The organism is Desulfovibrio sp. TomC, from assembly GCF_000801335.2.
GTDB lineage: Bacteria > Desulfobacterota > Desulfovibrionia > Desulfovibrionales > Desulfovibrionaceae > Solidesulfovibrio.
Window position 1 is genome coordinate 57672 of the sequence record NZ_JSEH01000010.1, and the last position, 115343, is coordinate 173014.

The following is a 115343-nucleotide window of genomic DNA, read 5'->3' on the forward strand; positions in this document are numbered from 1 at the left end:
TCCTGGAGCTATCCGCGATTTTCGGGGCGCGATGGTAGGACGTGCGGACAAAGGACTTTTCATTACCACCGGAACCTTTACTCGTGAAGCGACCAAAGAGGCTACCCGTGACGGAGCCTCACCGATTGACCTAATCGACGGTGATGACCTTGTTGATCTACTCAAGAAACTCCGACTTGGTGTGAGTGTTCGGATGGTTGAAGAAGTTGAAGTCGATGGCCCGTGGTTTGAGAAAATATAGTGAGCTGCAGTTGGACTGACTGGTATCAAAGAATTCGAGTTTTCCGATTATCTATCGTCCGCAACTCCCACACAAATTCCCACGAGCTTCCACCACGTATCAGGCAATGGAAGGCCAGCTATTCTGGCTTGAATGAATAGGCTGGCCTTCCATTTCATGCCATGACTGCACGCTTGTCCGCCGCAACTTCCCCAGCACCACGCTAGAGCGTCTGTTTGAGCGACGTCACCGTAACCTCAAGAACCCGGGTCAAAAATGGAAACTTTTCTTTCATCATATCAAATTCCGGCCCCTGCTTGAGGAATCGAGCAACGCCTTCGAGCAAGAACCCCGTGCCAGGCCCCATGCACCCCTCGATTTCCTTGCTGCCGAGCGTCAACAGCACCTTGTCGTTTTGCAGTACCTTCCCCTCGGTTTTCCGCATTTTCCAGGCGGGAATGAGAAGCGTCTTCTCATCCGGGGTCACCAGATAGGAATTCCAGGTATTGACCACATGGGCCTCGCCATCCGCGCAGGTCACGATGGACACCACCCCTTCCTTGGCGATCACTTTCTTGAACGTATCCGTGAACATGGGAGGACTCCTCTGGTTGATCAAATCAAAGATACAACTTATCCTGGATTCATCTAGTCCACGTTTTGACGGCCGTCAAGACAGGACCGCCCTTTTGCGGTAAGAATATTGTCAGCGGATCGGGAGGTTCAGGGTGCAATTCAGTATTGGAGTGGAATACGCATTTCACTCGCTTTTCTACATGGTTGACATGCCCGAGGGAAAGACGGTGGGGATCAGGCGCATCGCGCAATTGCATGGAATTACCGAAACGTATCTCTCAAAAATCTTTGCCAAGCTCGGCCGGGCGCACATCGTCAAATCCATCCCTGGCGTCAAAGGCGGTTATGCCTTGGCCAGAGACGCCGCCGACATCTCGTTTTGGGATATCATCGAAGCCGTCGAGGGGCCGGACTATCTTTTCCAGTGCGCCGAGATCCGCAAGAAAAACATCTTTGTGGACGATCCGTCGGTCTTTTCGGAAAAGTGCCCGTGTCTGATCAAGGTGGTCATCCAGGAGGCCGAGGACGCTTTCCGCGACAGTCTGCGGCGCAAATCCCTGCGATGGTTGTTTGACCGCGTGCGCGGCAGCTTTCCCGAGGCCAAAAAGCAGGCTATGGCGGACTGGATCGACGGCGCTTAGAAGGGATGGGGCAGCGTCCGCCGTCGCGGTTGGCGGACCCCATGAAGCCTGGCAGTGGGGAACGAGCGATCTGGCGACATGGACTGGGTTCGCCGTCGCGGCTGGCGGCAACAAGACGTATACGGACGCCGGACAGGCGCGCCGGGCCGCCCCCGTTGCAAGAGAGCCCAAACACACGTGCGGTCCGACAGCTCCCTGACCAATTTTCAGCCTGTCATGCGCCTTCGACTAAGCCGCGCAAATCGATTTGAGCAACCCCATCGACAAGCGTTATCTGCATGGTTTGCAACAGGTGCCGTTGACTGGCATACAGGCTCTTGCATTGCGCGTTGACCCGGAATTGCAGCCGATTCTCGGCGTCCAGGCGGTGCAGATACTTTCGCTGCACCGAGAGTGGGCGCAACTTTTTTTCAAACATGAATTTATTTAACAAGTACAGCTTCTGACCAGTCTTTTCCTTGGCAATGCTCTTGTTTTTGATCGACTCATGCTGCGCATCGTTGCCGACAGAGAATCCTCTGTGGGCCAGGACATTTTCCTTGTCAATATATCCGGTGATATATCCATCCATGTTGGCGCGAACGCCATATTCAAGATCTTCATAGCCATATAGTCCGTATTCTTCGTTCCAAAAGCCAAGACGTTGATGGACATGATGCGGAATCAGCGCACATCCGCCCCCGCAGGACTCAAAGACCTGAAGCGTATGCCCGCTGTCCAGAACACGCCGCTCGGTTTTGTGCCAGTCACAAAATTTGTAACCGACCATGCCGATCGTTGGATTGGATGCCGCAACGTCGACCAGGTACTCCATCCAATGCCCGTCAACAACCTCGATATCATTGTCCAATTTTATATACGCATCGTCTTTGGAAATAAGCCAGCCAAGATTGGCCGCAACCGCAATACCCATATTTCGACCGATGCAAATAAGGTTATGAATATATTTTTTCTGCTCATACTGCTGTAACAGTTCGACAGTTCCATCCTGACTCCCGTTATCGACGACCGTCAGCGTGAATCTGCCTCGCGTTTTCTCCAGAATTGAATCAATACAAATCTGTGTCAATTCCTTCCGATTGTACGTAACGACTACGACATTTGGCATATACTGTCCTGCAGATCATTCTGGCCCGGGCCTAACGGTTTGCTGTACAGGCAATCGCCTCTACCATACAGCACGGCCTGCGCCTGGGCAACAACAGCCGCCCAACCAACCGAGATTTCTGGACTCCCTGCCTGTGCAGGCTCAATGTTCTTCATCCGCCGCGCCACCGCCAGGGCGGACTTGCCGCCGTGCCCGTGCAGTCCCGGTGCATCAGGCAGCCTGCGCAGCACCCCGCCCCGCTGCCCCGCGCAGGGTCACCGCCGCCACCACCACCGCTCCGCCGACAACGGCCCAGGTTCCAGGCAGTTCGCCGTAGCCAATGGCCACCAGCAGCGGGTTGCAAATCGGCTCCAGGGTCATGAGCAGCATGGCGGACAAGGCCGGCAGCCGCTTGATGCACCAGACATAAAGCGCCAGCGACAGCCCCTGTTGCACGATGCCCAGATAGCCCAGGCCGGCCAGGGCAAGGACACTGTCCGGCAGCTCGCCGGCCAGAAACGGCACGGCCGCCAGCACCGTCAGCAGATGTCCGGCGATGACGGCCGAGACCGGCGAGTCCTCGCGCCCGGCCCGCATGCACAGCGTAAAGGCGGCGTAGCAAAGGCCGCTGCCAACGGCCAGGATATTGCCCCAAAATCCGCTGGCCGAGAGCTTGTCCACGAAAAAAAGCCCCATGCCGCCAAGGGTGGCGGCTATAAACAGCCAATCCGCCTGCCGCGTCTTCTCGCCAAGGCAATACGGCGCAAGCAGGGCCACGTAGACCGGGGCGGTATAGGCCAGCAAAATGGCGTTGGCGGCCGTGGTCAATTTGGTCGCCGCCACGTTGGTGAGTAAAAGGCCGGCATAGGCGGCGGCCGCGCCCAGGCGGGCCGGGGTCGGGCGAAAATCCAGGCGCGCCCGGAAAAGCAGGAGCAAAGTCGCGGCCGAAAGCAGGCTGCGCCAGCCGGCCACGGCCATGGGCGACAGCGGCACGAGCTTGATGGCCAGCCCGCCGGTGCTCCACAGCAGGGCCGTCGCCGCCATGCCCCAGGCGGCCCGGGCGTTCTCACGCATGGCGTGTCTCCGGGGGATCGTCTTGCGGTCGCCGTCAAAGCGGCGTAACAGCCCGGGACAATGAACCAATTGCTCGCGGGAGGCAATCCCGTGAAGGCGTGAGCGATGTTTGAAGCCGAGATCAAGTACGTGGCCGGCCCGGGGTTCACGCCCCCGGGGGCGCGCCTCCCGGAGGCCGTCTACCGCGACGTCTATTACGATGCACCGGACGGGGCGCTGGCCGCCTCTGGGCGCGAGCTGCGGCTGCGGCGGATGGGTGAGACGGCGCTCCTCACAGCCAAAGCCCCGCCCTTTGACGCCGCCACCGCCTCCAAAGAGGAATTCGAGGCGGCCGTGGCCGATCCCAAGGCGACCGCCGCCCTGCTCGCCGCCCTGGGCTATGTCGAGCGCATCTCCCTGACCAAGCACTGCCGCCGCTTTCAGGACGCCGTCGCCGGCTTGGCGCTGGATATCACCGTGGTCACTGTGGACTTCGACCCACGCACCTTTGTGGAAATCGAGCATCTGGCCTCAACGGAAACCGAAGCCAAGGCCGCCCTGTCGGCCATCCGCGCCTATGCGGCCGGCCTGGGTCTTACCCGGGAATGCCGCGACGCCTATACCGATCTGGCCCTGGCCGCCTTGGCCGCGTCCGCCCCGGACAAGCCCTGAGCCGCAAGGACACGGCTGTTTGCGACAATTTCGTCGCCCTTTTCCGCCAATTTTGCAGCACTCTCCTCGTCGTTTCCCGACCGGGTTCTGGCTTCGCGGCCAATCGCGCCCATTTGTGCAAACGAAATCAGTGACCTGTCCTTTGTGTCACAAATTCTCCACATTGACGGTGTACTTTGCACGAGTCTTGCTTATACTAGCAGCTAGCGTCCCCCGCCCTACCGGCGAGGGTAATCACATCGAGGAGGTCGCCATGGAATCGGCTCTGACGCTGCGTACAACTGTTCCGCCGGAACTCAGTGACGAAGGCCTCGTTCTCCACCATGTGTCTGTCTTCGAAGTGGAATTCGGCTCCGGGGCCATAGACACCATGCGCCGGGCCATGCGTGAAGTGGCCACCCAGACGGGCGTCAGTTTCGACGACGTCATGCTCGGGCTGTCCGGGCATATGTACTGGGTGGAAAACACGGGAAAACTCGTGTGCGTGATCCCCCTGCCCGAAAACGACCTCTATCTGGAAGTCCCTGAGGATTTCTGGCGCATCCGCGAACGTTCGCGGGCCACCCACTAGCATCCCTGCTCCCTTGCCGGTTGGCGGTCCGTTCCAGACGGGATGGACCGCTGCCCGGTTCCAAGCCTTGCCCCGCGCCCGCTTTTCCGGCATGCTCCGGCAAAATTTCCGGGATTATGCCATGTCGCCAAGCATTTCCGATTTTCCCAAGGCCCTTTTTGAGGTGCTTGAAACCGACAAGCTCCAGCGTCGTTTTCTGGAAGCCCTGGTCGAATTCCAGAACGTGGAACGCGGTTCGCTGTGGATCAAGCGCCCCGACGGCTACCAGTGCATCGAGGCCACCGGCGACGAAGCCGACCGGCTGGTGGGGTTTCTCGTGCCCAGGGGCAAGCCGAGCATTGTCGGCTGGGTCATCGAAAACGGCCAGATGACGATTGCCGAACCCGGCAAGGACAAGCGCCATTTCAAGGAGGCGGAATCGGGCATGGACGTCAAGTCCACGCTCATTTTGTGCTACCCGTTGGTGCTCAAGGACGGCGACGTCTACGGCGCGGTGGAAATCATCGACACGGCCCACGGCGGCAGCCGGCTCAATCTGTCCAAGGAATATCTGGAGCTGCTCGAAGAATTCGTGGCCATCGGCTCCATTGCCCTGGGCAACGCCCTGGCCTTTGCCGACCAGAAAAAAGAGACCCAAAAGCTCAAGCGCATCATCGGCGAATTTCGCGGCGAAACGCCGCTGGTGGGAAAAAGCCCGGCCTTCAAGACCGCGCTCGATGCCGCCGCCAACTACGCCCGCACCGATTTCCCGGTGCTCATCACCGGCGAATCCGGCACCGGCAAGGAACTCTTCGCCCGGGAAATCCACCGCCTAAGCCCGCGCAAGGACAAGCCGTTTCTGGTGCAAAACGTCTCGGCCATCCCGGACACGCTGCTGGAATCGGAATTGTTCGGCTATAAAAAGGGGGCCTTTACCGGGGCCGACCGCGACAAGATCGGCCTGTTCGAGGCCGCCAACGGCGGCACGGTCTTTCTCGACGAAATCGGCGATATGCCGCTTGGCTTGCAAGCCCGCATCCTGCGCGTCCTCCAGGAAAACGAGATCAAACCCCTGGGGGGGGCCGAAACCCGGCAGGTGGACGTGCGCGTCATCTCGGCCACCAACTGCGACCTGCCCCGGGCCATTGCCGGCGGCGTCTTTCGCGAGGATCTCTTCTACCGCTTAAACGTCCTGCCGCTTCGCCTGCCGGCGCTGCGTGAACGCCCGGAAGACATCCCGGAACTCCTTGACTATTTCCTGGCCCGCGACGCCGCCCGGCTGGGGTTGCCGCCAAAGAGCTTCTCGGCCAAGGCCAAACGCGCACTGTGCCAACGGCCGTTGCCGGGCAACGTGCGCGAGATGGAAAATCTCGTGCGCTTCCTGCTGGCCACCGTGTCCGGCCCGGTCATCGACGAGGAGGATATCCCGTCGCCCATCGAACACGGCGACCCGGGCCAGACGCTGACTCCCTGTCCGGCCCCGGACCAGGACGCGGCCAAGGACGGAACAGCGGGCGCATCCGCTGCCTCGGACCTGACCGCCTACACCTGGGAAGAGCTGGAACGCACCTACGCCCTGGCCCTGCTGGAGCGGTTCAAATGGAACGTGACCAAGGCGGCCAAGGCCGCCGGGGTCAACCGTTCGACCTTTGACTCCCGGCTGCGTAAGCTCGGCATCAATAAAGAATAAGGCTCAGCCGGCCGCCCCCATCGAGAACCGCCAGGCACAGGCGCAGTCGTCGCGCGTGCTGTCGGGCGGGCAACTCACACAGGCGACCCTGATGCCCGGATCGATGCCGGCGGCAAAGGCCGTATATTCCACCGTGCCGCCCGACACACAGGGATACGGCGGCAACCCCTGCCGGGCGCGGGCAGATTGCACCCGGCACTCCACCATGCGAAGGACCAGCGAGTCCGGCGTTTCCTCGATAAAATCCAAGGCATTGATATTGGCGATCAGCCGGGCCGACAAGGCCGCCCGCAAGGCAGGCAGGCCGCCGCGCTCGGGCAGCCCAAGGAGCTCCCTGGCCCGCACCGCCTCGTAATAGCCAAGCCGCGACCAGCAACTGTCGTTGACCCGCTTGGCGTCGTGCATGCCGCGCGCGTCCTCCACAGCCCGAAACCATACCCCGTCCGCCGCCAGCCAGGACACCGACAGGGCGGTCAGCAGCTTTTCCAGACGCTCTTCCCCAAGCCCGGCCAAAAGCGTTGGCACGTCGCCCGGCAAGTCAAGCGCCCGCTCGATGCGCCGGGTGAGCAGCGGCACGAAAGCGTCGCCGGCCTTGGCCTCCAGGGCCACGGCCTCAGCCGTGCCGAACTGATGGGTTGCCTCGGCCAGCCACAAGCCGTAATGCACCGCAATCTGCCGCCCCGCCTCAAGGATCTTGCGGGCGAGCAGGTGGAGCGCCTCCGGCGGCCCAGAGAGACGCTGCCTCTCCGGAGCCTCTGCGCCGGGGGGGATCATCCCCCCCGGACCCCCGGGAAGGGTGGAATGGTCGTGGGTCATTTTTTTTCCTTTATGAACTTGTCACGTTGCAGAAGGCCTCGGCCGCGCCGGCATCGGCCAGCGTATAGGAAGAATGAGCGCCCACGCCAAAAATGACAGCCGCAGACAGAGCGGAAACAAAGAAAAGAATCAAAAGCCTTGTGGCAATGGGCAGGTTCTTCAAGACAGACACTCCTTGTCTTGACCATGAGGGAACCGGCCGGCCCAGGAAACGGGCCGGCCGACGCAAAAGTGGGTCGGGGAAGGATTAAAGAGCGGCGCCGCCAACCAAGGCGACGAGATAGGCGACGGTGGCCACGGCGACAAACTCACGGGTACGGCGGACAAAGGCGCGGCGTTTGGAGAGCATAAACTCGATCATGCCCAGGCGCTCGTCAGGTCGGTCACGGATATGCGGCAATTTGTCGATGTAATGATCCATGTAGGCATGTTCGGCCAGCAGGAGCAAATAGATCCGGTGGCGAAAATACAATTGGTAGAACAGAACGAAAAGAAAAAAATAGACGGCGAAAATCACGATCGAGTAGGTCAGACTCAGCATCAATACCTTCCTTTGCGGCCAGTGGCGCAGGCCGCCCGCATTTCCGTCTTCCCACACTTCGCCCCCGAGTTCAAGACGCCGCAACAGCCCTTGCCCCGCTGCCGGGCGCGTTGTAGCCTGCCGCCGATCCAACTTTTGCGGAGGCCTTCATGTTCACAAACGACCGTCTCGCCCTCCTCGTCTCCGGCCTTGGCCCCCTGGGCCGGATGCCTTACGCCCAGGGCACCTGGGGCTCGGCCGCCGCCGTGCTGCTCGCGCCGGTGTGTTTCCTGCCGCTCCCCATTTTCGCGCGCCTACTCCTCCTGGCTCTGGTGTTTTATATTGGGGCCAAGGCAGCCGACCGCACCGAGAGCATCCTTGGCCGCAAGGACCCCGGCCATGTGGTCATCGACGAACTGGTCGGCCAGTGGCTGACCTTCCTGCCCCTGGCCGCGCCCAGCACCTTTGACATGGTCGCCGGCTTTTTCCTGTTTCGGGCCTTTGACATCCTCAAACCGCCGCCGGTGCGGGCCTCGGAGAACTGGCTGCCCGGAGGCTATGGCGTCATGATCGACGACGTGCTGGCCGGGATCTACGCCTGCCTGAGCCTGCTCGTGCTCATCTGGCTGCGCGGGTAAGGCTTATTCCCCGGCAGCTCTGGCCGGCAGGTCCGGCCGGGCGGGATGCTCCGCCGGATCGGCCGCCGCGTCGACCTGGGCCTGTCCTGGCCCCAAAGCGCGCCTGTGCCGCCTGGATGCGATCAGCTTTGTCACAAAGTGGACAGCTGGCCGTACGCCTTTCTTGCGCCAGGGCCGTTTTAAAACATCTGGGGGACAGGCCGGGCGGCAGGCGATGACGATTTTTGCCCATTGCCGGGGCGACGTGCGCAAAAACCGTACTCGGACACGGTGACGTTTCTTGCAGGAAGGTGGGGTGGATGCTCGCTGGACGAGGCGCGCCGAAAGACTCCAACAGGCCGCCGGCCGTGACAAATCTGAAATCGTCCAGGCGACGGCGCGGCCGGGTGTGGCTTAATGAAACAACAAGCCGCGGTAGATGAAGCGTTCGTACACAGTGCAAAGCCGCCGGGCGTTTTTCCGGGCCAGTCCGAAATCCATAAGCCGGCAGTACATGTGCACGGGATTAAGCCGATGTTGCAGATAATTACGGATGGTGTTCATGGCGTTGCCTCGCTTGGGCACTGTTCCCAGTCCCCTTGAAGCCAAGCAAGAAATGTTCCTGCCGACTCCAGCCCAACAATCAGGAAGCTTCACACTGCTTATCGGCATTTTGGGACAAAGGCTTACGGGAGCGGTCGCCCCGGCCATAAAAAAAACCCGCGCCGGAAACCCGGCGCGGGCTGTCCCGCCAGGGGACTGGAATCGTCAGGATTTGGTGATGGCTTCGGCCGGGCAGGCGTCGATGGCTTCATCCACGCAATCGGCCTCGGCATCGGCCTCTTTCACAACGGCCTTGTCGCCGTCGCCGTTCATCTCGAACGCATCGGGGCAGGTCTCAACGCAAGCTTCGCAGCCCATGCAAGCATCGTCATCGATAACAATGGCCATGTCCGGTCCTCCTTGAGTTTTGTCCGGCGTCGCCATGTCCGGATTTCCCTGAGAAACCCCCTGCGGCGACGTCCGACTTCCGTTTACACGCTCTGCTGTGTCACTGGCACGCAAAAACCTCAGCCGCTCCAGGGGTACCCACGCACCCCGGAAAATGCCTTCGCGATCCGCAGCGTGATGGCAGGCGCAACATCGTGCAAATGTACGATTTGCACCCAAATTCAACCCAGGACGGGTACCGTGCCCGGGAAGTTCGTCTATGACGGGGCGCAAACGAAAAGTCAAGAACGGGCGGCCCGCGCCAAAACCGGGAAAGTGTTGACAACCCGAGGGTATTCTTGAAAGCCTGATCAATCATCGGACCACCCGGGACACGCGTCGGATTTGGCCTTTGACGCCTGTTACCAAAACCCGTACACTTGATAAATGCGGTTAAGGTCATCGACAGACGGCTTCGACGGATGGAAACGACTCTGAGGGCCATGTTACCAGATATTCACGACCTGCTCGAATCCCTGCCCTCCCATGCAGCCGTTCTCGACAGAGCCGGCCTGCTTGTTGCGTCCAACACCGCCTGCCTCGAACTCCTGCGCGAAATTGATCCGGACATGGGTCCTGGCCGGCCCTTTGGCGCTTCCTGCGCCAAAATGCTGACCCAGCCCGTGGGCGCCGCCGTACAGGAAGGCATAAGCGCCGTCCTGGACGGCAGCCTGCCGCGCTACGAGATGGACCTGCCCTGTGGCTGTGTCAGTGCCCAGACCTGGCGGGCGCTTTGCATCACGCCGCTGCATGGAGCCTTTCCCGGAGCCCTGGTCACGCTGGCCGACATCTCCCGGCAAAAACAACTCGAAGAGCACATCCTCCACGACGCCTTTCACGATACCCTGACCGGCCTGTTTAATCGCGCCCTGTTCATCAACCGGCTCGATCAGGCCATCAAACGCCTCAAACGCAGTCCGAAGGCCCTCTACGCCGTCCTGTACCTGGATATGGACCGCTTCAAGCTCGTCAACAAGACTTTCGGCCACGTCACCGGCGACCGGCTGCTCATGGTCATCGCCAACCGGCTGCAAAAACAGTTGCGCGAACTCGACACCCTGGCCCGATTCGGCGGCGATGAATTCGCCATCCTCATTGAGGACATTGCCGGCCTGGAGGATGCCTGCTCCATGGCCGAGACGGTGCTGCGCCAGCTGGCCCAGTCGTTTCGGCTCAAAAAACAGGAAATTTTCGTCACCTGCAGCATCGGCGTGGTCCTGGGTTCAGCGGCCTACGAACACCCCGACCAAGTGCTGCGCGACGCCGACAACGCCATGTACAGCTCCAAGGAGCACGGCGGCGACCACTACACCGTCTTCGACGCCGGCATGCGCGTGCTCACCCAGCGCCGCATGGAAATGGAGCTGGCCCTGCGCCACGCCATGGAATCCGGCGAGATCACCGTCCATTACCAGCCCATTGTGTCCCTGACCTCGGGCGAGGTCACGGGCTTTGAGGCCCTGGCCCGCTGGCAACATCCGCGCCAGGGGTTGATCGCCCCCTCGGAATTCATTCCCATTGCCGAGGAGACCGGCCTCATTAACGAGCTTGGGGCGCTGATCCTGCGCCAGTCCTGCCGCCGGCTGGTGGAGCTTCTTCGGGCCAATCCGGATTGCGGCGACCTGACCCTGTCGGTCAATATCTCGGGACGCCAGTTCAAACGCCCGGACTTCGTGGACGAAGTCGCGGCCATTTTGGCCGAGACCGGCATCAATACCCAGCTCGTCAAGCTCGAACTGACCGAATCCGTGCTCATGGACGACGCCGACGAGGCCGTCCGCACCATCAAGCGCTTGAAAGCCCTGGGGGTCAAAGTGGTCATCGACGACTTCGGCACCGGGTATTCGTCCCTGTCCTACATCCAGCGCTTCCCCTTCGACAGCCTCAAGGTGGACCGGTCGTTTGTGGGCAACATGAACGAGGCGGAACAGAACATGGAGATCGTGCGGGCCATTATTGCCATGGCCCACAAACTCGGCCTGGAGGTGGTGGCCGAGGGCGTGGAACTGGCCGAACATCGCACGGCCCTGTCCGAATTGCGCTGTGAAAGCGCTCAGGGATTCTTCTTTTCCAAGCCCGTGCCGGGTGAGGAACTCGATCTGCTCATGCGCAAACACTGGAAAGACGATGCAACGTCACGTCTGTAAGCCACCCCAAAAAAGAGATTCTCCGTCGGCGCAGGAGCTGCTTACACAGCCGGTTCCGAAGCTCTGCTTCGGGAACTCTTTTTAGTACGCCTGGAGAATCTCTTCCAGTGACGCCTCAATGCGTCTGGTATGGGTGGATCTTTTTATTTTGCTCACCCCTCCGTCGTCGTTGCGGGTATATCGCCTGAGGAACTGCTCCCCTTGTACTTCATACCTAACCACTCCTGGTTCGCTGTAAAGCCCCGGGAGCGGTCTAATTGCGCCGGTGGGCATGGCAGGAAACCAGAAAAAGCGCTGCCCGCAGTCGCAGCACCTCGCGCGGGGCGCGTTCCATCAGCCCATGGGCCGGCATCGGTTCCATGGTGGCCAGAGCGGTTTTTTCCCGCAGCCCACGGTCGGCATAGCCCATGGCCACAAGCTCTTCCAGGGCGGCCAGGACGTTTTGGCGCTCCTGGGAAAAGGCTTCCCCCAGTTTGGCGGCGTGTTCGGGGTGATGGACGTCCAGAACCGGCGTTGCGGCATGGGGCATGGCGGGATGGGGCGATTTCATAACGTACTCCTTGCCCGGTCTTTTCGGCCGGATCGGACCCACCGTTAGGGCCAGGACAAAATTTCCTGGCACGATTGCTGCTTTCCCTGGGGAAACGCAGGGAAGCGATATCCGTGAAACAGACACCACCCTCTTTTCGACCCATCCGATGCCAGACCCTCTGGCTGTTGCTTGCCGCCGCCGTCCTGTGCCTGACCGTCGCCATACCCCGGAAAGGCCAGGCCGCCGATCCGGCCCTGGCCGCTGTGCGCGAGCCTGATGTGGCCGCCGCTCCGCCCAAAGCCGGCCTGGCCCAGGAGGGCCGGGACCTTCGGGTGGTGCTCAAAAAAAGCGCCCCGGCCGAAGGCACGCCGCGCGTCGGCGGTGCGGCCTCCTTTGAAGCCCGGCTCTTTCGCGGCGAGCGGGAAGATCGCCCGGGTGATTACGAATGCCGTTGGCAGGCTGACGCCGGCGCCAAATTTTTGGAGGCTGCCGGTCCCTGCACCAATACCGCCGTCTTCATGCGCCCGGGAGTGCAGCGGGTCTGGGTGGAGGTGGTGCCGAAGTCCGGTCCTTCCGCCGGTCTGGCCGCTGTGTCCGATCCGGTGGTGCTGGAAATATCCCAGCCGAGTTTCGGCCTGGCCGCCTCTCCGGTTGCCCCGCTCGTCGGCGAAGAGACCACGGTTGCCATCCGGGATTTCCCGGTCCATGAGGGTGTGGAATTTCGCTGGGACCCCCTGCCGGCCCAGGCCAAGCTCGTGCGGGTGGGGGAACGCAGCCTGACGTTTTACCCGACCGAGGCCAAAACGGTGCCGGTCAAAGTGACGGCCGTGGCCGGAGAGGCCGGTAAAGCCGGCGGGACGCTGGGTTCGGCCAAAGCCGACATCCCGGCGCGCAACTACACCGTCACGGTGGACAACCGGGGACTCACCGAAGCGCCGGCCACAGTCTGGCGCGACGGCGAAGGTCCGGTTGCGGCCGAGGGCGTGGCGGTTGGCCAGCGCGTGGGCCTTCGGGCCGCCGTGGCCCCGACGCCGCCACATCCGCCCCTGGCCTATGCCTGGGGCCTTTGTCCCGGTGCCCGGGCGGCCGGCGGCGAAGACACCCGGGAAATTGCCGCCTCGCGCCGGGAGACCGGTCCCTGCCCGGTCTCGGTCGAGGTGCGCGATGCCCGGGGCCTGCTCCTTGGCCGGGGCCAGGGCGAATTTACCGTGGCCGTGTCCCAGGCCGAGCTTGATGCCGCAGCCGAGCGGGCCAGGGAAGTGGACAGCCTCGTGCGCGAAGCGGCCGCGGCCTGGACCGAAGGCGATCCGGTCCGGGCGCTGGCTGCTGCCGGGCAGGCGGTGCGCCTGAGTCCCAAAGATCCCGCCACCGTGGCCGCCCTGGACCGGGTGGTCCGCGACAAGGGCCGCCTGGACGACCATCTGGCCAGGGCCACTGCGGCCCTGGCGGTGGATGATTTCGACGAAACCGCGGCCATGCTCGACGCGGCCGCCAAGATCAACGCCAAGGCTTCGGCTATCCCGGCCGCCCGGCTGGCCATGGAAAACCGCAAGGCCTTGCTCGGCCGCATCGGAAAATTACTGGCCACGGCCCGGGAGAAATGGGACGCCGGCGAAGTGGAAGGGGCTTTGGGCCTGACCGGCAAGGCCCTGGAACTCGACCCGTCCCATGCCGCGGCCAGAGCCGAGCGCGAACGCCTCGTCGCCGCCCGGGATCGGCTCATTGCCGCACTCAAAGAGTCTGCCGGCTATCTGAGCGCCAAGCGTTTCGACAGTGCGGCCAAGGCCCTGGACGAGGCCCGAGCCATCAGCCCCCGGTTCGGAGCCGTGGCCGAGATGGACGCGGCCATCGCCGCCCGGAAAAAACGGGCCTGGAGCCTGGATGAACGGCTGGCCCGGGCCAGGGACCAGTGGAACGCCGGCGACGCCGACACTGCCCTGGCCACGGCCAGCGAAGCCGCAGCCCTGGACCCCGAGCACCAGGGCGCGGCCCAGGCGCGCAAAAACCTGGCCCTGGCCCGCGACAAGCTTACCCGGGCCGAGGAACGGGCCGAGGCGGCCCTGGCCGGCGGCAAGCTGGAGGAAGCCCGCACCGCCCTGGCCGAGGCCGCCAAAATAAACCCCCGCCATGGGCGCATCGCCGAATTGCAGGATGCCGTGACCCACCGGGCCGGCCGGGATCAACGTCTGGCCGCCCTGGCGGCCGAAGCGGCCAAGCGAAACGCCGCCGGCGATCTCGACGGCGCGCTGCTGGCCGTCAACGACATGCTGGCCCTGGTCCCCAATGACCCGGCCATCACAGCCCATCGGGCCAAACTGGCCCGGGCCAGGGACGCCGTGGCCGACGCCCTGGCCCGCACCCGGGACTTCCTGGCCGCGCGGCGTTTCGATCTGGCCCTGGCCGCCCTGGCCGAGGCCGAAAAAATCAATGCCAAACTCCCTGTTGTCGCCGAGTGGCGGCAAAAAGTGCAGGCGGAAAAAAACCGCAGCGAAACCGACCTGACCGCCGCCCTGGCCCAGGCCGACAAATTGGCCGACGCCCGGGAATTCGAAGCGGCCCGCCGGCTTCTTGACACAGCCCGGGATGCCGGCCCCCTGCCCCCGACGTTGGCGGCCAAGGCCCGTGACCTCGAGCGCCGCATCGACGCCGGCCGGGTCCGCCATGAAGACGCCAAACGCGAACAGAAAAACCGGGGACAGGCCACGGCCGGCGCCGACGCCGACCGGGCCGGACGCTGCGAGGCCCTGGGCAGGCAGGCTGGCGGCAAACGCGACGCCGGCGACCATGCCGGGGCCATCCGCGACTATCAGGCCTTGCTCACCCTGTGCCCGGACACCTGCCAGGCCTACAACAACGTCGGCACGTCCCTGTTCTCCCTGGGCTATGCCGCCGAATCCCTGCCGTGGTTTGACGAGGCGGTCAAATGCGCCCCTTCGGTGGCCCTGTTTCAGGACAATGCCGCCCTGACCCGCAAACGGCTGGCCGCCGCCCAAGCCCCAGCTTCGGATGTGGCTGCCCAGTGTTCGGCCGCTTTTGAAAAAGCCGAGCATCGGCGCGGCGGTGGTGATCTGACCGGCGCGGTCGAGGGCTACAAGGCCGTGGTCAGCCGCTGTCCGGACTTCTGCGCGGCCTACAACAACCTGGGCCTGACCCTGCACAAGCAGGGCCGTACCCCGGAATCGCTGCCCTTCTTCGAACAGGCCCTGCGCTGCAACCCCCAGGACAGCCTGTTTAAGGAAAACTACGAACTGACGGTCAAACGCCTGCGCACGGCGGAGAAACGCCCCTGACGCTCCCAGCCGGACCGCTCTGGCCATGCCGTTCGCCCAAGCCGCCTCCCGGGCAGTGTTCTGGCGCCGCACGGTGGCCGGCCCACGGCAGCGCCCTCCCACTCCCGCTGTCCGGGCATGCTCCTGGCGATTCGACACGACCGGGAGGCACACCAGCCGCCTGACGCTGCTCCCAAAGCCCCTCCCCCGAGCCAGACCTGACGAACGCGCTTTCGGCAAACCCGTGCCAAGCGCCGCAACCGATCCAACCGGCGTTGCGAGAGCGCCTCTTATCGCCGCCTGTTGCGCGCTCCAGGGCTTGCCGCCTTCCCCCGCGCCAACCGCAGCGGCCTCCGCAAAATCAGATGGATCGGCCGTTGGTTCCACTTTTCGACCGGACACAACAAAAAAGCGGCCGCCGGGAAACCCCGACGGCCGCTTGGCTCGCCTGCGGCGAAGAAAGACTAGTAGGTGGCGCGGAATTCGTCGCGGCGGTTCTTGGCGTACGCAGCGTCGCTGGTGCCCGGATCCAGGGGACGTTCCTTGCCGTAGCTGACAGTGGACAGCCGATCGGCGCCAATGCCGAGGTTGGACAGGTACTGGGCTGCAGCCTGGGCGCGACGCTCGCCAAGGGCCAGGTTGTATTCAGCCGTGCCGCGCTGGTCGCAGTTGCCTTCCACGATCAGTTTGATCTGGGAGTACTGGCGCATGATCTCGGCCTTGCGGGTCAGGATCTGCCGGGACTCGGCGGTCAGGTTGGAGCTGTCCAGGGCGAAGTGGACCATCTGGGCCAATTCGGTGGAAGCAGCACCGAGCTTCTCACGAAGGGCGCGCTCCTGTTCCAGACGAGCACGTTCCTGCTCTTCCCAGCTGGTTCCGGAACCGTCGCCGGGACCGCCGGCCTTTTTGGCGCAACCAAAACCGGCCAGGGAAAGCATCAGAACCAACATAGCCATAACTAACATCTTCGAACGCATCATGATTCTTCCTCCTCACATTGCCCGCCTGGGCATTAAAAATACCGCAGGGCTTTGCCCCGGGTATCGTCCAGGGTGCTGGCGAAGCACAACTGGAACCGGCCCCCAATTACGCCTCCTGCAATTAATTGCAACAGGGAATTAACGGGTGTTCCGGGGAGTTGCGAATTCTTCACAACCCGCTGACACCATAGCCCAGGTCCGGAACGATTCCAGGCCTTGGGCGTCCCCGCCCCGCACCAGGGAAGCACGTTTTATTGGGGGAGCGGCCCCCAGCTCGGCATATAGGCAGCCCCGTCGCCGGTGGGAACCATGACCGGCGGCGCGCCGTGGCGCGTGGTCACGAAAATCTTTTTCCCCCCGCTCCTGGTCGACGAAAAGGCGATGAAATAGCCGTCCGGAGAAAACGACGGGTTTTCGTCCGATCCGCCGCCGGACGTCACCTGCGTTTCCTGGCCCGTGGCCAGATCCATGACAAAAACCTTCTGCGCCCCGCCAAGCTGTTTGGTAAAGGCAATGAGCTTGCCGTCGGGACTCATGCTCGGGTTGGTGTTGTAGCCCGAGGAGGTGACCCGCCGGCCCGAGCCGCCGTTGACGTCTTTCACATAAATATTGGGGCTGCCGGTCTCATCGGAAACGTAAGCCATGGAGCGCCCCGAGGCGTCAAAAGTGGGCGACACCTCGATGCCGCCGCCAGCAACCAGGGGCCGGCCGGGCTGATAGCCGCTGCCAAGCAGATAGATGTCGGCCTTGCCGTGCATGGTGAGACTCACGGCCACCTGCCCGTCGGGCAGAAAATGCGGGCTGACCACGTTGGTCGAGGGCAGGGTATAGACCTGCGGCTTGCCGCCCCCGGACCAAACACCGAGATAGTGGCCGCGCGAACCGATCAGGGTGAACACAATGCGCCGTCCGTCAAAGGACCAGGACGGACTGACGGCCATGCCCAGCTCATTGTAGCTCGTCACACGGGTAAGGCCCCGGCCGGTCGGACGCACGGTCCAGATATCGGTGCCCTTGGCCGTGCTGGGTTTGACGAAGGCGATCTGGGAATTGAAAAAGCCGCCCTGGCCGGTAAGCGCCTGCATCAGTTCCATGCAGAAGCGGTCGGCGATGTCGGGCAGCTGGGCGTCGGTCACCGAATCGTAGCCTTTGCCGACGAGCACCTTTTGGGAATAAACCTCAAAGGCACGCAGTTCGACGTTGCCGAGATTGCTGCCGGGCGTCCAGCTGGCCGTGACCAGCACATCCACCTTGGCCAGCGAAAACGGCTTGAAATCGATCTGGTCGGCGGTGGCCCCGCTCACCTGTCCGGGCACGTTGGATTGGGGCACGATTTGCAGGAAGGGCAAAAACTGCAGGTCTTTGTTGATGAGGTCCTGGAGCTTGTCCGCCGGGGTGAGCTGGCCGCCGCCGGCAAAGGGCCTGGCCATGACCAGATTCATCTTGGCCTGCCCGGGTCCCTGGATATCGACGGCCAGGGAGGTCTGGGCTTCGGCCCGGAGGGCCACTAAGCACATGAGAACGGCCAGGGCCGCACTCCACATTCCGGTCAGAAACATCTGCTTGCGCATGGTCATTGCCTGAAGTCCCTGAAATTTTTGTTTTGAAAGGTTGCGACGCCGCTCGTGCAAAGAGAGGGACAGGGCGACGTCTGGACCGGATGCGAACGGGTCTCCCCGGGCTGCGTCCGGTCGGGTCACGCCATGTGACCCCTCATAGCCCTATCCAGCGCCGGGCGCAATTGTCCGGCTGGCAATCGAAAAAAAACATCACTGTCCGAGTTCCTGGGAGCTAAACCGCAATTGCAGGACATTGAGCCCGGCCGGGGGCGCGGGCAGGGTCTCGGTTTCCGCCACGGACTTGAGCGCCGAGGCGTCAAAATTGGCTTGTCCCGACGGCTGGACCAGCCGGTAGTTCAGAATACGGCCGTCCTTGTCGATGTTCACCTCGACCATGGCGAGCAGGTGCTGTTTGGCGCCGCTCTGGGGGAAGCGCCAGTTCTTTTTCACTTCGCGGTTCACGATCTGGCCGTAGACTCCCATGGTCACGCCGCCGCCCCCGCCGCCAGCGCCGCCGGGCGTGCCGCCGCCCCCGCCGCCGCCGGCCGCCTTGCGGGCATCAGCCAGGGCCTTGGCCACAGGATCGCCTCCGGCCTCGCCCTTGCCGGGTCCCTGCCCGGAGCCGGAACCGCTGCCGGGGCCGGCCTTGGACTTGGCGTCCTTGAGGGCCTGGGCCAGCATTTCCTTGTCGGAAAGCTGCTTGGATGCGGCAGCCGCCTTGGCCGCGTCCGCCGCCTTCTTGGCATCCTCGGCCTTTTTCGCCTCGGCAGCCTTTTTGGCGTCTTCGGCCTTTTTGGCCTCTTCGACCTTTTTGGCTTCGTCCGCTTTCTTCTTGGCGTCTTCTTTCTTGGCCTCGTCAGCCTTCTTTTTGGCTTCCTCGACCTTCTTGGCTTCTTCGATCTTCTTGGCTTCCTCAAGCTTCTTGGCCGCCTCGGCCTTGCGCGTGGCTTCCTCGATCTTCTTGAAATCCGGTTTCGGCTCGATCTTCGGCTCAGGCTTGGCCTGTTCCGTGGGAATAGGCTTGGCCTTGGGCTCCGGCTCGGGCTTGGGCTCAGGTTTCTTCGGCTCGGGTTCGGTGCGCTTGGGCTGGGGCGGCTCGGGCACGGCTGCCACCGGCTCGGGCGGTATGGGCTTGGCCGGCGTGGCCGGAGCCTCGGCCGGTTCGGGCAGCGCCTCCTGGGCCTTGGCCGCCTCGCCGGGACCGCCGGCCGGTTCCGGGGGGCCGGGTTCCGGGCGGTCGCCCGGGCCTTTGGGACCAGGGGGCAGGCCGGCCTCGCCAGGCGGCAGGCCCGGAGGCGCCAGGGACACGAGATCGACCTCGTAGACCGGCACATTGAGCTGGAATTTGACCGGTTCGATATTGACGAACAGCAGACTCGCCAACACCACCGTCAGATGGAGAAAAATGGAAAATATCCAGCCGAGGACGCGCATGATGCTTCTCGATTGGTCACGGGCCGGGACGGCGTCCCGGCCGGGCCTATTTCTTTTTGGCGGCGGCTGCGGCGGCGGCTGCGGCGTTCTTGGCCGTTTTTTCGTCTTCGGCCACAACGCCGAGCTTGTCCACGCCCGCTGCCTTGATGATCCCCATGACCTTGACCACCGTGCCGTAAGCCACAGACTGGTCGGCCCGCAGGAACAACTGCTTTTTCTGGTCCGTCACCAGCCGTTTGACCTGCCCTTCCAGGTCGGCGAAATCCACCTGGTACTTGTCGAGGTAGATCGAACTGTCGGCCTTGATGGTCAACACCAGGCTGTCGTTTTCCTTGGGCAGAACACTCACGGCCCGGGTCTGGGGCAGATCGACCTCCAGGCCCTGGGTCATCATGGGCGCGGTGACCATGAAAATAATCAGCAGCACGAGCATGACGTCGACAAAGGGCGTGACGTTGACGTCGGCCAGATACCGACCCTTGCCGCCGGTCTGCATACCCATGGCCTAAAACCTCTCGGGAGCGGCCGGCCGGCGCGAAGCAGGCTGAGGACTTTGGCCGGCCTCGCGCGGGGTCCAGGTGACCTCGCGCTGGATGCGGTTTAAAAACGCGCCGGCAAAATTGACCAGTTCGTTTTCGATGGCCTGGATGAATCCCAGAAAATAGTTGTAGGCCAAAACCGCCGGGATGGCCACGGCCAGACCGATGGCCGTGGCCACCAGGGCCTCGGAAATGCCCGGGGCGACAGCGGCCAGGGCCGCAGACTGCTGCTGGCCGATGGAGTGAAACGAGTTCATGATGCCCCAGACCGTGCCGAAAAGGCCGATAAAGGGCGTGGCGTTGGCGGTCGTCGCCAGAAACGGCAGGGACTTGGAGAGCTTGCCAAGCTCCGTGGTCACGCCCTGGCGCAACACCCGGCGGATGTTGTCCATGGCAACGTGGCCCTTTTCCGCCGGATCAAGGTCGGCCTGCTCCATGCGCACCAGTTCCTCAAAGGCCATGCGTCCGACGGCAAAGGCCGGGGAATGGCGGGACTGGCCCAGGGACTGCATGGCCGAACGCAGGGTGTCGGCCTCCTGAAAACGCTCGTAATCCCGGGCTGTGTCGCGCTTGGCGGCAGTGAGGGTAAAAAGCTTGATGAAAATGATGCTCCAACAACCAAGGGACATGAAAACCAGCACGCACAAGACGAATATAACCGTCGGCGTGGCGCTGGCCATCATGGCCCACAAACCGCCATGCGGCGTAAGCGCGTCCATTGCGACCCACCTGTGGGATAAACTGTAGCTGGTTAGGAAAGCACGCGGTCGGCCAGGGCCGGCAAAGCGATTTCCGCCGGCGCGGTAATGCACACGTCGGCCAAGCCTTGGTAGGCGCTTTCCGTAAGATTGATTTCCACAACACCCCCGCCCCTGGCCTTGATCTCCCTGGGCAGGAGATTGGCCGGGGCGACCTCCCCCGATGTTCCGGCCACCACGACAACGTCGGCGGCAAAGGCCAATTGACTGCTTTTGTGCAGAGCGTCAAGTGGAATGGCTTCCCCAAAAAACACGCTGTCGGGACGCACCACCCCGCCACAGGCTTCGCAACGCCAAGGCAAAGCCTCTGGCGAGAGCGTCCTGGCCAGGGCCGGATCGTGCGCAAGGCCACAGCCCATGCAGGCAAAACGGTTCAAGCCGCCGTGAAATTCCACCACATTGTGCGATCCGGCGGCCTGATGCAGCCCGTCAATATTCTGGGTGACGACACCCGTCAATTTTCCCGCCGCTTCCAGCCGGGCCAGGGCAAAATGGGCCGGACCCGGCCGGGCCGCAGCCACCATGGCCAGCACCTCGTGCAAAAAGGCCCAGACCCGGCCGGGCTGGCGGGCCAGGGCCTCGGCCGTGGCCACGGCCATGGGATCATGGCGCTCCCACAACCCACCCGGGCTGCGAAAATCCGGGATACCGCTGGCCACCGACACCCCGGCCCCGGTCAGGGCCAGGACACGGCCGGCCCCCCGAATCATGGCCGCCGCCCTGTCCAACGCTTTTTCCACCCCCGCATCCCGCATCGCGGCTCTCCCTGCCCTGATAAAACGGATTGTGGTTTTTCCCAGGAGGCTTATAGTGATCCATACGTGCAGCCTTGCACGGTTCCCCAAGGAGGAACAATTCCATGAAACAGCGTATACGCTCCCTGCTCCTTATAGCCGCCCTGGTCCTGCCGACCCAGGCCCTTGCCGCCGAAGGCATGCTCCTGGCCCAGCAACAGGGCCAATATCCGCCTGGCGCCATGCAGGGGCAACCGCAGCAGGGCCAGCCGCAGCAGGGGCAACCGCAACAGGGAACAACCCGCCACAAAGGCGGCCAGCCACAGGGCATGATGCAGCAAGGCGGCCAGCCGCAGGGTATGATGCCGCAAGGCGGTTCGCCCGGGATGCAGCAGCCCAGGCAGCCCATGACGCCGCCGGTCGTGATGACCCCGGCCCAACCCGTGCCGCCGGTGGTCATCAACCCCGGCCCGGGCGTTCCGCCGCAGCCCGGCTACGGGCCGCAGGGACACTCTCCCAACCGCCAGTACAACGCGGTTATGCGCTGCAACCAACGTCAGGCGTCCTGCGCCCAGAACTGCAACCGACGGACCTACGGGCAGACCAGAAATATCTGCAACACCCAGTGCAACGCGGCCTTTGTCAACTGCACGACCCGGGCCAATATGCGCTAAGCGCGCCACGAGGAGAACGCCATGCATCGCACCATCGCTTGCATCCTTGGCCTTGCCGTCTGCATCGGCGTCTTGGCCCTGCCCCAGCCGGGAACGGCCCAGCCCTGTCCGCCCGGCATGGTCTGGACCCCGGGCGGCTGCCGCCCGGCGGGACCGCCGCCGGGTTACTATCCACCGCCGCGTCCGGTGCCGCCGCCGGCCTATGCCCCGGTGCCGCCGCCGGTCTACGACAACAACATCAAACAGGTTGAGCGGCGCTACGTCACCCTGCGCACCTGCCCGGGCGAAGGCTGTCCGCCGGTCACCACGCTCTCGCGCGGCACGCCGGTGCATATCCGCTCCTGGCAAGGACCCTACGTCTACGTGCGCGTCCCCGGCTCCCCCATCGAAGGCTGGGTCAAGCGCAACCGCCTCACGCCTTAACGTCCTTAAGATGCAGTCCACGGGCGGTTTCCGGGTAGATCCCGGGGACCGCCCGTTTTGTTGTCTCGCCGCCAAGGGTCGGACGCTGGGCGGCAAACTCCGGATCCCGGCCGTCGAGCACGGCAAAAAGCGCCCGCAGCTCGGCGTCGGCATGGAGCATCCGGACGTTTTTATGAAAATAGGCGATCATATCCGCGCCCATGGCGGCAAGGCCCGAACGCAGGTCGCGGCGATACAGACGCACGTCTTCAGCCGACCCGCCGGCCATCCCAAAAGCCACGAGATAGCGGTCGGGATGGACTTCATACACGGCGACGGCGGCAAAACGCGGGGGCAGCTCCACCCGTCTGGCCATGGCCTCGACGGCTTCCCGCACCGCTCCCCGGCGCACGAAAAATCGCTGCCGGGAAAACCCCCGTCGCCGGACCCAGAGAAGATGGTAGACAAGCACCCGGTCGTAGAGCCGTTGGCGCAGCACATAGCAGGCCACCAGGCCCACGGCCGCAACGGCCAGCGGCAGGCTCAACCACAGCGGCACGGCAGCGATTTTCGCTCCCAGCGCTTCCAGTTTGCCAGCCACGGCAGCCCCGATCTCCAGGGCCTTGCGTCCGGCGGCATCAAACAGTTCCGTCGCCACATCAGCAGTCTTGCCCAAATACGACAGCAATATCGCGCCGAGACGTGCCAGGATATCATCCACAGACCACCCTCCCCGCTGGTTCCGCCTGTCGGCCCATGACGGCAGCCCGGCTTCTCACTGTAAGCGGGCTACACCGCCGCCGCCCGGCTGGCAAGCCCCAAACGCCCCTTGCCAACCGAGTCCGCCGGCACTACCAGGGAAACCATGCACCGCATCACCACCAACATGTTTTTCAACCTCGGCCTGCTGACCTTTGGCGCCGCCATTTACAGCCTTGGCATCAAGGATATCGTCGTGGCCAAGGGCCTCATGTCCGGCGGCGTCTCGGGCGTGGCCCTGCTCTTGTACTACCTGACCGGGGTCCTCGGGCCTGGCGTCTACTATTTCCTGCTCAACCTGCCGCTCATGGCCCTGGGTTGGGTCAGCCTGTCGCGGCGCTTCATCCTCTACACCGTCTACGGCATGGGTCTTGTGAGCCTTTTCATGCAGCTTCTGCCCGAGCGGGCGCTCATCGCCGATCCGCTCCTGGCCGCCGTTTTCGGCGGCGCGGTCATGGGGGCCGGATCAGGCATCATGCTGCGCACGCTCGGTTCGGCCGGGGGGACCGACATTCTGGCCATCTGGCTCAACCAGAAATACAACCTGCGCATCGGCCAGTTCAATTTCTTTTTCAACCTGATCGTATTCGCCGCCGGGCTGACCTTTTACGACCCGACATTGGTGCTCTATTCCATTATTTTATCCTACACAAACTCCAAAGTCATGGATTATTTCCTGTCTCTTTTCAACCAACGCAAAATGGTCTTCATCATATCCGATCAATCAGACGCCATTGCCAAGGACATCATCCACACCTTAAAGCGCGGCGCGACATTCCTGCACGGAGCCGGGGCCTATACCGGAAAATCAAAACGCATTATTCTCACCATTACCAATACAGTGCAGATAAAACGATTGGAAGAACTGGTCTTCTCCCACGATGAAAACGCCTTTTTCGTCGTTGAAAATACGTTCAACGTCCTCGGCGAAGGCTTTTCCAGACGAAAAGTCTATTAGAAAAGTAAAGATAAAGCCAAAGAGTGCCTCCGGCGGCCAAAGGGCTGAGCCCTTTGGAATCCCACAAGGGTTAAGGGGGTGGACGTTATTTGGGTCCGGCTGTGCAGCTCTGCCGCCACTCCCCATTTGGCGGTCCAAGGGCTTGAAGCCCTTGGACCGCCAAAGCAGCGCCGCTTCCCGGTCCGCAACCGTCCGGAGTTTGCCCGCCACCGGCACGACCCCTTGAAAACTTCCCCGCATCGCAGGGGTCCGGGGGGATCATCCCCCCGGTGGGGTCCGGGGCAAAGCCCCGGCCGCCGGAGGCATCTTCCTCTCCTCTCTTCCTCTATTCCTCTATTCCTCTCTTCCTCTATTCCCCCATCTCGGCCAGGGCGTCGCGTGTGGCCGAGATGCCGTTTAGGGCTGCCGGAAAACCGGCGTAGGCCGCCATCTGGATCATTATTTCGACGATCTGCTCCCGGGTGAGCCCGACCACCCGGGCCGCCTTGACGTGGACCTTGAGCTGCGGGGCCATCGTGCCCCGGGCCGTGGCCGCCGCAATCATGGCGATTTCCTTCTGGCCGGGGCTCAGGATGGTGCGGGAAATCACGTCGCCGTAGGAGAAATCCAGGAGGAAATCGGCCATATCCGGGGCAATGCCGGCCATGGAGGCCACCACCTTCTCGCCGGCGTCCCGGCTGGTGGCGGCCAGGGTCGCCAGCCCCCGTGTCCGGCGGTCGGTTTCTCCGTCCGGGTGGGCCGGCCGCTGCCTGACCGTCACGCCCTTGGCCGCAAACACTTCCCGACACACGGCCAGGGCATTGAGTCCGGCCGGGAAGCCGGCAAAGACCGTGGTCACGTAGATGATCTCCACGATGGCCTCGGGGGAAAGCCCGGTGGCCAGACCGGCCTCGACGTGAAAGGCCAGCTGGGGCGCGGCATTGCCCAGGGCGGTCAGGGCGGCGATGGTCGCGGTCTGGCGCTCGGCCGGGGTCAGCCCGGGACGGGTGAAAATATCGCCGTAGCCAAATTCCACGACAAAGCGGCCCAGGTCCGGGGCAATGTCGGCCAGGGCATCCTGTACGGCCTGGGCTTTTTGCGGGGCCAGGGCGGCCAGGGCGGCATAGCCGCGTTCGTAGCGTTCGTTTGCGGTCATCGTGCTGTCTCCATTCGCAAGGGTGGGGCCGAGGGCCAATCCCAGGGCCAGGAGTATGCGCCAACGGCAAAAAAATGTCTTGATCATGGACGCCTCCTGCTGTTTCCGGCTGCACCCTAGACCCGGAAAATCAATATGTTAAATATCAATTTACATACTTATTGATATTTGAAAAATATCAATCCATGGAACTGCGGGATTTCGAGTGTTTTGTGGCTGTGGCCGAGGAACTGCATTTCGGGCGGGCGGCGGCCCGTCTGGCCATGTGCCAACCGCCGCTGAGTCAACGCATCAAAGCCCTGGAGGAGACGCTGGGGACGCGGCTTTTGGCCCGCACCAGCCGCCGGGTGGCCCTGACGCCGGCCGGCGAAACTTTTCTGGGTCGGGCGCGGGCCGTGCTGGAGCTGGCCGGGGCGGCCGGCGACGAGGCCCGTCGGGTGGGATTGGGGCTGGCCGGGAAATTGACGGTGGGATTCGTCAACCCGGCCATGGACGCCTTTTTGGCCGCAGCCCTGGGGCAGTTTCGGGGGCAGGCCCCGGAGGTGGAACTGTCGCTTCGGGAGATGACCACCCGGGAGCAGGCCGAGGCCCTGGCCGGGGGGCGCATTGATGTGGGCTTTTGCCGCTCTGCCGGGCAGGAGCCGGCCGGAGCGGCCCTTACGGAGGTGTCCCGGGAGCCGTACATCCTGGCTCTGCCGGCCGGCCACCCCCTGGCCGGATACCGGCGGGTGTCTCTGGCCGCCCTGGACGGTCAGGCCTTGATCGTGCCGCCGCGCGCCGGGCTGCCGGCCTTGTCCCAGGCGCTTGGCGCTGCCTTTGCCGCGGCCGGAGCCCGGCCGGTTGCGGTGCAGGAGGCAGCCTCGAAATTCACCATGCTTGGGCTCGTGGCCGCCGGCGTGGGACTGGCCCTGGTCCCGGCCTCGGTTCGGGTATGGCAGCGGGCCGGGGTGGTCTGCCGGGATCTGGAGGCCGGGCTGCCCCCGGTCGTCCTGGCGGCGGCCCTGCCCCTGGATCGGGAACACGCCGCCGCAACGCGACTGGTGGAACTGGCCCGGCAGGCGGCCGGTTCCAGGCCCGCAGCCCGGGCCGGAGCGGTCAAAGCGACTGACGCTTGCGGGCAGCCTGCCACTGGATGAGCCCCAGGCAGGCGGTGAGCATCATATCGCCGCCGGGGCTGGGGAAATCGACGTCAAAGCCGGTAAACGAGGCCCGTTTGGGGCCAATCACCGAGGTATACGGGAAAATCCCGGCCTCAGCCGGCAGCTCGAGGGTCAGGCAGCCGTGCCCGCCGCTGGCAAAAACCTCGGCGTTGGTCAGGTCGCCCCGGCGAAACCGCTCCAGGTCGGCCCAGAGGGTGTCGGGGTCGAGCATGCCGGTGTGGTGCTCGTAGATGCCGTGGATGCGGCGGCGATGGACCAGGGCGGCCACGGTGTGGCTGTTGCCGGCATTGACGCACATGACGCCGGACACGTCGGTCAGGGCGGCGATGGCCGGATCGGCCAGCATCCCGAGGACGGCGGCGGCAGCGGAATCGGCCACCGGCCCGCCGCCGATGGAGTCCTGCAACACGGCCAGCCGGGTCAGTTCCGACGGGGGCGTGGCGTAGACCAGGGCTTCTGGGCGGCCGCCGCTCTCCCGCAAAAACCGCTCCCAGAGCCTGAAGCGGCCCTCGCGGCTGCTTTTACCGGGATGCAGGCCATGATCCTGGGCGCAGGCCATGACCATATCCGGCTCGGGCAGGCCGGCCGCGCCGAGAAAGGCCCGCCAATAGCCGGGATCGTAGTCGGCCAGCGCCACGGGCACGTGCCCGGCCGGGCGCTCGCGGGTAATGACCACGCCTGTTGTGGCCACCAGCCGTTCGGGATCGTCAGTCAGGGCCCAGACCGCGTCGGGATGGGCGGCCAGGGGCAGGCCGGCCTTGAGATGCGCCCGGTAGGCCTTGAAAAACCCGCCGCCCATGTTGCGTCCGCACAGGTAGACGGAGCGGCCGGCGGCAGTCAGCGCGGCCAATCGCGCCCCCACCTGCCGCGCCGGGGCGGGCAGCACGAATTTGGGGCAGTTCTCCGGTTCGAGATCCGGAAAATGATAGAGCACATCCTGGGTGCCGGAACCGATGTCCAGACACAACACGCGGCGCTGCGGCATGACGCGGCCTCCTTGTCTTGGGAGCACCGTATCTACGCCACATACCGACCCGGCTCAAGGGGTTGCGGCCTCAGACCGCCGGATCAAGCAGCCCTTCGATCGCAGCCAGCAGCCGGTTGGCGTCGAGAGGCTTGTGCAAAACGGCGTTGGCGCTGCCCGGGGCCGGGGCATCCTGGCCGGTAATGACCAGGACGGGGATATGGGCCAGTTGTGGATCGCCGCGCAGGGCTTCGATCGCCGCCCGGCCGTCCATGCCCGGCATGGCCATGTCCATGGTGATGACCTGGGGGCGCAGCTTTTCCGCCGCCGACAGGGCGGATTCCCCGTCATGGGCGGCAGCCACGCGGTAGCCCTCGCCTTCCAGAAACTGGATGAGGAACGAGGATACGGCCGGATCGTCGTCGACCACGAGGACGAGCGGCTTGTCGCGGTCCCGGGTCCGGGCCGGAACCGGCGGCTGGCAGGCGGACTGCCCGGCCGTGGTCGGCAGCTCGAAAATAAACGCCGCGCCCCGGGCCGGGGCCGGCTCCACCCAGATGTGTCCGCCGTAGTGGTGCACAATCTCGCGGCAAATCGCCAGACCCAGGCCCGTGCCCTTGGACGGGGCCGAGCCTTCGGGGTCCAGGCGCACCTGTCGGAACTTGTCGAAAATGAGTTCACGATCCGCCGGGACGATGCCTGGCCCGGTATCCACCACCGACACCCGGGCCGTATCCGGCGTGGGCTGGGTGACCACCACGGTGACCGCGCCAACGGCCGTAAATTTGGCTGCGTTGCCAAGCAGGTTGAGCAGCACCTGTTCCAGCCGGTCCGGGTCGGCCAGGACAATGGGCGACGTCTCGGGCAGGCGCGTCTCGAGATCGACCTCGGGACGGGAGGTGAAGATGCCAGCCACGGCGGCCACGGCGTTTTTGACCACATCGGTGAGGCACACTTCCCGGTCGCGCCACTGCATCCGGCCCGATTCGATGCGCGAGAGGTCGAGAAAATCGTTCAAGAGCCGGGCCAGACGCTCGCCTTCATGCGTCAGCACGCCCAGGTTGTCCTCGATGCGCCCGGCGCGTTTGGACAAAAACAGGTCATTGCCGGCCAGGGGCGAGAAATGACGGACGAAATCCCGGGAGATGAGCTTGGCAAAGCCAAGGAGCGAGGTCAGCGGGGTGCGCAGCTCGTGGGAGACGGAGGACAGAAACGCGCTTTTGATCTCGTCCATGCCGCGCAGCCGCTCGTTGGCCTCTTCCAGTTCCCGGGCCTTGTGGGCCAGATCCCGGGTGCGCTCCACCACGAGATGTTCCAGATTGCGGGTGAGGCCTGCCAGGGCTTCCTCGGCCTGGCGGCGGTCGGTGTCGTCGCGGACCATGAGCACGAAGCCCGAAGGGCTGCCTTCTTTGTCGTAGATGCCAGACAGCCGGGCGGCGAATCGCCGGGTCTGGCCGTCGCGCTCCAGGGCAAAGGAAAAATCATGGCTGGTGGTCGGCGAGATCAGCCCCAGGGCCCGGCCCAGACGTCCCAGCTCCACACCCATCTGGACATGGAGTTCGCGCAGGTCGCGGCCGGCCAGATCGTCGCCCCGCACGGCAAAAATGGCCTCGGCCGAGGGATTGACATAGGTGATGCGCCAGGACTCGTCGACGGCGGCAATGCCCATCTCGGCACTGCGCAGCAAATTGTCGAGAAACATGGTTTTTTCAACCAGTGACTTGCCGACCACCTGCAAGGCTGCGTCTTTCTCCTCAAGGGCCGACTTGAGCGTGCGCACGTACTTGCTTTCAAGCCCCCGCACGATGTCAGACTGGGTGATAAGCCCCATGACCCGACGGTCGTCGTCCACCACCACCAGCCGGCGCATCTTGCGTTTGCGCATGACCAGCGCCGCCTCGAACACCGGCCGATCGGCCTCCACGCACACCACCGGACAGCTCATGATGTCGTAAAGCTTAAGCCGCCCCATATGGGGACTGTCGGCCAAGAGCCGCACCACGTCGCGCTCGGTGATGATGCCGGCCGGGCGGCCGTCGCGGGCCACGATCAGACAGGAAATGGAGCGGTCGGCCATACGGCCGACGGCCTCGCGCACGGTGATGTTGCCGCCGACCGTGACCACCTCGCGAGTCATGATCTCGCTGACGCGCTTTATCTCGGACAGGGAATCATAGCCAAGCCGCTCGACCAGATCGGACTGGGTGAGCACGCCCCTGGCCTTGCCGGCCGCGTCCACCATGACCAGATGGCGCAGGCGTTTGCTGGACAGCAGATGATAGGCTTCAAGCAGCACCGTGTCCTCGGCCACGGTAACCACCGGCGCGCTCATCAGCTCGCGCACCGGGCGCTCGGCGAAGTCCTCGTTGCGATGGGCCGCCGCCCACAGGACATTGCGTTCGGTGATGATGCCGACCGGCATCCCGTCATCGGTAACCACCAGGCAGGAAATGCCGCGTCGCCGCATGATCTCCAGGCCCTCGCGGGCCGGCGCATCCGGGGCAATGGAAATGACGTCCGGGGTGACGATTTCGGCCAGGAGCCTGTCGCCCATGAAACCTCCTCGGGCAGGATCCCTTCAGGGAACGGGTGGGCAGGCCGATGCCCGAATTTGGCGGTTTTGGCAAGCGGCGAGGCCCTGTCCGGGGGACCATTCCCGACCGCTTGCCGGCAAAGGCCACACGCTTGCCCCGAATTTGCGGCCGGCGCATCCGGCAATTTTGCCCCGGCCCCCGGGGAGCCGAGGCAGGCCCGGCCTTGGGCTGCGGCCCGTCCAAACGCTGGCCTCTGTCACTCTGGCGAACGCCCGCAGCCTCGTTGTTGCAATACGTGGCCCCCAAAAGGCCAAGGACTGGACGCTAGAGCCCGAGCTGTTCCCGCAGGACCGTGAAATCGAGATTGGCGTTAATGAGTTGGGCGCCCTGGCGGATCTTGATCTCATCGCGCAACTTGTGGCGCATAAGGAGCGTTTCCATCTTTTTGGCCACGGTATAGGTGTCTTCCCGGACCACGATGATGGGAATCTCCAGCACCTCGGAGCGGGTGAGGATGATGTCGTTGGGGTACAGATTGCCGGTCAGCACCAGACAGGGGCTGTCGCCCTCAAGGGCCACGAGGTGGACGTCGGAGCGGTCGCCGCCGACGATGATGGCGGAATTCTTCTGGCGTCGAAAATGCGTCATGAAGTTTTCCACCTGCATGGTGCCGATGAGGAAACTCTCCACGATGCGGTCGGACTTGTGATGGGCGCTTATGACCTTGCCGCCGAGCCGGTCGGCCAGATCAGACACCTTGATGGCCCCCATGAGCGGGTCCTTGGGGATGACGCCAAGGACGCGAATGCCCCGGTCGCGCAGAAAGGGGACGATGAGCTTGGTCGTCTCGTCCATGAAATTGGGAGCCACGTCGTTTAAGATGACGCCGGCCAAGTGGTCGCCGAGCTGCTCCTTGAGCACGAGCAGATAGTCGTAGTTGAGTTCCTTGGAATAGCGGTCGATGACCACGGCCTTGAGGCCCAGTTCATGCACCACGCGCACGCCGTCGGCCTGGCAGTAGCGGCCGGTGTGCATCCCGCCGGACCCGCCGACGATGGTCACGTCCTTGCCGGCGCTGACCGTGGCGTAGGCGTCCCGGATGGACTCCATGACGTCGCCGACCTGGTTGCGAAAGGCCCGGACCTGGAAATCATGGGTGGCAATGACCGGGGTCAGCGTTTCCGGTTCTTCGTGCGTCCGCAAAATCCGTTGGACATGGTAGGCGTCCTCGTCCCACAGACGGCCGTCAATTTCCTTGGGCACGGCCCCCACGGGTTTGAGATAGCCGACCTTGTAGCCCTCTTTTTGCAGGCGCAGGCCAAGGCCCATGACCACCATGTTCTTGCCCGAATATCCGGCCGTCGCTCCCACATACAATCCAGCCATGCCCGCCTCCTGCTGCGCTCCCGCCGGGAAGCGCTCATGCGGCCTGCCGTGACCGGGCACGGCGGCAGCTGCCCCCAAAATGCCTTCCCCGGCCATGATAATCAAGACAATTGGCCGGCCTTGGCGCAAAAACCGATTCCCGCCCCTCCCCGGGTTGGAATCGGCCCTCAAAAAGACTATGCTGCCGCGTCAACAGCACCCGCGCGAATTCCCCGCCTCTGCGCCGTCACGACGCAACAGCCCATGGAGCCAGCATGCCCGCATCGTCAGTTCCTGCAAAGGATCCGGATCAAACCCCGGCAACGCCCGAAACCTCCAGCGCCCTCTCCCTTGGCCACGAATTTGCCGATCCCCGGCTGCTGACCGTGGCGCTGACCCACAGTTCTTTTGCCAATGAACGCGGCGAGAGCGCCGGACATAACGAACGGCTGGAATTTTTAGGCGACGCGGTCCTGGAGCTGTGCGTGTCAGAGGAACTTTTTGCCCGGTTCCCCGAGGCTCCGGAAGGCGAGCTGACCTTGCTGCGCTCCCAGCTCGTCAATGAATCGAGTCTGGCCGTCATGGCCAGACGCCTGGGCCTGGAGAACCACGTGCTGCTTGGGCGGGGGGAGGAAAACCAGGGAGGCCGGGGACGGGCTTCGCTGCTAAGCGACGTGTTCGAGGCTGTGGTGGGGGCGATTTTCCAGGACGGCGGCTACGAAGCGGCCCAGACCTTTGTGGCCCGGGTGTTCGCCGGGTCGTGGCCGGCCCGGCCGGCCGCGCCCAAGGCCAAGGATTTCAAAAGCCGCCTGCAGGAGTACACGCAAAGGACCCACAAGACCCGGCCGGTCTATGCCCTGCTCGGCAGCGCCGGGCCGGAACACGACAAGCGTTTCGAAGTGCGTCTGACCCTGCCGTGCGGCCGGGAAATTCTGGCTACGGAAAAAAGCGTCAAAAAAGCCGAACAGATGGCGGCCCATATGGCCCTGGTGGCCCTGGGACAGAAGCCTTCGGACGACTCCCCCGCCGGTTGAGGCCGCAGCCCCCTCCGAATGGGGCGTCAAATTTCCGTCAGGCCGGGCGCGCTTGCGGCATCGGACCAGGGAGGGATCGCAATCCCGCGATCCACGCCTCCCTGGTCCTTTTCCATGGTGCTCGCCTTCTCTCTCAGGGTTAGCCGCTAATGAGCTGCATGGCCATCTTGGGCAGCGAGTTGGCCTGGGACAGCATGGCCACGGCCGACTGGGTGAGAATCTGGTTGCGCACGAATTCCGTCATTTCCGTGGCGACGTCCACGTCGGAAATCTGCGATTCGGCCGACTGCAGGTTTTCGGCCTGGATCTGCAGGTTGGAGATGGTGTTTTCCAGGCGGTTTTGCAACGCGCCGAGGTTGGCCCGGATCTTATCCTTGGACACGATGGCGGCGGTGATGGCTTCAAGCGCCTTCTGGGCCAGATCCTGGGTGGAAATGCTGCGTCCGCCCGGGCTGGTGCTGGCAGCGCCCATGCCAAGACCGAAGGCCGAGGCCGTGGAACACCCGATCTGCACGTAATAGTAGTCTTCGGAGCTGGAGTTGCCGGTGCCGAAGTGGACCTTGAGCTTGCCCTGGGGCGTCAACGCACTGCCGTTATGGGTCGTGCTGGAAAGGTTGCCGTTGAGCAGATAGATGCCGTTAAAATCCGTGGCGCTGGCGATTCGGGTGATTTCCGAGGCCATGGCCTGGTATTCGGAGTCGATGATCAGGCGCTGGGCCGAGGTATAGGTGCCGGTGGCAGCCTGTTCGGCCAGTTCCTTCATGCGAATGAGCTTTTCATCGACAACCTGCAACGCGCCGTCGGCGGTCTGGATCAGCGAGATGGCGTCGTTGGCGTTGCGCACGCCCTGGTTGAGCGTGGAAATATCCGACCGCATCAGCTCGCGGATGGCCAGTCCGGCCGCATCGTCGGCGGCAGTGGTGATGCGCAGGCCCGAAGACAATCTGCGGGTCGAAGTCGCCAGAGCGCCATACGAATTGGACAGATTCCGCGAGGCGTTGGCAGCCATCATGTTGTGATTGATAACCAGAGACATAGAAACCTCCTTGTTGCAACCAGACGATCCGTGTTGGTTTTGCCTAGTTAAAGCAGGAGGCGTTCCAAAGTCATTTTATTCTTTAATTCAATATGGTTACTATTCGATGATTGGTCCCTGGGAAAAAAAGTTCCGCCCGCTTCGCCAATAAACCAGCACAACACCCCGGCCACAGCCTGGTTCGCCTTGCCGGACGCCGCCCGGCAGGCAACCTTTGCCGAGCCGGGCCAAACGAAACCGCCCCCCGGCCATTTTGACCAGGGGGCGGTTTGGATCGACCCAGCCGGAGGCCGGCCCGGTTTACCGCTTGAGCTGAATGACTTCCGAAAGCATGGAGTCGACGGTGGTAATGGTCTTGCTGTTGGCCTCGAACCCGCGCTGGGTGAGGATCATGCTGACCATTTCCGTGGCCATGTCCACGTTGGAGGTTTCCAGGGTGTTGCCCGAGATAGAGCCCACGGAACCGGTGTTGGCCCGGTTGGTCGTGCCTTGGCCGGATTCCAGGGTGGCGGCGTAGAGGTTGCTGCCCTGGCGGCTTAGGCCTTGCGTGTTGGTGAAGTTGGCCAGGGCCAGGGCCCACAGCTTCTGGGTCTGGCCGTTGGAGAAGGTGCCGGTCAGGATGCCGTCGGCATCCACCGAGACGCTGGTCAAAAGGCCCGAGGTGTAGCCGTTTTGCGAACTGAACACGGTGGAGGACGATGTCGCGTAACTGGTGGTCACGGTGCTGTTGACCGTGGTTGTGGCCGGGTTAAACGAGACCAAGTCCAGGGGATCGCCGGAAGTGTCGGCAGCGGAGAGCAGCGTGCCGTTGGCTCCGGCCACAAAACCCTTCTTGTTGCTGAGGCCGACATTGAGGGCAATGTTGAGCGCATTGGGCGAATCGGTGAAGCTCGCGCCGGAGACGGACTTGAAGTTGGCGGTAAAGACCGGATAGCCGTTTTTCACGCTGGCCGCCGCCCACTGGGTGTTGTTGAAGGCGCCGCCGACGGCGTTGCTGGCCTGCAGGGTATAGGAACTCATATTTTCCAGGCTGCCCGAAGAGTCGAAGGTCATGGTGCCGGTCATAAGCAGGCCGGCAGTGGCCGTTCCGGCGATGGGGTTGCCGGCGGAATCGATGCGGCCGTCCTCGCTGGGATCGCAGGTGACGCAGTATTCCCAGTAATCCTTGCCGTCGGAGCTGGTGATCTTGTCGTAATAGGTGGTCAGGGTATGGGGCGATCCGTTTTCGTCGTAGACCTTCATGGTGGTCTGGTAGCCATACGCCGTGGACGGCATGGCCGGGCTGGAGGTGCCGTTCCACTGGGCGGTCATGGCCGAATAGTAATCGGTGCCGACGGTACGGGTATTCTGGCTGGTCGTATCGGAATCGAGCTGGGTGACCATGGTCATGCTGGACGTGGCCTTGGCCGGACTGGTGAACTGGGTGAGGCGAATATCCTGAATCTCGCCGGTCACCGGCACCTGGCTTAAAACCGTGCCGGCGGCGTCGGCTGAATCCATGCGGTCCTGATCCACCTTCCACCCCTGGACAGCCAGACCCTGCGGGCTGGTCAGGTAGCCGTCGGAATCGAAGCTGAAGTTTCCGGCCCGGGTATAGTAGTTGGTGGTGTTGCCGGTGTTGAGCATCTTGCCGTTGGACCCGACCTGGCTCTTCTGCTTGACCATGAAAAAGCCGTTGCCGCTGATCGCCATGTCCAGGTTCTCGCTGGTGGTCTCAAGACCTCCCTGGGAGAAATCCGACACCACCGTGCCCACGCGCACGCCGCGACCGATCTGCTTGACGCCGGCGGCGGTGCCGACGTCGGCGCTCATGAGGTCCATGAAATCGGTTCGCGCGCCCTTGAAGCCCACGGTGTTGACGTTGGCCAAATTGTTGCCGATGGTGCTCATCTTCGTCGAGTTCGCCAGCAGGCCCGAAACCCCGGACCACATGGATGTTCCTAATCCGACTGCCATAACTAACTCCTTTCCTTATCTTTTCCGCGCCGGCCTAGGACTTGCTATCGCCTGCGCTCGACGAATTGACGACGTTGGTGATGTCGGAGAAGGCCACATTGCGGCCGTTGCCGATATCGAGATAGTATGTTCCGCTGACCTGCTGGATGCCGGTGACGGTGCCGGTCATGGTAGAGGAAACCTTCATGACGTCGCCATCGGCGTTGGTGGCCGTGACGGCCACCTGGTACTGCCCGTCATCCATGACATTGCCGTCATAATCCTTGCCGTCCCAGTCAAATTCCACCTGACCGGCCTTGGCAGCCCCGGTGTCCACGGTGCGCACGATGTTGCCGCTGCTGTCCAAGATGTTGACCAGACAGGTGGAGGCATCCTCTGGCAATGTGAAGGTCACTGCGGTGGCATCTCCGTCCGTGAGTCCGATGGCTGTGCCAGTTGCTTCGATGGTCTTGCCTATAAAATTGACAGCCCCAAGAAGCTGCTGTTCCTGGCCGATGGTGGACAGTTTTTCGATGCCGGTATTGATCTCGGTGAGCTGCTCCACGCTTGAGAACTGCGCCAGTTCGGCCACGAATTCCTTGTCGTCCATGGGACTGAGAGGATCCTGGTACTGCAGCTGGGTCACAAGCAGCTGCAGGAAGGCGTCCATCCCCAACGAAGACGTGCCGGAGTCCTTCGTCGTCGAGCTGGCGGTGCTGCTCGAGGTGGAGGCAAGAAGGCTGCTGACGTAACTCATGGCCTACTCCGTTATCAGGCAAAAAGGTCGAGGCCGGAGGCTCGGGCTGTCATGGCCCCCGGTATGGCGGAACTGTCAAAGTCACTTGCGGCGGCTTCCCGGGCCAGACGGACCGAAGAGCGGATACGCTCCTGGGCCTCGCGCTGCTCACGGGCTTCATTGTGGCGTTCGGGGCTGTCCCAACCGGCCTGATTGTCCTGAGCCAGTCCGGTCTGCACATCGAGCTTGGCGACCTTGAAGCCCTGGTCTTCCAGGGTCTGCTTGATCTTGCCGGCCTGCTCCTGCAACGCGGCCGCTGCGTCGGCGTTGTCGGCGGTGATCACGGCGCGGACTTCCTTGTCCTTGACGGAAAGCGTCACCGAAACGGGGCCCAGTTCGTCCGGGGTCAGGTTGACGGTGAGCTGCTTGGCTTCCTGGGCGACGCCCTTTAAAATGCCGGTTTCGACCTGCTTGGCCACCCGGGCGGCCAGGGCCGGATCAAGGGTCTTGCCCGACTGATTGGCCGTTGACGTCTTCAGGGCGTCCATGGCGGCCAGGACCGGCGTGGCCTCGGCGGTCTGGGTCGTCAGGCTGGCGGCGTCGGCCTTGCCGCCGAAACGGATCTTGCTCATAAGCTCGGCCATGGACCCGTCCTGGCCGGGCTGGCCAAAGGCGTTCTCGCCGGACGCGCCCTGCTGGCCGCCAGAAAAATTCGCGGTTGTCTGGCCGGCGGCGGCCTGGGTTACGGCGGTGGTCTTTTGCGTGGACCCGGCAGCGGTATCGGACTGGACCGTCTTTTGAGCCAGGGCGGCCTCGTCGGGTTGACCGGCGAGCCCCGCCTGTTCGGCGGCCACGGCTCCGGCCTTGCCGGCCAGTTCGGCCGTCACGGTCGGTTGGGAAGCGGCTGTATGGGTCGCTTGGGCTGTTTGCTCGCCTGTTGCCGCGCCGGCACTGGCGGAGGTCTTGGCGCTGCCGGCGGTCGGGTCCGTATCCTGAGCAACGCCCTGCCCGGCCAGGGGAACGTCGGCCAGGGCGTCGAGTCCGGAAGCCCCATTGCCCTGCCCATTGCTCATGGCCACAATCTGGCCGGCCTTGCGGGCCACATCGTCCTGGTGCAGATCGGAATTGCGGCTTGTCGCTTCCCGCTGCCAGGCATTGGCCAGGACCGAAGACGCTGCGTCGCGGAAATCGGACAGGGCTTGGTTTTCCTTGCCGATCTGGGCCGCCAGTTCGTTTTTGACCAGCCCCATGGCGGTGACCAGCCCCTGACCGGACAGCCCGGCCTCGGCCCCGGACTGGGTAAACAGGGCGGCCAGCCGGGCTTGGGCGTCGTCGGACAGATTCATGGCCCGGCCCAGGGTGGTCAGTTCCGAGGCATTGAGACTAAACGATTCGTTGCCCGAGAGTGCGTCAAGCTTGCCGTTGACAGAAGACCACACCGACTGGGTTTCGCCCCGGGACAGGGCGTCGATCATCTTCTGGGATTCGTCCTGGGTGAAGCCGAGCTTGCCAAAAAGGCCGAGCAGCTGGACCTGGTCGTCGTTGGAAATGGTCTTTTTTCCCGACTTCTCGGTGGTTGCGACCTTCTTTTCGACTTCGGTCATAAGCTCGCCCCAGGTCAGGCTCTTGCCGTCGCCGGCCCGCTCTTCCAGGGCGTCGAGCTCTTCGTCGGTGAACCCCTGGTCCTTGAGCTCGGGCCGCAGGGCGGCAATATCTTCCCGGGTCATGGGGAGCTTCTTGAGGTCTTCATCACTGGGAGCGGCGGCGGCCTCGGTCAGATCCGCAGCATCCTGGGTCTGGGACTGATTCGTTGTGGTCGAGAGCGCCGTGCTGGAGGAGGAGCCGGTCCGGGCGCTGTCAAGGATACTGGCGAAAAGAGCCGATTGGCGGCTGCCAAGTCCGGCGCTGCCCATCAGGGCGGCATCAGCTGTGCTGCTTGCGGTGCGGCTTTGGATCAGGGGAAGAATTTGCATACCGGGCCTCCTGCCGGCACATAACTTCAAGACCCGTTCCAAATAAAAAAACCGTGCTATGACAACATATTGTCAAAGCACGGCAGAAGCATGGGGAGTTTTTTTCCGGTTGGTCAGCCGGCAAACAGGCCGGCGGTGCGCTCAAGCAGGGTCAGGCAGGCCAGACGGGAGGTCCGGTCGCTGTCGCTGTTTTGCAGCAGCCGTTCGAGATAACCGGCCAGGGGCCTGATCCCCGGGGCGAAGGCCGCGGCGAAGGAGGCGTCGGGGATGCTCCCCCGGCGCACCTCGCGGCCAAGCGCGCCGCCCAGACGGGCCAGCCCCCGGGACAGGGCGCGATGCAGCGCAGGATGGCCGCCGGCCAAAGCCGCGGCCGCGCCACGCGGCAGGTCCGCCTCCCACAGTCCGAAAAAATGGCCAAAGGCCGCCCGCCAGAATTCACCGACCAACTCCCTGGCGTCTGGCCCGGCGCCGACAGTGGGCGACAACGGTTCCAGGCGGCGCAGGCCATAGGCGTCCATGGCCGTGCGCAACAGCTCAAAGCCCGGGATATTCGCCCCGGCCAGGCGCGCATCCTCACCCCGGGCCAGCCGGGCCGCCACATAGGCCACCCGGGCCGGGTCAAGCCGGTCCCGGCAGACCACCGATTCCCGGAAACAGCTCCAGCAGTTCCGGCAGGACAACTGCGGGCGCAGGATGAAATGGCCGGGCTGGTAGGGGCCGGTCTCGTGGGGACTGACCGGCCCGACAGACACATTGAGCACCCGCCAGCCGGTCCAGGCGGCCAGATGCATGGGACCGGTGTCCGGGGTGACGAGCAGGTCCATCCGCTGGCCCATCATGGCCAGTTCCTTGAGTCCCAGCCGGCCGCACAGGTTGGAGACAGGGACCCCGGCCAGCCGGGCCGCCTCGGTCCCAAGGTCGACCTCCTCCGGGCCGCCAAGGAGCACCGGCACCAGCCCCCGGCGCGCCAGCTCCCGGGCCAGGACTGCAAAAAAGGCCGGGCCGGGCCGCTTTTCCGGCTGGCTGGCCCCCAGAAACAGCCCCACCGTGCGCCGCCCCGGACCGCCTTGGCGCGGAGCCGGCCAGGTGGTCTGGGCGATCAACCCGGCTGGAACCAGATCCAGGGCGTTAAATTCTGCCCAGTGAAAGCGGCTGTGGCGATTGAGGTGGACGACCGAGGCCCGGTAGAGCTGCCAGTCGCCGCGCACCCGAACGACCCCGGCCGGGTCGGCCACCGGCCCAAGCCGGGTTTCGGCCGGAATCTCGCCGGCCAGCCGGGCCGCTTCGGGCCGAATGCCCAGGTTGACGACCAGACTGTGCTCCCGGCCGCAGAGCCGCTCCCGGGCGCGCTCCAGGGGCACGTACTCGGCCGTGGGACTGATGGCGGACAAGGAGCCGGCAAAAGAGGCCTCGGCCACCACCGTCACCGCCTGTCCGGGATGGCTGCGGGCCAGCCAGAGCAGCAGCGGATAGGTGAGAATCAGATCCCCCATGCGCTGGGTCTGGATGACGGCAATGGGCCGGGTGTCGGCGCTAACGGCCATGGCCATTTTCCCCGGGAGATCCGTCCGCGTAGCCCGGCCCATCCGGCCTGGCTGGTACTGCGATCGGCTGAGCGGCCCCCCGGCCGGAGAGGGTCTGCTCCTTGGCGGCCTGGTCGGCGGCCAGGGCGGCAAAGGCCGTAGCGGCAGCGGCGGCCAGGGCGGCATCGTCATATTTGCCGTGCAGTTTGAGCTGATTGGCAAAGCCCTGGCCATAGCCTGCCCCGCCGACGTTGCCCGAGGCTCCGGTGGCCTTGGCGTGCAGGACGGTCAGATGGCCCCAATAATACGGGGTTTTGCCGGTCGCCAGCAGCCGCAGGTCATGGTCGAGATCATCGTACTGGGTGGGAGAAAAACGGAGGTCAAAGCCGCCAAGGCCGGCCAGGACCGGTCCGGCAAAAAGGTGGCAGCAGCCGGTCACGGTCGCGCAGGGCCGCGAAAGGCCAAACTGGCCCCAGTCCGGGGAGGAGAGCCACGGCCGGGCCAGTTCAAATCCCCGGCCGAGCGTGCCCGGCTCGCGGGGCGTGGGCAGCAGATGGGCGTCGCCGGACTGGACATAGGCCGGGGCCTCAAGGCCGCGCACCCGACAACCCCAGACCCCGGCCCCGGGACAGGCGGCCACGGCTGCGCCAAAGCGGCCAAGCCAGTCCGGCGGCACCAGGGCGTCGTCGTCGAGGTAGGCCGCAAACGCACTGGCTCGCACTTCGGGCAGGGCCGCCAGCCAGTTGCGGGCAGCCGGCGCGCCGATATTGACCGGCAGGCGCACCGTCGCAAGGCGCTCCCCGAACCGGGCGGCCGCCCCGGCCAACACCTCGGCCACGGCCGATCCCGGACTGCCGTTGTCCAGCACCACCAAATGCGCCCCCGGGGCATAGGTCCAATCGGTCCCGGCCAGGGCGTCCAGGGTCCGGGCCAGAAGCGCCGGGCTGTTATAACAATAGACCAGGACGGCCACGGACCCGGGCAGCGGAACGGTCTGCCGGTCCAGGCCGGCGGCCACGTCGGCGAACCGGGCCGTCAGCAGGCGGTCGAAGGGGCGAAGGGACAGGGCTGCGGCGTAGTGGCCAAGCGCCGCCTCGCGTGCGCCCTGGGCCAGCTTGGCCTCGGCCAGCCGGAAGGCGGCTGCGCCATTGGGCCGGTCGGTTGCCGCCAGCCGCAGATGGGCCTCGGCTTCCCCGGCCCGGCCGGCCAGCAGGGCCAGCTCGCCGGCGATCAGGCGGCCTGGGCCGGACAACGCCCCGCCCAGGCCGGCAAAGGCGGCCTCGATCTCCCGGGTGTCGGACCCGGCCGGCAGCATGGGGGTCACCGTCGCCAGCCGGGCCAGGACGCCGACCTCGCCCGGGGCCTTGTGGTGTCGGGCCAGCAGATAGGCCGCCATCCGGGCACTCTCGCGCCGGGCGGCCAGCCGCTCGAAATACGGCTCCGGACAGGCCGGGGCGGCGGCCGCCGCCACCGCTGCCGCGACCTGTCCGGCCGGGGACGCCGTTCCCAGGCGGGCGGCAACCAGCCGGGCGGCAGCCGCGTCAAAGGGCGCGTCCTCCCACACGGCCAGGGCCAGGGCGTCGGCCAGGGCCGAAGCCCCCTCCCCGGCCGCCACGGCGGCGTCCCGGGCCGGGATCAGACCGGCCCCTGTGCCGCCGATGGCCAACAGGCGGGCCAGCTCCCGGGGCATGGTCGCATACTGTCCCGCCATAGCCCGTCCCTCGTGTCGCGTCCGCGATATTCGTTGTTGTGCATGCACCGGGCAACACTCGATCCTGGTTCTTGCTCTCGCAACACTGCGGTCGCAGGCACGCGAGACGCGGCCCTAGCTCCCGAACGTGGCCCGCATGACGGCAAAAAGCTCGGTCATTCGCCGGGGGTAGGTGTGCTCGGCCAGCAGGCGACGATGCCCGGCCGCCATGATGCGCTCCCGGGCGGCCGGGTCGGCCAGATAACGCGCGATGCATTCGCCGATTTCCTCGGGATGATTGTAGACCGCCACCTCGCGCCCCGGCTCGAACAGGCGCTCCATCTGCCGTCTGGCGTCGGTTAAAAGAAACGCCCGGCAGGCCGGCACGTCAAACACCCGCTGGTTAACGGCCCCCTTCATCTGGAGGCTGGTGGCGTTGAAATTGATGTCCGAGAGCGGATAAAAATCCGGGAGTTGGTCGTAGTAGGCCAGCTCGGCCTGGTAGCGCCAGTCCCGGCCCTGGCCGGCAAAGGTTTCCCGCCAGCCCGGATCGCCGACCAGAATCGGCTGCCAGGGCAGGATGCGGCTGACGCAATCCGCCCGGTAGCGCCGGGTGGACTCCCAGATGACGGCGGTGGCATAGGCCAACCGGCGCTCGATGCTGCCCAGGGCTTCGTAGGCCGGGAGCAGCTCCGGCCGGACCTTGGCAAGATGCTCCCGCACGGTGCGGGCGTCTGACGCGCCAAAGGAGTCGGCCAGTTCGCCAAAGGCCCCGGCCAGAAGCGGCGGCGGCGCAGCAGCGGCCAGGCGCAGGCGGGTCTTTCGCGTCATCGAGTTGCCGACAAAGGACACCCGGCAGCGCCAGGGATGGTCGGCCGGCAAGGCCGGACGCGGACAAAAGCGCGTCTCGTCAGCGGCCAGGGGCAGGTAGTGGACCTGGGGAAAGCCGGCAGCGGCAAGCGGCGCGACGCTGTCGGCGTCCCAGGTGAAAAGGACGGTCTCCCGGGTCACGGCCGGGGCATAGAGCGGCAAGATCAGTTCCGGGCTGTCCACGAACCACGAGGCCAGGGGCAGGCGCAGGGCTTCGAGCAGTTCCAGCAGCACGCCCTGGCGGTCCACGCCCAGATGGTTGACGGTCAGGACGAAATCGGGCCGAAAATCTGCCACGACCCGGCGCACCATGGCAATGAAGTCGTCGCGGTCAAGCTCGGGGCCGGTTTCGAGGTAATGGCAGGGCGCGCCCAGACGGGAACAGGCGGCCATGACCTCGCCCAGCAAAAAAAGCTTGTTGGTCAGGCACAGCACACGGGGCAAGGCGTTTTGCCAGCGCGGCGGGGGCGAAACAGGGTCCGGGGCCAGGGCCGCAGCCAGCGCGGCAAAATAGGCCGGATGGAGGCGTCGCTGGACCGGATGCGACGAAATCGTCCAGGCGGACAGGCCGTTTGCAGCGGCAAAGGCCCGGACCCTCTCCGCCGTCCGGACCGGATCGGCCTCGTCGATCCAAAGCGCCCCGGGATCACCGGCCAAGCGGTCGGCCGCGCCGGTCAGGGCCGCTATGGCCGGGTCCCGGTCCACCACAACCACCGACGTCCCGGCCTCCCGGCAACGACTGGCGGCCAGTCCCAGGCCGGCCCCGAAAAAGACCGGCAGGCCGCCGCCGGCCATGGCCGCCTCGGCCCGCGCCTGTTCGGCTGCCGGACCATGCCGGCCGCCCAGGGTCCAGGTCTTGCCGCCAACCCGAAGCCGCACATCGGCGACAATCCCGTCCGCCAACACCGCCTCGGCCGCATAGGCCGGCGAAGCCCCGGCGGGATCAGGCCTAGCCACACACTCCGGTAAGCGCCCTTTCATCCGGCAGCACGGTGAAAAAGCCGATCAACTGCACCAACCCCAGGGTCTTTTCCACGGCCGGGCTTAACTGATAGAGATAAAAAGACTTGCCGGCGCTTTTCATGCGCGTGTTGACGGAAACCAAAAAGCCGATACCCGAGGAATCCATAAACGGCACGGCAGAAAGGTCGATAATCACGGTGCTCACATCGCCCTCAGTAAGCTCCGCGTCCAGGCGTCGCTTGAGGTCGGTCGTCATCTCCAAGGTAATTTCACCGGCGTACTTGAGCAGCAATGCCCCGCCCTCACGCCGAATCGTCAGGTTTTCCACAGCGCCGCCCCTATGTCCTTATGGATAAAGACCACGTTTTCCCTGTCCCGGCGTTTGACCTGACAGTCGTTGGCCAACATGCGCATGATATACAGGCCCCGGCCGCCCTCGGCATCGGGACCGGGATTTTCAAATCGCACCCCGGAACCGAATCCCCGGCCCCAGTCCACAATTTCCAGTTCGATCCAGGCTCCGGGAGTGACCGTCAGCCGCACTTCCAGCGGCCCCGGCTCGCCGCCGTAGGCATGGCGGCAGACGTTGGCGCAGGCTTCGGTCAGAATGATGTCCAGATCGTGGAGGATGTCGCCGTCGGCGATATATCCGGCCAGATAGTCCACCACTTCCTTGGCCAGCCGCCGGCTGTCCCCGGGATGGGATATCGTCTGAAATACCTTGCGGGTCACCGCACGTTCCATGCCTTGCTCCGGGGCCGACCCGACAGCCTGTCGCGCCTTGCCACCGTTAGGGTTTGCGCCGAAAGACCGGGCGGCGTCAAGAGGTCCCGGCAAAATCGACCCGGCCGGCCCCGTGTCGCCGGCCAAGGTCCGGGACGTCCGGCGTCAGCCTTCGTTTAAATATTCCTGCAGCGAGTAGGCTAGGGCCGGCGCCAGCTTGTGGCGCAACTGGGCCACCTCGTCCATGAACCGGGCGTAGGCAGGGTTTTCCTGAAACGAAACATGCACTCCATCCACCACCGTGTCGTAGCGGCGTTGCATAAACAGTTCACGGTGCCCGTTTTCATACATGAATTTGTTGAGGAAAAAAGTTTCCAGGGAGGCCAGGCGGTTGCTTTTGCTGCGCAATGGATCAACGTCGTCCGTATCATAGGGCGTGTGTTCATGGCGCACATACCGGTTGCACTTGTCGATATAGCCGGCCACAAGCCCGGCCAGTCCCAGGCGCAGGCCGAAATCGGAATCCTCTTCGCCGTAGATGCCGTAGTCCTCGCACCAGAACCCCAGCTGCTCATGGACCTCGCGACGCGACATCGAACAGGCCCCGCTGGTGAAGGAACGCTGGACAAAGGTGACGCCGTCCCCCCCGCGCGGATCGCACTCCTCGGGCGTCCCCGGCCAGATGTGAAATCCCACCGAACCGATCTGCGGACACCGCGTCAAGGCCTGCATGAGCACATCGGCCCAGGCCGGGTCCTCGATGAGGATGTCGTTGTCCAGACGCACGAAAAACGGCTCCCGGGACACGGACAAGGCAAAATTGTAGCCGCAGGCCACGCCCATGTTGCGATCGAACAGATACAGGTCGTCGATAACGCCCTTGCGGCGCAGATGCAGCAGATAATCCCGGGTGTCGTCCCGGCTGGCGTTGTCCACCACGGTCAGGCGGTAGGCCGCCCGGGTGCGTTCCCGGATGGTCTCCAGACAGCGGATGGTGGACGGCAGCCGGTTGTAGGTGACAACGGCGATATGGACCTGTTGCGGCATGGCGTTCTCGTGTTTCCCCGACCCTAATATTCCATATAGGTCGCCTTGCTGGCCTCTTTCTCCGACACCGACACGCTGACCAGCCGCACCGGTTCGCCGGTAATGGCCGCCTCAAGGCGGCGGTAGATATGCCGGGCCAGATTCTCCGACGACGGGTTTTCCAGTGAAAATGCCGGCAGATCGTTTAAGTGCCGGTGATCCAGTTCGCCCAGAATCTGGCGCAACCGGCCGCGCAGCACCTTGAAATCGACCAGATATTCCACCTTGGGGTCAAGGCGTTCCCCCTCGACCACAGCCTCGACGCCAAAGTTGTGGCCGTGCAGATTTTCGCACGGCCCTTCATAGCCCCGCAGACAATGCGAGGCGCAAAAACCCTCGGTGACCGTCAACCGCCAGCGACCCTTGCGCTGTTCCGTCATGTCCGTGCCTCCGGCGGCCAGGGGGACGCTGCCGCTCCCGGATACTGCGCCGTTTCTCAGCGTTGTTTGTAATACTGCTCCAAATCAGCGGCCAGGACCGGTTCCATTTTCCGGCCAAGCTTTACGACCTCTTCCATGTAGCGGGCATACTCCGGATTTTCGGCAAAGGTCACGTTGAGGCCGTCAACCCGGGCATCATATTTCCGATGCATAAAAAGATCGCGCAACCCGTTTTTGTACATGAACTTATTGAGTAAAAACAGTCGCAGCGTCGCAACGCGATTCTTGTTGTTGCGAAGCGGTCCGACGTCGTCCGTTTCATACGGCGTGTGCTCATGCTGGATATACCTGCCGCGTTTGTCGATATACCCGGCGATAAACCCGGCCTGATGCAGACGAAAGCCGAAATCGGCGTCCTCTTCGCCGTAGAGGCCGTAATCCTCGCACCAAAAGCCCAACCGCTCATGGACATCGCGCCGGGACATTGAGCAGGCCCCGGTCGTAAAGCTCCTGGGCACAAAGACGACGCAATCGCGCAAGGCGGCAATCGTATCTTCCGGGCAATTGGCCCAGACATGAAAGCCCACGGTTCCGGTCTCGGGGCGCGTCGTCAGAGCCTCCATCAACACATTGGCCCAGGATTTGTCCTGGATGATGATGTCGTTGTCCAATCTGACAAAAAAAGGCTCTTTTGAAATCGACAAGGCGAAATTATAGCCGCAGGCCACACCCATGTTCTTTTCGAACAAATACAAATCATCAATAATTTTTTTATTATACAACCGCAGCAGATAGGCGACTGTTTCCTGTTTGCTGCCGTTGTCGACAACGGTCAGCCGAAAATCCGTATCCGTCTTGGCCACGACGGATTCTATGCACTGTATGGTCGATTCCAGTCTGTTGTACGTCACGATGGCTATGTGCAGTCTGCGGCCCATCGGCACCCCTCCGCAATCATTCCCGCCGTGCGCCTCCGGCGGCCAGGAGAGGCTCTGCCGGGGGGATGCATCCCCCCCGGACCCCCTGGATGGGGCGGGTGTTCTTATTGACCCAACACAGAACTCTTCGCCCCACAGATGGGGGGTCCGGGGGCTTCAAGCCCCCGGCGGGGCCTGGGGCAGCGCCCCAGTCTTCGCCTTCGTCTTCGCGTTCGCCTTTACACCACCTTCGCCTTTCCACTTCCCTACCGGCCAATGGCTCCCTGCTCGAAGGCGTCGAGTTCGCGGCGCAGTTCCGGACAGCGTTTGACGCCGTATTCGTGCCCGAGCCGCAGCCGGCACACGGCCCGGGGCAGGTTCAGCACCAGATGCACGGTGCACTGGCCGTGGTATTTCTTGAGAATCCGGGCCAGGGGTTCCAGGGCCACGGGGTTGTCGTCGGGGCAGGCCACCAGGACTTCCACCGGCTCATCGCTGCCGCCGATGATCGTGGACAGGGGATCGATACGCACGGCTTGGAGCTTGATGACCTTTTTGCCCTCGCCCTCAGCCTGATCCGAGTTGCCGATCTTGGCCGTGATGAAAAGCGGGATATCGGCGTCCAGATGTTCGCGAGACAGGGCATAGACATCGGAAAAGACCACTGCCTCGGCCTCGCCGCCAAGGTGGTCTTCGAGCTTGCTGAAGGCCATTTTCTGGCCTTTCTTGGTGATGATCTCCTTGGTGGACACGCAGATGCAGGCGACCTTGACCTCGACCCCGGGCTCCATGCCGGCGCACTGGGCCAGGGTCGTTAAGCGCATGGCCCGCAGATCGCGCTCGAAAGCGAGAAGCGGATGGCTGGTCAGGTAAAAGCCGAGCGCTTCCTTTTCAAAGGCCATCATCTCTTCATGGTGCCATTCCGGCAGCGTGGCCTCGGCGCACGACAGGCCCAGGCCCACGGTGGGCTGGGGCTTTTCGGGCATAAGCGTCATGAGCGACAGGCGGCCGTCGTTTTTATCCGCCGCCCGCTTCTGGCCAAGGGCGGCAGCCTGATCGAGGCCGGCCAGCAGGGCGGCCCGGGAACAGCCAAAGGTGTCGCAGGCCCCGCATTTGATCAGATATTCGATGACGCGCTTGGTGATCTTGCGCATGTTCACGCGGCTGGTGAAATCCAGGAGCGACGTAAAGGGGCCGCCCTCCTCGCGGGCGGCCACGATCTCGGCCACGGCGTCGCGGCCGACGTTTTTAACCGCCGCCAGCCCGTAGAGAATCTTGTTGTCCTTGACGGAAAAGTGCGGATAGCCGGCATTGACGTCGGGCGGCAGCAGTTCAAGATCGTTGTCGCGGCAGGCGGCGATGTATTGCAGGAGCTTGTCCTGATTTTCCATATCCGAGGTCATGAGCGCGGCCATGAAGGCCACCGGATAGTGGGCCTTCAAATAGGCCGTGTGGTAGGAAATCAGGGCATAGGCGGCGCTGTGGGATTTGTTGAAGCCGTACTCCGCGAACTTCTCCATCAAGTCGAAAATTTCATTGGCCTTTTTGGCCTCGATATCGTTACCCGCGCAGCCCTCCACGAAAAAGCTGCGCTGCTTGGCCATTTCCTCGGCGTTTTTCTTGCCCATGGCCCGACGCAGCAGGTCGCCGGCGCCCAGGGAAAAACTGGCCAGGACCTGGGCGATCTTCATGACCTGTTCCTGGTAGACGATGACGCCATAGGTGGGCTTGAGCGTCTCTTCCAGGCGCGGATGGGGGTACTCGACCACGTCCTCGCCGTGCTTGCGGCGAATAAACAGCTCGACCATGCCCGAGCCAAGCGGTCCCGGGCGATACAGCGCCAGCATGGCGATGATGTCTTCAAAGCAGTTGGGCTTGAGCATCCGCAGATACTTGCGCATGCCCTGGCTTTCCACCTGGAAGATGCCGTCGGTGTCGCCCCGGGCAAAGAGATCGTAGGTGGCCTCGTCGGTAAAGGGCAAGGTGTCGAGATCCGGCGGCGTCTCGCCCATCTCGCGGATGATCTGCAAGGCGTCGTCAATGACCGTCATGGTCTTGAGCCCGAGGAAGTCGAACTTGACCAGTCCGGCTTTTTCCACGCGCTTCATGTCCCACTGGGTCACGGTTTCGTTGTTTTTCCCTTTATACAGCGGCACATACTCGGTCATGGCCGTGTCGGACACGACCACGCCGGCGGCGTGGGTGGAGGCATGGCGGGCCAAGCCCTCCAGGCGGCGGGAGACGTCGATGAGCCGGGCCACGCGGGGGTCCTGGGCCATCATGGTCTTTAATTCCGGCTCCTGGGCCAGGGCCTTGTCGATGGTCATCTTGAGATCTTCGGGAATGAGCTTGGCGATGCGGTCGGTCTCGCCAAAGGTCATGCCGAGCGCCCGGCCGACGTCGCGCACCACGCCCTTGGCCTTCATGGTGCCAAAGGTGGTGATCTGGGCCACGGCTTCTTCGCCGTAGTGCTCGGTGACGTAGCGGATGACCTCGTGGCGGCGGCGTTCGCAAAAATCCACGTCGATATCGGGCATGCTCACCCGTTCGATATTGAGAAACCGCTCAAACAGCAGATCATAGGGCAAGGGGTCGAGGTTGGTGATGCGAAGGGCATAGGCCACCAGCGATCCGGCGGCCGAGCCACGGCCGGGGCCGACCGGGATGCCGTTGTTTTTGGCCCAGTTGATAAAGTCCTGGACGATCAGGAAATAGCCCGGGAAGCCCATCTGCTTGATGACGCCGAGTTCCAGTTCCAGGCGCTCCCAGTAGACCTTGACGTCCACGCCCGGCATCTTGGTCAGCCGTTCGGTCAGGCCCTTTCGGGCCATGTCGGCCATGACGTCGTCGAGGGATTGTTCGGGCGGGGTCTTGTAGACCGGAAAATGGTAGTCGCCAAACTTGAGCGTCAGGTCGACGCGTTCGGCAATCTCGCAGGAATTGGCCAGGGCTTGCGGCACGTCCGGAAAGGCAGCGGCCATTTCTTCGGGGCTGCGATAATAGAGGTCCTGGGTGGAAAAACGCATGCGTTTGACGTCGTCCACGCAGGCGGCCGTCTGGATACACAGCAAAATGTCGTGGGCCTCGGCGTCGTCGGCGCGCAGATAGTGGCAGTCGTTGGTGGCCACCAGCGGCAGCTTGAGGTGATCGGAAAGCTCGATCAGAAAATTATTGCAGGTGGTCTGCTCGGGAATGCCGTTGGCCTGGATCTCCAGGTAGAATCGGTCCGGGAACAGGGCCGCATACTCCTTGGCCATGGCCACAGCCTGATCCTTGCCCTCTTTCAACAGCTTCTGGTTGACCTCGCCCTTGAGGCAGGCCGACAGGGCAATCAGCCCCTCGCCGTATTGGCCAAGCAACTCCTTGTCCACCCGGGGCTTGTAGTACATGCCCTCGGTGTGGCCCTTGGTCACGAGCTTGAGCAGATTCTTGTAGCCGACCATGTTCTGGGCCAGGAGCACCAGATGGTAGCGCGGGCTTCGCGGGTCCCGGTCGGTGCGGCTGCCGGGAGTGACGTAGACCTCGCAGCCGATGATGGGCTTTATGCCGGCTTTTTTGGCCGCGTCGTAAAAGGTCAGCGCGCCGTGGAGGTTGCCGTGGTCGGTGATGGCCGCGGCCGGCGAACCAAACGAGGCCGCAGTCTTGACCAGATCGCCGATGCGGATGGCCCCGTCGAGGAGGCTGTATTCGGTGTGGCAATGCAGGTGGACGAAATCGGACATGGGTGTGCTCGTGTACTAAAATGGAAGACGCCGCTGCGGGCGCGACGCCGGAGACGGTATAGCGCACAACGCTCGCACTGGAAACGGCCTTGGGATCGTTGTCGTTGTCGGCCCCTCCCCTGCCCCAGTCGGGGGAGGGTTCCGAAACCCATGAAAAACTTCTCCCAATGGGGGGGTCCGGGGGCCTCAGGCCCCCGGCCGCCGGAGGCACTCTTCCTCTTCCCTTGCCCCCTCCCCTAATTCCAGCTTTGCAGCTCGATCACGTTGCCTTCGGGATCGCGCATATAGCGAAAGACCAGCCGTCCGACGCCGGGCACGTCACGAGTGGCCAGCGCGCCAACAGCCGTGCCGCCGGCATCGAGCACGGCCTGGGACATCCCGGCCACGTCGTCCACGAGAAAGGCGATATGGGAAAAGCCCGGCGTATCCGGGGCGATGTCGGGGTGTTCGGGACAGATGTCGTAGGAGAAGATTTCCAGCGTCGGGCCGGTGTCGCCATGGCCGGGCAGGCGCAGGTGGATGCCGGTCAGGTGGGAGTTGTCGATGCCGGTTGCGGCGTCAAGCCAGTCGCCGGACAGGTCGCGCTCCGGGGGCACGGGCTTGCAATCAAAGAGACGGATATAGAACGCGGACAAGGCCCGCCAGTTGCGGGCGATCAGATTGGTATGGACGTAGCGAATGGCCATCGGGGGCAAACTCCTTGGGCTTAGTCGGCCGTAAAGGCAATGTGCGGCACAAGCTGCGCCGGCAACGGCTCCCCCGGGGAAGCCGTCTCAAGCCAGGCCAGGACCGCCTGGGTCATGACCACCAGCCCGGCCACATCCAGGCCTGCCGCACGCGGCACGAACCGTGTGAGATACCCCGTAGCCCGGAGAAGGAGCTTGCGGCAACCCCGGACATTGCCGTTGCCCAGATGATACAGCCCGGCCGCCACCTGGATCACCGCCTTGTACAGGTCGCGCTCGGGCGAGACATCGGACAGCCAGAAGGCTTCCAGGGTGTCGTGGCAGGCGAAAAACTCGCCGGCGTTAAATTCGGCCACGGCCTGGACCAAAGCCGGCGGCGCAAAGGAGCTGCTTGACATTTTTCGGTTCCCTCCGTCTTTTGGGCCGGCCTTGACGCTGTGAGCGTGCGAGGGGTGAGGAAGAGGAAGAGTGCCTCCGGCGGCCGGGGGCCTGAGGCCCCCGGACCCCCCAACGGGGGAAATTTTCAAGGGGTTTTTGACGCGGAACCACCGTTGCTGCGACGGCCAAAGGGCCTGAGAACCTTGAAAACCATAACTCGTTTCTCATAATTATAGAGGGTTTCCAAAGGGCACTGCCCTTTGGCCGCCGGAGGCATCTTCCTCTTCCCTCTTATTTCCCAAGCCGTACCGTACTTCTCATTCCAACTAACACAACGAGGAAATCATGCAGGTCGATGTCGCCATATTGGGAGCCGGAGCCGCCGGGCTGTGTTGCGCCATAGGCTGCGGCCGGCGCGGGCGTTCGGTCCTGCTCATTGACCATGGCCGCAAGATTGCCCGCAAGGTCCTGGCCTCGGGGGGTGGGCGGGCCAACTGCACCAACGAGGACATTGTGCCGGCCGATTATGTCTGCGGCAACCCCCATTTCGTCAAATCCGCCCTGGCCCGCCTGCCCTCCCGGGATTTTTTGGACTGGATACACGCCGGCGGCGTGGCCACCCAGGTGGAAGACGCCGGCAAGCATTTCTGTACCGGCGGGGCCATCACCCTGGTGCGGTTTCTCGAAGCGCGCGCCCGGGAGGTCGGGGCGCAGTTCATGCTGGGCGCAACTGTGGCCGCAGCCCGCAAAGACGGCGAGGCCTTTGCCGTCGACACCGATGCCGGCACGGTGCGGGCCGCCTCCCTGGTATTGGCCCTGGGCGGCAAATCCTGGCCGGGGCTGGGGGCCACGGACTTCGGCTACGCCCTGGCCCGGGGTTTCGGTCTGGCCGTCACGCCGCTTTTGCCGGGTCTGACCCCGCTTTTGGCCGGACCGGACATGGCGGCGTTTTGCCAGGAGCTTTCCGGGGTGTCGCTGCCGGTGGTCATTCGCGGCCAGGGCGAGGCCGTGGGCAGCCTGCTTTTTACCCACAAGGGGATATCCGGGCCGGCGGTGCTCGATGCCTCGATGTTTTGGCGCGGCGGCGAACTGGCCATCGACTTTTTGCCCGGGCTCGATCTCGAAGCGGTGCTGGCCGAAGCGCCCCGGCTGGAGATCAAAAACGCCCTGGCCCGGGTGCTGCCCAAGCGGCTGGCCGGCGAGGTGGCCCAAAAGCTGGCGCTGGCCGGCCCGGTGGCCGGGCTCTCGCCCAAGGCCCGGCGCGAACTGGCCGCCAAGCTGGTCGCCTTTCCCTTCACCCCGGGCAAAGCCGAGGGCTACGCCAAGGCCGAGGTGACCATTGGCGGCGTGGATACGGCGGCCATATCCTCCAAGACCCTGGAGGCCACGCGGGTCCCGGGGCTGTATGTGATTGGCGAATTGCTTGACGTGACGGGCCGGCTGGGCGGGTTTAACCTGCACTGGGCCTACGCCTCCGGCTTTGCCGCCGGCGAGAGCGCCTAGGGTCGTGTTCTCAAAAACAGCGCTGCTTTTTGAGAAGAGAAAGGCGCAATCACGACTGTTGCTTCTTAATGAAGCACACCCGTGAGTCTCGAACGCAACACCCGGGTTTCCCCGACCCGTCCCGCCCGCCTACTCCTTCAGCAGGCGTCTGGCCTCGGCGTCGCTGATCCGTTCCCAAGCTGACGGGAAAAACAGCATGATGGCCGCAAAAAAGATCACTGCGGCCGCAGAGAGCGCATCTTTCATGGCCTCTTCCCCCATTACGTTACTCCAGCCCCCCCGGGCCGGACTCCCTGGTTCCCTGTTTTTCTTGTAGCCTTTTTTTCCCGGCCCGCAAGCGAAACCCGCAGGCGGCCATGCAATTGTTTGCCTATCCGGCACGCCTGGGCTACACAATGGCCCAAGACCCATTGCAAACGACCCAAGGAGCGGCACCATGGCCCTTTTCGGACGCGACAAAAAGAAAGCCGACGCGGATGAGCCCGCCCAGGTCCAGGCGACGCCCAAGCGCCTTATTCCTGAAGACAATCTACCCGAGCTGACCAAGTTCTTCGATGCCATGCAGGAGCCTGTGGAGCTTGTGGTCTTCACCGATCCCCAGCAAAACGCCCCCTACAACAGTTTCATGGAATCACTTTGCCGGGAACTGTCGGAAATAACCCCCAAAATTACAGCCCGCTTTCTCGCCCTGGACAGCCCCGAAGCCAAACTCTACGGCGTGGACTTCTCCCCCACCCTGCTGCTGGCCCCGGACCGCTGCCAGATCCGCTATCTCGGCGCGCCCCTTGGCGAAGAGGCGCGCACGCTCATTGAGACCATCATGCGCCTGTCCCTGGGGAAAAGCGGACTGACCCAGATTTCCCGGCAACTGCTCCAGGAACTCGACGAGAAACGCCATGTCCAGGTGTTCGTCAATCCGTCGTGCCCCTACTGCCCGGGACAGGTGGGCAACGCCTTTCGTTGCGCCGTGGAGCGCCCGGACCTCGTATCCGCCGTCTGCGTCGATTCCTCCCAGCATCAGGCCCTGGCCGAAAAGTACCATGTGGGCAGCGTCCCCCACACCATCATTAATGAGACGTTTTCCACCCTGGGCCTGCTGCCTGAGGAACGCTTCGTGGTGGAATTGGTGACGCTTAAAAGCGCTGAAGAGCTCCTGGCCCAGCAGCGCGCCGCCGGCGTGGCCCCGGCCGACGGGCTGCCTGTGGTCGAACTGGACGTGGTGGTGGCCGGAGGCGGCCCGGCCGGGCTGACGGCCGCCATCTACGCCGCACGCAGCGGCATGAGCGCCGTTGTGCTGGAAAAAAGCGTCATCGGCGGCCAGGTGACCGTGACGCCGGTGGTCGAGAACTACCCGGGCTTTGCCAGTGTGCCGGGCAAACGGCTGATGGAAATGATCGCCGAACAGGCCCGCAGCTATGCCGAGATCCACGAAGGCGAGGGCATCGAGGAAGTCAAGGTGGGCAAGCATGTGGAGGTCTACACCGACAAGGCCGTGTATGTGGCCAAGGCGTTGATTCTGGCCACCGGGGCGGCCTGGCGCAAGCTCGGCACACCGGGCGAAGACCGCTATTTCGGTTTTGGCGTCAGCTATTGCTCCACCTGCGACGGCTATCTCTATCGGGGGAAAAAGGCCGTGGTGGTCGGCGGCGGCAACACGGCGCTGACCGACGCGCTGCATTTGAAAAACCTCGGCGTGGACGTGACGCTGATCCACCGCCGGCCGGAGTTTCGGGCCGAGCAGCATTTACAGGACGCCCTGGCCAAGGAGGGCATCCCCGCCATCCTCGGAACCACTGTGGCGGAGATTCTCGGCAGCGACACCCAGGTGACCGGCGTGCGCCTGCATGACGTGGCCGACGGCACCGAGCGGGAAATCCCGACCGATGCCGTGTTCGTGGCCATCGGCCTGACGCCCAACACGGCCATTGCCCAGGAACTGGGCCTGACGCTCGACGACCACGGCTACATCGTCACCGACCGGGGCAAACGCACCTCGATTCCGCGCATCTACGCCGCCGGCGACGTGACCGGCGGTTCCCAGCAGATCGTCAACGCCGTGGGCGACGGCTCCACAGCGGCGCTGTCGGCCTTCGAGGACACCACCAATCCGTACTGGAAAAAGGGCAAAGCAGTCTCCTAACCGCCCGGCCAGCCCGTCACAAACGCGGCTGGCCGCTTTATTGTATCCTTGAACCTCTGGCCCTCGTACCCGGGAGCAGACACCCCAACTGCCGCGCACCGTCGCGGCAACGCCGCCCCCCCCACCCGGTTGGGGGGTCCGGGGGCCTCAGGCCCCCGGCCGCCGGAGGCGCTTCACCTCTTCATCTTCTATATGGATGCGTAGAATTCAGGCGGCGACAGCTCGTTGGACTCAAACCAGCCCCGCTCGGACAGATGGCGGCGAATGTCCTGGCACAGCTCGCACTTATTGACGTAGCCTTCGGTCCTGGCCTCGTAGCCTTCCAGGGCGGCGGCGTAGTCGTACAAGCCGGCAATGCCGGATTCGGCCAGGGTGGTCAGGATGGGATAGCGTTCGGAATCCAGCGGCGCACCCAGGTCGTCGACCCGGAAGGCCAGCCCGGAACACAGGCCGGGCACGTAGTCGCCGTACAGATCCATGTGAAAATGGCTGGTATCGGACAGCTCCCGCAGACAATCCGGCGAGGCCTTGGCCAGGATCGTTTCCACCGGCTGCCGGCCAAGCGCCGGGGCAAAGAGGTCAAAGGCCCGCCCGCCCAGGTGAATCCAGGTGCGGTCCAGGATTGCCGCCGGATAGCCCGGACCGAAATGGTGGAGGTAGGCAGCAAAGGGATGTGTCGTCTCGGGATCGAACTGCTTGAGATCAGCCAGAAAATGTTCCTGCCAGGGAAAAACCGCCACGCCGGCGGCCCGGGCGGCGGCCATGACGCCAAGGGTCTTGGCCAGCGGCACGAAGCCGTTGAGCATGGGGCTCATCGACACCAACAGCGACCCCAGGCCCATGGAGCGCAGTTCGGTTAAGAGCTCCACGGCCTCGTCGGCGTCGTCGTACCACGCCCCGCTCGTCTCCACATATTCAATGCCCATGCCTGTCTCGGCTGCGGCCGCCAGCACCCCGGCCAGCCCCAGAGGATCGGCCAGCGGTTCGCCGCCGCCCACATGCATGGTCACGGCCCCAAGCGAGAGGGCCTTGGCAAAGCAGGCCGCAGCCGTCCCCTGGTCGATATAGTCCGGCGAGCGCCCCGGCCCGCCGCGATAGAGACAGTGGGGACAGGCGCTTTGGCACTGGTAGGTGGCGATCAGCCCCCCGGAGCGCAGACTGGTGACACAGAGGGCCATGGGCGTCCTAGTTTCCAGCCAGCCCGGTGAGCGCGGCCAGCACGGCTTCAGCGTGGCCGGCAGCCTTGGCCACTTGCGGCCAGGCTTTGCGTACGACGCCCTTGGGATCGATAAGAAAGGTGGAGCGCACCGTGCCCACGCAGTCCTTGCCGCAGACCTTTTTGGCCCGCCAGGCCCCGTAGGCGGCCAGGGTCGTGGTGTCCGGGTCGGACAAGAGCGTGACGGTCAATTCGTGCTTGTCGATAAATTTGCGGTGGCTGGCCGGCTTGTCGCGGCTTATGCCGACGACATCGGCCCCCAGGGCCAGGAACCGGGGCAGGAGTCCGGAAAATTCCACAGCCTCGGTGGTGCAGCCGCTGGTGGAATCCTTGGGATAAAAATAGAGCACCAGCCACCGGCCGGAAAAATCGGCCAGGGCGTGGTTGTGCCCGTCCGCGTCGGACAAGGAGAAATCCGGGGCCGGGCTGCCTTCGCCGGGCCAGGGGGTCTCGCTCATGGCTTCTCCAGTTTGGCCGGAGGCAAGTCCCCGGCGGCCAGCTTCTGGTGGATCACACCGATCCCCTCGTCGGGATAGCGTAGACGCAACATGAAATAGCGGTCAACGACCTTTAAGACATAATCCTTGGTTTCGTCATAGGGCGGCACGCCGCCGTGTTTGGCCACGGCTCCGGGACCGGCGTTGTAGGCGGCCAGGGCCATGACTTCGGTCTGAAACCGGTCGAGCATAGCGCGCAGATACCGGGTGCCGGCGGCAATGTTGCGCTCGGGATCAAACGGCTCGGTCAGGCCCAGCAGCTTCTGGGTGTCGGGCATGATCTGCATGAGCCCCTGGGCTCCCTTGGGCGAGACGGCACAAGGATTAAAGCGCGATTCCTGCTCGATCAGGGCATAGACCAGCCGGGGGTCCAGACCGTTTTTCTTGCTGTGGCTGTTGACCAGACCGAGGAGCTTGGCATCGACGATCACTTCCGGATACTTGCAGCTCGTGGCCTTTTTCTCGTTAAACTTGTGCCCGGCCTCCCGCAACATTTTGTCGCGCCGGCCGGCCGCCACCGGGTCGGGCAGGATCAGGCCGTGAATTTCCGTGGCCCCAGGCGAAGGGGCGCTGACCATCTTCGGACCGGCCGCAGCCTGAGCCGGAGGCAACGGACAAAGACCGGTCGCGGCCAAAAACAGCATGGGCAACAGAACCCGAAAAAACAGGCGAGGCATCGCTTGGCGCATCATCCGTTCCCTACCCCCTCAAGCGGGCTTTTACAAGGAAGGCGCTCAGCGGATCTGCCGACGCCACCGGTCCAGGGTGTCGGCGATAAAGTTCTTATCGTTACACGGCCCGCTCCAGACCTCTGAGAACCGGGCGGTATCGCTTCTTGGCCGCTCATCGGCGGACAGTTCCCGCAATCGGATGCGCATGGGCACAGGCACGCCCTCGCCCACCACCACCGCTTCCTGGGTACGCAGGGCCGGGAGGGCGGCCAGCAGGCCGGCGGCATTTTCCGGCATGGCCCGACGCACGAACAGCTGGTCCTGCTCGTTGCTCATGCGCAGGGAAAAAAGCGTATTGACCTGGGACAGCACGGTTTCCGAGATTTCCGAGGGCCGCTGGGTGATAAGCCCCAGCGACACCCCATACTTGCGGCCTTCCTTGGCAATGCGCGAGAGCGCCCGCCGGGTGGGACCGAAGGCCACGGCGGAATCGCGCGGCACATAGCGGTGGGCCTCCTCGCACACGAGCAAAATGGGGACGCCGGTGCCCCGCTTGGTCCACAGGGCGAAATCGAAGATGAGCCGGCACAGGACCGAGACCACCACATCCACGATTTCCGACGGCACGCCGGCCAGATTGAAAATCGTCATGGGCCGTCCATCGGCGGGCAGGCGCAGGTAGCGGGCCAGCACCTCGCCCATGACGTCTTCCACGGTGAGCTGGCCGAACATGAAGGAAAACCGGCGGTCGCGGCGCAGGGTATCGATGCGGCTCATCAGGCGCATATAGGGGATGGAACTTTCGGGCTTGTCGAGTTTGCCCATGCCGATCTTGAGCAGCTCCGTCACCCGGGCCAGCCGGTAGGGCACCGGCGTGTCGATGGTCAGCCCGGCCTCGTCGCCCCCGCTGCTGCCGCGCAGATATTCGGCCTTGGCCGCCATGACGCAATCCTTGAGAATATTGGCCTCGACCTCGCGGTAGGGCTGGCCCGTGCTGCAAAAAACCTGCACCATCTCCTCGAAATCGAGCAGCCAGTAGGGCAGGACCAAGGTGTCGGGGGTGACCATCTCGGCCATGTCGCCAAAGGCGGCGGCGTATTCGTCGTGGGGATCGAGGAGCACGATGTGGCCGTTTCGGTGGGCGGTCAGAATGGAACGCAACAGCACGGCCACGGTGCAGGACTTGCCCGAACCGGTGGTGCCGAGCACGGCGAAATGTTTGCCGAGAAAATCGTCCACGATGACATAGGCCGGCACGTCCGAGTCCTGATGCAAGGCCCCGACCACCACGCTGGATTTGCTCGGCTTGGCGTAGATGCGGGCCAGATCGGCGCTGTCGGTCCGGCACACCGCCGCCCCTAGGCACGGGTTGTGGGAAACGCCGCGCTGGAAGGTGAACGCGGCGTCCTCAGTGCCAAGGCTCTCGCCCAGAAGGGCCACCCGGGCCAAGTGCCGGTCGCCAGGGGTCACCGTTGCCGCCGGAGACGGGGTGAGAAGGGTCTGCACCAGCCCAAAGACCAGGGAGCGCGACGAAGGGATGACCACCATGTCGCCCACCGTCACTGTGGCAAAAACGTCGTCCCCAAGGACCACGGTCAATTCCGCGCCTTCTACCGCCGCCACATAGCCGAGTTCCTGTCGTTCCATGATTTCCTTCCCTGCCCGGCCTGACGCCCGGACTGCCGGGACGTCCGGGTCCTGGATGTATCCCCGCACTGTGACAAGACCGCTTCATCCCGGCCAAAGGCTGTGTCGCCATCCTGGCCCAGGCGCACCAGACGTTCCCGTCACGCGCGCGCGCCGGGTGTCCCGGTCCGCAGCCGACCAGCTTGCCCGCCAACGCCAGGAACCCCTTGAAAACTTTTCCTGGTTGGGGGAGCAGGCCCCGCCCCGCCCGCGATATCTTCCTGCCCCCCAGCCAGGGAGGGTCCGGGAGGGGGTTACCCCCTCCCGGCCGCCGGAGGCATTCCCCCCTCTTCTCTCACCCTACGCCCCCGGGCGCAGAGCCGCCTCTATGGCTGTGGCCAGATCGCGGCGCAGCACAGGTTTGAGCAGCAGGTCGCGGATGCCGATGGCCCGCGCCCCTTCCTTGCTCATGGTCTCGCTAAAGCCGGTGAGCATCAGCACCGGCAGTTCCGGGCGCAGAGCCAGGGCGGCCTTGGCCAGTTCAGCCCCGGTCAGGCCCGGCATGTTCTGATCGGTAATAAGCAGATCGAAGGCGGCGGGGTCGTTGCGAAAAAGGGCCAGGGCCTGTTTCGGATCGCTCTGGGCCACCACTTTGTAACCCAGGGATTCCACCAGTTCCCGGCCGATGTCGGCCAGGGCCTGCTCGTCGTCAACGAGCAGGATGCGCCCGCGCCCCATGGCCGGATCGGCCACGGGCACGGCCGGCTCATCCGGGGCGTTGGCGGCCAGGGGCAGGTAGACGTCAAAGGTCGCGCCCCTCCCGGGCTGGCTTTTGACCTTGATCTCGCCCTTGTACTTGCGCACCACGCCATGGGCCACGGACAGCCCCATGCCCGTGCCTTCCCCGGGCTTTTTGGTCGTAAAAAAGGGATCGAAGATGCGCTCCAGGATGTCCGGGGCAATGCCCGGACCGGTATCGCGCACCCACAGATGCAGGCAGTCGGCCAGGCCGGATTCGCCGGGCAGCGGGCAATTTCCGGCAGCCATCTCCTCCAGCCCCACTTCCAGGATGCCGCCGGTCTCGCGCATGGCCTGGGCGGCGTTGGAGCACAGGTTCATGATGATCTGCTGGATCTGGGACGGTTCGGCCAAAATGGCGTCGCGGCCGGGTTTGATCATTTCGGTGATGGCAATGGTGTTCGGAACGGTGGCCCGGATAAGCTTCAAGGTTTCGCGCACCAGCGGCCCGACGCGCAGGTGGTTGGCCTCCTGATCGTTTTGGCGGCTAAACGACAGGATCTGCAAGACCAGATCGCGGGCCCGGCGACAGGCGGCCAGGATGTGGCCGACGCGCCTCGCCAGCGGCGTATCGGCCGGGGCCTCGCCTTCGATCATCTCGGCAAAGCCCATGATGATGCCGAGGATGTTGTTGAAATCGTGGGCGATGCCGCCGGCCAGGGTGCCGATGGCTTCCATTTTCTGGCTCTGGCGCAGCCGGCGTTCGAGATTTTTGCGTTCGGTGATGTCATGGGCCACGAAGACCGTGGCCAAGGGGGCGTCGTCGGCATGGGTGAGCGGCGAAGAGGTGATGAGAAATTCGCCGTGGAGCCTCGGGATGGCAATTTCCCGGGAGTGGTAGCGGCCGTCGGTCATTTCCAGGATGTCGGCGCTGCGCTCGCCGGGCTTGTCCTCGGCATCAAAGACAAAGGAGCATGGCCGCCCCACCACGTCGCGCGGGGCCAGGCCCAGGCGGTGGGCCATGGCCAGATTGAGGCGGCGCACGGCGCAGTCGCGGCCGATGACCACGACGAGGTCCTGGACGGAGTCAAAGGTGCCTTCCCATTCCCGTTTGGCTGATTCGATGAGATGGGTGACCCGTTCGCGCTCCTCCATTTCCCGGGTCAGCTTGCGGTTGGCGCTGGCCAGAGCGGCGGTGCGTTCGTAGACCAGGGTTTCGAGCCGGCTTTTGAGCGCCTTGAAGTCCCGCTCGGCCCGCCACTTGGCGCACAGCGAAGTGGCGAACTGCATGATCTCCTGGGGATGAAAAGGCTTTTGGATGTAGAGAAGCTTGTCCGCCGGGGGCACGCGCCGGGCAATGGTCACCGGATCGACGTCGGTAAAGGCCGTGACCACCACAATCTGGACCCAGGGATCAATAGCCCGGATTTCTTCGGCCGCAGCCAGACCGCCGCGCCCGGGAGGCATCCGGACATCGACAAAGGCCACGGCATAGGGGCGATTTTCTGCGGCCGCAGCCTGAAAGGCAGCCACGGCCTGCTCGCCCTGCCGGCAAAGCGTCAGTTCAAAACTTTGCTCCTGGACGGCATGCCCCGCTCCCAGACCGTCGAGTCCGTCCAGGATGTCGTCGGACGGGGCCAGAATTTCGGTGAACAGGTCCAGAATACGCCGCTCGTCGTCGGCCACGAGCAGACGCATGACTTCCGGCCTTGTTTCCGCTGCTCCCATGGCGCTCCCTGCTTCGAGACCTGCGGGCAGGCCTCAAGGCATTTCTGATCGATCGTTTTTTTCGGCAGCGGACGGTTTGGCCCCGGGCCGGGCCTTGGCCCGTTCCGGCTGGACCGCGGCGGGCCGGGCCTGGACCGGGGCTGCCGCCGGCGTAAACGGTTTGGGTCCCTGGACGGACGAGCCCGGGGCCGAGGCCCCCGGAGCTTGTGCTGCGGCCGGCGAGGGCGGAGCCGGTTGCCCAGGAGCCGCCGGGGCCGGGACTGCCGCCGAGGCTGGGGCTTGGGCTGCTGCCGGGGTCGGGGTCGGGGCTGGGGTCTCTGACGGAGCCCCAACCGAAATGACCGGGGTGTCCGGGGCGACGGGAATGATCGGGGCCGCCGGGGCAGGTGCGGGCGACGCCGGGGCCTTGGGAGCGGCTGTGGCTGCTTTGGACGCGGCCGGCTTGGACGCGGCAGCCGGGGGCAGCGGGTGGCCCTGGGGGACGGCTGGCTGGACCGCCGGGGCGCTTTGCGCCGGGAACGGCACGGCCGTCGGCTGTCCGACCGGGGCCGCCGGCTGGGTGGCGACGACTGCCGGCAGGGTCACCTCTTCCACGGCCGAGAGCCGGGACAGGTTCTCATGGGCCTGGGGATAGAAACGCGGATTGGCGGCAATGGCTTTCTCGAAAAACTCCTGGGCCTTGTCCTTGTTGCCGGCCTCCATGTAGCACACGCCGAGGTTATTGAGCGCTGCCGATTCCGAGCCCACACCGGCGAAGGCGGCATAGGCCTCGTCGTAGCGGCCGAGTCTGCACAGGGCCAATCCAAGATTGTTGGAAAATTTGACGGATTTTTTCGAAGCGACCGCCTTGTGGAAGGCGCTGGCCGCTTCTTCGCCGCGTCCGAGCAACAAAAGCGAGATGCCGCGATTGTTCTCCACGTCGGCGTCGAACGCCTTGGCCAGGGAGGCGTCGGACACGGCCAGGGCCACATCCGGGTGGCCGTCGCGGTTTTCAAGCGTTCCCAGCAGGGCCGCGGCCCGGGAGAGCCCCGGGTCCAGGGCCAGGGCCTTGGTCAGATACGGACCAGCCTGCCCCCGGCCACCGCCCAGGTACAGGGCGAAACCAATGCCCTGCAGGGCCGGAGCATACTTGGGGTTGGCCTTGATGGCCTGCTGATAGGCGTCAAGAGCCTGGGGATAGGCCCCCGTGCCGAGATACAGGTCGCCCAGGCGGGTATGGGCCGTGGCGGCGTCGGCCCCGGAGTTGAGCGCCGCCAGATACAGCCGGCCGGCCTCGCCCCGATCGCCCCGGGCCATGGCCGCATCTCCGGCGGCAATACTCGAGTTGCCTGTTGCGGCCGCGCCCGGCCCCTTGCCCTTGCCTGCCGAAGCCCCGCAACCGGCCAGGGCCAGCAGACCCAGCCCCACAACCACGAGAACGATGCCCGTTCGCAACTGCCTTTTCACCCTGGTTTCTCCTGTCTCCATGGCCGGAACATAGCAGACCCGGTCTGGCGGGTAAACACGGGCCGTGATCGACCTGTCCATCGACAATGGATCAGACCCCCTGGCCGAGCCTGCGGAAACAGGCGGTTTCGCCCAGGCTGTTCCACATTTCCTGGAACGCCAACCGGCCAAACCCGGCGCAACGGCCGCCCCTTCTCTAGCAACATACTTAAATATAAATATAAAACTTTCAAGACCGCCGTTTTCACCTTCTGGCATGATTCTTTCAGACATAGGGGAAAATACGCTCCCCACAATGAAAAGGCAGGATCGTGCCCAACACGGGAATATCGCCATGAAACGATTCCATAGAGAGGAACGCGGCGTCGCAGCCATCGAAGCAGTCTTGGGGATGTTGATTCTTGTTCCGCTGCTTCTTGTGCTTGTCGAAGCGTCGCGGGCTCTGCTCGAATACTCCCAGCTGCAAAATGCGGCCATGGAAGGGGCACGAATGGTGTCTCGGCAAAACGGCGACCCGTCAGGCGTGGCCGATTACATGAAGAGCCTTTTCCAGAATTCCGACGCATCATCGACTCTCGCTGGGCAGGCGCCTACGGTCACCGTCGGTTCCCGGGACAGTTCCAACAACGTAACAGTGCAGGTGGACCATGTCTTCTCGCCTTTTTTCGCGTCGCAATCCGACAGCCAGGGCGGCTCAGGCCTTTTCAGCCTTGTGGGAACAGATGCGCTCACCCTTTCAGCCAAAGTCGTCACCGCGTTGCCGGCTCCAAACTGAGACCGGCGACACCCGGGGTGCGTCCACTGTCCTGGTTGCGGCCAGCCTGCTTGCCGTCATGGCCGCAGCCGGCGTGGCCGTGGACTATGGCCGCTTGTATGTGGAGCACAACCGCCTGCAAAATGCCGTTGATTCGGCGGCCCTGGCCGGCAGCCTCCAGCTCCCCGACGATCCGGACGTGAACAACGGCAAGGCTGAAGCGGCGGCGAAAACCAATCTGCTGGCCAACGACGCCGATGCCGGAAACATCCTGGTGGAATCCGGCGGGGCCACCCGCAGCGTGTGCGTGACGGCCGAGGCGAATGTGGAGATGACCGTTTCCAAGGTCATCGGCATGACGGACAAGACCGTCTCGGCCGAGGCCTGCGCCGGCTACAATGACATTGAACTGGTCATGGTCCTCGACTCCACCGGCAGCATGAAGGGCACGCCCATCACCAACGTCAAGGAAGCGGCCACGAATCTGGTCAACCTCATCATGCCGGCCTCGTCGGACACGGCCACCCGGTCCAAGATCGGTCTGGTCCCCTTCCAGGGCAAGGTGCGCATCGACGGCAACGACCCGGTGACGGCCGAGCAGAATCCCGACGGCGTGGGCGTTGGCTGCCGCAATGCCGACGGCACGCTCAACAACGGCAAGCTTCGCCCGGAATATTCCCACACCACGACCAAGACAAACATCTTCTACGGCTACACCATAAGCGGCGTGAGCACCACTTCGGACAAGACCTGCGCCGGCATGTCGCCCATCCGGGCCTTGTCGTCGGACAAGGAAGACATCCTGTCCAACATCGCGGCCTTAAACGCCGGCGCGGTGACTTCCGGGACGCTTATCAGCGAAGGCATCAAGTGGGGACGAAACGTGCTGTCGCCTGCAGCGCCCTATGTCGAGGGCAACACGGACAAGAAGGTGCGTAAGATCATGATCGTGCTCACCGACGGCGACACCGAGGACGGCCGCTGCAGCGGCTCCTATGCCTCGGCCTCCAAGACGATCAACACCTACTGGACCAACGCCTACTTCGGCCAGGGACTCAAGCCCGACACGTCAACGTCGCCCTATGCCACCCTGTCCACGGCCACCCTGACCCTGGCCCAGATTCCGGACTGCAAGGACGGCGGACTGCTCAACCAGTATGTCATAAACGAAGCCAACCTGGCCAAAAACGACACCAGCTATCCTGTGGAAATCTTCTCCATCCGCTTCGGCGACTCCGACACCACGGACAAAAGCATCATGAAGCAGATCGCCTCGTCCAAGGCCGGCACCGACGACCACTACTTCGACGCCCCGGATGAAGCCGGCATCAAGGAAATGTTTAAAAAGATCGGGCAGCAGCTCGGCCAGCGCCTCATGACCAGGAAGGAAGCCACCACAGGCACCCCGTAACCAGCCGTTGGATAAACAAGCGAGTACCGCCATGAAGGCCGTCCATACCCTCCACGCAGCGCCCCGGGGCCGCGACGCCGCCCAGACAGGCAGTCTGGTCGTTGAGATGGCCCTGGTGCTGCCGATCCTCCTGAGCCTTCTTTTTGGCATCATCGAGATCGCCAATATCCTGCGCATCCAGCTGACCCTGAACAACGCCGTGACCACCATCGCCCACGATACGGCCATGCGCGAGACCAGCCAGGACTCGGCCAAGCAGTTCATGAACGACAACAACCTTGTTCCCATGGTCAAGCAGTCCGACTCGGCCGATGCGCCGACGCTGACCCTGTCGCCGACGACGACCACCAGCTGCAAGGCCACGCCGTGTACGCCGTTTGAAGTCAAGCTCACGTACAAGTATCAGGCCCTGATCCAACCCATGAAGCCCTTTTTCGACAATATTCAGCTGTCCGCCTCGACCCGCAAGATCTCCGAGCCGTGGTAGACCGCCAAAGGACGACGCCATGAACACCCGACTTTCCGTCATCGCCCTGGCCGCCCTGTTGCTCATAGCCGCCCAGGCCGGCGCAGCCGGCACCAAGGACAATGTGGTCAAATTTTATCAAGACTATCTTACCCTGGTCAGCGCCAGCGACTACGTGACCCTGTCCCGGGACGACCCGGAGGCCTTTGACGCCAAATTCAACGCCATCGCCAAGGACGCCGGTTTCGAAGACTCGGCCGCGGCGTTGTCTGCCGCCGAGTCCCTGGCCGGGGACAGCGACATCGCGGCCCTCAAGCAGTCCGTGGCCGACAAGATTTTGCAGCAATACAAGCCATTTCGGGAGTAGCCAGCCAGCCTCCCCAGGCAGGGTGCGGCCCGATGGCAGGGGACGCCCGGAGCAGGACTCCGGGCGTCCCCTGTTTTTTTGTTGCCGGCCGGGCGGGGCATCCGCCAACCAGACGCCGGCAGCGGTTGGCCGGTCGGGCGGGGGGATAGGCTTCGGTGGATGCATCGGGCGGTCTGCCGGGCAGTCTGGTCGCGGGCAGACTGCCCGGCAGTGGTCAGGCGCGGCAAACACGGCGCGAGATGGTGTCCTCGAAACACGCCAGCACCGCTCTCGAAGGAAACAAACCTGAAGACCAATTTCTTGACGAAACGGACGGAAGAGGAAAGGACGCGCCGCTAGAAACCGCTTTTGAGGAGTTCAAGCAGGCCGGTCAGGCGGCCCATGACCACGGCCAGCCCCAGGGCGGCCAGGACCAGGGCGAATATCGCCCGCAACACCATGCGCCGGGCCAGGGGACTGGTCAGCATCCCGCCCATGGACGGGCGGGACGGGGCCGGGATGATGTGCTCGGCCCGAAGCAGGCGATACATGCCGATCACCGAGACGAGGCAGATGGCCAAGGCCAGCAGGTTGTCGGGATTGTGGAAAAAGGCGCCGAACTCCGAGACAAGATTCCTGGAGCCGGAGCCAAGCCCTGAGACGGCGTCCAGCATATCCTGCTGGCTGCCTTGAAGCTCCTTTGCCGAGCGCGCCAAGTCGGCCACACCGGCCATATCCATACCCCCTGCCCGACCGTATTGCGCCGGTTGGCCCGTTCCCGCGGCGGCCTGCTGCCGCGACGACGCCCGGCCTTGGCGACGCCAACCCGCTGCAAAACCCGCCCTACTTGTGCATGGAGCCGAGCATCTGGGCGATGCGGATGCCGGCCGGTCCCAGGATAACGATCAACAGCGTCGGAAAGATGAACAGCATCAGCGGCAAAAGCAGCTTGACCGGCAGCTTGGCCGCCAGTTCTTCGGCCAACTGAAAGCGTTTGGTCCGCAAGGAATCAGCATAGACCCGAAGCGTCTGGGCAATCGAGGTGCCGAACATGTCGGTCTGGATGAGCATAGCCACAAGGCTGCCCAGGTCCTCCAGGCCGACCCGGGTGGAAAGATTGCGCAGCGCCTCGCGCCGCGATTTGCCGGCCCGCAGCTCCAACGTGAGCAGACGCAGTTCGGAACTGAGAATGGGATCCTTTTGCGTCAGCTCCTGGCACACCCGGTAGATGGCCTGATCCAGGCCCATGCCGGCCTCCACGCAAACGACCAGCATGTCCAAGGCGTCGGGCAGGCTGCGGGCGATGGCTTTTTGCCGGGCCTTGACCCGGGAGTTCAGAACGAACCCCGGCAAATAGAACCCCGCGGCCACCAGCGCCACCACCACGAACATCTTGTACTGTCCGGACACCCGGCCGGACATGGCCGCAAGCGTGCCCAGCACCAGCCCGACAAAGGCGAAACCGGCCTTGATGCCCCAATACAGTTCCACCGCGTTTGGCTGTCGGTAGCCGGCCTGGACCAGGGACGACCGTGTTTTGGACAGTTCCTTGGCTTCCTTGGGTTTGACCAGTTCGCCAAACCAGGCCGCCGCCCGCCGTCCGACGCTCTCCATCCAGCCAAGCAACCCCGGTCGCGCGCTCCCGCCCAGCTGCGCCGCATTGGCGACGGCATAGGCGCGACCGGCCATCTCCTGGCGTTTGCGGCCTTCGTCACGGAGCGTCGCCGCCGCGTAGACGACAAGGCCCACGCTCGCGGCGACCAGCACGGCAATGACGAACAGATCCATGGCGCGCTCCTAGACCTCGATACGGACCATCTTGCGGATAATGAGGACGCCCGTGGTCATAAGCCCGATGACCAGGTAGCTCATGATCAGTCCAATGGGGTCGATAAACAGCAGATTGAAATAATCGGGATTCACCATCTTCACCACGCCGCTCACGCCAAAGGGCAGCAGGCACAACACCCATGCGGCCATGCGCCCTTCGGCCGAAAGCACCCGGATGCGGCCTTTGAGTTTGAACCGCTCGCGGATCAGCCAGGAGATGTTGCTGATGATTTCCGCCAAATTGCCGCCGGATTCATTCTGGATTTTGACCGACACCACGAAAAAGCTCAGGTCCGGGCAGTCCACACGGTCCATGAGGTTGTCCAGGGCCACGGTGACGCCCAGGCCGAAATTGATTTCTTCCAAGGTGGTCTGAAATTCAATGCGGATGGGGTCGGCGAATTCGCTGACCACCATGCCCATGCCGCTGGTGAAGGTGTGTCCGGCCCGTAGCGCCCGGCCCACCAGTTCCAGGGCCTCGGGCAACTGGCGCTCGAAATCGGCCATGCGTTTGCTTTTGCGCATGGCCACCCATTTAAACGGCAGGCAGCCCAGGGCCAGCCCGACGCCCAGACGCACCAACGGGTTGTCGACATACAGCGAACTGCCGAGATACCCAGTGACGCCGAAGACCAGGGACAACAACACGAAGATGCCAAGCGGGGCCTTGATGTCGGCCTGATGCAGGATCTTTTCCATGCGCCCGCTCCAGGCATGGCGCGAGAGCAACACATCAAGCCAACGCAGGCCGCTCATCTCGTGTTTCTTCTCGATGTCCCCCACCTCAAGGCCAAGCCCCTCGCCGCGCGTCACCTGGTCGATGCGCCGGGCCATTTCCTGGCCGGACTTGTCGGTCAGGCGCAGGATGGCCAGCACCACGGCAACAAACAGGTAGACCAGGGAAAGCAGCAGGGCCAGGGAGAGGATCTTCGGCAGACCGTCGGACATGACGTCTCGCTCCTATCCCGGCTGATTGCCGGCGCATTGACGGGTGGCATTCACGCTGTCAGACCTCGGCCACGTTGCGGGGATCGAAAATGCCTTCCGGCATCTTGATGCCCTTGGACTCGAAACGCACGGCAAACTTGGGCCGGATGCCCCGGGCCAAAAACGCGCCCTTGACCTTGGCGTCGGCCGTCATGCCGCGCTGCTCGAAGGCGAAAATCTCCTGCATGGTGATGACCTCGCCTTCCATGCCGGTCAGTTCCTGGAAACTGACCAGTTTGCGGCTGCCGTCGGAAAAGCGCGAGATCTGGACAATGACGTCCACGGCCGAGGCGATGTAGCGTTTAAGCGACAGGGCGGATATATTGAGTCCGGCCATGGCCACCAGTGTTTCCAGGCGCATGAGCGCGTCGCGGGGGGTGTTGGCGTGGAGCGTGGCCAGGGACCCGTCGTGGCCGGTATTCATGGCCTGGAGCATGTCGAGGGCCTCGGCCCCGCGCACTTCGCCGACGATGATGCGGTCGGGGCGCATACGCAGGCAGTTGCGCACCAGATCGCGCTGGGTCACCTCGCCGCGTCCTTCGATGTTGGGCGGACGTGATTCCAGACGGACCACATGGTCCTGCTTGAGCTGGAGTTCGGCCGCGTCTTCCACGGTGACGATGCGTTCGTCGTGGGGAATAAACCCCGAAAGGCAGTTGAGCATGGTGGTCTTGCCCGTGCCCGTGCCGCCGGAAATGAGGATATTGAGCCGGGCCAGGACAATGCCTTGCAGGACGTCGGCAATGTCCCGGGTCATGGCCTTGTAGCGGATGAGATCCTCGATGGTGAGCTTTTCCTTGGCGAATTTGCGGATGGACAGGGCCGGGCCGTCAATGGCCAGGGGCGGGATGATGGCGTTGACGCGGGAGCCGTCGGGCAGGCGCGCGTCCACCATGGGCGAGGATTCGTCCACCCGCCGGCCGACCCGGGAGACGATGCGGTCGATGATCTTTTTTAAGTGATCATTGTCCTTGAAGCGCGATTCGGTCAGCACGAGCTTGCCGCTGCGCTCCACGTAGATCTGACGATAGGAATTGACCAGGATGTCGTTGACGCTTGGGTCCTTGAGAAACGGCTCCAGGGGACCAAGGCCGAGCATCTCGTCCTTGACCTCGTTTATGAGCCGATCGCGCTCGATCTGATTGAGCGGGGTCTGGAAGAATTCGTCGCGCAACAGCCGCTCGACGATTTTGCCGATCTCCCCCCCAAGCGAGCTCTCATCCAGGCTGTCGAGCAACGACAGGTCAATAAGGTCGATCAGCCGGTCATGGATGCGGGTCTTTATTTCGTAGTATTCGTCCCTGGCGATGCCCGACTCCTTGCGCTCGGGCGCAGGCGTCTGGAGACGGGGCATCTGGTGGCGCAAAATGGGCGGGCGGCCGCGTTCCATGCGTGGACTCCTTCACCGGTTTGGCGCTTTCGCCGCAATATTCCCTTAGCACCGTTTCACCCCAGCCGCCACCGGCCCCTGGCGAGGCCGTCCGGGTCAGGATCGGCCGCGCAGAAACTTGAGGCCAAACAGAGGCTTTTTGGCTTCCTCTGCCGTCTGGACCGGAGCCAGGGTGGCGGCCAGATCGCCCAGGGAACGGGTCACCGGTGCGCGCGGCGCGGTTTCAAGCAGGGTCTTGCCCTGGTTTATGGCCGCGAGCGTAGTCTTGTAGTCGTTGGGCACGCGCCAGAAAACCGGCAGCCCCAGAGCCTTTTCCATGTCCTCCACCACCAGATCGCTCTCGTCGAGGTGGCGGTTGACCACAATTTTGAGTTTTTCTTCAAGACCGGAATCGGCATGGCGGATGTTGTCCAAAAAGCGCCGCACATTGGCCAGACAGGGCAAATTCTGGACGCACACCAAGACAATGGCGTCGGATATGTCCATGACCTTGAGCGTTATTTCGTCCAGATACATGCCAAGATCGATGACCACGGTATCAAAGACCTGGCGCATGAGTTCCAGGAGCCTGGAGATATTTTCCGGCGTAGCCATCTGCAGATCGTCGAGCCGGCTTGGCGGGGCCAGCAGATAGATCCCCGAGGGATGGCGGGACATGACGCTCATGAGATAGGTGGCGTCCAAGCGGCTGATGTTGCCCAGCACTTCGCCCCAATGGTATTTGGGGGCGATGTCGAGAAAGAGCTGGGCCTCGCCAAAGGGCAGATTCATGTCCATGAGGGCCACCGTGGCCCCGGGTTTGTGGGTCTGGCAGGCCGCAGCCAGATTGACGGCCAGCGAGGTGGTGCCGACTCCTCCCTTGGCCCCGAAGATGCTGACGATGCGGCCCTGCTTGCTGCGCTTGGGGCCAAGGGCGGCCTCCCGGCGCTCCTTGAAGCGCCAAAGGGCCATGCGGACTTCCTCGTGATTGACCGGCTGGGGGAAAAATTCGCGCACGCCCTGGCGCATGAGCCGCATGAGCACCTCGGCGTCGTAGACCGGAGCCGTTAAAAACACCTCCCGCTCGCCGCGCCGGGCGACCATGTCAGCCACGGCCTCAAGCTGGGCCTCGCCTCCATCCGGGGCAAGCTCGCGCACGAGCAGATCGGCGTATTCCTCGCCGGCCCCGAGCACCTCGAAATCGCCGTCCTCAGACAGACACTCCTCGAACACCCCCCGGGCCGGCGTGGGGTCCATATCCAGGATCACGGTGAGTTTGTCGCGCATGGTGGTGCCCTTCCCTCCGGTCGGCAGCATTATTTCTGCTTGAGGAAGGCCTCAAACGCGCCTGACTGATTCGCCTTCTCGTCTGGCGCGGCCTTTTCCATCCGTTCGTAGGCCAGGCCGGCCCGGGCGCCGTCCATCCCCAGGACCGGGCTGTCGTCCCCGGCCGCCGGATCAATCTTCTGATTCTCAAAGACCGTATGGTACGCCTTGCCGTAATCCCAGCTCAAGGGCTCTTTCTCGGCCTGACAGCCGGCCAGGACCGCGGCCAGGGCCGCAGCGAGGAGGTAGAACTTGCATTGCATGGCGTCGCTCCTGTGTGTCGTCCGTATCCGGCCGTCGGCCGGTTAATAGCCCTTGCCGTCCGGCTGGCGCGGCGCAGCCGCAGCCAGGGGCACGGCATGGCCGAATTCGCCGTCCAATTCCGCCCCGGTCCGGGCCATGGCCGGCGCCTGTGCCCCGGCCTGGGCCGTGTCCTGCTGGTGGATGCCCAGGAAAAATTCCAGATCGTCGGGTTCATGCACCATGTCCGTCGGCAGTTTCATGGACTTCTTATCCAGCGGCTTGACCAGATGGGCCGTGATGATGATCACCAGCTCGGACTGGTCCTTCTGGTACTGGGAACTCTTAAAGAGGTTGCCAAGGACCGGGATGTCGCCAAGCACCGGGTACTTGTCCATGGCGCTGCGGGCCTCTTCCTTGAGCAGCCCGGCCACGGCAAAGCTCTGGCCGTTTTTGAGTTCCACCGTAGTGGAGGTGCGCCGGGTGTTGATGGCCGGGATGGTAAAGCCCTGGATCTGGATGGCCCGGGTGTAGTCGAGGTCGGACACCTCGGGGTTGACCTGCAGGCTGATGCGTTCGCCCGAGGCCACGGTGGGCGTGAATTTAAGGCCCACGCCGAACTCCTTCCACTCGATGCTGGTGGTGCCAAGGCCCGACGGCACCGGGACCGGGATCTCGCCGCCGGCCAGAAACTTGGCCGACTGGCCGTTTAGGCACACGAGATTGGGCTCGGCCAGGATCTTGACCAGCCCGTTTTGCTTGAGCATGTCGATGACGGCGGTCATGGTCGTGTTGCCGGCCCCGCCCCAGTTGGTATTGAACCGCATGGCAGCCGTGCCCTGGCTCAGCGCCATCGTCTCTTTGTTGGCATTGGTGTTAAACTCCCGATAGCGCGTCTGGACCGCGGACGATTCCGGGAAATGACCGGTCGTGTTGCCGTCGGCGTCTTGCAGTTCCCAGCCCGGCACACTGGCGTACTTATAGACATTTTGGACATTGTCGACATTGAACGCCGCGGCAGCGATGGAGGTGAGACCACCGATCAGGGTGTAGCCGAAATTGCCGTCGCCAATGGCGTTTAAGTTGATGCCCATGCGGTTGACCAGGGTCTTGGACATCTCGGCCACCCGCACTTCCAGCATGACCTGCTGCACGCCGGCGACCGAAAGCAGGTTCAGGACCTTTTTGGGGGCGTACACCTCGGCCATGGCCAGGGCTTTTTTCAGGCTTTCGGCATCGCGCACCGTGCCGGACAGGGCAATGGAGTCCTGACTGGCCATGACCTCGATGCCGGTCTCGCCGGGCATGGTGTCGTGGAGCATCTTTTTGAGCCGCGACACGTCCGGAGCCACGTCGAGGTCGTAGACCGTGCGGATCTTGTCGCCCTTGTCCCACAAGGTCAGGTTGGTGATGCCCGGGGCGCGGCCGGTGACATAGACCTGGCGCGGCGAGAGCAGGACGAAATCGGCCACATCGGGCTGGGCCACGGAGACCCGGGCAATGTCGGTTTCACTTTGCAAAATGACGGACTTGCCGATGGTCAGGGCAAGCCGCGGGGCGGAGCGCACCGCCACCGGCCGCACGCTGGCCGGAGCGGCGTAGGAAGCCGTAACCAGGGACAGGGACAGGGCAAGCGCCAGAAGGCGCGCTCCCAGATGTCGCATACTACGGCTTGGCATGGCCTTTCTCCTCCTTCGTCGTCGCACCCAGGGCATCAAGGCGCACCCGCTCGCGTTCCGTGCCCCGGATGGTCTCCACACTGTAGCTCGTGTCCTCGGCCAGGCTCGGTTCCGGTTCGACGGGCGGCCCGGCCGGAGCAGCGGCAAAGGCTTCGAGGCTTCGGGCCACATCGGCTCCGGATGTCGCCACCATATCCTCGTCGCCGGGCTTGCGCAGGGCCAGATGCATGCTGCCGAGATCGGCAGCCAGGGCCAGACGCTCCGCCTCCTCAGGGGTGACCATCAGGGTGAAAAAATCGGTATTGGCCAATTCCTCGCGGCCATCCTTGCCGATTTTCGTTTCGCGCTCGGTGCCGGTGGTCAGCAGAGGAACATTTTCCAGGATGGTCTTGTTGACCTTCTCGTCGTTCTTGGCCCCTGGCTGGGAATAGGTGACCAGGACGTCCACCCGGCAGCCCGGGGTGATGAGCCCGCCGGCCCCCATCAGTTTGGAGCCTTTGACGGTAAAGGCCCGCTTGCCCGGCTCCACCGAGGCGTCCAGGCCGCCGCTGACCGCGCCCTTGGGCATGAGCTTGTCCGGGGTGATGGGATCGTCAGGGGAAATATCACGGGCGCTGATGCGTCCGTAGGCCTCGGCCGGGTCGCGCAGGGCGCCCTGGGGCACGGCTTCGGCCTCATAGGGCTTCACTTTGACCATGGCGGCATCCAGGCGCGCTCCCTTGGGAATGGCGCGGGCCGCCACGAGAACGTCGCTTTTGGGAGCCGCCACCTTGACCTGATTCGTTTGGGCGGTGCGCATTGATCCCAACCAGCGAATCGTCAGCACCCCGGCAACAAGCGCCAGGATGACGGCCAGAATCATGTGGGGTACGGCCTTGGATTTCATGCGGGCCTCCGCCTGCTCGTCCTTGGGTCGATTGGCCGCGTCCTGGTCCTTGAAGGGAACGCCGGCGTATGACTTTATTAAACGGTTCAAGTCGCCAGCCGGAATCGGAGCGCCTTTTTAAACACCATCCGGCCTGCCGGACCGGCCTTTCCGGGTTGCACCCCCCGCGTGGCCCCGATTTGCGGGCTTTGGGGAGCAGCTCGCCGGTCCCGGGCACAGAGGCTAAAGCAAAAAGCCTGCCAAAAAGAAAGGCCGACGGAATCGCTTCCGTCGGCCGAGCCAAGATACGGTCTCTGGGAAATCAGGCTGAATATTCGGTCGGGTCGATGCGGTGCTTCTGGATCTTGTTCCACAGATTCTTGGGACTGACCCCCAGACTGCGGGCGGCATCCTTCTGGCTGCCCCCGGCTTTTTTGAGGGCAGTAAGGATCATATTGCGCTCCATGTCCTGCAGAGTGTCCCGCAGATTGCCGGCCGCCTCCGGGAGGTCGTCCGGTCCGGCATCCTCCGGGACCAGCCGCGTCGGCCGGTCCAAGGCCCGGCCAATCTCGACGGCGGTCAGAACCTCGCCCGAACTCATGATGGCGGCCCGCTCCAGCAGATTGGCCAACTGCCGGACGTTGCCCGGCCAGTCGTAATCAAAGAGCAGCTGCATCCCTTCGCGGGACACCCCCCGCAAATTGACGCCCACCCGGGGACCGATGCGCTCCAGGAAGTGGCCGACCAAAAGCGGCAGGTCCTCCTTGCGCTCACGCAGCGGCGGCAAGGGGACGGCCGCGACGCTTAAGCGGTAATAGAGGTCGGCCCGAAAGAGCTTCTGGGCGACCAGGTTTTGCAGGTCCTGGTTGGTGGCGGCAATAATGCGAATGTCGATGTCGATGGGTTTGGCCCCGCCCACCCGTTCGATCTGTTTCTGTTCCACGGCGCGCAGGAGCTTGGGCTGCAAAAAAAGCGGCATATCGCCGATTTCGTCGAGCATGATGGTGCCCTGGTTGGCCAGCTCGAACTTGCCCTTTTTGAGGGCCACAGCACCGGTGAAGGCCCCTTTTTCGTGACCAAACAACTCTGATTCCAGGAGATTTTCAGGAATAGCCGCACAGTTGACCTTGACAAAGGGCGCCGTCGCCCGCTTGCTCAAGGCCTGGATGGCGTCGGCCACCACTTCCTTGCCCGACCCGGACTCGCCGGTGATAAGCACCGTGGAGTCGAGCGGCGCGACCCGACGCACCATATCCACCACGGCCCGCATGGGCGGCGACTGGCCGACGATGATCGGCCCCCGGCCCGAGGCCATGACCGACTTGAGCTGCCGCAGTTCGGCCAACAGCGTGCGCCGCTCCAGGGCGCGGCGCAGGACCACTTCCATTTCGGCCAGGGAAAAGGGCTTGGCAAAAAAGTCGTAGGCCCCCAGGCGCACCGCATCCAGGGCTTTTTCCCGGGCCGAGTAGCCGGTCATGACGATGACCTCGCTCTCCGGGGCGGCTTCCTTGATTTTTGAGAGTCCCTCAATGCCGTCCATGCCGGGCAGCATGACGTCGGTCAGGACCAGATCAAAGGCTTCGGCCTTGGCCCGGGCCACGCCTTCCTCGGCCGACCCGACCCCGACCGGATCGAAATCCCGCGACAGAAGGGCCTCGCACAGCATGTCCCTGAACGCCGCATCGTCGTCGATAACCAGAATTCGGGCAGGCATCAGCGCTCCGGCAAAGCAGTTGCGAACCGTCTCATGGCGGTCCCTGGTGGTCCGGGAAAAAACTCCGCATGGTCTCGGCCAACCGGGCCTCCATGACAGGAACGAGTCCGGCCAAGCCGTCTTCGGTCAGGCCCAGGGCTTCCCAGGCGGCAGGATCAAGCGGCGGCACCCGGCGGTTGCCGCTGCCGCCCCAGCCCATGGCCGTAGCCACAATATCGGCCAGATGGATCACGGCCGGCTCATCAATAAAAAGCGGTTCGCCCAGATCGTGGTGATAGCGCACCATCTTTTCCAGATTGGCCGGAAATTGCCATTTCTGGAGCAAATGGCCGCCCAGGGCGGCATGGTCGAAACCGATGACCTCGCGTTCGACCACAAAAAGCGGCACAGCCTCGACCTCGGCCCGGCGCATGGCCACACCCATATGGACGACGGCCTGCTTGAAGGTGATGATCCGGCCGATGTCGTGGAGCAATCCGGCCACAAAGGCGGTCTCGGCGTTGATCCGGCCGGTGGCGGCGGCAATGGCCTGGGCCGCGGCGGCGCAGCCGACGCTGTGCTCCCAGAAAAGACGCATGTTGACCCACTGGGGCGGGATGTCCTGAAAAAGCGGCAGGACGGAGACGCCCAGGGCCAGGGTGGCGAGCTGGCGCGCCCCGACCACCATGACGGCCCGGGACAGGCTGTCGATCTTGGCTGGAAAACGGCCGCGCATGGCCCGCATGGTGCGGGCGTAGTAGGAGCTGTTGACCAGACGCAACAGCTTGGCGGCCAGGGATGGGTCGTGTTTGATGCTCTCGGCCGCGTCATCAACGGTACTGGCCGGATCTTTCAGGACGTCGTTGATACGCAGATAGACTTCTGGCGGGGAGACGAGCTTGGGTTCGTCGCGCAACAGCCCTTCCAGGGAAAGCGGCCCGGGCGTCGCCGGATCGATCGGACGCCGGCTGCGCTCCTCGGCAACGGGCGTCTGGTCGGCAACAGGGCCGCCGGCCTGAAGCCGCCTGACTTCCCGGTCCAGGGCCAGCCGATACAACACGGCTGTCGGGCCGCCGGCCACGTCGGAACAGGCAAACCGCTCGGCCAGGGCGGCCTCGGCCGCCGCCCGACCGTCGCCGTCGTCGTCGGCCACGGGGGCAGAGGCCGACGACGGCGGCGCCTCGGTCGACTGGGGATTGGCCTCGGCGGCGGCGATCACCGTCACCTCGGTCAGATTCCAGGCCACAAGGGACTTCAGATGGCCGGCGTCAAGAATCGTGCCCCTGGGCATGAGAAACCGTCCGCCCGGAGTCAGTGCATCCTCGGCCAGCACCATGCCGGGAGAGAGCTCGGAAACAGTGCGTCTGACCATGGCCCCCGTCGTTTCATTTCGTAAATAGTACGCCAGTGATCCCGTAATCATACGGGTTTGCGCCATGCTGTCAAGAAAGGCCGGAAACAGGTGCCGGGGCCTTGGGCAACCGTGCGTCCAGCTTGACAACCAGACGGGGCGGCCGGCCGGGAGCGCCCGGATACTGGCGCAGCGTGCCGCTGTTCTCATTGATGAAGTTGATGCAGTCGGCCACGGCCCCGGACTCGACCTCGGGCAGGCCGGCTCCGTCGAGGGTCAGGACGGCCGAGCCGTCCGGCTCCTGTTCAAGACGCACGGTCACCGCGTCCGTGGCCGCATCCAGGACCTGGCGCAAAAGCGCCGCCAGCCCGGCCAGAAAGGGCTGCTTGCGCGTGCGGATGCGCACGCCGCCTGCCAGTTGGCGCATCACCGGATCACTGCCGGCCGACCTGGGCATCCTATCGAGGATGGCCGCCACCTCCACATCCAGGCGCACCTCCTGCAAATACGGCGCAACCGGACCCAGGCGCTCGAAGTCGCCCCTATGGCGTTCCAGGTCGGCGGCCATGCGGTCCTTGACTTCGGCAAGAGCGCCCACCCCGGCGGACAGACGCGGCAACGCCCGACCAAGCAGTATTTCCCGCAGCAGGCCCGCCGTGGCCATGGCCGTCTCCAGGTCGCCGGAGCGGATGTCGCTCTCGAAGGTCCGAAACACAGCATCCAGACGCGGCCCGACAGCCAGGGCGCGGGTCAGGCGCAGGAGTTCCAGGTCCATGGCGGACAGGCTGTTGCCCACTTCGTGCAGGTAGGCCCCGGCAGCCTCCACGCGGCCGGCGGCAAAGGCGGTCTCGGCTTCGCTTTCCGCCAGACGTTCGCGCAGCCTGGCCTCGCGAAGGGCTCTGGTGCGCAGGCGCAGGATGTCGGTGCGCCTGGCCATGCGCCGGGCCAGGGCGGCATGGGCCAACTGCAGCGAGGCTTCGGCCTGCCGTCGGCGTCTGGCATCGCGGGCGGCCAGCAAAGACAGGCCCAGGCCTCCAACGCTTAAGAGCGCCATGACCAGACGCATGAGCGCAAGCCGGCTCTCCACGGCCGGCGAACCGGCGGCCAGGGGAATGACCACGCGCTCGTAATCGAGGAGCACGTACCAACCAAGGGCGATGCAGATGGCGGCGGCCAGGGGCAGGATCAGGTCGATTTCGCGCAGATTGCGTTCTGGCGACGGGCTGCCGTCCGGTGCGGGGGAAACGGAATCAGGCGGTCTCGGCATGGCTCTCTCCCGGGGTTGGAGCGTTGCCCGTGCTGACGCCAGAAGTGTGCCGACCGGGGTCGATGGCTCCGGGCGGGGCCTGACGCGGCCAAGGGCCACTGCGATACTCCACCGCCCGGAGAGGGAAACCGGGCGCGCTCCACCCACTGTGGAACACGCCCGGCGGATCTATTCGGGCAAAGAAATACCGAAATCCATGCGGCCAAAGGAATCCAGGTTGTCATCCCCGCCGCTGCCCTCGGAATGTTCCTCGGCTGCCCGGGGGGCGGCGGTCTTGGTCTTGCGGCGACGACGCGCAATGATTTCCTTTAACAGTTCATCGCGGCCCATATAGCAGTCCAGGCACATATCCTCCCGGGGGCTGAATTCCGAAGAGCGTTTGCGCAGATTGCAGACCCGGCACAGCCGGTTGTCGGCCAGGGGAGCCGAGGGTTCGTCGTCTTCCTCCTCCTCGGCAAAGGCCTCTTCGGGCATTTCCTGAAGTTCCTCGGCCGGCTCCGCCCGTTCTTCCTCGCGCTCCTTGCGCACAGGCTTTTCCTTGCGCACCTTGGCCGGAGTCGGACGCGGGGGAGCCTCCTCCTCGTCGACATCAGCCTCGATACGCAGGGTGAACGGTCCCTTCCGCGTGCGCAACGTCAGTTCGACGCCGAGCATTTCCGGGAACAGTTCGGCAAAAATCCGTACCAGCTGGAACTTCTTGTCCACGCCTTTGCGGCGCACCCGGATATAGGCCCGGCTGCCTTGCACCGTAGGCCAGATAGCCTTGTCCAGGTTGGCCTGCCCCTCCTGCAAAAAGCGGCCTTCGACGACAAAGCCCTCTTCGCAGATGAAATAATCCGTTCCCGCCTCACAATGGAAATAATCCGCTTCCGTGGGTATCTTCTTCCAAACCAATGCCGGTTCCTCATCCGACCGTGCGCGACGGTCCTGTTAGAATCCCAGATCCTGATTGACCAAGATCACCGTGACGCGTCCCCGGGGGAAGCACTTCTCGGCAATGGTCCACACGTTGCAGATGCGCTGCGGGCTGCCGCAATCCTCACAGTGGGCGGTGGCAGTGCACGGCGTTTTTTTCGACAGCCGCAGGGCATTGACCGGTGCGGCGAAATTCTTGATGCGGACCCTGGCGGCGTCGACATCGGGCACGATCTTGTTGCGCCCGGCAATGACCACGACATGTTTGGGACCAAAGGCAATGGCACAGGCCCGGTTCCCGATCATGTCCAGGTTGACCAGGACCCCGTCCTCCGTGACGGCGTTGGAGCCGGTGAGAAACAGGTCGGCCAGCAAGGCCTGGCGACGACGCTCATAGAGTTCTTCAGGCGACACGCTGTGATCCAGGGTGTTTATGATCGACACGCCCGGCGCCTGAGCCAGGGCAGCCGGCAGTCCGGTGGCGGCAAGGGTCATGGAGCCACCAAAAGAAATAACCTTGGCTGCGGTCTGCGGCAAAATGGTTTCCAGGACCAGAGCGCCGGCAGCCTCGGCATCGGCCACGAGATAGGACTCGAAGTGGTTGGCGACCAGGGCTTTGGCTGTTTGTTCCAGCCGTTTGGCGTAATATGCGTCGATAGGAGCCTGCATGACGCCTCCTTGCCCGCCCGGACCGGCGGCGCAAGCCCTTTTAATCGCGTCCCCCAAAAAAGCAAGACGCTTGACGGTCAGGGATACAGGTTCCGCAGTTCTTCAAGGAATTCAGGCAGCGTCGGGTCGCGCCGGTTTTTGCGCACCACCACCCAGACACCCCAGGATATTGGAATATTTTTATTTTTGCGCTCGGCATAAAAACTGTCCAACCCGGTGACGATGCGTCCGGCCGGCATGTCTGCGAAATAGGCGTCAGACTGTCGCATGATGCTTTCCATGATGTCGGAACAGATCGTGTATTCGTTTTTGAGCGTTATGCCGAGGATATTCTCATTCAGGTTAAATCCGTCGAAGATCCCCAGCACCAGATCGGTTTTCTGTTCCCTGGAAAGGCCGGCCCAATAGCTTCCGGCCCGGCGCGGCGCTTCGGCCGCAAGGGTCTGGGCCGCAGGCAGCCCCGAGGTCAGCAGCAACCACAGGAGCAACACCTGTAAAAGCCCCTCCGGCCGTGTCATCCATTCGCGCCCCATCATCACCCCTTCCCGCGTTCCCGCACACTGCCAAACACCAACCTTATAAAGCAAGGAATACGGTGTTTCAACGGGTCAACGTCAAAAATATTATTGCTTTTGAATTATTACGTGGAAAGCAGTTCCGGCGGCAGATGATCGGTCATCACCGGGCCAAGCATGGGCGCGCGCTGCGACAGGCCAAGGACCACCATGGCGGCGTTGGGAATGGCCACGGCCTGGCGAAAGGCCCGAAAGCGGAACATGGCTTCCTCCACCCCCAACCGCCCACACAAGACACGCAACATCACCCCGCGCAAAAACTGCCCATGGGTAAAAACCGCGACATGGCCCGCTACCCCGGCCAAACGGTCGAGAAAGGAGTCCACCCGGTCCCAGAAGGCCAGGAAGGACTCGGCCCCCTCCCCGTCCCGGGCCATCGGATCAAGACGCTTCCAATAGGACTCCACGGCGTCGTGGCGGTCCCCCCGCCGGGTGCCCAGATAGTGGCGCGGGGCCAGATAGGTGAATTCCTGCACCGGCCAGACCGCCACTGGGACGTCCGGAAAGCGTTCGCACAGGGGTTCGGCCGTCTGCACGGCCCGGTCGAAGGAGGAAAATATAATAAGTCTTGGAGGCTTATTGAAACACGACGCCACCAGGGCGGCCTGGGAATGGCCCAGGCCGGTCAAAGGAATGGTATCCGGATATTGGGTGATTTCCCCGGCGTTGGAGGCGCTTTGGCCGTGGCGGATGCAGCGTATAACGGTCATGGCGTTCCTGCTTTGATGACGAGATAGTCAAGATAGTACAAACGGATGGCCCGGGGGCCGCCGATTGCGTCGTTAATCTGGTCCAAAAGCTCCCGGCGAAGCGTTTCCCGGCCCCGTGGCCCCAGCAATTGGGCCGCTGTCTTTCCCCGTAGATACAGGAGAAGCGACTCCTTGACCTGGGGGGCGGCCGCCATTTTCGCCCCCTGCTCGTCCGTAAAGAGCACCTCAAAAGCCAGACGCAACCGGCCAAGCCGCCCGCCGTCGTCGATATTGACGTCAAACCCCGGGTAGGTCACCCCGCCGCCGCGCGCCACGGGTTCGCCTTGGGCCAGCCCGTGGCGCGGCGCGGCAAGCATTGCCAGCCAGAGGGCCGCCGCCAGCCAGACTCGGCGCCTCATGCTTCCTCCGTCCGACTGGGGCCGTGTCCCCCACCGGCCAGGGCGACCCGGCCCAGCGAAAAGGCCACCAGCATTCCAAGCACCGCCGCTGCAACCAGCGTCGCCGCTGCCGCTGGAAAGCCAAAATGGGACAGGACCAGCCCAGGCAGGTAGGTGCCAAGCGCCCCGCCGGAATAGTAAAAAGAAATATAGAGTCCGTTGACAAGGCCCTTGTGCTCGGCCTCGGCACTGTTGAGCACACCCGGGGCCACGGAGTGGGCCATGAACATGCCCGAGCACAGTACGAACACACTGGCGAAAATCGCTTCCGGGGCCGGCAGGGAAAAAAGCCCGGCCGCCCCGATAACCACGCCTGCGCCAAGAATCATGGTTCGGGCCGGCCCCCCCAGACGACGCGAGAGGCGATGGGAGGTCAGGCAGGCGATAATGCCCATCAGATAGCCGCAGTACATGGCCCCGGCCCGAAGCGGCGAATAACCTCCAGACAGTTCGGCCAATCGGAAGGGCAGCAGATTGAGCATCCCGGAAAACACGAAAAAGAGCAGGGCCACCACCGCGTAGGTGGTCAGAAAACCAGGCTTGCCAAGCACCTGGGGCGCATCGCCAAGACGGATGGGCAAAAAAGCCGATCGGGCGTCCCGGGGGAGCGTCAGACAGGCCAGGGCACACACGAACAGCGTCCCCCCAAGACAGTAAAATGGAATGTGCCAGCCCAAGGCGTTGGCGACAAGCCCGGAAAAGAACCGGCCGAAAAATCCGCCAAACACGGTCACGGCGATATAGGCGGCCATGACCCGGCGCAGCGCGCCCGGAGAGGCGGCCGTGGCCAAATAGGTCATAAGCGACGTCAGAAGCGCCGGCACCGCCAAGCCCTGAACAACCCGCAGCGCCAGAAAAAGCTCGAAATCCGGGCATAAGGGCAGGCAGGCGGTGGTGACGGAGAGCAGCCCCAGCGAAAGGCCGATGAGCGGCCGGGCCGGGGTCGCGTCAAGAAAAAAGCCATAGGCCAAGGGAGCGATTCCCAGCGGCAACATCGTGGCGGTGACGGACAGGGAGGCAGTGGACTGGGAAACCCCGTAGGCCTCAGCCAAAAGCGGCAACAACGGCTGGGGAGCGTAGATGGAGGAAATGCCGCAGACCGTCGCCGCGTAGAGTACCAAAAGCGCCCAGATCCCCATCTCTTCCTCCCAAGCGGTCCGACCTTGGTTCACATACTCCCGAACGGCAACGGAGAAAAGGGCGCAACGTACGATATCCGCCGTTTACAAACCTTTGGCGCGGCTGGTCTGGGCCAGCCGCGCCAAAGGCAGGAGCACCGGCGGCCGGGTGCCTGGGGATCGCGCGCCCCGGCCATGCCCGGGGGAGACCCGACCTGGGAGCGCGGAGCATCCAGCCGCTGCGTGCGCCCGGACGCCGGCCGGATGGCTTGGCAACAGCCCGGCGGCGTCCGGAAATGCAGCCGACACAGCGGCAGCTTAAAACAGGCTATCGATATTCAAGGCCTCGCCGCAGCACGGGCAGCATTGCACCCGGGCCTTGAACAAAAGCCGGGCCCGGAAAAACACCGCCCGCCAGGTCGGGCCGCAGGGCCGGTAATCCACCAGGATGGGTTTGCCGCAGCGGCAGTAGCGACGTTGCATGGTCCGCCTCCTTGTTGCACAGCTTGCGCAACAGTAGTTTATTTAAATAAACACGTTGGAGAAAAAAAATTACAGTTCCCGACCCACCCACAACACCCGGCCAATGACCCGCAGGGCTTCCAGTTCGTCCCCGGCCAGGACAATGGGGGCATAATCGCGGTTGTCGCTTAAAAGCACCAGCTGGCCCGGCCGTTTTTCCACCCGTTTGACCAACACCGTGTCTTCCAGTCCCACGGCGTAGACGCCATGGGCCACCACGGCAACCTGCCCCTGGTCAATAAGCACCATGTCGCCGTGTCGAATCTCCGGCTCCATGCTGTTGCCGACCACATCCATAAGCACCATCTGCGCCGGCTGCCCTTTGGCCCGCAGCCAGTCCTGCCGGAAGGGGTAGAACTGTTCCACCTCTCCCCCGGTCTCAAACGAGCCGCCGCCGGCCGACAGCCTGGTTCGCACCTTGGGCACGGCGGCGAAGACCGCCTGGGTTTCGTCCGCCTCGGCCGGCCGCGTCCTGTTGCCGGCCAGCGCCCCACGGGCCGCTCCGGCCGCTCCCGGCCGTTCCCGGCCAAATTCCAGCCAGTCCGGATCGGCCCCGGTGCGCCGCGAAACAGCCAGCACCCAGGCCTTGGGCACGCCGTCCTTCCGTTTGGCCTGGGTCACGGCCGAGCGATGCACCCCGAGCAAAGCGGCCAGCTCGGTCTGGCTGGTCAACCCGGCCGCCTTGGCGGCCCTGGCGAAAAAGCCCTCGAAACCGCTTTCGCCCTGCTGTTGTCCGTCGCGTTCAATCATGTTGCGTTTTATAAACAACCAAACCCCGGCCCGCAAGTGTTTTTTTACGGCCAGGGCCATTTTTCGATTATTTTGCTGCCGCGCTAAAGACACCGGTCAAGACAGCCGAAAAGAGCAGCGACACAGGTTCTCGCCACGGCCGGGCCGGGGCAGCTTCGACAAGGAAGTCCGTTATGAACGCACCTGCCAAGCACCACCGCGCCAGAGGCGTCGCACTCGGCCATCAGGAAGATCCGGCCGAACGCGCCCAGCGCATCGAAGAGCTCAAGCGCCGCGTGGAATCAGGCACCTACCTGATCCAGCGCTACGAGATCATCGAAGGCCTCCTCGACGCCCTGGCCACCGAAACCGACTAGGACGATTTCCGTCTTTTGCCGGCGCTCTCGGCCCATGCTCCAGGCTCTATCGCATACACGGTTTCCTCTCGCAACTTACTCCGCCTCGCCCCCTAAAAGCAGGCCGACGGCGTCGTCCAGGGTCCAGGGCGCATCGAGTCGGGCCGTGAAGGCCGGACAGTCGATGCCGGCGCAGTGCAGAAAAAGCCGCTCCCCCGCCTGACCATATCCGTAGAGCGGGTCACCCACCAATGGATGGCCCAGATAAGCCAGATGGGCGCGGATCTGATGGCGCGCCCCTTTGTTGATGACGCAGCGGAAAAGGGTTGCCCCGCCGCTGGCGGTCAGGGCCTCCACATCGGTCATGCGCAGGGAGTCAACCGACAGGCGCGCCAGCACCCGGGTCTTGCGGCGATCGGCCGCGTCCAGTTCGTTTTCCACCCGAAAAAACCCCTGCGTCTCGCCCCAGCCAACGGCCATATAGGTCTTGACCACCCGGCCCGACTCTTCCATGTCCCGGTACGCTTGCGCCGCCTCATCGGAAAAGGCCACGGGCAAAAGCCCGGTGGTCAGCCGGTCCAGACGCGAGAGGAGCACCAGCGGCCGGCCCGGGAAGATCGCCGGCAACAGGTTCTCGACGCTTTCGCCGCCGCCGTGGGCCAAAGACGAGGTATTGAGTCCGGCCGGCTTGGCCACGACGGCGTAGTCGCCGACGGCCATGACCACCGGCACGTCGGCCGGACCAAAAGCCGCTTCCCGGACAACCGGGGACACGATGAGTTCCTGTCCGGGCCGCACCCGGTAGCCGCACGGTTTGTCCCGTCCGTCCACGGTCACAGCCCCGGATTCCACCAGCCGCCGCCGGCCGCGAAGCCCGGTGTCGGGCAAAAGCAGTTCCAATACCCGGTCGAGGCGCCAGCCGTCGGCTGTGGCCGGAATCGTCAGTTTGTCAGTTTCCTTGTGCATCCGCCTATCATAGGCTTCGCCCGGCCAAGCGCAAGGGCTGCGACATTGCGCCTGGGGCCGGTTCCAGGTAGTTTTACGTTCATTTTCGCAAGGAGCCGTCCCATGCTCATCCAGGTCAAGGCCTCGGCCGGGTCGGGCAAGACCCATGCCCTGACCCACCGCTTTCTCTCCCTCGTCCTTGGGGCCAGCCGCGACCTGCCCCGGGCCTGCGGCGACCTGGGCGACGCCGCCTATGCCGTGCCGGACATCCTGGCGGTGACGTTTACCAACAAGGCCGCCGCTGAAATGCGCGAGCGGGTCATCGAGGCGCTCAAAAAAATGGCCCTGGGCCAGGCCGGCGGCAGCGCCCGGGACCGGACCACGGCCCGGCGCGAACTGGAATCGCTCCTGATCCACGCCCAGCGCCTCAATATCCGGACCATCGACAGCCTGCTCTATCTCATGGCCCGGGTGTTCGCCCTGGAGCTGGGCCTGCGCCCGGATTTCGAGCCGTGTTTCGACGACAAGGGCATCTTAAACGACCTCTACGACCGGCTGGCCGCCACCCTGCCGGCCGATCCGGGGCTGGCCCGCCAGTTTTCCGAGGCGGCCGGGGCGCTTTTTGGCCGCACCAAGGGTTTTTTGCCCACCCAGTCCTTCCGCGAACAACTGCTGGCCGTGGCCGGCCATCTCCTGGCCGATCCCGGCTGCAGCAGCGTCGAGGCCGACACCCTGCGCCTGGGCCTGACCAGACGGCTCGGAGCCGTGCAAAACGCGGCCGGGGCCGTCCTGCTGGCCCTGGACAAGGCCGGCCTTACCGGGAGTTCCAATTTCCTGACCTTCCTGCGCAAATGCCGGGACTGCGACAATGCCGCCGCCCTTCCCACCTCGGTCTTTGCCGCCAAGGCCTCCCTGACCGAGTGTGTGCTCAAGGCCTCACGCGACCGGATCACACCCGATCTGGAGCGCCTCTATGCCGCCCTGTCGGCAGCCCACGCCGTCTGTCGCCGGGAGGCCCCGGTCCTGCTCGGGGCCATGGGTCTGGCCCCGTTTCTGATTCTGGCCCGGCGGCTGGCCGAAGATTTCCCAAGCTACCTGGCCCGAATGCGGATGCTGCCCCAGTCCCAGTGGGCGCGCCTCGTGGCGGCCCGGCTAGCCGGCGAAGACGGCGTGCCCGACGCCTGGTGTCGCATGGGTTCGGGGCTGGCCCATATGCTTATTGACGAGTTCCAGGACACGGCCAGGAGCCAATGGGCGGTGCTGCGGCTTTTGGCCCTGGAAAGTCTGGCCCGCGGCGGCAGCCTCTATCTGGTCGGCGACGTCAAGCAGGCCATCTACGGCTGGCGCGGCGGCGACGCCGCCCTGTTTGACGAGGCCCCGGCCGATCCCGACCTGTGCGCCGTGGCCGCGCCCATGCGCGACGCCCTGCCCCACAACTGGCGAAGCGCCCCGGCCATTGTCGGGGTCAACAACCGCTTTTTTGCGCCGCTGGCCGATCCGGCGCAGGCCCGGCAGACGGCCGAGGCCCTGCTTGGCCCGGATCTGGCCGAGGCCGCGCCGGATCTGGCCGACGCCCTCAGACGGGCCTTTGCCGGAGCGGCCCAGGACGTGCCCGACGCCTACGCCGGCCCCCCGGGCCATGTGCGGGTCACGGCCCTGCCGGCCGAGGCCGTCGAGGACTATGACGCCGCTGCCCGGGAGACCCTGCTGGCCCTGCTTTGCGACGAACTGCTCCCCCGCCACGGGGCCGGGGGCGTGGCCGTGCTCACCCGCACCAATCCCCAGGCTGGGCGCGTGGCTTCCTGGCTGGTGGACGCCGGCATCGAAGTGGTGACGGAAAACAGCCTGCGGCTGGCCGACCATCCGCTGATCCGCCAGCTGGCCGCCATGCTGGCCTTTCTGGATTATCCGCCGGACAGCCTGTCCTTTTGGGCCTTTGTCTCGGGCCAGGAGCTTTTCGGCGATCTCTCGGGCATCGGCCGCGAGGAGCTGGCCGGCTGGCTGGCCGGGCTGCCGCGCCGGGCCTCGCTGTCCCTGGCCTTTGCCGCCCGCTGGCCCGAGGTCTGGCAACGGCTCATCCGCCCCTATCTGCGCCAGACCGGACTGGCCGGATCCTATGACATCCTGCGCTCGGTAGTGACCGGCTACCGTCTGCTGACGCGCCGGCCCGGGGACGAGGCCTTTGTGCGCCGCTTCCTGGAAATCGCCTACCTGGCCGAAAACGACGGCCGGGCTTCCATCTCCGCTTTCCTGGAATTCTGGAACGAACACGGCGAGGACGAAAAGGTCCCCCAGCCCGAAAATACCGGGGCTGTGCGGGTCATGACCATCCACAAGGCCAAGGGGCTGCAGTTTCCGGCCGTGGTCGTCCCCTACCACCATTTCCATACCGACAACCGCCGCCCCGAACTGGTCTCGGCCACGCTGCCCGAGGGCACGTTGCTCGTCCCGGACCAGCCCGGCCTGGGGCCGGCCTATGCAGGAAGGCGGGCCAGGGAGCTGGCCGAACAGCTCCACTTGCTCTACGTGGCCTGGACCCGGCCGCAAATCGAACTGCATGCCTTCGTGCCCGGCCACGGCCCCTTGCGCGACAAGGCCGCCTATCCGCTGCCCCGGGCCATGGCCGTCCTTTTTGCCGCCTTTGGCAACGACCCGGCCGACGGCACGCCGATCCGCATCGGCGCGCCGCCCGAGGCCCCGGCCAGGGTCGGGACCGCCTGCCCGGCTCCCGCCGACCTCCGGCCGGCCCTGGTCGATCCCGAGCCGCCGCTGTCCTGGCTGCCGCGGCTCAAGGTCTACCGCAACGCCGCCCGGGACATCCGCGACGCCATGCGCTTTACCGAAAAGCGGCGCGGCGAACTGGCCCACCTGGCGGCCGAAGGTTTTGTGCGGGCCGGATTTCTCCCGGGCGATCCCCGGCCGGCCGCAGCCAAAGCCGTGGGGCAAGCCCTTGGCCCGGCCCGCCTGGATGCCCGGCTGCGCAACCGTCTGGCCGGTGAATTCACCGACATGCTTCTGTGGCTGGCCGGGCTGCCGGAAATCGCCCCAACCCTGGCCGCCGGCTACTGCGAACGCGACATCCTGGCCGAAGACGGCGAGCGCCACCGGCCCGACCTTTTTACCGCTTCTCCGTCCGGCATCACCGTGGCCGATTTCAAGACCGGCCGTCCCGACGCCGCCCACGAGGCCCAGGTCCGCCGCTATTGCCGCCTCATCCGCCGCCTGCCCGGACTGGCCGAGGCCCCGGCCGCCGGCTTCCTCGTCTACCTCGACCGCCGGGAGTGCCGCCCCGTGGAGTGCGCCTCATGAAACCCGTCAGCATCATTCCCTGGACCGAGGAGTTTTTCGCCGGACTGGCCGAGCGTCTCGTGGCCGCGACCGGCGGCGATTTCCGCGACGTGTTGGTGCTTTTCCCCCTGCGCCGGGCCGCCCGGCATCTGTGCGACCGGCTGGCCGCCATGCCGGACCTGCCAAAGCCGCTGCTGCTGCCGGAAATCGCGGCCGTGGGCGAGTGGACGGCCGGCCTGGGGGCCTCCTTTGCCGCCGACCCGCCGGTCATGCTCGACGCCCTGGACCGGGTGGCCATCCTCCACGACATCGTGGCCGGTCTGGCCGCCGAGACCGGGGAAGAAAGCGATTTTCCCACCGACATCACCAGTTTTTTCCCCTGGGGCCTGGAACTGGCCGAACTCATGGAGGAGCTGTTCCGCCAGGGCGTGCCCGGCCGGGATCTGGCCCACATGGAGGGGCAGGTGCTGCTGCCGGCCGCCGCCCTGTTGGCCCGGCTCGGGACCATCCACGACCGCTACCGCGAGCGCCTGACCGCCGAAGGCCTGGGCACGCCGGGATTGTGCGCCGCCCTGGCCGCCGAACACGCCCCGGACATTGCCGCCCGGTTGGCCGGCCGGCGCATCTTTGCCTGCGGCTTTGCCGTGCTGTCCGGGGCCGAAAAAAAGGTCTTTCACGGCCTGTGGAAAAAGGACCTCCTGGAACTGGTCTGGCACGCCGACCCGGCCCTGGCCGACGGCGGCCGGCCGGTCCATTTCGCCTGCCGGGAGCAGGAACGGTGGCTGCGGGACTGGAAGGCCCGGGCCACGGTCGTCACTGCCGGCAAGGCCCGCCGGCTTCGCGCCAAGGCCGACCCGACCCGGGCCACGTTGATGCTCGACGCCGACGCCGCCAACCTGTCCTCGAAAAAACTGCGTTTCATCGAAGCCCACGATCTCCATGCGGAATTAAAAGCCCTGGAAGAGCAGCTCGCCCAGGCCCCGGACCTCGACGCCACGGCCATCGTCCTGCCCGACACCGGACTGCTTTCCCCGGTGCTCCACATCCTGCCGCAAAAAGACGTCAACATCTCCATGGGCTATCCGTTGGCCCGCTCGTCCCTGGCCAGGCTTTTGGAGACCATCCTCGGCCTCCAGGAAACCCGTCTGGCCGCCGGGCGCTACCACTGGCGCGAACTGGTGGCCCTTTTGCGCCATCCCTACCTCAAAATGCTGCGCGTCGGGGCCAGCGAACCCCTGCGAACCGTCTTTCACAGCCTGGAGGCGGCCATTCGCCAGGGCGGGGCCTACGTGGATCCCTTTGCCCTGTCCCTGGCCGGCAACGAGGACGACAATCCGCCGGCCCCCGAGGTCCTGGCCCTGGCCGGACAGGCGCTCGCCGCCTGCCTCACCGCCTTTGAGGCCGTGGATACTCCGCGCGCCCTGGGCAATGCCCTGACCGGACTGGCCGAACTGCTCCTTGATCCCGACCATGCCGGCGACGCCTGGGAGCGGTTTCTGATCGACGCCGAATGCCTGTTCCGGCTGGCCTCGGACGTCATCCCGACCCTGACCACCGGCCGGCTGGCCGACGCCGTCCTGCCGACGCCAACGCTCTTTGCCCTGCTGCGCCGCCTGCTGGCCGACGAGCGCGCCCCCTTCGAGGCCGAGCCGCTGACCGGCCTGCAGGTCCTGGGCGTGCTGGAGACGCGCCTTTTGTCGTTTAAGCGGGTGTTTCTCCTGGACGCCGTGGAGGACAAGATTCCCGGCGCGCCGCGCTACGACGCCCTGCTCCCGGACACCCTGCGCCGCCTGCTCGATCTGCCCGACTCCCGGGAGAGCGACATCGTGGCCGCCTACAACCTCTACCGGCTCTTTTTCGGGGCCGGCGAGATCACCGTGCTCTACCGCACCGGGGCCGCCGGCACCGGGCTTTTCGAGGACAAGCCGAGCCGCAGCCGGTTTGTGGAGCAGCTGCTTTGGGAGGAGGAAAAACGCCTTGGCCGGGTCCTGGTCGCCGGCGAAGACCCGGTCTCCATCGTGCGTCTGCCGCCCTGCCCCATTCCCCACGGCGACCCGTCCATGCCGGTTACGGCCGAGGTGGCCGCACGGCTGGCCGCCTATCTGGCCGACAAACGCCTCTCGGCCACCTTTTTCGATACCTACCTCGCCTGTCCGCTGCGTTTTTTCTACCGCTACCTCTCGCCCCTGGCCGCGCTGGACGAAGTGGCCGAAGACGGCAACCGGGCGGCGGTCGGCGAGGTGGTCCATGCCGTGCTGCGGGAGTATTTCACGCCCTTTCTCGGCCGCGACATCGACGGCGCCGACCTCGACCCGGTCGAACTGGCCGACTGCTACGAGCGCCACATGCGGGCCAGTCCGGCCTATGCCGCCCTGCCCCCGGACGGCCAGCTCCTGCTTCTGCGCACAGGCCGGGCGCGGCTGGCCGAAGCGGCAGCGGCCACCCCGCGCACCACGCCCCTGGCCCTGGAAACGGAACTCGTGGCCAGCCTGGACGTGGACGCCCGCAGCTACCCGCTGGCCGGTCGGGCCGATCGCATCGACCAGCGTCCGGACGGCGTCATCATTTTGGATTACAAGACCGGCGGGCTGTCCGCGCCGAAAAATGCGGTCTGGACCGATGAGGCCTTGTGGGATCGGGTGGCCCAAAGCACCGGACTGGTGGTCGACGACAGTCTTTTGGAAACCCTGTCCAGACGCCTGGGGAGCGTGCAATTGCCGCTGTACTGCTGGCTCTATGCGACCAGCCGGGGCGAAGTCCCGGCCGACGCCGCCTTTGTGGAACTGCGCGACCGGGGCCAGGAGCGGCCCCTGTTTGGTCCGCGCCTGGACCCGGAGGCCAGAACCGAGGCCATCGTACGCAACACGCCCCGGCTCCTGGCCTATCTCATCCGCAGCCTGCGCGCCGCCAGCCGCTTTGTCCCGCGCCCCGACGAGCGTCGCTGCCCGTACTGCGAATATAAGACCGCCTGTCAGGCCTGATCCCGCAGCAGCCGCCATGGCCACAAAAAAAACCGCCGCCCGGATACCCGGACGGCGGACTGCCCCAAAAAAACGGCCGCACAGACGCAGCTAGTCGTCCAGAGTGTTTTCCTGCCCGTCGCCGTCGCCCTTGCCCGGACGCAGGGGTTCGAAATACAGCGCTGACTTGGTGGCCTTGGTGGCGGTGTTGTATTTGAGCTTCATCTTGATCTGCTTCTCGGGAAAATTCCAACGCATGACCGTCCATTCGCCTTCGTCCGTAGTCTTGGGCGTGCCGGCCAGCTTGCTCGTCACCTGTTTTATGATCTCGATGTCGTCATGCTCGGTCCGCATGACCCGGCTATACAGATTCCCGTTTACGACGCCATACACGATTGTGGGGGCCAGACGTTCGTGGACGCCAAGCTTGCACGGACCGGTGAAATTGTAATAGGCGACGCCGTGATCTTCCTTGAACTTCACAAAATAGCCGCTGTCGTTCATTGTTGCCAGCGGCTTGCCGTACTGCGGCTTGGCACAATCGAATTCACCGGCTGATGCGACGGCGGCAAAAAGAAGTGTCGCCAACAGACAGGACGCCAGAAAACGGAACACCATGACAGCCTCCATTGGTACGAGTACCGGACACCCATACGCCATATCGATTTCCTCAAATCGTAAAGGAAATGAAGGCTCAAGGCAAGGAGGCCGGGCCGAAATACATTCGGAGGAGCCGGCTTCAGGCCGCTTTCGTGACCGCCCGCGCTCCGGCCAGGGCATTCAGCATGGCCCGCAGATTCCTGGTTCTGGCCCGGACATGGGTCAGGCGCAGGCGCACCGTCCCGACCAGCACGCACACAATGCGCCGGGCCGTGTCCCCGTCGGCCTCGGGGCGCACCGAACCATCGAGGCGTCCCAGGAGCAACAGCACTTCGAACTGTTTGGCCACCCGGGCCGCCAACCGGCCAAGCTCCCGGCCGGCTTCCCCGCGGGCCAGCGACCCCGCCCTGGCCGGCGGACTGAAGATATCGCTATAGGCCGGCGGACGCGACTCCAGAAACCGGCTGTAGGCCTCGGCCAGACGCAGGATCATGGACAGACCCCGTTCGCCGGGCACAACCGGGCAACTGGCCTCAATGTGGGCAAAGAGTTCAGCCTGCACCCGGGCCAGCACGGCAGCCAACAACTCGTCGCGATTCTTGAAATGGCGGTATACCGAGCCGGGGGAGACTCCAAGCCGGCGCACGAGATCCCCTGTCCCGACGCCGTCGCAGCCGACCGCGTCAAAACGCCGTAGCGCCGTATCCACAAGCACCTGTCTGGACACGTCCATGTCCTTCCTCCGGTTGCTTTGCCTTCCAAACGGCCAACACTTTTTGATGCATCTTCCATCTAGCCGTATTAGGCAGGACAGGCAATACAAAATCGATCCAGAGCAGGCACAAACACTGCAATTGGGAAGAACAGAACAGCGCCTGGGTAAAAAAGCACCAGTCGTCCGTTGCCGCACTGCCGGATACGCAGTGGCTTTATGAGGAATCGGATTCGTCGGAACGGGGATGGGCCTTGTCGTAAACACGCATGATACGGGCCAGATCGAGATGGGTGTAGCGGGTGGTGGTGGTCAGATGGGCATGGCCGAGCAATTCCTGGACGCTGCGCAGATCGGCCCCGGATTCCAGCATATGGGTGGCGAAACTGTGGCGCAGCATGTGGGGATGGGTGTGCCGGGCCAACCCGGCCTCTTTGGCCAGGGCGTCGATGATGCGCCCTGCCTGCCGGCGGTTGAGCCGCCCCCCCCGGGCGCCGAGAAAGAGCGCCTTTTCGGTCAGCTCCGGAGCCAGTTCGCCCCGTCGGCGCTGGTATTCTTTGAGACGGGCCCGGGAGGCGTCGCTTAGCGGTGCAATCCGCTCCTTGCTGCCCTTGCCCAGCACCCGCACAATGCCCTGGGACACGTCCACGTCGTCGAGATCAAGGCCCAGGGCCTCGCTCACCCGCAGCCCGGAACCGTAGAGCAGCTCGGCCAGGGCCAGATCCCGGCAGGCCTCGACAGAGCCGTCGGCTGCATCCGTGCCGGCGGCCGGCGACACCAGGGCCACGGCTTCGTCGGCATTGAGCGCCCGGGGGCCGCGTCGTTCGGCCTTGGGATTCTTGACCCCGGCCATGGGGTCAATGACAAGCCGTTTTCTTTGCAGCTGGCGCTTGAAAAAACCGCGAAGCGTCGAGAGTTTGCGGCCCATGGACGACTTGGCGCTGCGCCCGCGGTGCAATTCGGCCAGAAACCCCCGGACATGGTCACGCGTCAGGGCCTGGGGGGCGGCCAGGGTCAGGCTGCGGCCGGCCAGCCAGTGTTCGAACTGGGCCAGATCGGCGGCATAGCCGTCCAGGGTGGCCTGGCTGTAGCCCTTCTGGGCCGAGAGGTAGGTCAGGAATTCGGCCACGGTCTCCGGCAAGGCGGCCGGGGCCGCATCTGGCTGGTCAGCCTTGCCTTTGGTCGAGGACATAACAACTCTTGGGGTTTTCCTTGGCCTTTTTCTTGAGCGTCATGGCCGTCTGGGAGGCCTCGCCAAAGTGCTTGAGGCGTCCGTCGCGGTTGAAGACCACGGCAATGGAAATGGCCATCAGCGGAAACGCCCGGCGGTTGCCTTCCCGGTCCACGGACTGGATAAAGCCCCGGCCCCGGTCGTCGGCGTCGTAGAAATGGGGCACAATGCCGTCAAAACTCGACACCACCGCCCGGCAGGCTTCCTCCACCCGGTCAATGGCCATGATAAAGACAAAATCATCGCCGCCCACATGGCCCACAAAGGCCTTGGGACCGCCCACGGCGCGCACGGTGTTGACGATGATGCGGGCCGTCATCATGAGCACCTCATCCCCCCGGGAAAAGCCGTACTTGTCGTTAAACGACTTGAAATAATCCAGATCGGCATAGGCCAGGGCAAAGTCTTCCCGGCGGTCGATAAGATCCTGAATACGGCCGATAATGGAGGTGTTGCCCGGCAGTTTGGTCAGCGGATTGGCGTCCAGGGACCGGGTGGCCCGGGCCAGGGACAACGTGATGCGCGCCCTGAGCATGGGGGCGGTCATGGGGCGCGTCAGCAGTTCATCCACCTCGGCGGCGCACCAGTCGATGTCCGTGCCAAGCTGGGCCTCGTCCATGACCAGGGCCACCGGCAACTGGCGATAGACGTTTTCGCTTTTGACCATGGCCACCAGATCAAGCCCCGGGATGTCGGCCAGCTTCTGGTCCACCACCAGCATGTCCGGCGGGTCAATGAAAAGCGCCTCAATGGCTCCCTTGCCCCGGGCCAGCACGGACACTTCGGCCTCGACGGGCGAAAAAGCGGCGGCAAACAAGGCGGCCAGATCCGGATCGGGACTCAATACCAGGATCTTCTGGGTGCGGGTAAAGGCACAAAGGGGGGCGGTGGGCATGGCGGATCAGGTAAAGCGCAGATCAGCCAGCTCCACGAACTGGTCGCTTAATTCGTCAAGGAGCTTTTCAAATGCGGCCGGGCGGATTTTGAGAATCTTCAGCGCCTCGGGCTGGAGATAGTTGACGCCCACGTCGCCGGAAAAACCATACTCGAACACCCGGGCCATGAAATCGCCGATGTGCACCACGCAGGCCATCTCGGGGTAGAGCTGGGCCAGATGCGGCTTGTGGTGATACGACAGGCCTTCCTTGATATTGGGCGGCAGCTTCCAGTGGTCGGCCAGCCAGGCGTTGATGCGGTCGTGGCCAAAGCCCAGGACCGCCCGCTCGGCTTCGAGATAGGAGACGTCGCGTTCGGCCACCACCCGCTCGATCTCGGGCTTGAGGTCGGGCAGCTGCACCGTGGCCACCACCTTGCCCAGATCATGGAGCAGCCCGGCCACGGAATATTCCTCGGCGTCCTTGAGGTTGAGCATCCGGGCCAGGGAACCGCAGGTCATGGCGCAGCCCAGGCTGTGTTCCCAAAGCCCCACCATGTTCTCGGTCATGACCTCGAACACCGAGGTGGAGACAATAATCGAGCGCAGGACATTAAAGCCCAACAGGACCAGGGCGTGGCCGATGGAACTGATGCGCCCGGGAAAGCCGTAAACCGGAGAGTTGACCATTTTAAGGACCTTGGCCGAAAGCACCTGGTCCATGCTGATAAGTTTGGCCACCTGCTCGGTGGTGGAGTCCGGACGTTCGACGAGTTTGGACACCTCTTCAAGCACCTTGGGCAGGGTGGGCAGGTCGCGGACGGCCAGGATGCGGTCCTTGCGCTCGGTACGCAGATCCTCGGCCATGTCAGGCGTCCTTGGGCTTGGGAGTGTTGTCGACTTCCGGAGCGGCTTCGGACTGGCTGGCGGCCCGGGCGGCCCGGGCGGCCTCGGCCAGGGCGGCGCTGGCCGCAGCCTTCATGCGGAAATAATGGTCCACCAGACGCTTGATCTGGCCCATCCACTTGTCGTCAGGAAATCGTCGAAAAAGGTAGTCCAGACGTTCCAGGCGTTTGTCATAGGACGTGGTGCCCGGTTGCCCGTCGAGCTTGACCGGCTCCCCTTCCACCACCACATGGGTGATGCCCATGGAATCGAACCGATCCAAAATGCCCTGGGACAATTCGGAACCGGCTCCGGCCACGGCAATGCCGTCAGGCCGGGTCACGGGTTTGGCCAGGGTCATGCCCGGCTTGGCCAGGGTCAGGGGAATCTTTTGCATGGTCCGGGTTATCCTTGCGCTTCACCGGTGTAGTACATGCCCGGCCATTTCCGCACAAGACCCTTGAGTTCCAGCAGGACGAGCGCACTGCTCAAATCCTTGGCGGCCACGGACAAGACCGTGCCCATGGCGTCGATGTGGTGCTTGGCCCCGTCGGCCAAGAGCGTCAGGACGCCGGCCTCCACCGACCCAAGCCCCTCGGGCAGGCCCGGAGCCGGCCGGGAGGCAGGCCTGGGGGCCAAAAGTCCGGCCGGTCCGGCCTGGGGAGCCGCTTTGGCCCCAGCCGGGGAAGCCCTTCTGGGAGCCGGCCGAGGGGCTGGAGCCGCGACTGAGGCCGGGGCCGGCGTCCTGGCCGGGCGTCCCGGCGGCACGGGACGGGGGGCGTCCACATAGGGCGCCAGCTCCCGGGCCAGACCGGACACGATGTCCCCGGCCGACTGCACCAGCCGCGCCCCCTGGGAAAGCAGGGCGTGGCAGCCGGAAAAGGTCGGCAGGTTGACCGGCCCGGGCAGGGCAAAGACCTCGCGCCCCTGTTCCAGGGCCAGACGGGCGGTGATGAGGCTGCCGGAACGGTCGGCCGCCTCCACCACCATGACGCCCAGGGACAGGCCGGCGATGATGCGGTTTCTGACCGGAAAATTGGCGGCCCGGGGCGGGGTGCCCGGGGCGAATTCGCTGATAATGGCCCCGCCGGCGGCCAGCTCCCGCCACACGTCGAGATTGGCGTCGGGGTAGACCAGATCGAGGCCGGTGCCGAGAACCGCCACCGACCGGCCCGGCCCGGCCAAGCCGCCGAGATGGGCCTGCCGGTCGATGCCGTAGGCCAACCCGGAGACCACGGTGATGCCGGCCGCAGACAGGCCCACGGCGAAATCGTAGGCTGCGCCGAAGCCGTAGCGCGAACACTGGCGCGCCCCGACCATGGCCACGCAGGGGCCGGCCAAAAGACACGCGTCGCCGATGACGTAAAGGACAGCCGGCGGATCAGGCAGCTCACGCAGCCGCGAGGGATAGGCGGCATGAAAATACGGCAGCGGGGTCAGCCCCTTGGCCGCAGCGGCCGACAATTCGGCCTCGGCCGCCGGGGTGGTCAGGCCCCGGGCCAGGGAACCGGCGGCGGCATCGTCGCACAGCCCTTGCGGACCAAACGAACGAGCCTCGGCCAGGGCGGCGACCGCACTGGGGTAGCGGTCGAAAATGCGTTTGATGGTGCGCGGCCCGACGCCGGCCTGATGGCGCAGGCGCAGGCAGGCCAGGCATTCGGCCACGAACCCTGCGTCGGCGGTCCAGGCCTCCGGGGGGGCGCTCGGCACAACCGGGTCGGTCATTTGGGCAGGGCCTGGAGCTTCTGGCGGGCCACGCCGGCGAGTTCGGCATTGGGATAGTCTTTGAGATAGCGTTCCAGGCTGGCCCGGGCCGCCGGCACATCCCCGGCCTTTTCCTGGGCCATGGCCATCTTATAGAGCGAATCCGCGGCCTTGTGATGGCCGGGCCAGCCCTTGGCCACCTTGTCGAAATCCGCGATGGCGGTCTGGTAATCACCCCGGGCAAAGGCCCCTTCGCCAACCCAATACAGGGCATTGGGCGTGAGGGGGCTGGCGGGATTGGCGGCCAGAAACTGGTCAAAGGCGGCCTTGGCCTCGGCTGCGCGGCCGTTGATAGCCAGTTGCAAGGCTCTGTTATACTCGGCTTTCTGGGCCGGGGTGGCTGTATCAGCATAGCCTGGGGCGGGGCCGGACCCCTTGGAGCCCGGCGTCGCGGCCGGTTCCTCGGCCTTTGGCCCTGGCGGCGTCTCGGCCGCAACCGGCGACGGCGCGGCCGCGGCAGGAGCGGCAGTCGGAACAGTCGGGGACGGTGGCGTCGCTTGAGCAGCCGCAGGCGCTTGAGCCGTCGCAACCGGGGCGGTAGCCGGCCTTGGTCCCGGCCCGGCCTCGACGCGATCCGCAGCTATGGCCGCTTCCGGGGTGGCCGGCGTCTCGGGCGGACCGACCCGGCCGCCATGCCGGCCGCGCATCTCGGCAGCCGAGGGAGGAGGCGTGGAGCGTGTGGCCGCAGCGGGCGCCGGCCGGGGCGGCAGGCCGTTTGGCTGACCAGCCGGAGCTCCCATGGCCGGGCTATGGCCGCCGGGTGCGCCAGGGACGCCCGGACCCGGCGCGCCCGGGACAGCCGGGGACGGCTCGGCAGCGGCGGCAGCGGCAGTTGCCGGCTCCGGCGCGACCGCCTCGCCGGGATGGGCAAAGCCGACGCCAAGCGCACTGCCCCTGGCCCCGGGGGCCGGCAGTTTGACGCCCTGGCCTTCGAGAACCGTGCGGATTGCACCCAGTTGTTTATGGATATCGGCCAGTTTGGCGTCGTTTTGCTGCTGCTGCCCGGAGAGGGCCTTGAGATCGTCCTGGGCTTTTTGCAGATTGGCTTCAATGGCCTTGAGGCGAAAATCCTCGCTGCCCTTGCCCACAGCAAGCGTATTGCCCGGCCCGCAAGCACCAAGCAGGCCGGTCAGGCACAGGGCAACCAGCCCCATAAGCAGTGTCGTACGCTTCATGGACGCATCAATCCTAACGCTTTACATCCTTTCACGTTCCACCAGCAACTACGTCACAGGGCCGCTTTTCGCAAGCCGATTCTTGGTCAATGCCGACACAGCCGCCCGGCTTTGTTGCATCTCTCGCAAAATTAGGGCAAAAGCCGTCTGCAAAGCCGGTTCCGCATCAAGCCGGACCGGCCGCGCCACCCGCACCGAACCTACAGGCCGAAAGGAGAACGCTCCCCATGCCCGAGGCTGTCCGCGCTGCCGTCTTCTGGGCGGCCATGCTCCTTTTTGCCATACACCTGGGTCTGGCTCTGGCCGGCGCAGGCATTCCGCTTATCACGTCGCTTGTGGGCCTCAGCAAGGTCAAGCGGCTGAAAATCTTCACCGACAAGTTTGGCCAACAGACCGCCACCTTCGCCCTGCTTGGCGGCTTGTGGGTCTTTATCGTCCTTATAGTCTCTTTGGCGGCGCTGTGGCTCCTGGCCCCGGCCAAAGCCCCCTACTATCTCGGCCTGCCCTTTCCCCTGGCCGCCGTGGCCGGGACGGTGCTGGCCGGAGCCCTTGCCTTTCTGACCTATCGCGGCTCGTGGCAGCGGCTCAAGGCCCAAAAAACCCTGCACGGAGCCATTGGCCTGACCACCACGCTGCTCCTGTGGGCCGCCCTGTACGTCGGGCTGGCCGCCGCCCGTCCCTTGGCGCTCCTGCTTCCCCCGGCAACGGGTCCGGCCTTCCTGCTGCCGCCGGGCAATTCACTGGTCTGGCGTCTGTTCGCCCTGGGCTTGGCCTTGTCCCTCGGTCTGGCCGGGACGTTTACCGGCGCGTGGCTGGTGTGGCGGCGCGACAAGGACGATTTTGGCCGCGACTACTATAATTTCACCCTGCGCCTGTCGGCCCGGATCGGCTTCGTCGGCCATGCCCTGGCCCTGGTCGCCGTAGGCTGGCTCGGTCTTGCCCTCATGCCCCTGGCCGGCGAACTGACGACCAGGCTGGCCGTCTCCCTGGGCCTGTACGGCACCGGCGTGCTGCTCACCCTGGTCTGCCTGGGATTTATCATGCCCCAGGAAAACGCCCTGCGCCATAAGATCCTGCTCGTCGCCGGTTTTCTTGGCTCGCTCCTGGCCCTGACCGGCCTGTGCGCCGGCCTGACCGGGCTTGTCGTCCCGGGGCTGGCCGGCAGCATCCTGCCGTGACCATCCCGTAACGCCAAGGAACCGAACCCACAACGCGGCCGAACGCTTCCAGGCAACGCGCAACCAGCCGGCTGGTTGCGCGTTTTTTTGTCTGGCGAAGCAGCCCGGCGTCAACTCCGGGACACCCGCACCAGGGCCGTCGCCCGGGACAGTTCGACAGCCAAAGCCGGATCGGCCAGCGCCTCGGCCAGGATCGGTTCGTTGATTAAAAACCGGTAGGAATGGCACAGCGGCAGCAGGCGCCCCGGATCGCAGCCATCCAGGGACAGGGCCAGCGTGTCGGCCATGCCGACGGCCAGCGCCAGCCGGATATCGGCCAGCCCGGCCTCCAGGTCCTCAATTTCCACCCAGGACGGGGCATGGTGCAGGCACACGGCCTGGGACAGGTTTCCCGGCAGGTCAAAACCGCCGCACACGGCATACCCGGCCAGACCGTGGTGAACGCCGTACGCCGCCAGCTCGGCCGGCGGACGCCAGGGAGCGGCAGATTGTCCGGCGGCCGGCAGGGTCAGCTTGCCGACGTCGTGCAGGAGCCCGGCGGTGTAGGCCACGCCGGCGTCGAGTCCGGCAAAGGCCGGGGCAATGCGCCGGGCCAGGACGGCCGTCTTGGCCATATGCGCCCACATGGCCCCCCGGGCCGGTCGCGTCGGGCCGCCCGGGACTTCGGCCCGCTCCAGCAGTTCGGCAAAGACCAGGGCGCGCACGTTGCCCAGGCCAACCACGGCGACGGCCTGCTCCACGGCGGCAATCTCGGCGCGCAGGCCATAGAGCGGACTGTTGGCGATTTTCAAGACATTGCCGGCCAGGACCGGGTTGGCGGCCACGAGATCGACCACGGCCCCCAGACTGGTCCGGGGATTGCTTAAGCGGGGCAGGAGCGACCCGCTGGCGGCATCCTGGCTCACCTGCCGGACTGCGGCGGCGATGCCCGGCGGCAGGCTCCTGCCGCTGGCGGCAAAGAACCGGTGTTCCCGCCCGGCCGCGGCGTCCGGTTCGTCGTAGAGCCGGGCCAGCCCAAGGCCCAGGCGCTCAAGCACCGCCTCGCCCTCTCCAGTGCGCAGTGTCCGGGGCGGACCGGCCGAAACCCGTCGGCCCGCCCCCGTCGCCCGGGCCAAGCCTGCCCCTGCTTCGCTGGCAGTCTCCGAAACGGACGCCCGGTTTCGCCGCCGCAAGGCCATGCCAACACCAAGGCCTGCTCCAACGAGCAGGCCAACCAGAACCCAAAATTCCCACTGCATGCAGGCCACAGCGGCCAAGCCGCCCCTGTTGCGCGTCAATCGACCAAAATGGCCACGTCTCCGTCAACCCGACCGTTGGCTCAGAAACGCACCATTCGTCGGTCAACCAGCACGCTGCCCGGGGCTTCCGGGATCTGCTGCGCCGGCCCGGCCGCCCACAGGACGACTGGGAATGCCCCGGCGGCCTGGGGGGATACGCTCCCGGCCGCCGGCAAAGGGAAAAGCAAGTGAAAGGACTTGGGCCGTTTCGAAGGCGCAAACGCCCCCTGTGCCGGAGAGAATCGACTCTCCCGCGTGGACTTCATGACGCCCGCATAACACGCAATCAGCGCGGGAGGATTGTCCAAACGCGACAGACCGGGACGCTACGAAGCTGGGCCGGGGACGACAGCCGAACTGGGTTTGGAGCCGCCCAAGCGTTTTTTCAGCCACTCCTGCAAGGCATCGAGATAGATGTAATAGACCGGCGTGAAATAGAGGGTCAAAAGCTGGGACACGACCAGCCCCCCCACCACGCAAAGTCCGAGCGGCCGCCGCGCCGCCGCCCCGGCCCCAAACCCCAGGGCAATGGGCAACGTCCCCATCAGCGCCGCCATGGTGGTCATCATGATGGGGCGAAAGCGCACCAGCGCTCCCTGATAGATGGCCTCCCGGGCCGGGATATGCTGGCCGCGCTGGCTCTCCAGGGCAAAGTCGATCATCATGATGGCGTTTTTCTTAACAATGCCAATAAGCATGATGATGCCGACAAAGCCGTAGATATTGAGGTCCATGCCAAAGAGCATGAGCGTGGCCAAGGCCCCGACCCCGGCCGAGGGCAGGCCGGAAAGGATGGTCAGGGGATGGATGAAGCTCTCATAGAGGATGCCAAGGACGATGTAGATGACGAGCACGGCCATGCCCAACAGAACGGACAGGCCGGTCAGCGAACTCTGGAAGGCCTGGGCCTCGCCCTGGAAGCTCGTGAAGACCGAGGCCGGCAGTTCGCGCCGGGCCGTGCTTTCGATGGCGTCCACCACCGAGCCCAGCGACGCCCCTGGGCGCAGGTTAAAGGAGATGGTCACCGACGGGGTCTGGCCGGAATGGTTGATGGACAGCGGCCCCACCGCAACCGTGCGGGCGATCAGGGTATCCAGGGGCACGAGCTGGCCGTCGCTTGAGCGCACATAGAGCATGGACAGGGCTTCGGGGTTGGCCTGATAGGCCGAGGCCAGCTCCATGATGACCTGATAGGTGTCGTTGGGGGCGTAAATGGTCGAGATCTGGCGGTTGCCGTAGGACGTGGCCAGGGCGTTTTCGATCTGGTAGGCGCTGATGCCCAGGGCCGACGCCTTGTCGCGGTCGATGTCGATGCGAAGCTCGGGGTTTTTGATCTGCAGATCGCTGGAGACGTCCTGGATGCCGTCGAGACCGCGCAGTTTGATTTCGAAAGCCGAGGCGGCGGCGAAAAGCTCGTCGGTGTTGGTGGCCTGCAAGGTGAACTGGTACTGGCCCTTGGAGGCCCGGCCGCCAATACGGATGGGCGGGGGGTTTTGCAGATAGGAACGCAAGCCCGGCACCTCGGCGAACTCGCGGCGAAGCCGCTGCATGACCTCATCAGCGCTGGCCTTGCGTTCGTGCAGGGGCTTGAGCGACAGCATCAGCCTGCCGTTGTTGGTGGTATTGTTGGGACCGCCCGGACCGATCACGGACATGAATTCGCCAATGTCCGGGTCTTTTTGCAAGATGGCATTGAGGCGCTGCTGGCGCTCGGTCATGACGTCAAAGGCCACGCCTTCCTCGGCCTCGGTGGTCACCGCTAACTGGCCGGTGTCCTCGCTGGGCAAAAAGCCCTTGGGAATGGCTCCAAAGAGCCACACCGTGACGCCGAGCAGCGCCAGGGAAAAGAGCATGGTGGCGGCATGATGGCGCAACACAAAGCGCAGGGAGACGTCGTAGGCGTCGCGCAGCCCGTTAAAGGCCCCTTCGATGGCGTTGTAGACCCGGCCGTGGCCCTCGTTGACATGGGGCCGCAGCACCAGATTGCACAACATGGGGGTCAGCGAAATGGACACGAATCCGGAGATGAGAATCGACACCATGATGGTGACGGCGAATTCGTGAAAGAGCCGCCCCACCACGCCGCCCATGAAAAAGACCGGCAAAAAGACGGCAGCCAGGGAGATGGTCATGGAGACAATGGTGAAGCTGATCTCCCGGGAGCCTTCCATGGCGGCGGCTAAGGGCGTTTTGCCCATTTCCATGTGGCGCACGATGTTTTCGAGCATGACAATGGCGTCGTCCACCACAAAGCCCACGGACAGAGTCAGGGCCATAAGCGAGATGTTATCGAGACTAAAACCCAGCTGGTACATGACGGCAAAGGTGCCGACAACGGACATGGGCAGGGCCAGGCTGGGGATGACGGTGGCCGGGATGTTGCGCAGAAACAGGAAGATGACCATGACCACGAGGCAGACCGTGAGCACCAGGGTGAACTTCACGTCGGCCACGGATTCCCGGATCGAGGTCGAGCGGTCGTACAGGACGCGCAGCGACACCGAGGCCGGCAACTGGGCCTGGAAGTGGGGCAAAAGCTTTTTGACCGCGTCCACCACTTCCACGGTGTTGGTGCCGGGCTGGCGCTGCACGGCCAACACCATGCCCGGGGTGCCGGAAAACCAGTTGAGCCGCCGCGTTTCCTCCACGGAGTCGGCGACGTTGGCGATTTCCCCCAGCCGCACCGGCGAACCGTTTTTCCAGGCCACGATCAGCGGGCGATAGCTGGCGGCGTCCATGAGCTTGCCGCTGGAACGCACGGTATATTCCCGGGCCGGGCCGGACACCGTGCCGACGGGCAGGTTGACGTTGCCGCGCTTGACGGCCTCGGAGGCCTCGTCCACGCCAATCCCCTTGGCGGCCATGGCCTCGGGGTCGAGCTGAATGCGCACGGCGTATTTCTTCGAGCCGTACACCGACACCTGGGCCACGCCCGGCACCATGGATATGCGCTGGGCCATCATGTTCTCCGCGAACTCGTTGACGTCGGAGGCGCGCATGACGGCCGAGGAAATGGCCAGATACAGGATCGGCGAATCGGCCGGGTTGACCTTGCGAAACGACGGCGGCGAGGGCAGATCGTCGGGCAGGTCCTTGCCGGCCGTGGTCATGGCCGACTGCACATCCAGGGAGGCGGCGTCGATGTTGCGGTCCAGGGCAAACTGCATGGTGATGCGGGTCGAACCGAGGGTGTTGATCGAGGTCATGGAATCCAGGCCCGCGATGGTGGAAAACTGCTTTTCCAGCGGGTTGGCCACGGCTGCGGCCATGGTCTCGGGGCTGGCCCCGGGCAGGGAGACGCGCACCTCGATGGTGGGGAAATCAACGTTGGGCAGATCGGACACCGGCAGCCGGTTGTAGGCCATGACGCCGAAGATGAGGATGGCGGACATGACCAGGGTGGTCATGACCGGCCGGGTGATGAAGATCGAGGCCGGGTTCACTGTTTGGCCCCTTCGCCGGCCGGCTTGGCATCGGCTTTTTGGGCGTCGGCCTTTGGGGCGTCGGCTTTTTGGGCGTCGGTCGGTTTGGCGTCGGCCCCGGCCGCTCCCTTGATTTCGGCCTTGGCTCCCGGGGCCAGACGCACCTGCCCGTCGGTGACCACCATTTCGCCGGCAGCCAGCCCCTTTTCCACGACCGTGTCGGCATCGACGATCGGCCCGGGAGTGACGCGCCTCGCTTCGGCCTTGCCGTCGGTCCCGATGACATAGACATAGGGTCCGGTGACGCCGTCGAGCAACGCCTGGGTGGGAATGACCACGGCGTTGTCCAGTTCCGCAATGGTCAGGCCCACCCGCACGAACTGGCCGGGCCACAGGCGATGGTCGGCGTTTTGGGCCAGGGCTTTCAAGCGGATGGTGCCGGTTTTGGTGTCCACGGCGTTGTCCACCGAGGCAATGGAGGCTCGGACCGGTTGGGTCTCAAGCTCGCCCGGGGCCGAGGCGGTAATCTCCAGAGGGCCTTTTTTCTGCCGGGCCATGACCGCCGACAGATAGCGCTCGGGGATGGAAAAGGAAATAAAGATCGGGCTGATCTGATTGATGACGCAGGCCACCGCCTCGTTGGCCTTGACCACGTTGCCGGTGGTGAGCATCACGGTGCCGACCCGGCCGGCAATGGGGGCGCGGACCTCGGCGTATTCGAGATCGAGCTTGGAGCGGTCCAGACTGGCCTGATTGAGTTTGATGGTGCCGTCCAGGGTCTTGGCCGCGGCATAGGTCTGGTCGTACTGCTCCTGGGCCACCACGTCCTTGGCCTTGAGGGTGACATAGCGTTTGAGGTCTTCATCGGCCTTGATCAGCAGCGCCTTGTCGCGTTCGAGCTTGGCCTGGGACTCCCGGATGGCCAGTTCAAAGGGCCGGGGATCAATGCGAAAGAGCACGTCGCCCTTGGCCACCTGGGCGCCGTCATGGACAAGCTGGGCCACGATGGCTCCGCCGACCTGCGGTTTGACGGCCACCGTGGCCATGGGTTCCACATTGCCAACGGCCTTAATGACCACCGGCACGTTGGCCGCCCGGGCCGGGACGGCCATCACCGGGGCGGGCCGGGTATCGCGGGCGTTTTTTTGTTCTCCACCGCTGCACGAGCACAGACAAAAAAGAAGCGCCGCGAGAGCGGCGCGAAGGAGAGGATTGCGACTCAAAACAGATCTCCTACGTGGGGTTCCAGGTGGGGCGGGGTAAAGTCACAGACTTGGTAGTTGTGCAAAGCAGCCAGGGAAAAACGGGTAATATGCCGAGCCACGGCGTCGATGCCGCCCTGCCCCGGGTCATTGCCGGGATGCAGACGCGTCAGCACCGGCCGGTCGATGGAGAAATGGCGGCACTGTCCAACCACGCTCTGGGCGCAGCGGGCAATGGCCAGGGGGTCGGCTCCGGGGCCGAGCAACTCGGCCACGATGGCCCGCAGCACGGCATTGGCCGGGGCGAGACTGCGTTCGACCACCGCCGCCAGTTGGGGCGTGGGATCGGCCATCTCCCGGGCCATCAACCGGAAAAACCAGGCATGGCGGCCCTTGTCGGCCAGCCGCAGGAGCAGGGCGCGCACATAGGCGAAAAGGCGCACCTCGGCTGTGGCGTTGCCGGCCAGCCCCATGTCCGGGGGATAGCGGCGCAACGCCTCGTTGTGGGCATGTTCCAGAACGGCCTGATAGAGCCGGTCCTTGCTGCCAAAATGGTAATGGATGGCGGCGACGTTGGCCTTGGCGACCTTCGTTATCTCACGAACGGTGGCGGCGTGAAATCCCTTGCCGGAAAAAATCTCGCCGGCAGCGTCCAGAAGCCGCATCCGGGTTTCGTCTTCACGACCGCTGCTGGTCATCTGGCCGCCTTGCGTCAAGCATGTGTTCGCATTGAAAATACGAGGGAACGCCAAAGCGGTCAATACTTTCGCACACAGACGGGGTCTGGTTACAGACTTGACATGCCGGCCAGGACGTTCACTATGTCATTTCCGACATACCGCATCCGGACGCGAAATGCGCCGGAGCAGGGAGGTTTCATGTCGCAACCCAGCCTGCCGCAGGGCTTTTCCCCGGACGCCGGAGACGTACCCGCCGCCTGCGCCCTGTCCCCGTTTGAAGAACGCCGCTATTTGATCGGCGGCGAACTGCTCTCCTGGTCCGGTCCCATGCAGACCGTGACCTCTCCGATCTACGTTGGCAACGCACCGGCGATGCTGGGATTTTGTCCCGATCTGACCGAGTCCGAATCCCTGGCCGCCGTGGAGGCCGTCAGCGCGGCCTGGAACGATGGCCGGGGTGCGTGGCCCACCATGAGCGTGGCCCGACGCATCGCCCATGTCGAAGCCTTTGCCCGGCGCATGGCGGCCGTACGCGACACGGTGGTGGGCCTTATGGCCTGGGAAATCTGCAAACCGCTGGCCGACTGCCGGGCCGAGTTCGACCGCACGGTGGAATATATCCTGGCCACGGTGGAGGCGCTCAAAGACCTCGACCGGGCCTCTTCGCGGTTTGTCATCGAATCGGGCATTTACGCCCAGATCCGCCGCGCCCCGCTGGGGCCTGTCCTGTGCATGGGACCCTACAACTATCCGCTCAACGAAACCTTCACCACGCTTATTCCGGCCCTGATCATGGGCAACCCGGTCATCGTCAAGACCCCGCGCATCGGCAAACTGCTCTACGCCCCGCTACTCGAAGCCTTTGCCGCCTCGTTTCCCCCGGGCGTCATAAACATCCTTTTCGGCGGCCGGCGCGTGGCCATCCCGGCCCTGGCCTCGGGCACAATCAGCGTCCTGGCCTTTATCGGCTCAAGCCAGGCCGCCGACGCCCTGCGCCGCCACCACCCTGCCCCCCACCGGCTGCGTTGCGTCCTTGGCCTGGACGCCAAAAACGTGGGCATTGTCCTGCCCTGCGCCGACATGGAACTGACGTCCGCCGAGGCCGTGGCCGGGGCGCTCTCCTTTAACGGCCAGCGCTGCACGGCGCTCAAGCTCTTTTACGTCCACGAATCCCGGCTGGAGGAATTTCTCGCCCGCATGAGCGAACGCATCGCCGCCCTGCCCATGGGCCTGCCCTGGCAGGAAAACGTCCGCATAACGCCCCTGCCCGTGCCGGGAAAACCAGAAGCCCTGTCGGCCATGGTGGCCGAGGCCACGGCCCGGGGCGCCCAGGTGGCCAATCCGCTTGGCGGCACGACCGAACGCACCCTGGTCTACCCGGCCCTGGTGGCCGGAGTGACCCCGGGGATGCGGCTTCATGAAGAGGAACAATTCGGCCCGGTTGTGCCGGTGGCCTCCTTTGCCGAGGTGGAGACAGCGGCCAAAGCGGTGGCGGCCTCGCCCTACGGCCAGCAGGTGAGCATCTTTGGGACCGATCCCGAGGCCGTGGCTGCGCTGATTGATCCCATGGTCAACCAGGTCTGCCGGGTCAACATCAATTGCCAATGCCAGCGCGGCCCGGACACCTTTCCGTTCACCGGCCGCAAGGATTCGGCCGAAGGCACGCTCTCGGTGTCCGACGCCTTGCGGGCCTTTTCCATCCGCACCCTGGTTGCGGCCAAGGGCTCGGCCCAAAACAAGGAGTTGTTGACCAACATCGTGAAGTTTCGCCAGTCCAATTTCCTGTCGACAGACTTCCTGTTCTAGGCCCCGCCCGTTGACCAGCCGGGGAAAAGAGCCTAACCCCAAGCATACTTGGAACCAATCTGAGAGGAGGACTCCATGGCAGCAAACACCGTGCACGTCGTGGCCAAATTCGTGGCCAAACCCGGCCAGGAAGCCGCGCTGAAAACCGCCATCACCGGCCTTATCGCCCCGACCCAGAAAGATCCCGGCTACATCGCCTACGACCTCTACGAATCCACCCAGCGTCCCGGCGAATTCGTCCTGGTCGAGGCCTGGGCGACCAAGGAACTGCTGGCCGCCCACCTCGACACGCCGCACTTAAACGGCTTCAAGGCCGCCGCCCCCGGGCTGCTGGCGACCCCCATGTCCGTGACGCTTTTTAACGAAATTCCCGGCTTCTAGCCGACTGCAAAAAAACCGGCCGCGCGTCCAAAGACGCCGCGGCCGGTCCGAAAAATCCCCCTCCCCGCCAGGGCGGCTTAGCCGATTGCCGGCTCCCCGCCAGGGAGCAGCACGTAAAACACGGTGCCGTCCGTTGCCTCCGAGGTAAAGCCCACCGTGCCGCCCAGATAGCTCTCGGCGAAAAGCTTGGTGCCGTAGGTGCCAAGCCCCCGGCCCCGGCCCTTGGTGGAAAAGGTCCGGCGAAAAATCTGCGGCCGCGCTTCTTCGGCCACGACCCCGGCATTGTGCACCCAAAACCGCACCTGCCCGTCCTGCCGCCCGCATCCCACGGTCACCGTCCCGCCGGCTGCCGTGGCTTCCAGGGCGTTTTTCTGCATGTTGACCAGGATACGGGTCAGAAGCTTGCGATCCGAGGCGAAAAAAACATCGCTGCTGTCCGGCGAAATGACCAGGGTCTTGCCCCGGCAGGACGATTCGCGGCGCATAAGCGACGTGATGTCGGTTAAAAGCGACAGCGTGCCCATCTTGTTGACCGTCACTTCGTAGTCGCCGCGTTCGGCAAAGCTCAGGTCGCGCTGGGACAAGATGAGGTCGGTCACGCGCTCCACTGCGAAAAGCAGCAGATCGAGTTCGGCGTTTCGTGTCCCTTCCTCTTCCTCGCGCATGAGTTCGCAGATGCCCTGCATCCCGGAAACGAGGTTCATGATGTCATGGTAGAAAATGCGCTCCATGAGATCGAGACGCTTTTCCGCCCGGATGTCGGACATAAGGGCCACATGAAAGGCCTCGCCGGCATGGCGCAAGGCCCAGATCCAGATCCGGAAATCCAGATTATCCAGGCGCTTGATACCCTGACGACTGATGGAACAATCGCCGGATGCGCCGTCAGCCCCGGCAAGCGACGCCGCCAACGACTTGGCCGCCCCGCAGGAACGGCACAACTGCGTCGAGCCGCACACCCCGTCCTCGAACTGCGTCCCCAAACAGGACAAGGCATCACCCAGCCGCAACCCGATGACGTCGGCAACGCCGCGCCCGGTGTCGGACAAGGTGCAAAAGGCGGCATTGGCATAGATAATCTGACGCGACGTATTGAAAACAGCTACGCCCATGGGCAACCGGTCAAGGATGCCGACAGCCGGACTTTCCGCAAAAAGCCTGACCTGCCGGTCCAGCGTTGGCCCCGGCGTCCGCTCGGCCGTAAAAGACTCAAGAAGCCGTGCGTGCACCATACAACCTCCAGACGGCCGCAACCGCCGTAGGCCACATACCCCAGGCGGTCAGGGTCGTCCAGAGCGTCGTCAGGCCGCAGCCGTGCCCGCTCTCCGCAGCCCGCAGCCCCCTGTCGTCACGGCCAGCCGCGCCCCGCACACCTCGGGCAGCCCACGCAGTTCCATGACCAGCCGGTCGAGACGGCCGTCGTCGGCCACGGTCACAACGAGCCTTCCCGGCGCAGCCCCTCCGGGTTCGCAGGAAAGACCGAGCAGTTCGTGAGAACGCCGGGCCAGACAGGCCGCCACATGGCGCAAGGCGGCCAGAGGATCGCGGGTGGCCAGTTCGAGCACGGCCCGGGGAGCAGAAATGGGTGTGTGATCGTTACTCGGCGTGGGCATGGCGTTTCTCCAGGATCATTTCATGGTTGGCGGCGCCGGGCGGCACCATGGGATAGACATGGGCATCGGGGTCGACGGGCAGACGCACCAGCGCCGGCCCGGGCGCGGCCAGGGCGGCGGCCAGGACCGACCGGACATCCCGGCACGGTTCGAGATCAAGGGCGGCAATGCCAAAGGAGGCGGCCAGGGCCACGAAATCCGGCCGGCAGCCAAAGGTCGAGGCGGTGTAGCGGCCGCCGACAAACAGCGCCTGCTGCTGGCGCACCAGCCCCAGCACGCCGTTGTCCATGAGCAGGATTTTGACCGGCAGGCCAAGCTCGGCCAACGTGGCCAGCTCCTGCACGTTCATCAGAAGCCCGCCGTCGCCGGTGACGCAGGCAACCGGCCGGCCGGGATCGGCCAGGGCCGCGCCAATGGCCGTCGGCAGGCCAAAGCCCATGGTGCCAAGGCCGCCGGAGGTGAGAAACTTGCCCGGCAGATGGCACGGCCAGGCCTGGGCGGCGCGCATCTGGTTTTGGCCGACGTCGGTGGCCACGACGGCTTGGGGGCCGAGCATTTCGGCCACGGCCGCCAGCATCCCGTAGGGGCTTTTCGGATCATCCAGTCCGGGCAGGGCAAAGGGATGCTCCCGGGCCAGGCGTTTTCGAATGGCGGTCCACTCCGGCCGCGGCCGGGCCGGAACCAGCGGCAAGAGCGCGGTCAGGATCCGCCCGGCATCACCGGCCAGGGGCACATGGGCCTGGCGGTTCTTGTGGTGTTCGGCCGGATCGATGTCGATGTGGATGACCGACGCCCCTGGACAAAACCGCTTGGCGTCGCCGGTGGCCCGGTCGTCAAAACGCGCCCCGATGGCCACCAGCATATCGCAGCGGGCCAGCAGATGGTTGGCAGCCGGCGCGCCGTGCATGCCGATCATGCCGGCATGCCTGGGGTGGCCCGGCGGCAGCAGGCCAAGGCCCATGAGCGTTGTCACCACCGGCGCGTCCAGCATCCCGGCCAGGGCCGCCACCTGCTCCCCGGCCCGGGCCGCACCGCCGCCGCAATACAGGAGCGGCCGCTCACACCGGGCCAGAAGCGAAGCCGCCCAGGCCAGATCGGCCGGACCGGGGAGCGCCGGACCTGCCGGCCCGTCGGCCGTCGGCCAGTCGTCAAAGGCCGCTTCCTCGGTCTGCACGTCCCGGGGCACGTCAATGACCACCGGTCCCGGCCGCCCCGCCTCGGCTATGGCAAAGGCCTCGGCCATAAGGCGCGGCAGATCGGCTGCCCGGCGCACCAGCATGTTGTGTTTGGCGATGGGAATGGTCAGGCCGTAGACGTCCACCTCCTGAAAGGCGTCGGTCCCCAGGAGGGCACGAGGCACCTGGCCTGTAATACAGACCAGGGGCACGGAATCAGCTTTGGCGTCGGCTATGGCAGTCAGCAGATTCATGACGCCGGGACCGGAGGTGGCCAGACACGCCTGGGCCCGGCCGGTCACCCGGGCCATGCCCTGGGCGATAAACCCGGCCCCCTGTTCATGGCGGGCCAGAACAATGCGCACCGGCGTCTCGGCAATGGCGTCAAAAAGCGGCAGGTTGGCCCCGCCAGGGATGCCGGCCACAGCGGTTATGCCGTGGCGGACAAGACTCTGGGCAATGATGCGCGCACCCGTTAACCGTATCATTGAAGGCTCCGTAAAGCCCCATGGCACGCGGTGGACAGACCCAAAAAAAGCCCCCACCGGCGCGCCGGCGGGGGCTGGGTTGTCACAAAAAAAGAAAGGTTCCCCGCTAAGGCGCCGCGATAACGACGCCTACTACGACCGCGCAAGTCGTCTGCAGAGAGCTGGTTAGCTGGGCGCGGTTGGCAGTCGTCATGGCAAGGTTTCCTTGGTGGGGTAAATCGTTGGGTGAAATCTACTGCGGGCCGGGCCGCTCGTCAAGGGGATGAGAGCGACGGGCGGCAGACGGCGGAAGATGAAAGATGGGAGATGGGAGATGGGAGATGGGAGGCAAAAGATCGGGGCGCTGCCCCGAACCCCGCCGGGGGGGAGCATCCCCCCGGCCCCCTGGAGGGTGGGACACAACAAGGGCAAAGCGGGTGGGAGATACGCCGGTTGGCGGGAAAGGCCAGGAGGGACAGCATCCCTCCTGGCCGGGCCGGGCCACGCCCCGGAAAAGCCTACCCCTTGGAGCGGCCGCCGGGGGTGGACATCATGTAGATTTCGTGCGGATCAAGGATGAGCACCACGGAACCGTCGCCCATGATGGTCGCGCCGGAGATGCCGCGCATATCGAATTCGGACAGATAGCTGCCAAGGGGCTTGATCACGATTTCCTGGCGTTCCAGCAGCCGGTCCACGATGAGGCCCAGCCGGCGTTCGTTATCCTGGAGGATGACGATGGGAGCGATCTCCTGTTTGACCTGGGCCTGGGGCAGTTCCAGGATCTCGGCCAACTCCACGATGCCAAGGACTTCGCCGCGCAGGGTGACGGCCTTGCGCTTGTTGATCTCGGTCATCCGGTTGACTTCGATCTTGGTGGTTTCGGACACGGAATCAAGCGGCAAGGCGTAGGTCTGGCCGGCAACCACCACCATGAGCGCGTCGATGATGGCCAGGGTCAGCGGCAGGGACAGGGTGAACTTGGTGCCCTTGCCCACTTCACTGCTGACGTTGACCGTGCCTTTGAGATTTTTGATGTTGGTGCGCACGACGTCCATGCCCACCCCCCGGCCCGAGATGTCGGTGATGGTCTCGGCCGAGGAAAAGCCGGGCATGAAGATGATGTCGATGGCGTCCCGGTCATCCATGGCCTTGGCTTCTTCGGGGCTCATGAGATTTTTTTTGACGGCCACTTCGCGCATCTTGGCCGGATCAATGCCTTTGCCGTCGTCTTCGATCTCAATGGCCACCGAGTTGCCGCGGTGATAGGCGCGAAGCCAGACGCGCCCGATGGGCGGCTTGCCGGCGGCAATGCGCTCGGCCTCGGTCTCGATGCCATGGTCCACGGAATTCCGGATGAGGTGGACCAGCGGATCGCCGATGACCTCGACCACGGATTTGTCGAGTTCGGTTTCCTCGCCTTCGGTGATCAGCGAAACTTCCTTGCCGGATTTGCGCGACAGGTCGCGCACCAGGCGCGGGAAACGGGAAAACACCGTGGACACCGGGACCATGCGCACCTTCATGATGGTGTCTTGCAGGTCGTCGGAGATGCGCGCCATGGCGTACGTGGTCTCGGTCAGCTGCTGCCCGATGTGCGCGCCGCTGTCCTTGCCCTCTTCCAGGGCGCGGGCCAGCATGGTGAAGCGGTTGCGGTTAATGAGCAACTCGCCGATGAGATTCATGAGGTGGTCGAGCTTTTCGTGGTCCACCCGGATGGTGGCGGAAACCTTGGGTTTGGCCGCCTCGCCCTGGGCCGCAGCCGCAGCCGGCTCGGGTTTGGGCGCAGGTTTGGGAGCCGGCTTCGGTTCCGGCTTGGGCGCCGGCGCCGGTTTCGGGGGTGTCGCCGGGGCCGGTTGGGCTTCAGGCTTGGGAACCGGGACTGGCTTCGGGGCAGGTTCGGGCTTCGGTTCAGGCTTGGATTCCGGAGCCGGTTCCGGCGTCGTGGCCGGGGCAGCTTCCGGTTCAGAGACCCGGGCCAGTTCAGGCTGCGGTTCGGGCGCGGCCGGCGGCAGTTCGGGTGCGGCCTCGGCCGGGGCGGCGGCCGGAGCAGCGCGCAGTTTGCCCAGGGCGGACGCGAGCATGTCGCCGAGGATGGCGCACTCCTGGCGCAGCATGTCGAGTAACAGTTCAAAGGGCAGCCCCTGCTTGCGCCCCGTATCCACGAGCCCGGCCGTGCGTTCGGCCTGGACCTTGAGGTCGTTAAGTCCCATGTAGCCCGAGGAATTCTGGATGGTGACTAGCGCCCGGTAAAGACCGTCCACCATTTCCTTGGATTCGGAATTCTCATTGAGCCCGGCCAGGGCCTGGGTCATGTAGGTAATCTGCTGATCGATGGTGGATTCGAAAACGGCCACATCTTCCGGATCGTATCCCGGGGCGGCGGCAGCGCTCTTCGCAGCCTCGGCAACCGGCTTCTGCGGCTCTGGTTCAGGTTCCGGCTCAGGTTCAGGTTGCGAGGCGGCGGCATCGCCCGGCTCGGCCACATAGCCGTCCTCGCTGGCCTGTTTGAGTCGGGCCACCAGGGGACGGATGTCCAGCGGCATGGCAATGCTCGTAGCGGCGTCGATGGTGGTGACCAGGGCTTCGACCTGATCGACCACGGCCAGGAGCAGATCGACCATGGCCGGGGTGGCGACCATCTCGCCCTTGCGCACCCGATTGAGCAGGGTTTCGGCCTCATGGGTCAGGCCGTTTAATTCCTTGTGCCCGATGATGCCGCTGTTGCCTTTGAGGTTATGAAAATAGCGAAAAATATCGTTGATGCTTTCGTTAGGCCCTTCGCCGGTGGCCTCAAGCTCAAGCAGCGCAGCGTTCAAGCGCTCGATAATCTCCCGGGCTTCCTCCATAAAATCGGCCATATGGCCTTCCCCTATGGAGGTCAGCGGATAGGGATCGGGCAGAAACGGCGGCAGGTCTTCGATATTGATGATCGTTTTGGCCGGCGGGGTCTGGGCCGAAGCCGGGGGCGGCGTTTTGGCCGATTGCGGCGCGACGGCTTCCGGGTCCGGTTCGTCTGACGGGGCGGGTCCGTCTTCGGGAGGAAAGTCGCCGGACGCGGGCATCGCCGGAGCGTGGGGGACGGCGGCCGGACCGCCTTCCAGCAGCACGGCGATACGGGCGATCACCGGGGCGGTGTCGAGATCGCCCTCGACCCCGGTCTGCTCCAGGTTCTCGATCATGGTGCGCAGGATATCCGTGGCCGAGAGGATGACGTCCATGATCTCGGGATTAACCGGGATATTCCCTTTGCGCAGTTCATCGAGAATGTTCTCGGCTTTGTGGGCCAGCCCGTTGATGGCGTTTAAGCCCAGAAAACCCGAGGCGCCCTTGAGAGAGTGCATGGGCCGGAAGATATCGTTTAAAAGGCCGAGGTTGCCGGGGTTGCGCTCCAGCTCGAGAAGATTGGGCTCGATGGTCTCGAGGTGCTCCCGGGCTTCGACAATGAAGTCGGCAAACAGTTCCGGATCCATGAAATCTTGGTTCATCAAGGTACCTCGCGGCGTTTATGCAGGTGTGTCGCCGACTTATCCCAAAAGCA

The 115343-nt window shown here is 64.5% G+C and carries 103 protein-coding genes (2 of these 103 cut by a window edge); 25 read left to right on the top strand and 78 right to left on the bottom strand.

Annotation, left to right across the window (positions count from 1 at the left end):
* A protein-coding gene (locus NY78_RS11205; RefSeq protein WP_043635741.1) for a restriction endonuclease crosses the window boundary here: on the top strand, positions 1–241 show its end. Its footprint begins 599 nt before the window's first position; the window shows 241 of its 840 coding nt (coding positions 600–840); the start codon falls outside the window, past its left edge; its stop codon occupies positions 239–241.
* Between the two features lie 202 nt (positions 242–443).
* On the opposite strand, the gene NY78_RS11210 is transcribed toward NY78_RS11205, so the two are convergent.
* On the bottom strand, positions 444–815 hold the full coding sequence (locus NY78_RS11210; RefSeq protein ID WP_043635743.1) for a pyridoxamine 5'-phosphate oxidase family protein: 372 nt from the start codon (positions 813–815) through the stop codon (positions 444–446).
* Between the two features lie 133 nt (positions 816–948).
* On the opposite strand from NY78_RS11210, the gene NY78_RS11215 reads away from it, so the two are divergent.
* A complete protein-coding gene (locus NY78_RS11215; protein WP_043635746.1) occupies positions 949–1437 on the top strand; it encodes an RrF2 family transcriptional regulator in 489 nt (162 codons plus the stop codon).
* 214 nt (positions 1438–1651) lie between these two features.
* On the opposite strand, the gene NY78_RS11220 is transcribed toward NY78_RS11215, so the two are convergent.
* Both NY78_RS11220 and NY78_RS11225 read right to left on the bottom strand, forming a co-directional pair.
* Entirely contained in the window at positions 1652–2545 is an 894-nt protein-coding gene (locus tag NY78_RS11220) for a glycosyltransferase (RefSeq protein WP_043635748.1), read from the bottom strand.
* Positions 2546–2755: 210 nt separating this feature from the next.
* Positions 2756–3598 (bottom strand): DMT family transporter, encoded by an 843-nt coding sequence (locus NY78_RS11225; protein ID WP_043635750.1) that lies wholly within the window; start codon positions 3596–3598, stop codon positions 2756–2758.
* Positions 3599–3703: 105 nt separating this feature from the next.
* On the opposite strand from NY78_RS11225, the gene NY78_RS11230 reads away from it, so the two are divergent.
* The 3 genes from NY78_RS11230 to NY78_RS11240 all read left to right on the top strand — a co-directional run bounded on the left by NY78_RS11230 (position 3704) and on the right by NY78_RS11240 (position 6489).
* Positions 3704–4249: a CYTH domain-containing protein gene (locus NY78_RS11230; protein ID WP_043635752.1), complete on the top strand. Its 546-nt coding sequence runs from the start codon at positions 3704–3706 to the stop codon at positions 4247–4249.
* Between the two features lie 253 nt (positions 4250–4502).
* Positions 4503–4820, top strand: a complete 318-nt coding sequence (locus NY78_RS11235) for a hypothetical protein (RefSeq protein WP_043635754.1) — start codon at positions 4503–4505, stop codon at positions 4818–4820.
* A 121-nt stretch (positions 4821–4941) separates the two neighbouring features.
* Positions 4942–6489, top strand: coding sequence for a sigma-54-dependent Fis family transcriptional regulator (locus NY78_RS11240; protein ID WP_043635978.1), 1548 nt, complete (start codon positions 4942–4944; stop codon positions 6487–6489).
* A gap of 3 nt (positions 6490–6492) precedes the next feature.
* On the opposite strand, the gene NY78_RS11245 is transcribed toward NY78_RS11240, so the two are convergent.
* From NY78_RS11245 to NY78_RS11250, 3 genes are all read right to left on the bottom strand, one after another.
* Entirely contained in the window at positions 6493–7263 is a 771-nt protein-coding gene (locus NY78_RS11245) for a DUF6125 family protein (protein WP_082139985.1), read from the bottom strand.
* A gap of 52 nt (positions 7264–7315) precedes the next feature.
* Positions 7316–7468 carry a hypothetical protein gene (locus NY78_RS23715; protein WP_197084234.1) on the bottom strand — a complete coding sequence of 51 codons (153 nt, stop codon included), beginning with the start codon at positions 7466–7468 and terminating at the stop codon, positions 7316–7318.
* Between the two features lie 84 nt (positions 7469–7552).
* Positions 7553–7846 carry a hypothetical protein gene (locus tag NY78_RS11250; protein WP_043635755.1) on the bottom strand — a complete coding sequence of 98 codons (294 nt, stop codon included), beginning with the start codon at positions 7844–7846 and terminating at the stop codon, positions 7553–7555.
* A gap of 149 nt (positions 7847–7995) precedes the next feature.
* On the opposite strand from NY78_RS11250, the gene NY78_RS11255 reads away from it, so the two are divergent.
* The gene (locus NY78_RS11255) at positions 7996–8463 is read left to right on the top strand and encodes a phosphatidylglycerophosphatase A family protein (RefSeq protein ID WP_043635757.1); all 468 of its coding nucleotides are present in this window, start codon (positions 7996–7998) and stop codon (positions 8461–8463) included.
* Between the two features lie 393 nt (positions 8464–8856).
* Here the strand turns inward: NY78_RS11255 and NY78_RS25245 are convergent, their stop codons facing one another.
* Together NY78_RS25245 and NY78_RS11260 are read right to left on the bottom strand one after the other, a co-directional pair.
* Positions 8857–9006: a hypothetical protein gene (locus tag NY78_RS25245; RefSeq protein ID WP_197084235.1), complete on the bottom strand. Its 150-nt coding sequence runs from the start codon at positions 9004–9006 to the stop codon at positions 8857–8859.
* 204 nt (positions 9007–9210) lie between these two features.
* Positions 9211–9393 carry a ferredoxin gene (locus tag NY78_RS11260; protein ID WP_043635759.1) on the bottom strand — a complete coding sequence of 61 codons (183 nt, stop codon included), beginning with the start codon at positions 9391–9393 and terminating at the stop codon, positions 9211–9213.
* Positions 9394–9875: 482 nt separating this feature from the next.
* On the opposite strand from NY78_RS11260, the gene NY78_RS11265 reads away from it, so the two are divergent.
* Complete coding sequence (locus NY78_RS11265; protein ID WP_043635762.1) at positions 9876–11579, top strand: putative bifunctional diguanylate cyclase/phosphodiesterase; 1704 nt, start codon at positions 9876–9878, stop codon at positions 11577–11579.
* A gap of 253 nt (positions 11580–11832) precedes the next feature.
* Here the strand turns inward: NY78_RS11265 and NY78_RS11270 are convergent, their stop codons facing one another.
* Positions 11833–12129, bottom strand: coding sequence for a hypothetical protein (locus NY78_RS11270; protein ID WP_047960151.1), 297 nt, complete (start codon positions 12127–12129; stop codon positions 11833–11835).
* A gap of 113 nt (positions 12130–12242) precedes the next feature.
* Between NY78_RS11270 and NY78_RS11275 the strand changes: the two genes are divergently transcribed.
* Complete coding sequence (locus tag NY78_RS11275; protein WP_231583943.1) at positions 12243–15401, top strand: tetratricopeptide repeat protein; 3159 nt, start codon at positions 12243–12245, stop codon at positions 15399–15401.
* 443 nt (positions 15402–15844) lie between these two features.
* Here NY78_RS11275 and pal read toward each other — a convergent pair whose 3' ends face one another.
* The 6 genes from pal to NY78_RS11305 all read right to left on the bottom strand — a co-directional run bounded on the left by pal (position 15845) and on the right by NY78_RS11305 (position 21405).
* A complete protein-coding gene (gene pal, locus NY78_RS11280; RefSeq protein ID WP_043635764.1) occupies positions 15845–16360 on the bottom strand; it encodes a peptidoglycan-associated lipoprotein Pal in 516 nt (171 codons plus the stop codon).
* A gap of 251 nt (positions 16361–16611) precedes the next feature.
* Positions 16612–17931 carry a translocation protein TolB gene (locus tag NY78_RS11285; RefSeq protein ID WP_231583944.1) on the bottom strand — a complete coding sequence of 440 codons (1320 nt, stop codon included), beginning with the start codon at positions 17929–17931 and terminating at the stop codon, positions 16612–16614.
* 198 nt (positions 17932–18129) lie between these two features.
* Complete coding sequence (gene tolA, locus NY78_RS11290) at positions 18130–19353, bottom strand: cell envelope integrity protein TolA (protein WP_043635766.1); 1224 nt, start codon at positions 19351–19353, stop codon at positions 18130–18132.
* A gap of 46 nt (positions 19354–19399) precedes the next feature.
* The gene (locus NY78_RS11295; protein WP_043635768.1) at positions 19400–19855 is read right to left on the bottom strand and encodes an ExbD/TolR family protein; all 456 of its coding nucleotides are present in this window, start codon (positions 19853–19855) and stop codon (positions 19400–19402) included.
* A 3-nt stretch (positions 19856–19858) separates the two neighbouring features.
* Positions 19859–20611, bottom strand: a complete 753-nt coding sequence (locus NY78_RS11300) for a MotA/TolQ/ExbB proton channel family protein (protein WP_043635771.1) — start codon at positions 20609–20611, stop codon at positions 19859–19861.
* Positions 20612–20643: 32 nt separating this feature from the next.
* Positions 20644–21405, bottom strand: coding sequence for an SIR2 family NAD-dependent protein deacylase (locus NY78_RS11305; RefSeq protein ID WP_043635773.1), 762 nt, complete (start codon positions 21403–21405; stop codon positions 20644–20646).
* A gap of 104 nt (positions 21406–21509) precedes the next feature.
* Here NY78_RS11305 and NY78_RS11310 point away from each other — a divergent pair, with 104 nt between their 5' ends.
* Both NY78_RS11310 and NY78_RS11315 read left to right on the top strand, forming a co-directional pair.
* Complete coding sequence (locus NY78_RS11310; RefSeq protein ID WP_043635776.1) at positions 21510–22058, top strand: hypothetical protein; 549 nt, start codon at positions 21510–21512, stop codon at positions 22056–22058.
* Positions 22059–22079: 21 nt separating this feature from the next.
* Positions 22080–22481 (top strand): hypothetical protein, encoded by a 402-nt coding sequence (locus NY78_RS11315; RefSeq protein ID WP_043635779.1) that lies wholly within the window; start codon positions 22080–22082, stop codon positions 22479–22481.
* Here NY78_RS11315 and NY78_RS11320 read toward each other — a convergent pair.
* Positions 22471–23181 carry a hypothetical protein gene (locus NY78_RS11320; protein WP_043635782.1) on the bottom strand — a complete coding sequence of 237 codons (711 nt, stop codon included), beginning with the start codon at positions 23179–23181 and terminating at the stop codon, positions 22471–22473. The genes NY78_RS11315 and NY78_RS11320 overlap by 11 nt on opposite strands.
* Positions 23182–23325: 144 nt before the next feature.
* Between NY78_RS11320 and NY78_RS11325 the strand changes: the two genes are divergently transcribed.
* Positions 23326–24177 carry a YitT family protein gene (locus NY78_RS11325; protein WP_043635785.1) on the top strand — a complete coding sequence of 284 codons (852 nt, stop codon included), beginning with the start codon at positions 23326–23328 and terminating at the stop codon, positions 24175–24177.
* 349 nt (positions 24178–24526) lie between these two features.
* On the opposite strand, the gene NY78_RS11330 is transcribed toward NY78_RS11325, so the two are convergent.
* Complete coding sequence (locus NY78_RS11330; protein WP_082139978.1) at positions 24527–25399, bottom strand: carboxymuconolactone decarboxylase family protein; 873 nt, start codon at positions 25397–25399, stop codon at positions 24527–24529.
* 98 nt (positions 25400–25497) lie between these two features.
* Between NY78_RS11330 and NY78_RS11335 the strand changes: the two genes are divergently transcribed.
* Complete coding sequence (locus NY78_RS11335) at positions 25498–26448, top strand: LysR substrate-binding domain-containing protein (protein ID WP_082139986.1); 951 nt, start codon at positions 25498–25500, stop codon at positions 26446–26448.
* Here the strand turns inward: NY78_RS11335 and NY78_RS11340 are convergent.
* From NY78_RS11340 to NY78_RS11350, 3 genes are all read right to left on the bottom strand, one after another.
* Positions 26408–27457 (bottom strand): DUF1786 domain-containing protein, encoded by a 1050-nt coding sequence (locus tag NY78_RS11340; RefSeq protein ID WP_043635788.1) that lies wholly within the window; start codon positions 27455–27457, stop codon positions 26408–26410. The genes NY78_RS11335 and NY78_RS11340 overlap by 41 nt on opposite strands.
* A gap of 70 nt (positions 27458–27527) precedes the next feature.
* Complete coding sequence (locus NY78_RS11345) at positions 27528–29990, bottom strand: CBS domain-containing protein (RefSeq protein ID WP_043635790.1); 2463 nt, start codon at positions 29988–29990, stop codon at positions 27528–27530.
* A 304-nt stretch (positions 29991–30294) separates the two neighbouring features.
* The gene (locus NY78_RS11350; protein ID WP_043635793.1) at positions 30295–31356 is read right to left on the bottom strand and encodes a phosphotransacetylase family protein; all 1062 of its coding nucleotides are present in this window, start codon (positions 31354–31356) and stop codon (positions 30295–30297) included.
* A 254-nt stretch (positions 31357–31610) separates the two neighbouring features.
* On the opposite strand from NY78_RS11350, the gene rnc reads away from it, so the two are divergent.
* Positions 31611–32369, top strand: coding sequence for a ribonuclease III (rnc, locus tag NY78_RS11355; RefSeq protein WP_043635794.1), 759 nt, complete (start codon positions 31611–31613; stop codon positions 32367–32369).
* Between the two features lie 139 nt (positions 32370–32508).
* Here the strand turns inward: rnc and NY78_RS11360 are convergent, their stop codons facing one another.
* The 15 genes from NY78_RS11360 to NY78_RS11430 all read right to left on the bottom strand — a co-directional run bounded on the left by NY78_RS11360 (position 32509) and on the right by NY78_RS11430 (position 51007).
* Complete coding sequence (locus NY78_RS11360; RefSeq protein ID WP_043635797.1) at positions 32509–33405, bottom strand: flagellin N-terminal helical domain-containing protein; 897 nt, start codon at positions 33403–33405, stop codon at positions 32509–32511.
* Positions 33406–33705: 300 nt separating this feature from the next.
* Positions 33706–35361: a flagellar hook protein FlgE gene (locus NY78_RS11365; protein ID WP_043635799.1), complete on the bottom strand. Its 1656-nt coding sequence runs from the start codon at positions 35359–35361 to the stop codon at positions 33706–33708.
* A gap of 34 nt (positions 35362–35395) precedes the next feature.
* Entirely contained in the window at positions 35396–36097 is a 702-nt protein-coding gene (locus NY78_RS11370) for a flagellar hook assembly protein FlgD (protein WP_043635802.1), read from the bottom strand.
* A gap of 14 nt (positions 36098–36111) precedes the next feature.
* A complete protein-coding gene (locus tag NY78_RS11375; RefSeq protein WP_043635804.1) occupies positions 36112–38049 on the bottom strand; it encodes a flagellar hook-length control protein FliK in 1938 nt (645 codons plus the stop codon).
* 113 nt (positions 38050–38162) lie between these two features.
* Positions 38163–39593 (bottom strand): glycosyltransferase family 9 protein, encoded by a 1431-nt coding sequence (locus NY78_RS25760; RefSeq protein WP_043635993.1) that lies wholly within the window; start codon positions 39591–39593, stop codon positions 38163–38165.
* Positions 39583–41283 carry a glycosyltransferase family 2 protein gene (locus tag NY78_RS11385; RefSeq protein WP_082139979.1) on the bottom strand — a complete coding sequence of 567 codons (1701 nt, stop codon included), beginning with the start codon at positions 41281–41283 and terminating at the stop codon, positions 39583–39585. Before NY78_RS11385 ends, NY78_RS25760 begins: the two co-directional genes overlap by 11 nt.
* A 114-nt stretch (positions 41284–41397) precedes the next feature.
* Positions 41398–43089, bottom strand: coding sequence for a CgeB family protein (locus tag NY78_RS11390; protein WP_231583947.1), 1692 nt, complete (start codon positions 43087–43089; stop codon positions 41398–41400).
* A complete protein-coding gene (locus NY78_RS11395) occupies positions 43082–43423 on the bottom strand; it encodes an STAS domain-containing protein (protein WP_043635806.1) in 342 nt (113 codons plus the stop codon). Before NY78_RS11395 ends, NY78_RS11390 begins: the two co-directional genes overlap by 8 nt.
* Positions 43411–43839, bottom strand: coding sequence for an ATP-binding protein (locus tag NY78_RS11400; protein ID WP_043635809.1), 429 nt, complete (start codon positions 43837–43839; stop codon positions 43411–43413). The genes NY78_RS11395 and NY78_RS11400 overlap by 13 nt, the downstream gene beginning before the upstream one ends.
* Positions 43840–43983: 144 nt before the next feature.
* Entirely contained in the window at positions 43984–44865 is an 882-nt protein-coding gene (locus NY78_RS11405) for a glycosyltransferase (RefSeq protein ID WP_043635812.1), read from the bottom strand.
* A gap of 23 nt (positions 44866–44888) precedes the next feature.
* The gene (locus NY78_RS11410) at positions 44889–45284 is read right to left on the bottom strand and encodes a 6-pyruvoyl trahydropterin synthase family protein (RefSeq protein ID WP_043635815.1); all 396 of its coding nucleotides are present in this window, start codon (positions 45282–45284) and stop codon (positions 44889–44891) included.
* Between the two features lie 56 nt (positions 45285–45340).
* Entirely contained in the window at positions 45341–46222 is an 882-nt protein-coding gene (locus NY78_RS11415) for a glycosyltransferase (protein ID WP_043635818.1), read from the bottom strand.
* Positions 46223–46467: 245 nt separating this feature from the next.
* Entirely contained in the window at positions 46468–49923 is a 3456-nt protein-coding gene (gene dnaE / locus NY78_RS11420; RefSeq protein ID WP_043635820.1) for a DNA polymerase III subunit alpha, read from the bottom strand.
* A 236-nt stretch (positions 49924–50159) separates the two neighbouring features.
* Positions 50160–50609 carry a VOC family protein gene (locus NY78_RS11425; protein WP_043635823.1) on the bottom strand — a complete coding sequence of 150 codons (450 nt, stop codon included), beginning with the start codon at positions 50607–50609 and terminating at the stop codon, positions 50160–50162.
* A gap of 20 nt (positions 50610–50629) precedes the next feature.
* The gene (locus NY78_RS11430) at positions 50630–51007 is read right to left on the bottom strand and encodes a DUF309 domain-containing protein (protein ID WP_043635826.1); all 378 of its coding nucleotides are present in this window, start codon (positions 51005–51007) and stop codon (positions 50630–50632) included.
* A gap of 325 nt (positions 51008–51332) precedes the next feature.
* Here NY78_RS11430 and NY78_RS11435 point away from each other — a divergent pair, with 325 nt between their 5' ends.
* Positions 51333–52490, top strand: coding sequence for an NAD(P)/FAD-dependent oxidoreductase (locus tag NY78_RS11435; RefSeq protein ID WP_043635828.1), 1158 nt, complete (start codon positions 51333–51335; stop codon positions 52488–52490).
* A gap of 436 nt (positions 52491–52926) precedes the next feature.
* Positions 52927–54630, top strand: coding sequence for an FAD-dependent oxidoreductase (locus NY78_RS11440; protein ID WP_043635831.1), 1704 nt, complete (start codon positions 52927–52929; stop codon positions 54628–54630).
* Between the two features lie 188 nt (positions 54631–54818).
* On the opposite strand, the gene NY78_RS11445 is transcribed toward NY78_RS11440, so the two are convergent.
* From NY78_RS11445 to NY78_RS11470, 6 genes are all read right to left on the bottom strand, one after another.
* The gene (locus NY78_RS11445; protein ID WP_043635834.1) at positions 54819–55808 is read right to left on the bottom strand and encodes a hypothetical protein; all 990 of its coding nucleotides are present in this window, start codon (positions 55806–55808) and stop codon (positions 54819–54821) included.
* A gap of 7 nt (positions 55809–55815) precedes the next feature.
* A complete protein-coding gene (locus tag NY78_RS11450; protein ID WP_043635837.1) occupies positions 55816–56304 on the bottom strand; it encodes a peroxiredoxin in 489 nt (162 codons plus the stop codon).
* Positions 56301–57020 (bottom strand): lytic transglycosylase domain-containing protein, encoded by a 720-nt coding sequence (locus tag NY78_RS11455; RefSeq protein WP_231583949.1) that lies wholly within the window; start codon positions 57018–57020, stop codon positions 56301–56303. The genes NY78_RS11450 and NY78_RS11455 overlap by 4 nt, the downstream gene beginning before the upstream one ends.
* 57 nt (positions 57021–57077) lie before the next feature.
* Positions 57078–58661 (bottom strand): ATP-binding protein, encoded by a 1584-nt coding sequence (locus tag NY78_RS11460; RefSeq protein WP_197084236.1) that lies wholly within the window; start codon positions 58659–58661, stop codon positions 57078–57080.
* A gap of 339 nt (positions 58662–59000) precedes the next feature.
* Positions 59001–61106, bottom strand: coding sequence for a response regulator (locus tag NY78_RS11465; protein ID WP_043635843.1), 2106 nt, complete (start codon positions 61104–61106; stop codon positions 59001–59003).
* A 33-nt stretch (positions 61107–61139) separates the two neighbouring features.
* Positions 61140–62552, bottom strand: a complete 1413-nt coding sequence (locus NY78_RS11470; RefSeq protein ID WP_231583952.1) for a tetratricopeptide repeat protein — start codon at positions 62550–62552, stop codon at positions 61140–61142.
* Positions 62553–62616: 64 nt separating this feature from the next.
* On the opposite strand from NY78_RS11470, the gene NY78_RS25500 reads away from it, so the two are divergent.
* From NY78_RS25500 to NY78_RS11490, 4 genes are read left to right on the top strand one after another with little or no spacing between them, the layout of a single operon-like run.
* On the top strand, positions 62617–63327 hold the full coding sequence (locus NY78_RS25500; protein ID WP_231583954.1) for a TadE/TadG family type IV pilus assembly protein: 711 nt from the start codon (positions 62617–62619) through the stop codon (positions 63325–63327).
* The gene (locus NY78_RS11480) at positions 63275–64717 is read left to right on the top strand and encodes a pilus assembly protein TadG-related protein (RefSeq protein ID WP_082139981.1); all 1443 of its coding nucleotides are present in this window, start codon (positions 63275–63277) and stop codon (positions 64715–64717) included. The genes NY78_RS25500 and NY78_RS11480 overlap by 53 nt, the downstream gene beginning before the upstream one ends.
* A gap of 31 nt (positions 64718–64748) precedes the next feature.
* A complete protein-coding gene (locus NY78_RS11485) occupies positions 64749–65204 on the top strand; it encodes a TadE/TadG family type IV pilus assembly protein (protein WP_047960152.1) in 456 nt (151 codons plus the stop codon).
* 19 nt (positions 65205–65223) lie between these two features.
* Positions 65224–65550, top strand: a complete 327-nt coding sequence (locus NY78_RS11490) for a hypothetical protein (RefSeq protein WP_043635853.1) — start codon at positions 65224–65226, stop codon at positions 65548–65550.
* A 335-nt stretch (positions 65551–65885) separates the two neighbouring features.
* Here NY78_RS11490 and NY78_RS11495 read toward each other — a convergent pair whose 3' ends face one another.
* From NY78_RS11495 to NY78_RS11580, 19 genes are all read right to left on the bottom strand, one after another.
* Positions 65886–66269: a hypothetical protein gene (locus NY78_RS11495; protein WP_231583956.1), complete on the bottom strand. Its 384-nt coding sequence runs from the start codon at positions 66267–66269 to the stop codon at positions 65886–65888.
* 103 nt (positions 66270–66372) lie between these two features.
* On the bottom strand, positions 66373–67317 hold the full coding sequence (locus NY78_RS11500) for a type II secretion system F family protein (protein ID WP_043635856.1): 945 nt from the start codon (positions 67315–67317) through the stop codon (positions 66373–66375).
* A 9-nt stretch (positions 67318–67326) separates the two neighbouring features.
* Positions 67327–68307, bottom strand: coding sequence for a type II secretion system F family protein (locus tag NY78_RS11505; protein WP_043635859.1), 981 nt, complete (start codon positions 68305–68307; stop codon positions 67327–67329).
* A gap of 58 nt (positions 68308–68365) precedes the next feature.
* Positions 68366–69736, bottom strand: coding sequence for a CpaF family protein (locus NY78_RS11510; protein ID WP_043635861.1), 1371 nt, complete (start codon positions 69734–69736; stop codon positions 68366–68368).
* Positions 69737–69832: 96 nt separating this feature from the next.
* On the bottom strand, positions 69833–71032 hold the full coding sequence (locus tag NY78_RS11515) for an AAA family ATPase (RefSeq protein WP_231583958.1): 1200 nt from the start codon (positions 71030–71032) through the stop codon (positions 69833–69835).
* Positions 71032–71304, bottom strand: coding sequence for a hypothetical protein (locus NY78_RS11520; RefSeq protein WP_043635865.1), 273 nt, complete (start codon positions 71302–71304; stop codon positions 71032–71034). Before NY78_RS11520 ends, NY78_RS11515 begins: the two co-directional genes overlap by 1 nt.
* 42 nt (positions 71305–71346) lie before the next feature.
* A complete protein-coding gene (locus NY78_RS11525) occupies positions 71347–72960 on the bottom strand; it encodes a type II and III secretion system protein family protein (protein ID WP_043635867.1) in 1614 nt (537 codons plus the stop codon).
* Complete coding sequence (gene cpaB / locus NY78_RS11530; RefSeq protein WP_043636013.1) at positions 72947–73846, bottom strand: Flp pilus assembly protein CpaB; 900 nt, start codon at positions 73844–73846, stop codon at positions 72947–72949. The genes NY78_RS11525 and cpaB overlap by 14 nt, the downstream gene beginning before the upstream one ends.
* A gap of 301 nt (positions 73847–74147) precedes the next feature.
* Positions 74148–75539 (bottom strand): sigma-54-dependent transcriptional regulator, encoded by a 1392-nt coding sequence (locus tag NY78_RS11535; RefSeq protein WP_043635870.1) that lies wholly within the window; start codon positions 75537–75539, stop codon positions 74148–74150.
* Between the two features lie 31 nt (positions 75540–75570).
* Complete coding sequence (locus NY78_RS11540) at positions 75571–76890, bottom strand: HDOD domain-containing protein (RefSeq protein ID WP_043635873.1); 1320 nt, start codon at positions 76888–76890, stop codon at positions 75571–75573.
* 70 nt (positions 76891–76960) lie between these two features.
* The gene (locus tag NY78_RS11545; protein ID WP_043635875.1) at positions 76961–78136 is read right to left on the bottom strand and encodes a hypothetical protein; all 1176 of its coding nucleotides are present in this window, start codon (positions 78134–78136) and stop codon (positions 76961–76963) included.
* A 168-nt stretch (positions 78137–78304) separates the two neighbouring features.
* Positions 78305–79030, bottom strand: coding sequence for a hypothetical protein (locus tag NY78_RS11550; RefSeq protein ID WP_043635878.1), 726 nt, complete (start codon positions 79028–79030; stop codon positions 78305–78307).
* A 36-nt stretch (positions 79031–79066) separates the two neighbouring features.
* Positions 79067–79720 (bottom strand): lactate utilization protein, encoded by a 654-nt coding sequence (locus tag NY78_RS11555; RefSeq protein WP_043635881.1) that lies wholly within the window; start codon positions 79718–79720, stop codon positions 79067–79069.
* 77 nt (positions 79721–79797) lie between these two features.
* A complete protein-coding gene (locus tag NY78_RS11560) occupies positions 79798–80256 on the bottom strand; it encodes a hypothetical protein (protein WP_231583960.1) in 459 nt (152 codons plus the stop codon).
* A 104-nt stretch (positions 80257–80360) separates the two neighbouring features.
* Entirely contained in the window at positions 80361–81005 is a 645-nt protein-coding gene (locus NY78_RS11565) for a histidine phosphatase family protein (protein WP_043635888.1), read from the bottom strand.
* A complete protein-coding gene (locus NY78_RS11570) occupies positions 81002–81403 on the bottom strand; it encodes a flagellar basal body-associated FliL family protein (RefSeq protein ID WP_043635891.1) in 402 nt (133 codons plus the stop codon). Before NY78_RS11570 ends, NY78_RS11565 begins: the two co-directional genes overlap by 4 nt.
* The gene (locus NY78_RS11575) at positions 81400–82614 is read right to left on the bottom strand and encodes an MFS transporter (protein WP_231583962.1); all 1215 of its coding nucleotides are present in this window, start codon (positions 82612–82614) and stop codon (positions 81400–81402) included. The genes NY78_RS11570 and NY78_RS11575 overlap by 4 nt, the downstream gene beginning before the upstream one ends.
* Before the next feature lie 264 nt (positions 82615–82878).
* Positions 82879–83043: a hypothetical protein gene (locus NY78_RS25250; RefSeq protein ID WP_197084237.1), complete on the bottom strand. Its 165-nt coding sequence runs from the start codon at positions 83041–83043 to the stop codon at positions 82879–82881.
* A 69-nt stretch (positions 83044–83112) separates the two neighbouring features.
* Positions 83113–83832 (bottom strand): LexA family transcriptional regulator, encoded by a 720-nt coding sequence (locus tag NY78_RS11580; protein WP_043636014.1) that lies wholly within the window; start codon positions 83830–83832, stop codon positions 83113–83115.
* A 173-nt stretch (positions 83833–84005) separates the two neighbouring features.
* Between NY78_RS11580 and NY78_RS11585 the strand changes: the two genes are divergently transcribed.
* Entirely contained in the window at positions 84006–84188 is a 183-nt protein-coding gene (locus NY78_RS11585) for a flagellar biosynthesis anti-sigma factor FlgM (RefSeq protein ID WP_043635896.1), read from the top strand.
* Positions 84189–84263: 75 nt separating this feature from the next.
* Here NY78_RS11585 and NY78_RS11590 read toward each other — a convergent pair whose 3' ends face one another.
* Complete coding sequence (locus NY78_RS11590) at positions 84264–85133, bottom strand: pseudouridine synthase (protein ID WP_043635899.1); 870 nt, start codon at positions 85131–85133, stop codon at positions 84264–84266.
* A 102-nt stretch (positions 85134–85235) separates the two neighbouring features.
* On the opposite strand from NY78_RS11590, the gene NY78_RS11595 reads away from it, so the two are divergent.
* The gene (locus NY78_RS11595; RefSeq protein ID WP_043635901.1) at positions 85236–88421 is read left to right on the top strand and encodes a UvrD-helicase domain-containing protein; all 3186 of its coding nucleotides are present in this window, start codon (positions 85236–85238) and stop codon (positions 88419–88421) included.
* Positions 88418–91381: a PD-(D/E)XK nuclease family protein gene (locus NY78_RS11600; RefSeq protein WP_043635903.1), complete on the top strand. Its 2964-nt coding sequence runs from the start codon at positions 88418–88420 to the stop codon at positions 91379–91381. The genes NY78_RS11595 and NY78_RS11600 overlap by 4 nt, the downstream gene beginning before the upstream one ends.
* Before the next feature lie 90 nt (positions 91382–91471).
* Here the strand turns inward: NY78_RS11600 and NY78_RS11605 are convergent, their stop codons facing one another.
* The 8 genes from NY78_RS11605 to ybgF all read right to left on the bottom strand — a co-directional run bounded on the left by NY78_RS11605 (position 91472) and on the right by ybgF (position 98601).
* Positions 91472–91978, bottom strand: coding sequence for a hypothetical protein (locus NY78_RS11605; protein WP_043635905.1), 507 nt, complete (start codon positions 91976–91978; stop codon positions 91472–91474).
* Between the two features lie 121 nt (positions 91979–92099).
* Complete coding sequence (locus NY78_RS11610) at positions 92100–92693, bottom strand: TetR/AcrR family transcriptional regulator (RefSeq protein ID WP_043635909.1); 594 nt, start codon at positions 92691–92693, stop codon at positions 92100–92102.
* Positions 92694–92889: 196 nt separating this feature from the next.
* Positions 92890–93864: a tyrosine recombinase XerC gene (locus NY78_RS11615; RefSeq protein ID WP_043635911.1), complete on the bottom strand. Its 975-nt coding sequence runs from the start codon at positions 93862–93864 to the stop codon at positions 92890–92892.
* On the bottom strand, positions 93839–94798 hold the full coding sequence (locus tag NY78_RS11620; protein ID WP_043635914.1) for a GGDEF domain-containing response regulator: 960 nt from the start codon (positions 94796–94798) through the stop codon (positions 93839–93841). Before NY78_RS11620 ends, NY78_RS11615 begins: the two co-directional genes overlap by 26 nt.
* A 6-nt stretch (positions 94799–94804) precedes the next feature.
* A complete protein-coding gene (locus tag NY78_RS11625) occupies positions 94805–95644 on the bottom strand; it encodes an HDOD domain-containing protein (RefSeq protein ID WP_043635916.1) in 840 nt (279 codons plus the stop codon).
* 1 nt (position 95645) lies between these two features.
* A complete protein-coding gene (locus NY78_RS11630) occupies positions 95646–96059 on the bottom strand; it encodes a hypothetical protein (protein ID WP_043635918.1) in 414 nt (137 codons plus the stop codon).
* A gap of 8 nt (positions 96060–96067) precedes the next feature.
* Positions 96068–97387, bottom strand: coding sequence for a DNA-processing protein DprA (gene dprA, locus NY78_RS11635; RefSeq protein ID WP_043635919.1), 1320 nt, complete (start codon positions 97385–97387; stop codon positions 96068–96070).
* Positions 97384–98601, bottom strand: coding sequence for a tol-pal system protein YbgF (gene ybgF, locus NY78_RS11640; protein ID WP_043635921.1), 1218 nt, complete (start codon positions 98599–98601; stop codon positions 97384–97386). The genes dprA and ybgF overlap by 4 nt, the downstream gene beginning before the upstream one ends.
* A gap of 227 nt (positions 98602–98828) precedes the next feature.
* On the opposite strand from ybgF, the gene NY78_RS11645 reads away from it, so the two are divergent.
* A complete protein-coding gene (locus NY78_RS11645; protein WP_043635923.1) occupies positions 98829–99779 on the top strand; it encodes a hypothetical protein in 951 nt (316 codons plus the stop codon).
* 110 nt (positions 99780–99889) lie between these two features.
* Here NY78_RS11645 and NY78_RS11650 read toward each other — a convergent pair whose 3' ends face one another.
* The 4 genes from NY78_RS11650 to NY78_RS11665 all read right to left on the bottom strand — a co-directional run bounded on the left by NY78_RS11650 (position 99890) and on the right by NY78_RS11665 (position 106378).
* Positions 99890–100894 (bottom strand): HDOD domain-containing protein, encoded by a 1005-nt coding sequence (locus NY78_RS11650; protein WP_197084238.1) that lies wholly within the window; start codon positions 100892–100894, stop codon positions 99890–99892.
* A gap of 488 nt (positions 100895–101382) precedes the next feature.
* Positions 101383–104499, bottom strand: coding sequence for an efflux RND transporter permease subunit (locus tag NY78_RS11655; RefSeq protein ID WP_043635926.1), 3117 nt, complete (start codon positions 104497–104499; stop codon positions 101383–101385).
* On the bottom strand, positions 104496–105701 hold the full coding sequence (locus NY78_RS11660) for an efflux RND transporter periplasmic adaptor subunit (protein WP_043635928.1): 1206 nt from the start codon (positions 105699–105701) through the stop codon (positions 104496–104498). Before NY78_RS11660 ends, NY78_RS11655 begins: the two co-directional genes overlap by 4 nt.
* Positions 105698–106378 carry a CerR family C-terminal domain-containing protein gene (locus NY78_RS11665; RefSeq protein ID WP_043635931.1) on the bottom strand — a complete coding sequence of 227 codons (681 nt, stop codon included), beginning with the start codon at positions 106376–106378 and terminating at the stop codon, positions 105698–105700. The genes NY78_RS11660 and NY78_RS11665 overlap by 4 nt, the downstream gene beginning before the upstream one ends.
* A 180-nt stretch (positions 106379–106558) precedes the next feature.
* Between NY78_RS11665 and NY78_RS11670 the strand changes: the two genes are divergently transcribed.
* Positions 106559–108166 carry an aldehyde dehydrogenase family protein gene (locus NY78_RS11670; RefSeq protein ID WP_047960154.1) on the top strand — a complete coding sequence of 536 codons (1608 nt, stop codon included), beginning with the start codon at positions 106559–106561 and terminating at the stop codon, positions 108164–108166.
* A gap of 75 nt (positions 108167–108241) precedes the next feature.
* Positions 108242–108547 carry a putative quinol monooxygenase gene (locus NY78_RS11675; protein WP_043635934.1) on the top strand — a complete coding sequence of 102 codons (306 nt, stop codon included), beginning with the start codon at positions 108242–108244 and terminating at the stop codon, positions 108545–108547.
* Positions 108548–108624: 77 nt separating this feature from the next.
* On the opposite strand, the gene NY78_RS11680 is transcribed toward NY78_RS11675, so the two are convergent.
* The 5 genes from NY78_RS11680 to NY78_RS11700 form a co-directional block, all read right to left on the bottom strand.
* Positions 108625–109779 (bottom strand): PAS domain-containing sensor histidine kinase, encoded by a 1155-nt coding sequence (locus NY78_RS11680; protein WP_231583965.1) that lies wholly within the window; start codon positions 109777–109779, stop codon positions 108625–108627.
* Positions 109780–109848: 69 nt separating this feature from the next.
* The gene (locus NY78_RS11685) at positions 109849–110160 is read right to left on the bottom strand and encodes a hypothetical protein (RefSeq protein ID WP_047960155.1); all 312 of its coding nucleotides are present in this window, start codon (positions 110158–110160) and stop codon (positions 109849–109851) included.
* Positions 110144–111823: a biosynthetic-type acetolactate synthase large subunit gene (gene ilvB, locus NY78_RS11690; protein WP_043635937.1), complete on the bottom strand. Its 1680-nt coding sequence runs from the start codon at positions 111821–111823 to the stop codon at positions 110144–110146. The genes NY78_RS11685 and ilvB overlap by 17 nt, the downstream gene beginning before the upstream one ends.
* Before the next feature lie 497 nt (positions 111824–112320).
* Positions 112321–115290, bottom strand: coding sequence for a chemotaxis protein CheA (locus NY78_RS11695; protein WP_043635940.1), 2970 nt, complete (start codon positions 115288–115290; stop codon positions 112321–112323).
* Positions 115291–115329: 39 nt separating this feature from the next.
* Positions 115330–115343, bottom strand: partial view of a response regulator gene (locus tag NY78_RS11700; RefSeq protein ID WP_043635943.1) — the 3' end only. The gene runs 355 nt beyond the window's last position; the window shows 14 of its 369 coding nt (coding positions 356–369); the start codon falls outside the window, past its right edge; its stop codon occupies positions 115330–115332.

Bases quoted from the DNA above. Each gene is read 5' to 3' on its own strand.
- NY78_RS11210 (WP_043635743.1), bottom strand. From the start codon at position 815: ATGTTCACGGATACGTTCAAGAAAGTGATCGCCAAGGAAGGGGTGGTG.
- NY78_RS11220 (WP_043635748.1), bottom strand. From the start codon at position 2,545: ATGCCAAATGTCGTAGTCGTTACGTACAATCGGAAGGAATTGACACAG.
- NY78_RS11225 (WP_043635750.1), bottom strand. From the start codon at position 3,598: ATGCGTGAGAACGCCCGGGCCGCCTGGGGCATGGCGGCGACGGCCCTG.
- NY78_RS11230 (WP_043635752.1), top strand. From the start codon at position 3,704: ATGTTTGAAGCCGAGATCAAGTACGTGGCCGGCCCGGGGTTCACGCCC.
- NY78_RS11235 (WP_043635754.1), top strand. From the start codon at position 4,503: ATGGAATCGGCTCTGACGCTGCGTACAACTGTTCCGCCGGAACTCAGT.
- NY78_RS11240 (WP_043635978.1), top strand. From the start codon at position 4,942: ATGTCGCCAAGCATTTCCGATTTTCCCAAGGCCCTTTTTGAGGTGCTT.
- NY78_RS11245 (WP_082139985.1), bottom strand. From the start codon at position 7,263: ATGATCCCCCCCGGCGCAGAGGCTCCGGAGAGGCAGCGTCTCTCTGGG.
- NY78_RS11250 (WP_043635755.1), bottom strand. From the start codon at position 7,846: ATGCTGAGTCTGACCTACTCGATCGTGATTTTCGCCGTCTATTTTTTT.
- NY78_RS11255 (WP_043635757.1), top strand. From the start codon at position 7,996: ATGTTCACAAACGACCGTCTCGCCCTCCTCGTCTCCGGCCTTGGCCCC.
- NY78_RS25245 (WP_197084235.1), bottom strand. From the start codon at position 9,006: ATGAACACCATCCGTAATTATCTGCAACATCGGCTTAATCCCGTGCAC.
- NY78_RS11260 (WP_043635759.1), bottom strand. From the start codon at position 9,393: ATGGCCATTGTTATCGATGACGATGCTTGCATGGGCTGCGAAGCTTGC.
- NY78_RS11265 (WP_043635762.1), top strand. From the start codon at position 9,876: ATGTTACCAGATATTCACGACCTGCTCGAATCCCTGCCCTCCCATGCA.
- NY78_RS11270 (WP_047960151.1), bottom strand. From the start codon at position 12,129: ATGAAATCGCCCCATCCCGCCATGCCCCATGCCGCAACGCCGGTTCTG.
- pal (WP_043635764.1), bottom strand. From the start codon at position 16,360: ATGATGCGTTCGAAGATGTTAGTTATGGCTATGTTGGTTCTGATGCTT.
- NY78_RS11285 (WP_231583944.1), bottom strand. From the start codon at position 17,931: ATGCGCAAGCAGATGTTTCTGACCGGAATGTGGAGTGCGGCCCTGGCC.
- tolA (WP_043635766.1), bottom strand. From the start codon at position 19,353: ATGCGCGTCCTCGGCTGGATATTTTCCATTTTTCTCCATCTGACGGTG.
- NY78_RS11295 (WP_043635768.1), bottom strand. From the start codon at position 19,855: ATGGGTATGCAGACCGGCGGCAAGGGTCGGTATCTGGCCGACGTCAAC.
- NY78_RS11300 (WP_043635771.1), bottom strand. From the start codon at position 20,611: ATGGACGCGCTTACGCCGCATGGCGGTTTGTGGGCCATGATGGCCAGC.
- NY78_RS11305 (WP_043635773.1), bottom strand. From the start codon at position 21,405: ATGCGGGATGCGGGGGTGGAAAAAGCGTTGGACAGGGCGGCGGCCATG.
- NY78_RS11310 (WP_043635776.1), top strand. From the start codon at position 21,510: ATGAAACAGCGTATACGCTCCCTGCTCCTTATAGCCGCCCTGGTCCTG.
- NY78_RS11315 (WP_043635779.1), top strand. From the start codon at position 22,080: ATGCATCGCACCATCGCTTGCATCCTTGGCCTTGCCGTCTGCATCGGC.
- NY78_RS11325 (WP_043635785.1), top strand. From the start codon at position 23,326: ATGCACCGCATCACCACCAACATGTTTTTCAACCTCGGCCTGCTGACC.
- NY78_RS11330 (WP_082139978.1), bottom strand. From the start codon at position 25,399: ATGATCAAGACATTTTTTTGCCGTTGGCGCATACTCCTGGCCCTGGGA.
- NY78_RS11335 (WP_082139986.1), top strand. From the start codon at position 25,498: ATGGAACTGCGGGATTTCGAGTGTTTTGTGGCTGTGGCCGAGGAACTG.
- NY78_RS11340 (WP_043635788.1), bottom strand. From the start codon at position 27,457: ATGCCGCAGCGCCGCGTGTTGTGTCTGGACATCGGTTCCGGCACCCAG.
- NY78_RS11345 (WP_043635790.1), bottom strand. From the start codon at position 29,990: ATGGGCGACAGGCTCCTGGCCGAAATCGTCACCCCGGACGTCATTTCC.
- NY78_RS11350 (WP_043635793.1), bottom strand. From the start codon at position 31,356: ATGGCTGGATTGTATGTGGGAGCGACGGCCGGATATTCGGGCAAGAAC.
- rnc (WP_043635794.1), top strand. From the start codon at position 31,611: ATGCCCGCATCGTCAGTTCCTGCAAAGGATCCGGATCAAACCCCGGCA.
- NY78_RS11360 (WP_043635797.1), bottom strand. From the start codon at position 33,405: ATGTCTCTGGTTATCAATCACAACATGATGGCTGCCAACGCCTCGCGG.
- NY78_RS11365 (WP_043635799.1), bottom strand. From the start codon at position 35,361: ATGGCAGTCGGATTAGGAACATCCATGTGGTCCGGGGTTTCGGGCCTG.
- NY78_RS11370 (WP_043635802.1), bottom strand. From the start codon at position 36,097: ATGAGTTACGTCAGCAGCCTTCTTGCCTCCACCTCGAGCAGCACCGCC.
- NY78_RS11375 (WP_043635804.1), bottom strand. From the start codon at position 38,049: ATGCAAATTCTTCCCCTGATCCAAAGCCGCACCGCAAGCAGCACAGCT.
- NY78_RS25760 (WP_043635993.1), bottom strand. From the start codon at position 39,593: ATGGCCGTTAGCGCCGACACCCGGCCCATTGCCGTCATCCAGACCCAG.
- NY78_RS11385 (WP_082139979.1), bottom strand. From the start codon at position 41,283: ATGGCGGGACAGTATGCGACCATGCCCCGGGAGCTGGCCCGCCTGTTG.
- NY78_RS11400 (WP_043635809.1), bottom strand. From the start codon at position 43,839: ATGGAACGTGCGGTGACCCGCAAGGTATTTCAGACGATATCCCATCCC.
- NY78_RS11405 (WP_043635812.1), bottom strand. From the start codon at position 44,865: ATGCCGCAACAGGTCCATATCGCCGTTGTCACCTACAACCGGCTGCCG.
- NY78_RS11410 (WP_043635815.1), bottom strand. From the start codon at position 45,284: ATGACGGAACAGCGCAAGGGTCGCTGGCGGTTGACGGTCACCGAGGGT.
- NY78_RS11415 (WP_043635818.1), bottom strand. From the start codon at position 46,222: ATGGGCCGCAGACTGCACATAGCCATCGTGACGTACAACAGACTGGAA.
- dnaE (WP_043635820.1), bottom strand. From the start codon at position 49,923: ATGTCCGATTTCGTCCACCTGCATTGCCACACCGAATACAGCCTCCTC.
- NY78_RS11425 (WP_043635823.1), bottom strand. From the start codon at position 50,609: ATGGCCATTCGCTACGTCCATACCAATCTGATCGCCCGCAACTGGCGG.
- NY78_RS11430 (WP_043635826.1), bottom strand. From the start codon at position 51,007: ATGTCAAGCAGCTCCTTTGCGCCGCCGGCTTTGGTCCAGGCCGTGGCC.
- NY78_RS11435 (WP_043635828.1), top strand. From the start codon at position 51,333: ATGCAGGTCGATGTCGCCATATTGGGAGCCGGAGCCGCCGGGCTGTGT.
- NY78_RS11440 (WP_043635831.1), top strand. From the start codon at position 52,927: ATGGCCCTTTTCGGACGCGACAAAAAGAAAGCCGACGCGGATGAGCCC.
- NY78_RS11445 (WP_043635834.1), bottom strand. From the start codon at position 55,808: ATGGCCCTCTGTGTCACCAGTCTGCGCTCCGGGGGGCTGATCGCCACC.
- NY78_RS11450 (WP_043635837.1), bottom strand. From the start codon at position 56,304: ATGAGCGAGACCCCCTGGCCCGGCGAAGGCAGCCCGGCCCCGGATTTC.
- NY78_RS11455 (WP_231583949.1), bottom strand. From the start codon at position 57,020: ATGCCTCGCCTGTTTTTTCGGGTTCTGTTGCCCATGCTGTTTTTGGCC.
- NY78_RS11460 (WP_197084236.1), bottom strand. From the start codon at position 58,661: ATGGAACGACAGGAACTCGGCTATGTGGCGGCGGTAGAAGGCGCGGAA.
- NY78_RS11465 (WP_043635843.1), bottom strand. From the start codon at position 61,106: ATGGGAGCAGCGGAAACAAGGCCGGAAGTCATGCGTCTGCTCGTGGCC.
- NY78_RS11480 (WP_082139981.1), top strand. From the start codon at position 63,275: ATGCGCTCACCCTTTCAGCCAAAGTCGTCACCGCGTTGCCGGCTCCAA.
- NY78_RS11485 (WP_047960152.1), top strand. From the start codon at position 64,749: ATGAAGGCCGTCCATACCCTCCACGCAGCGCCCCGGGGCCGCGACGCC.
- NY78_RS11490 (WP_043635853.1), top strand. From the start codon at position 65,224: ATGAACACCCGACTTTCCGTCATCGCCCTGGCCGCCCTGTTGCTCATA.
- NY78_RS11495 (WP_231583956.1), bottom strand. From the start codon at position 66,269: ATGGATATGGCCGGTGTGGCCGACTTGGCGCGCTCGGCAAAGGAGCTT.
- NY78_RS11500 (WP_043635856.1), bottom strand. From the start codon at position 67,317: ATGGATCTGTTCGTCATTGCCGTGCTGGTCGCCGCGAGCGTGGGCCTT.
- NY78_RS11505 (WP_043635859.1), bottom strand. From the start codon at position 68,307: ATGTCCGACGGTCTGCCGAAGATCCTCTCCCTGGCCCTGCTGCTTTCC.
- NY78_RS11510 (WP_043635861.1), bottom strand. From the start codon at position 69,736: ATGGAACGCGGCCGCCCGCCCATTTTGCGCCACCAGATGCCCCGTCTC.
- NY78_RS11515 (WP_231583958.1), bottom strand. From the start codon at position 71,032: ATGCTGCCGACCGGAGGGAAGGGCACCACCATGCGCGACAAACTCACC.
- NY78_RS11520 (WP_043635865.1), bottom strand. From the start codon at position 71,304: ATGCAATGCAAGTTCTACCTCCTCGCTGCGGCCCTGGCCGCGGTCCTG.
- NY78_RS11525 (WP_043635867.1), bottom strand. From the start codon at position 72,960: ATGCCAAGCCGTAGTATGCGACATCTGGGAGCGCGCCTTCTGGCGCTT.
- cpaB (WP_043636013.1), bottom strand. From the start codon at position 73,846: ATGAAATCCAAGGCCGTACCCCACATGATTCTGGCCGTCATCCTGGCG.
- NY78_RS11535 (WP_043635870.1), bottom strand. From the start codon at position 75,539: ATGCCTGCCCGAATTCTGGTTATCGACGACGATGCGGCGTTCAGGGAC.
- NY78_RS11540 (WP_043635873.1), bottom strand. From the start codon at position 76,890: ATGGTCAGACGCACTGTTTCCGAGCTCTCTCCCGGCATGGTGCTGGCC.
- NY78_RS11545 (WP_043635875.1), bottom strand. From the start codon at position 78,136: ATGCCGAGACCGCCTGATTCCGTTTCCCCCGCACCGGACGGCAGCCCG.
- NY78_RS11555 (WP_043635881.1), bottom strand. From the start codon at position 79,720: ATGCAGGCTCCTATCGACGCATATTACGCCAAACGGCTGGAACAAACA.
- NY78_RS11560 (WP_231583960.1), bottom strand. From the start codon at position 80,256: ATGATGGGGCGCGAATGGATGACACGGCCGGAGGGGCTTTTACAGGTG.
- NY78_RS11565 (WP_043635888.1), bottom strand. From the start codon at position 81,005: ATGACCGTTATACGCTGCATCCGCCACGGCCAAAGCGCCTCCAACGCC.
- NY78_RS11570 (WP_043635891.1), bottom strand. From the start codon at position 81,403: ATGAGGCGCCGAGTCTGGCTGGCGGCGGCCCTCTGGCTGGCAATGCTT.
- NY78_RS25250 (WP_197084237.1), bottom strand. From the start codon at position 83,043: ATGCAACGTCGCTACTGCCGCTGCGGCAAACCCATCCTGGTGGATTAC.
- NY78_RS11580 (WP_043636014.1), bottom strand. From the start codon at position 83,832: ATGATTGAACGCGACGGACAACAGCAGGGCGAAAGCGGTTTCGAGGGC.
- NY78_RS11585 (WP_043635896.1), top strand. From the start codon at position 84,006: ATGAACGCACCTGCCAAGCACCACCGCGCCAGAGGCGTCGCACTCGGC.
- NY78_RS11590 (WP_043635899.1), bottom strand. From the start codon at position 85,133: ATGCACAAGGAAACTGACAAACTGACGATTCCGGCCACAGCCGACGGC.
- NY78_RS11595 (WP_043635901.1), top strand. From the start codon at position 85,236: ATGCTCATCCAGGTCAAGGCCTCGGCCGGGTCGGGCAAGACCCATGCC.
- NY78_RS11600 (WP_043635903.1), top strand. From the start codon at position 88,418: ATGAAACCCGTCAGCATCATTCCCTGGACCGAGGAGTTTTTCGCCGGA.
- NY78_RS11605 (WP_043635905.1), bottom strand. From the start codon at position 91,978: ATGGTGTTCCGTTTTCTGGCGTCCTGTCTGTTGGCGACACTTCTTTTT.
- NY78_RS11610 (WP_043635909.1), bottom strand. From the start codon at position 92,693: ATGGACGTGTCCAGACAGGTGCTTGTGGATACGGCGCTACGGCGTTTT.
- NY78_RS11615 (WP_043635911.1), bottom strand. From the start codon at position 93,864: ATGTCCTCGACCAAAGGCAAGGCTGACCAGCCAGATGCGGCCCCGGCC.
- NY78_RS11620 (WP_043635914.1), bottom strand. From the start codon at position 94,798: ATGCCCACCGCCCCCCTTTGTGCCTTTACCCGCACCCAGAAGATCCTG.
- NY78_RS11625 (WP_043635916.1), bottom strand. From the start codon at position 95,644: ATGGCCGAGGATCTGCGTACCGAGCGCAAGGACCGCATCCTGGCCGTC.
- NY78_RS11630 (WP_043635918.1), bottom strand. From the start codon at position 96,059: ATGCAAAAGATTCCCCTGACCCTGGCCAAGCCGGGCATGACCCTGGCC.
- dprA (WP_043635919.1), bottom strand. From the start codon at position 97,387: ATGACCGACCCGGTTGTGCCGAGCGCCCCCCCGGAGGCCTGGACCGCC.
- ybgF (WP_043635921.1), bottom strand. From the start codon at position 98,601: ATGAAGCGTACGACACTGCTTATGGGGCTGGTTGCCCTGTGCCTGACC.
- NY78_RS11645 (WP_043635923.1), top strand. From the start codon at position 98,829: ATGCCCGAGGCTGTCCGCGCTGCCGTCTTCTGGGCGGCCATGCTCCTT.
- NY78_RS11665 (WP_043635931.1), bottom strand. From the start codon at position 106,378: ATGACCAGCAGCGGTCGTGAAGACGAAACCCGGATGCGGCTTCTGGAC.
- NY78_RS11670 (WP_047960154.1), top strand. From the start codon at position 106,559: ATGTCGCAACCCAGCCTGCCGCAGGGCTTTTCCCCGGACGCCGGAGAC.
- NY78_RS11675 (WP_043635934.1), top strand. From the start codon at position 108,242: ATGGCAGCAAACACCGTGCACGTCGTGGCCAAATTCGTGGCCAAACCC.
- NY78_RS11680 (WP_231583965.1), bottom strand. From the start codon at position 109,779: ATGGTGCACGCACGGCTTCTTGAGTCTTTTACGGCCGAGCGGACGCCG.
- NY78_RS11685 (WP_047960155.1), bottom strand. From the start codon at position 110,160: ATGCCCACGCCGAGTAACGATCACACACCCATTTCTGCTCCCCGGGCC.
- ilvB (WP_043635937.1), bottom strand. From the start codon at position 111,823: ATGATACGGTTAACGGGTGCGCGCATCATTGCCCAGAGTCTTGTCCGC.
- NY78_RS11695 (WP_043635940.1), bottom strand. From the start codon at position 115,290: ATGAACCAAGATTTCATGGATCCGGAACTGTTTGCCGACTTCATTGTC.